At 58.4% G+C, this 112,782-nt stretch carries 103 protein-coding genes, 3 tRNA genes, 1 other RNA gene, 1 pseudogene, 1 CRISPR repeat array and 1 riboswitch (1 of these 110 only partly in view); of the genes and pseudogenes, 55 read left to right on the plus strand and 53 right to left on the minus strand.

Going from position 1 to position 112,782, the window contains the following annotated elements; all coding sequences use genetic code 11:
* The 7 genes from ACVWYZ_RS01115 to ACVWYZ_RS01145 form a co-directional block, all read left to right on the plus strand.
* Positions 1-182 (plus strand): hypothetical protein (locus tag ACVWYZ_RS01115; RefSeq protein WP_457465581.1); only part of this gene is annotated, 182 nt, incomplete at its 5' end.
* A gap of 148 nt (positions 183-330) precedes the next feature.
* Complete coding sequence (locus ACVWYZ_RS01120) at positions 331-2,283, plus strand: bifunctional metallophosphatase/5'-nucleotidase (protein ID WP_457465761.1); 1,953 nt, start codon at positions 331-333, stop codon at positions 2,281-2,283.
* A 357-nt stretch (positions 2,284-2,640) separates the two neighbouring features.
* Positions 2,641-3,168: a hypothetical protein gene (locus ACVWYZ_RS01125; RefSeq protein WP_457465583.1), complete on the plus strand. Its 528-nt coding sequence runs from the start codon at positions 2,641-2,643 to the stop codon at positions 3,166-3,168.
* Positions 3,169-3,219: 51 nt separating this feature from the next.
* The gene (locus ACVWYZ_RS01130; protein ID WP_414418813.1) at positions 3,220-3,684 is read left to right on the plus strand and encodes a GUN4 domain-containing protein; all 465 of its coding nucleotides are present in this window, start codon (positions 3,220-3,222) and stop codon (positions 3,682-3,684) included.
* A gap of 45 nt (positions 3,685-3,729) precedes the next feature.
* Positions 3,730-4,467 carry a DUF1995 family protein gene (locus ACVWYZ_RS01135; RefSeq protein ID WP_457465585.1) on the plus strand — a complete coding sequence of 246 codons (738 nt, stop codon included), beginning with the start codon at positions 3,730-3,732 and terminating at the stop codon, positions 4,465-4,467.
* Positions 4,468-4,579: 112 nt separating this feature from the next.
* A riboswitch (TPP riboswitch) is annotated at positions 4,580-4,680 on the plus strand.
* Positions 4,681-4,685: 5 nt separating this feature from the next.
* Positions 4,686-6,053, plus strand: coding sequence for a phosphomethylpyrimidine synthase ThiC (thiC, locus tag ACVWYZ_RS01140; protein WP_414343591.1), 1,368 nt, complete (start codon positions 4,686-4,688; stop codon positions 6,051-6,053).
* 206 nt (positions 6,054-6,259) lie between these two features.
* Positions 6,260-6,646 (plus strand): VOC family protein, encoded by a 387-nt coding sequence (locus ACVWYZ_RS01145; RefSeq protein ID WP_457385656.1) that lies wholly within the window; start codon positions 6,260-6,262, stop codon positions 6,644-6,646.
* Positions 6,647-6,784: 138 nt separating this feature from the next.
* Here the strand turns inward: ACVWYZ_RS01145 and psbM are convergent, their stop codons facing one another.
* A complete protein-coding gene (psbM, locus tag ACVWYZ_RS01150; RefSeq protein WP_071818137.1) occupies positions 6,785-6,892 on the minus strand; it encodes a photosystem II reaction center protein PsbM in 108 nt (35 codons plus the stop codon).
* A gap of 86 nt (positions 6,893-6,978) precedes the next feature.
* Positions 6,979-7,275: a 2Fe-2S iron-sulfur cluster-binding protein gene (locus ACVWYZ_RS01155; RefSeq protein WP_414350488.1), complete on the minus strand. Its 297-nt coding sequence runs from the start codon at positions 7,273-7,275 to the stop codon at positions 6,979-6,981.
* 360 nt (positions 7,276-7,635) lie between these two features.
* Here ACVWYZ_RS01155 and psbB point away from each other — a divergent pair, with 360 nt between their 5' ends.
* The 3 genes from psbB (at position 7,636) to ACVWYZ_RS01170 (ending at position 10,183) form a co-directional block, all read left to right on the plus strand.
* On the plus strand, positions 7,636-9,168 hold the full coding sequence (gene psbB, locus ACVWYZ_RS01160) for a photosystem II chlorophyll-binding protein CP47 (RefSeq protein ID WP_011431948.1): 1,533 nt from the start codon (positions 7,636-7,638) through the stop codon (positions 9,166-9,168).
* 106 nt (positions 9,169-9,274) lie between these two features.
* Positions 9,275-9,373: a photosystem II reaction center protein T gene (locus ACVWYZ_RS01165; RefSeq protein WP_011431949.1), complete on the plus strand. Its 99-nt coding sequence runs from the start codon at positions 9,275-9,277 to the stop codon at positions 9,371-9,373.
* A 399-nt stretch (positions 9,374-9,772) separates the two neighbouring features.
* On the plus strand, positions 9,773-10,183 hold the full coding sequence (locus ACVWYZ_RS01170) for a response regulator (protein ID WP_414355353.1): 411 nt from the start codon (positions 9,773-9,775) through the stop codon (positions 10,181-10,183).
* A gap of 32 nt (positions 10,184-10,215) precedes the next feature.
* Here the strand turns inward: ACVWYZ_RS01170 and purQ are convergent, their stop codons facing one another.
* Together purQ and purS are read right to left on the minus strand one after the other, a co-directional pair.
* On the minus strand, positions 10,216-10,893 hold the full coding sequence (gene purQ, locus ACVWYZ_RS01175; RefSeq protein WP_457465588.1) for a phosphoribosylformylglycinamidine synthase subunit PurQ: 678 nt from the start codon (positions 10,891-10,893) through the stop codon (positions 10,216-10,218).
* A 115-nt stretch (positions 10,894-11,008) separates the two neighbouring features.
* Positions 11,009-11,266, minus strand: a complete 258-nt coding sequence (gene purS, locus ACVWYZ_RS01180; protein ID WP_011431952.1) for a phosphoribosylformylglycinamidine synthase subunit PurS — start codon at positions 11,264-11,266, stop codon at positions 11,009-11,011.
* A 62-nt stretch (positions 11,267-11,328) separates the two neighbouring features.
* Between purS and ACVWYZ_RS01185 the strand changes: the two genes are divergently transcribed.
* Together ACVWYZ_RS01185 and ACVWYZ_RS01190 are read left to right on the plus strand one after the other, a co-directional pair.
* A complete protein-coding gene (locus ACVWYZ_RS01185; RefSeq protein WP_414330211.1) occupies positions 11,329-12,102 on the plus strand; it encodes an ABC transporter permease in 774 nt (257 codons plus the stop codon).
* A gap of 16 nt (positions 12,103-12,118) precedes the next feature.
* On the plus strand, positions 12,119-12,847 hold the full coding sequence (locus ACVWYZ_RS01190; protein WP_414384400.1) for a 2-phosphosulfolactate phosphatase family protein: 729 nt from the start codon (positions 12,119-12,121) through the stop codon (positions 12,845-12,847).
* Positions 12,848-12,983: 136 nt separating this feature from the next.
* On the opposite strand, the gene ACVWYZ_RS01195 is transcribed toward ACVWYZ_RS01190, so the two are convergent.
* On the minus strand, positions 12,984-13,268 hold the full coding sequence (locus tag ACVWYZ_RS01195; protein WP_011431955.1) for a hypothetical protein: 285 nt from the start codon (positions 13,266-13,268) through the stop codon (positions 12,984-12,986).
* Positions 13,269-13,497: 229 nt separating this feature from the next.
* Here ACVWYZ_RS01195 and argC point away from each other — a divergent pair, with 229 nt between their 5' ends.
* Positions 13,498-14,604, plus strand: a complete 1,107-nt coding sequence (argC, locus tag ACVWYZ_RS01200; RefSeq protein WP_011431956.1) for an N-acetyl-gamma-glutamyl-phosphate reductase — start codon at positions 13,498-13,500, stop codon at positions 14,602-14,604.
* A 38-nt stretch (positions 14,605-14,642) separates the two neighbouring features.
* A complete protein-coding gene (locus ACVWYZ_RS01205) occupies positions 14,643-16,085 on the plus strand; it encodes a hypothetical protein (RefSeq protein WP_457465590.1) in 1,443 nt (480 codons plus the stop codon).
* Positions 16,086-16,248: 163 nt separating this feature from the next.
* Here ACVWYZ_RS01205 and ACVWYZ_RS01210 read toward each other — a convergent pair whose 3' ends face one another.
* Together ACVWYZ_RS01210 and ACVWYZ_RS01215 are read right to left on the minus strand one after the other, a co-directional pair.
* On the minus strand, positions 16,249-17,292 hold the full coding sequence (locus ACVWYZ_RS01210) for an AI-2E family transporter (protein WP_457465591.1): 1,044 nt from the start codon (positions 17,290-17,292) through the stop codon (positions 16,249-16,251).
* Between the two features lie 165 nt (positions 17,293-17,457).
* Entirely contained in the window at positions 17,458-17,595 is a 138-nt protein-coding gene (locus tag ACVWYZ_RS01215) for a hypothetical protein (RefSeq protein ID WP_457465593.1), read from the minus strand.
* Position 17,596: 1 nt separating this feature from the next.
* On the opposite strand from ACVWYZ_RS01215, the gene murD reads away from it, so the two are divergent.
* Both murD and ACVWYZ_RS01225 read left to right on the plus strand, forming a co-directional pair.
* Entirely contained in the window at positions 17,597-19,039 is a 1,443-nt protein-coding gene (gene murD / locus ACVWYZ_RS01220) for a UDP-N-acetylmuramoyl-L-alanine--D-glutamate ligase (RefSeq protein WP_457465595.1), read from the plus strand.
* Positions 18,984-20,108: an FtsW/RodA/SpoVE family cell cycle protein gene (locus ACVWYZ_RS01225; RefSeq protein ID WP_457465597.1), complete on the plus strand. Its 1,125-nt coding sequence runs from the start codon at positions 18,984-18,986 to the stop codon at positions 20,106-20,108. The genes murD and ACVWYZ_RS01225 overlap by 56 nt, the downstream gene beginning before the upstream one ends.
* Positions 20,109-20,565: 457 nt before the next feature.
* Here the strand turns inward: ACVWYZ_RS01225 and ACVWYZ_RS01230 are convergent, their stop codons facing one another.
* Positions 20,566-21,189: a hypothetical protein gene (locus ACVWYZ_RS01230; protein ID WP_457444142.1), complete on the minus strand. Its 624-nt coding sequence runs from the start codon at positions 21,187-21,189 to the stop codon at positions 20,566-20,568.
* A 346-nt stretch (positions 21,190-21,535) separates the two neighbouring features.
* Between ACVWYZ_RS01230 and ACVWYZ_RS01235 the strand changes: the two genes are divergently transcribed.
* A complete protein-coding gene (locus ACVWYZ_RS01235; protein ID WP_011431964.1) occupies positions 21,536-21,715 on the plus strand; it encodes a hypothetical protein in 180 nt (59 codons plus the stop codon).
* Between the two features lie 204 nt (positions 21,716-21,919).
* On the opposite strand, the gene ACVWYZ_RS01240 is transcribed toward ACVWYZ_RS01235, so the two are convergent.
* Together ACVWYZ_RS01240 and pdhA are read right to left on the minus strand one after the other, a co-directional pair.
* Complete coding sequence (locus ACVWYZ_RS01240; RefSeq protein ID WP_457465598.1) at positions 21,920-23,506, minus strand: NAD(P)H-quinone oxidoreductase subunit 4; 1,587 nt, start codon at positions 23,504-23,506, stop codon at positions 21,920-21,922.
* Between the two features lie 256 nt (positions 23,507-23,762).
* Positions 23,763-24,764 (minus strand): pyruvate dehydrogenase (acetyl-transferring) E1 component subunit alpha, encoded by a 1,002-nt coding sequence (gene pdhA / locus ACVWYZ_RS01245; RefSeq protein ID WP_414350741.1) that lies wholly within the window; start codon positions 24,762-24,764, stop codon positions 23,763-23,765.
* A gap of 326 nt (positions 24,765-25,090) precedes the next feature.
* On the opposite strand from pdhA, the gene ACVWYZ_RS01250 reads away from it, so the two are divergent.
* The gene (locus ACVWYZ_RS01250; protein ID WP_457465599.1) at positions 25,091-25,903 is read left to right on the plus strand and encodes a phosphatidate cytidylyltransferase; all 813 of its coding nucleotides are present in this window, start codon (positions 25,091-25,093) and stop codon (positions 25,901-25,903) included.
* A gap of 60 nt (positions 25,904-25,963) precedes the next feature.
* Here the strand turns inward: ACVWYZ_RS01250 and ACVWYZ_RS01255 are convergent, their stop codons facing one another.
* Positions 25,964-26,527, minus strand: a complete 564-nt coding sequence (locus tag ACVWYZ_RS01255; RefSeq protein ID WP_457465600.1) for a hypothetical protein — start codon at positions 26,525-26,527, stop codon at positions 25,964-25,966.
* A 178-nt stretch (positions 26,528-26,705) separates the two neighbouring features.
* On the opposite strand from ACVWYZ_RS01255, the gene ACVWYZ_RS01260 reads away from it, so the two are divergent.
* Both ACVWYZ_RS01260 and ACVWYZ_RS01265 read left to right on the plus strand, forming a co-directional pair.
* A complete protein-coding gene (locus ACVWYZ_RS01260; protein WP_457465602.1) occupies positions 26,706-29,444 on the plus strand; it encodes a valine--tRNA ligase in 2,739 nt (912 codons plus the stop codon).
* A 224-nt stretch (positions 29,445-29,668) separates the two neighbouring features.
* A complete protein-coding gene (locus ACVWYZ_RS01265; protein ID WP_011431969.1) occupies positions 29,669-29,992 on the plus strand; it encodes an RNA recognition motif domain-containing protein in 324 nt (107 codons plus the stop codon).
* Positions 29,993-30,197: 205 nt separating this feature from the next.
* Here ACVWYZ_RS01265 and cobN read toward each other — a convergent pair whose 3' ends face one another.
* From cobN to ACVWYZ_RS01290, 5 genes are all read right to left on the minus strand, one after another.
* Entirely contained in the window at positions 30,198-32,438 is a 2,241-nt protein-coding gene (gene cobN / locus ACVWYZ_RS01270; protein WP_457465603.1) for a cobaltochelatase subunit CobN, read from the minus strand.
* Positions 32,426-32,692: a hypothetical protein gene (locus tag ACVWYZ_RS01275; RefSeq protein ID WP_414374432.1), complete on the minus strand. Its 267-nt coding sequence runs from the start codon at positions 32,690-32,692 to the stop codon at positions 32,426-32,428. The genes cobN and ACVWYZ_RS01275 overlap by 13 nt, the downstream gene beginning before the upstream one ends.
* A gap of 405 nt (positions 32,693-33,097) precedes the next feature.
* Entirely contained in the window at positions 33,098-33,622 is a 525-nt protein-coding gene (locus tag ACVWYZ_RS01280) for a gamma-glutamyl-gamma-aminobutyrate hydrolase family protein (protein WP_457465604.1), read from the minus strand.
* A gap of 172 nt (positions 33,623-33,794) precedes the next feature.
* Positions 33,795-34,124, minus strand: a complete 330-nt coding sequence (locus tag ACVWYZ_RS01285) for a zinc ribbon domain-containing protein (protein ID WP_457465763.1) — start codon at positions 34,122-34,124, stop codon at positions 33,795-33,797.
* Positions 34,009-35,085 (minus strand): RNA-guided endonuclease InsQ/TnpB family protein, encoded by a 1,077-nt coding sequence (locus ACVWYZ_RS01290; RefSeq protein ID WP_457465606.1) that lies wholly within the window; start codon positions 35,083-35,085, stop codon positions 34,009-34,011. Before ACVWYZ_RS01290 ends, ACVWYZ_RS01285 begins: the two co-directional genes overlap by 116 nt.
* A 176-nt stretch (positions 35,086-35,261) precedes the next feature.
* On the opposite strand from ACVWYZ_RS01290, the pseudogene tnpA reads away from it, so the two are divergent.
* Positions 35,262-35,613: pseudogene (gene tnpA / locus ACVWYZ_RS01295) on the plus strand (IS200/IS605 family transposase).
* Between the two features lie 62 nt (positions 35,614-35,675).
* On the opposite strand, the gene ACVWYZ_RS01300 reads toward tnpA, so the two are convergent.
* The 6 genes from ACVWYZ_RS01300 to ACVWYZ_RS01325 form a co-directional block, all read right to left on the minus strand.
* Positions 35,676-36,740, minus strand: a complete 1,065-nt coding sequence (locus tag ACVWYZ_RS01300) for an ABC transporter permease (RefSeq protein ID WP_457465607.1) — start codon at positions 36,738-36,740, stop codon at positions 35,676-35,678.
* Positions 36,741-36,783: 43 nt separating this feature from the next.
* Positions 36,784-38,430 carry an ArnT family glycosyltransferase gene (locus ACVWYZ_RS01305; protein ID WP_457465764.1) on the minus strand — a complete coding sequence of 549 codons (1,647 nt, stop codon included), beginning with the start codon at positions 38,428-38,430 and terminating at the stop codon, positions 36,784-36,786.
* A gap of 131 nt (positions 38,431-38,561) precedes the next feature.
* Positions 38,562-38,840: direct repeats of the CRISPR family, unit length 23 nt; unit sequence AAGGACTCCGTCCCGCTTACGCG.
* A 323-nt stretch (positions 38,841-39,163) separates the two neighbouring features.
* Entirely contained in the window at positions 39,164-40,240 is a 1,077-nt protein-coding gene (locus tag ACVWYZ_RS01310) for a DUF2254 family protein (protein ID WP_457465609.1), read from the minus strand.
* 27 nt (positions 40,241-40,267) lie between these two features.
* A complete protein-coding gene (gene ftsY, locus ACVWYZ_RS01315) occupies positions 40,268-41,764 on the minus strand; it encodes a signal recognition particle-docking protein FtsY (RefSeq protein ID WP_457465611.1) in 1,497 nt (498 codons plus the stop codon).
* A gap of 103 nt (positions 41,765-41,867) precedes the next feature.
* Positions 41,868-42,695 (minus strand): LmeA family phospholipid-binding protein, encoded by an 828-nt coding sequence (locus tag ACVWYZ_RS01320; protein WP_457465612.1) that lies wholly within the window; start codon positions 42,693-42,695, stop codon positions 41,868-41,870.
* 68 nt (positions 42,696-42,763) lie between these two features.
* Positions 42,764-43,087, minus strand: a complete 324-nt coding sequence (locus tag ACVWYZ_RS01325) for a hypothetical protein (RefSeq protein ID WP_457465614.1) — start codon at positions 43,085-43,087, stop codon at positions 42,764-42,766.
* A 480-nt stretch (positions 43,088-43,567) separates the two neighbouring features.
* Between ACVWYZ_RS01325 and ACVWYZ_RS01330 the strand changes: the two genes are divergently transcribed.
* Positions 43,568-43,933: a hypothetical protein gene (locus ACVWYZ_RS01330; protein ID WP_457465615.1), complete on the plus strand. Its 366-nt coding sequence runs from the start codon at positions 43,568-43,570 to the stop codon at positions 43,931-43,933.
* Positions 43,934-44,052: 119 nt separating this feature from the next.
* On the opposite strand, the gene ACVWYZ_RS01335 is transcribed toward ACVWYZ_RS01330, so the two are convergent.
* Entirely contained in the window at positions 44,053-45,006 is a 954-nt protein-coding gene (locus tag ACVWYZ_RS01335) for a M48 family metallopeptidase (protein WP_011431982.1), read from the minus strand.
* 172 nt (positions 45,007-45,178) lie between these two features.
* Here ACVWYZ_RS01335 and minC point away from each other — a divergent pair, with 172 nt between their 5' ends.
* The 4 genes from minC to ACVWYZ_RS01355 all read left to right on the plus strand — a co-directional run bounded on the left by minC (position 45,179) and on the right by ACVWYZ_RS01355 (position 49,843).
* Positions 45,179-45,913, plus strand: coding sequence for a septum site-determining protein MinC (minC, locus tag ACVWYZ_RS01340; RefSeq protein WP_457465617.1), 735 nt, complete (start codon positions 45,179-45,181; stop codon positions 45,911-45,913).
* Positions 45,910-46,716, plus strand: coding sequence for a septum site-determining protein MinD (gene minD, locus ACVWYZ_RS01345; protein ID WP_457465619.1), 807 nt, complete (start codon positions 45,910-45,912; stop codon positions 46,714-46,716). Before minC ends, minD begins: the two co-directional genes overlap by 4 nt.
* Positions 46,717-46,805: 89 nt before the next feature.
* The gene (gene minE, locus ACVWYZ_RS01350) at positions 46,806-47,108 is read left to right on the plus strand and encodes a cell division topological specificity factor MinE (protein WP_414412932.1); all 303 of its coding nucleotides are present in this window, start codon (positions 46,806-46,808) and stop codon (positions 47,106-47,108) included.
* 386 nt (positions 47,109-47,494) lie between these two features.
* Positions 47,495-49,843: a cation:proton antiporter domain-containing protein gene (locus ACVWYZ_RS01355; RefSeq protein WP_457465620.1), complete on the plus strand. Its 2,349-nt coding sequence runs from the start codon at positions 47,495-47,497 to the stop codon at positions 49,841-49,843.
* On the opposite strand, the gene ACVWYZ_RS01360 is transcribed toward ACVWYZ_RS01355, so the two are convergent.
* The 5 genes from ACVWYZ_RS01360 to ACVWYZ_RS01380 form a co-directional block, all read right to left on the minus strand.
* Positions 49,821-50,189 (minus strand): gamma-glutamylcyclotransferase family protein, encoded by a 369-nt coding sequence (locus ACVWYZ_RS01360; protein WP_414349642.1) that lies wholly within the window; start codon positions 50,187-50,189, stop codon positions 49,821-49,823. The two genes, ACVWYZ_RS01355 and ACVWYZ_RS01360, sit on opposite strands and share 23 nt — an antisense overlap.
* Before the next feature lie 42 nt (positions 50,190-50,231).
* Entirely contained in the window at positions 50,232-50,843 is a 612-nt protein-coding gene (plsY, locus tag ACVWYZ_RS01365; RefSeq protein ID WP_457465621.1) for a glycerol-3-phosphate 1-O-acyltransferase PlsY, read from the minus strand.
* Between the two features lie 219 nt (positions 50,844-51,062).
* Positions 51,063-52,991: a DNA topoisomerase (ATP-hydrolyzing) subunit B gene (gene gyrB, locus ACVWYZ_RS01370; RefSeq protein WP_414356185.1), complete on the minus strand. Its 1,929-nt coding sequence runs from the start codon at positions 52,989-52,991 to the stop codon at positions 51,063-51,065.
* Between the two features lie 201 nt (positions 52,992-53,192).
* Entirely contained in the window at positions 53,193-53,732 is a 540-nt protein-coding gene (rimM, locus tag ACVWYZ_RS01375; protein ID WP_457465623.1) for a ribosome maturation factor RimM, read from the minus strand.
* An 11-nt stretch (positions 53,733-53,743) separates the two neighbouring features.
* Positions 53,744-54,709, minus strand: coding sequence for an SPFH domain-containing protein (locus tag ACVWYZ_RS01380; protein ID WP_414356189.1), 966 nt, complete (start codon positions 54,707-54,709; stop codon positions 53,744-53,746).
* A gap of 217 nt (positions 54,710-54,926) precedes the next feature.
* On the opposite strand from ACVWYZ_RS01380, the gene ACVWYZ_RS01385 reads away from it, so the two are divergent.
* From ACVWYZ_RS01385 to leuC, 3 genes are all read left to right on the plus strand, one after another.
* Entirely contained in the window at positions 54,927-55,958 is a 1,032-nt protein-coding gene (locus tag ACVWYZ_RS01385; RefSeq protein ID WP_457465625.1) for an NAD(P)/FAD-dependent oxidoreductase, read from the plus strand.
* 63 nt (positions 55,959-56,021) lie between these two features.
* Positions 56,022-57,122: a polysaccharide deacetylase family protein gene (locus ACVWYZ_RS01390; RefSeq protein ID WP_414356193.1), complete on the plus strand. Its 1,101-nt coding sequence runs from the start codon at positions 56,022-56,024 to the stop codon at positions 57,120-57,122.
* Positions 57,123-57,287: 165 nt separating this feature from the next.
* Positions 57,288-58,691 carry a 3-isopropylmalate dehydratase large subunit gene (gene leuC / locus ACVWYZ_RS01395; protein WP_414375061.1) on the plus strand — a complete coding sequence of 468 codons (1,404 nt, stop codon included), beginning with the start codon at positions 57,288-57,290 and terminating at the stop codon, positions 58,689-58,691.
* Positions 58,692-58,709: 18 nt separating this feature from the next.
* On the opposite strand, the gene ACVWYZ_RS01400 is transcribed toward leuC, so the two are convergent.
* The 3 genes from ACVWYZ_RS01400 to ACVWYZ_RS01410 form a co-directional block, all read right to left on the minus strand.
* Positions 58,710-58,783: transfer RNA gene (locus tag ACVWYZ_RS01400), tRNA-Met, on the minus strand.
* Positions 58,784-58,796: 13 nt separating this feature from the next.
* Positions 58,797-59,876, minus strand: a complete 1,080-nt coding sequence (locus ACVWYZ_RS01405) for an XdhC family protein (RefSeq protein WP_457465628.1) — start codon at positions 59,874-59,876, stop codon at positions 58,797-58,799.
* 55 nt (positions 59,877-59,931) lie between these two features.
* Entirely contained in the window at positions 59,932-61,083 is a 1,152-nt protein-coding gene (locus ACVWYZ_RS01410) for a serine hydrolase domain-containing protein (RefSeq protein WP_457465629.1), read from the minus strand.
* Between the two features lie 134 nt (positions 61,084-61,217).
* Here ACVWYZ_RS01410 and ACVWYZ_RS01415 point away from each other — a divergent pair, with 134 nt between their 5' ends.
* Together ACVWYZ_RS01415 and ACVWYZ_RS01420 are read left to right on the plus strand one after the other, a co-directional pair.
* Entirely contained in the window at positions 61,218-62,183 is a 966-nt protein-coding gene (locus ACVWYZ_RS01415) for a LysR family transcriptional regulator (RefSeq protein WP_414424654.1), read from the plus strand.
* Between the two features lie 113 nt (positions 62,184-62,296).
* Positions 62,297-63,328 carry an anthranilate phosphoribosyltransferase family protein gene (locus ACVWYZ_RS01420; RefSeq protein WP_414356203.1) on the plus strand — a complete coding sequence of 344 codons (1,032 nt, stop codon included), beginning with the start codon at positions 62,297-62,299 and terminating at the stop codon, positions 63,326-63,328.
* 102 nt (positions 63,329-63,430) lie between these two features.
* On the opposite strand, the gene ACVWYZ_RS01425 is transcribed toward ACVWYZ_RS01420, so the two are convergent.
* Complete coding sequence (locus ACVWYZ_RS01425) at positions 63,431-64,714, minus strand: DUF4912 domain-containing protein (protein WP_457465631.1); 1,284 nt, start codon at positions 64,712-64,714, stop codon at positions 63,431-63,433.
* 405 nt (positions 64,715-65,119) lie between these two features.
* On the opposite strand from ACVWYZ_RS01425, the gene ACVWYZ_RS01430 reads away from it, so the two are divergent.
* The 3 genes from ACVWYZ_RS01430 to ACVWYZ_RS01440 all read left to right on the plus strand — a co-directional run bounded on the left by ACVWYZ_RS01430 (position 65,120) and on the right by ACVWYZ_RS01440 (position 68,365).
* Complete coding sequence (locus ACVWYZ_RS01430; RefSeq protein WP_457465633.1) at positions 65,120-65,926, plus strand: hypothetical protein; 807 nt, start codon at positions 65,120-65,122, stop codon at positions 65,924-65,926.
* A 127-nt stretch (positions 65,927-66,053) separates the two neighbouring features.
* Entirely contained in the window at positions 66,054-67,175 is a 1,122-nt protein-coding gene (locus tag ACVWYZ_RS01435) for a glycosyltransferase family 9 protein (RefSeq protein ID WP_457465635.1), read from the plus strand.
* Positions 67,176-67,423: 248 nt separating this feature from the next.
* Complete coding sequence (locus ACVWYZ_RS01440) at positions 67,424-68,365, plus strand: DMT family transporter (RefSeq protein WP_457465637.1); 942 nt, start codon at positions 67,424-67,426, stop codon at positions 68,363-68,365.
* A 24-nt stretch (positions 68,366-68,389) separates the two neighbouring features.
* Here the strand turns inward: ACVWYZ_RS01440 and ACVWYZ_RS01445 are convergent, their stop codons facing one another.
* Positions 68,390-69,517 (minus strand): iron-containing alcohol dehydrogenase family protein, encoded by a 1,128-nt coding sequence (locus ACVWYZ_RS01445; RefSeq protein WP_457465638.1) that lies wholly within the window; start codon positions 69,515-69,517, stop codon positions 68,390-68,392.
* Positions 69,518-69,766: 249 nt separating this feature from the next.
* Here ACVWYZ_RS01445 and ACVWYZ_RS01450 point away from each other — a divergent pair, with 249 nt between their 5' ends.
* Both ACVWYZ_RS01450 and ACVWYZ_RS01455 read left to right on the plus strand, forming a co-directional pair.
* Entirely contained in the window at positions 69,767-70,039 is a 273-nt protein-coding gene (locus tag ACVWYZ_RS01450; protein WP_041436116.1) for a tellurite resistance TerB family protein, read from the plus strand.
* A gap of 123 nt (positions 70,040-70,162) precedes the next feature.
* Positions 70,163-70,414, plus strand: a complete 252-nt coding sequence (locus ACVWYZ_RS01455) for a hypothetical protein (protein WP_457465640.1) — start codon at positions 70,163-70,165, stop codon at positions 70,412-70,414.
* Here ACVWYZ_RS01455 and ACVWYZ_RS01460 read toward each other — a convergent pair.
* From ACVWYZ_RS01460 to ACVWYZ_RS01490, 7 genes are all read right to left on the minus strand, one after another.
* Entirely contained in the window at positions 70,392-71,651 is a 1,260-nt protein-coding gene (locus ACVWYZ_RS01460; RefSeq protein ID WP_414417447.1) for an aminotransferase-like domain-containing protein, read from the minus strand. The two genes, ACVWYZ_RS01455 and ACVWYZ_RS01460, sit on opposite strands and share 23 nt — an antisense overlap.
* Positions 71,652-71,673: 22 nt before the next feature.
* Positions 71,674-72,795 carry a hypothetical protein gene (locus ACVWYZ_RS01465; protein WP_457465642.1) on the minus strand — a complete coding sequence of 374 codons (1,122 nt, stop codon included), beginning with the start codon at positions 72,793-72,795 and terminating at the stop codon, positions 71,674-71,676.
* A gap of 200 nt (positions 72,796-72,995) precedes the next feature.
* On the minus strand, positions 72,996-73,580 hold the full coding sequence (locus ACVWYZ_RS01470) for a hypothetical protein (RefSeq protein WP_457465766.1): 585 nt from the start codon (positions 73,578-73,580) through the stop codon (positions 72,996-72,998).
* Positions 73,581-73,711: 131 nt separating this feature from the next.
* Complete coding sequence (gene pyrF / locus ACVWYZ_RS01475; protein ID WP_457465643.1) at positions 73,712-74,419, minus strand: orotidine-5'-phosphate decarboxylase; 708 nt, start codon at positions 74,417-74,419, stop codon at positions 73,712-73,714.
* Positions 74,416-74,847, minus strand: coding sequence for a DUF6464 family protein (locus ACVWYZ_RS01480; RefSeq protein WP_457465645.1), 432 nt, complete (start codon positions 74,845-74,847; stop codon positions 74,416-74,418). Before ACVWYZ_RS01480 ends, pyrF begins: the two co-directional genes overlap by 4 nt.
* 764 nt (positions 74,848-75,611) lie before the next feature.
* Positions 75,612-76,412, minus strand: a complete 801-nt coding sequence (pgeF, locus tag ACVWYZ_RS01485) for a peptidoglycan editing factor PgeF (protein ID WP_457465647.1) — start codon at positions 76,410-76,412, stop codon at positions 75,612-75,614.
* Positions 76,409-76,840: a DUF3119 family protein gene (locus tag ACVWYZ_RS01490; RefSeq protein ID WP_457465649.1), complete on the minus strand. Its 432-nt coding sequence runs from the start codon at positions 76,838-76,840 to the stop codon at positions 76,409-76,411. The genes pgeF and ACVWYZ_RS01490 overlap by 4 nt, the downstream gene beginning before the upstream one ends.
* A gap of 431 nt (positions 76,841-77,271) precedes the next feature.
* Between ACVWYZ_RS01490 and ACVWYZ_RS01495 the strand changes: the two genes are divergently transcribed.
* A complete protein-coding gene (locus tag ACVWYZ_RS01495) occupies positions 77,272-78,183 on the plus strand; it encodes a diguanylate cyclase (RefSeq protein WP_457465651.1) in 912 nt (303 codons plus the stop codon).
* Positions 78,184-78,204: 21 nt separating this feature from the next.
* On the opposite strand, the gene gcvH is transcribed toward ACVWYZ_RS01495, so the two are convergent.
* Positions 78,205-78,594 (minus strand): glycine cleavage system protein GcvH, encoded by a 390-nt coding sequence (gene gcvH / locus ACVWYZ_RS01500; protein WP_011432013.1) that lies wholly within the window; start codon positions 78,592-78,594, stop codon positions 78,205-78,207.
* An 82-nt stretch (positions 78,595-78,676) separates the two neighbouring features.
* Positions 78,677-79,582 (minus strand): alpha/beta fold hydrolase, encoded by a 906-nt coding sequence (locus ACVWYZ_RS01505; RefSeq protein WP_414331097.1) that lies wholly within the window; start codon positions 79,580-79,582, stop codon positions 78,677-78,679.
* Positions 79,583-79,723: 141 nt separating this feature from the next.
* Between ACVWYZ_RS01505 and ACVWYZ_RS01510 the strand changes: the two genes are divergently transcribed.
* Complete coding sequence (locus tag ACVWYZ_RS01510; protein WP_457465652.1) at positions 79,724-80,671, plus strand: NAD(P)H-dependent glycerol-3-phosphate dehydrogenase; 948 nt, start codon at positions 79,724-79,726, stop codon at positions 80,669-80,671.
* Positions 80,672-80,947: 276 nt separating this feature from the next.
* Positions 80,948-81,313, plus strand: coding sequence for a response regulator (locus tag ACVWYZ_RS01515; RefSeq protein WP_457465653.1), 366 nt, complete (start codon positions 80,948-80,950; stop codon positions 81,311-81,313).
* Between the two features lie 118 nt (positions 81,314-81,431).
* Here ACVWYZ_RS01515 and ACVWYZ_RS01520 read toward each other — a convergent pair whose 3' ends face one another.
* Positions 81,432-82,508 carry a VOC family protein gene (locus ACVWYZ_RS01520; protein ID WP_457465655.1) on the minus strand — a complete coding sequence of 359 codons (1,077 nt, stop codon included), beginning with the start codon at positions 82,506-82,508 and terminating at the stop codon, positions 81,432-81,434.
* A gap of 412 nt (positions 82,509-82,920) precedes the next feature.
* Here ACVWYZ_RS01520 and pflB point away from each other — a divergent pair, with 412 nt between their 5' ends.
* The 8 genes from pflB (at position 82,921) to moaA (ending at position 95,769) form a co-directional block, all read left to right on the plus strand.
* A complete protein-coding gene (gene pflB, locus ACVWYZ_RS01525) occupies positions 82,921-85,227 on the plus strand; it encodes a formate C-acetyltransferase (RefSeq protein WP_457465657.1) in 2,307 nt (768 codons plus the stop codon).
* A gap of 80 nt (positions 85,228-85,307) precedes the next feature.
* Positions 85,308-85,718 (plus strand): pentapeptide repeat-containing protein, encoded by a 411-nt coding sequence (locus tag ACVWYZ_RS01530; protein WP_457465659.1) that lies wholly within the window; start codon positions 85,308-85,310, stop codon positions 85,716-85,718.
* A gap of 225 nt (positions 85,719-85,943) precedes the next feature.
* Positions 85,944-86,693 (plus strand): pyruvate formate-lyase-activating protein, encoded by a 750-nt coding sequence (gene pflA, locus ACVWYZ_RS01535; protein WP_457465661.1) that lies wholly within the window; start codon positions 85,944-85,946, stop codon positions 86,691-86,693.
* Between the two features lie 191 nt (positions 86,694-86,884).
* Positions 86,885-87,295, plus strand: a complete 411-nt coding sequence (locus ACVWYZ_RS01540; protein ID WP_457465663.1) for an OsmC family protein — start codon at positions 86,885-86,887, stop codon at positions 87,293-87,295.
* 119 nt (positions 87,296-87,414) lie between these two features.
* Entirely contained in the window at positions 87,415-90,045 is a 2,631-nt protein-coding gene (gene adhE / locus ACVWYZ_RS01545) for a bifunctional acetaldehyde-CoA/alcohol dehydrogenase (protein WP_457465665.1), read from the plus strand.
* A 10-nt stretch (positions 90,046-90,055) separates the two neighbouring features.
* Positions 90,056-92,842, plus strand: coding sequence for a bifunctional acetate--CoA ligase family protein/GNAT family N-acetyltransferase (locus ACVWYZ_RS01550; RefSeq protein ID WP_457465667.1), 2,787 nt, complete (start codon positions 90,056-90,058; stop codon positions 92,840-92,842).
* A 141-nt stretch (positions 92,843-92,983) separates the two neighbouring features.
* Positions 92,984-94,024 carry a sulfate ABC transporter substrate-binding protein gene (locus tag ACVWYZ_RS01555; RefSeq protein ID WP_457465669.1) on the plus strand — a complete coding sequence of 347 codons (1,041 nt, stop codon included), beginning with the start codon at positions 92,984-92,986 and terminating at the stop codon, positions 94,022-94,024.
* A gap of 767 nt (positions 94,025-94,791) precedes the next feature.
* On the plus strand, positions 94,792-95,769 hold the full coding sequence (gene moaA / locus ACVWYZ_RS01560) for a GTP 3',8-cyclase MoaA (protein ID WP_457465768.1): 978 nt from the start codon (positions 94,792-94,794) through the stop codon (positions 95,767-95,769).
* On the opposite strand, the gene ACVWYZ_RS01565 is transcribed toward moaA, so the two are convergent.
* Positions 95,766-97,130, minus strand: coding sequence for a CRTAC1 family protein (locus ACVWYZ_RS01565; protein WP_457465671.1), 1,365 nt, complete (start codon positions 97,128-97,130; stop codon positions 95,766-95,768). The genes moaA and ACVWYZ_RS01565 overlap by 4 nt on opposite strands.
* Positions 97,131-97,217: 87 nt before the next feature.
* Between ACVWYZ_RS01565 and rpsT the strand changes: the two genes are divergently transcribed.
* On the plus strand, positions 97,218-97,547 hold the full coding sequence (gene rpsT, locus ACVWYZ_RS01570) for a 30S ribosomal protein S20 (RefSeq protein WP_414331315.1): 330 nt from the start codon (positions 97,218-97,220) through the stop codon (positions 97,545-97,547).
* A gap of 102 nt (positions 97,548-97,649) precedes the next feature.
* On the opposite strand, the gene ACVWYZ_RS01575 is transcribed toward rpsT, so the two are convergent.
* The gene (locus ACVWYZ_RS01575; RefSeq protein ID WP_414341644.1) at positions 97,650-98,087 is read right to left on the minus strand and encodes a hypothetical protein; all 438 of its coding nucleotides are present in this window, start codon (positions 98,085-98,087) and stop codon (positions 97,650-97,652) included.
* A 485-nt stretch (positions 98,088-98,572) separates the two neighbouring features.
* On the opposite strand from ACVWYZ_RS01575, the gene ACVWYZ_RS01580 reads away from it, so the two are divergent.
* Positions 98,573-98,645, plus strand: a tRNA-Arg gene (locus ACVWYZ_RS01580).
* Between the two features lie 13 nt (positions 98,646-98,658).
* Here the strand turns inward: ACVWYZ_RS01580 and ACVWYZ_RS01585 are convergent.
* Positions 98,659-101,319: a sensor histidine kinase gene (locus ACVWYZ_RS01585; protein ID WP_457465673.1), complete on the minus strand. Its 2,661-nt coding sequence runs from the start codon at positions 101,317-101,319 to the stop codon at positions 98,659-98,661.
* A 993-nt stretch (positions 101,320-102,312) separates the two neighbouring features.
* Here ACVWYZ_RS01585 and ACVWYZ_RS01590 point away from each other — a divergent pair.
* Positions 102,313-104,238 carry a primary-amine oxidase gene (locus ACVWYZ_RS01590; RefSeq protein ID WP_457465675.1) on the plus strand — a complete coding sequence of 642 codons (1,926 nt, stop codon included), beginning with the start codon at positions 102,313-102,315 and terminating at the stop codon, positions 104,236-104,238.
* Between the two features lie 134 nt (positions 104,239-104,372).
* On the opposite strand, the gene ssrA is transcribed toward ACVWYZ_RS01590, so the two are convergent.
* Positions 104,373-104,774, minus strand: a transfer-messenger RNA (tmRNA) gene (gene ssrA / locus ACVWYZ_RS01595).
* A gap of 100 nt (positions 104,775-104,874) precedes the next feature.
* Between ssrA and ACVWYZ_RS01600 the strand changes: the two genes are divergently transcribed.
* Positions 104,875-104,946, plus strand: a tRNA-Lys gene (locus ACVWYZ_RS01600).
* A gap of 2 nt (positions 104,947-104,948) precedes the next feature.
* On the opposite strand, the gene gatC is transcribed toward ACVWYZ_RS01600, so the two are convergent.
* From gatC to ACVWYZ_RS01615, 3 genes are all read right to left on the minus strand, one after another.
* Positions 104,949-105,242 carry an Asp-tRNA(Asn)/Glu-tRNA(Gln) amidotransferase subunit GatC gene (gene gatC, locus ACVWYZ_RS01605; protein WP_414350806.1) on the minus strand — a complete coding sequence of 98 codons (294 nt, stop codon included), beginning with the start codon at positions 105,240-105,242 and terminating at the stop codon, positions 104,949-104,951.
* A 97-nt stretch (positions 105,243-105,339) separates the two neighbouring features.
* Entirely contained in the window at positions 105,340-105,861 is a 522-nt protein-coding gene (locus tag ACVWYZ_RS01610) for a photosystem I assembly protein Ycf3 (RefSeq protein ID WP_414342688.1), read from the minus strand.
* A gap of 193 nt (positions 105,862-106,054) precedes the next feature.
* Positions 106,055-106,339 (minus strand): chlororespiratory reduction protein 7, encoded by a 285-nt coding sequence (locus ACVWYZ_RS01615; RefSeq protein ID WP_414342689.1) that lies wholly within the window; start codon positions 106,337-106,339, stop codon positions 106,055-106,057.
* Positions 106,340-106,462: 123 nt separating this feature from the next.
* Between ACVWYZ_RS01615 and trpS the strand changes: the two genes are divergently transcribed.
* A complete protein-coding gene (gene trpS, locus ACVWYZ_RS01620; protein ID WP_414355741.1) occupies positions 106,463-107,458 on the plus strand; it encodes a tryptophan--tRNA ligase in 996 nt (331 codons plus the stop codon).
* Between the two features lie 27 nt (positions 107,459-107,485).
* On the opposite strand, the gene ACVWYZ_RS01625 is transcribed toward trpS, so the two are convergent.
* The gene (locus ACVWYZ_RS01625; protein ID WP_457465676.1) at positions 107,486-108,499 is read right to left on the minus strand and encodes a DMT family transporter; all 1,014 of its coding nucleotides are present in this window, start codon (positions 108,497-108,499) and stop codon (positions 107,486-107,488) included.
* Between the two features lie 77 nt (positions 108,500-108,576).
* On the opposite strand from ACVWYZ_RS01625, the gene truB reads away from it, so the two are divergent.
* Entirely contained in the window at positions 108,577-109,494 is a 918-nt protein-coding gene (truB, locus tag ACVWYZ_RS01630; RefSeq protein WP_457465677.1) for a tRNA pseudouridine(55) synthase TruB, read from the plus strand.
* A 239-nt stretch (positions 109,495-109,733) separates the two neighbouring features.
* Complete coding sequence (gene apcB, locus ACVWYZ_RS01635; protein ID WP_011433791.1) at positions 109,734-110,237, plus strand: allophycocyanin subunit beta; 504 nt, start codon at positions 109,734-109,736, stop codon at positions 110,235-110,237.
* 22 nt (positions 110,238-110,259) lie between these two features.
* Here the strand turns inward: apcB and ACVWYZ_RS01640 are convergent, their stop codons facing one another.
* Positions 110,260-111,024 carry a TIGR03943 family putative permease subunit gene (locus ACVWYZ_RS01640; protein WP_457465679.1) on the minus strand — a complete coding sequence of 255 codons (765 nt, stop codon included), beginning with the start codon at positions 111,022-111,024 and terminating at the stop codon, positions 110,260-110,262.
* 461 nt (positions 111,025-111,485) lie between these two features.
* Between ACVWYZ_RS01640 and ACVWYZ_RS01645 the strand changes: the two genes are divergently transcribed.
* Complete coding sequence (locus ACVWYZ_RS01645) at positions 111,486-112,277, plus strand: ABC transporter permease (RefSeq protein WP_457465680.1); 792 nt, start codon at positions 111,486-111,488, stop codon at positions 112,275-112,277.
* A gap of 324 nt (positions 112,278-112,601) precedes the next feature.
* Here ACVWYZ_RS01645 and metH read toward each other — a convergent pair whose 3' ends face one another.
* On the minus strand, positions 112,602-112,782 hold the 3' portion of the coding sequence (gene metH, locus ACVWYZ_RS01650; protein ID WP_457465682.1) for a methionine synthase. Its footprint extends 3,470 nt past the window's final position; the window shows 181 of its 3,651 coding nt (coding positions 3,471-3,651); its start codon lies off the right edge, out of view — the gene reads right to left on this strand; the stop codon is at positions 112,602-112,604.

Raw genomic sequence — 112,782 nt, forward strand, 5'->3', positions numbered from 1 at the left:
CGGTCAATTTCTTGACGCAACTCTTGTGGGACTATCAGCTTGCAACGTACAGAGATAGTCTGGCTCATGGGCTTATTGTAGTTTATCCAGACTTTGACCAGCAAACCTATATGGAGGAGGGCTTTCCTCCCGACACCAAGCCTGCGGCTATGGTGCGGGCCTCCAGCCCGAAAATTTGGTGAACGCGGATGCGTCCTCTCTTGTGGATGGAGTGAAGGAATTGTCATGAAACCAGCTTGCCGTGCTCGAGGGTCTGCCCCTGCCAAGAGATGGCTCCCGGATTGGCTGAACCCTCTGGCCAGGTCCCTGTGGGTCGGGTTGTGGTGTTTGGTGCTGAGCCTGGCCAGCGCCTGCGGTAGCAGCAGCTCGGTTCCCCCAACCGGCGGAGGGGCTGGGTTTATCGCCTCGGATCCCAATGTGGCTCTCTCGACTCAGCCGCCCGCTTTTACCCTACAAATCCTACACGCCAGCGACTTGGAAGCCTCGATCGCTGCCGTACAAGATGCGCCGCGCTTCTCGGCGGTGGTGAACGCTCTGCGCCCCCAATTTCCCAACACGGTGGTGCTCTCCAGTGGGGACAACTATATCCCCAGCCCCTTCTACAACGCCAGCACGGATCGGTCTCTGCAAGGCCGTTACAACCTCACCCCTGGCAAAGCCGATATCGAGATCATCAACGCCATCGGTTTTGAGGCGTCTGCTTTCGGCAACCACGAGTTCGACCAGGGCACGCGCCAAATTCGCGACCTCATCCGGCCCGACACTGGCCGCGGCTACGCTGGGGCTCGTTTTCCCTATCTGAGCGCCAACCTCAGCTTCAGCGGCACCGGGGAATTGGCCAGCGCTGACTTTGCCGCCGATGGCCAAGAGGCCAGCTCCATTCGAGGCAGAATTGCCAAGACAGCAGTGATTACCGTAGGAGGGCAGCGAATTGGCTTGGTGGGAGCCACCACCACCCGTTTGGCGGCCATCTCTAGCCCCGGCCCCGAGGTGAGGGTAGAAGGCAGGGTGGACGACACCGACCAGGTAGGTGCTGCCCTGATCCAGGGCTTCGTCGATCAACTCACCGCTCAGGGCATCAACAAAATTATCCTCCTAGCCCATCTGCAACAGTTGCAAAACGAGGTAGCCCTGGCCAGCCAATTGCGAAATGTGGACATCATCATTGCCGGCGGATCCCACCGGGTGATCGCCAAGCCCACCGATCGCCTGCGCACTGATTTGCCCGATACCCGCACGGGTGACTACCCCATCTTGCGCTCCTCCGCCAGTGGTCAACCGGTGGCGGTGGTCAACACCGGCTCCAACTATCGCTACGTGGGCCACCTGGTGGTCAGCTTTGACGCCAACGGGGTTATTGCCCGCATTGACCCGGTGAGCGGTGCCTATGCCACCGACGACCAAGGGGTAGCAGCTGTCAGGGGCACCCCCAATCCTGACGTGGTTCGGGTGGCCAATGAGATCGGCAACATCATCCGCACCAAGGATGGCCGCACCTTTGGCTCCACCACTCAATTTCTCAACGGCCTGCGGGCAGAGGTGCGCACCGAGGAAACCAACCTGGGTAACCTCACCGCCGATGCCAACTTGGCCTACGCCAGAACGGTCGATCCTTCCACCGTCATCTCCCTGAAAAATGGCGGCGGCATTCGCGCTCCCATTGGGGCTACCACTGGTGGTGGCGGCGGTGAGCCGGTGCAGCGGATCCCACCGGTGGCTAACCCTGAGGCCGGCAAGCAGTCCGGTCAAATCTCTCAGCTGGACATCGAAACGGCCCTTGCTTTTAACAACGGCCTCTCTCTGTTGACTGTTACCGCTGAGGAACTGAAGCAGATGGTGGAACACGGGGTGGCGCAAACCCAGCCAGGAGCCACGCCAGGCCGTTTCCCGCAAATTGGCGGCTTTGCCTTTAGCTTTGATCCCTCGCGGCCACCGGGATCCCGCGTCCTCTCCTTGCGGGTGGATACGCCCACGGGTCGGGATGTGGTGGTGCGCAACGGCCAAGTGCAAGGGGATCCCAGACGCACCTTCCGCCTGGTGACCCTGGACTTCTTGGCCAATGGTGGGGATGACTATCCCTTCCCTCGCCTGTCTAACCCCAACCGGGTCAACTTGGCCCCCAGCTCTGGCATTACCTTCGACACCCCCGGCAGCGAGCAAGATGCCTTGGCTCGGTATTTGCGGCAGATCGGCGTGTTCACCCAAGCAGACACCCCGCCTGCCCAGGATACCCGCATCCAGAATCTGTCGGCCCGCCCCGATACGGTGCTGCAAGGGCTGTAGATTGGGTTAATGGACTGAGGCGGATGGATCCGGAGGAGTAGGGATTCCGATGCCAGACTCACTTCTTGCAAAAGGGGAGAGTGGCTTGGGTTAATTCCCTCAGCAACGCCATAGAAAATGTCTTGAGCTTTTTAGGAAAGACTACAGGAAGGGATCCCTGGCCAGCGTCAAGGATCCCTTTTCTTTTTCCTACTCCTATCCCTGCTGGTGTTACTTGGCAACGTTTGCCGGGGTGCCCAGGCGGGCTGTAAACCTTGCGGGCATTGCCCACAATAGGTGGATTTGTATACGGATTGAATTGCTTCCTCAAGGAGGAATCATTACCATCAAGGGTGACGTTCGCTCCTTTTGCTGTTCATGACTCTGGAGACGTTTTTTACCCAGCTCAACGCCAATGGCTTAGCCATTGCGCTTTTGCTCTTTGCCACCCCTTGGGTGGTTTGGGTTCTCTGCGACTGGATCCCAGGCCAATGGGAGGAGCCTTTTTTGCTCAGCTTAAGTATCGGCTTGGGAGCGGTAACTCTTGTCCTCTGGGCGGGCTACTTGGCCTATGCCACCAACACCGCCGGCTGGCAGGCGGTGGTGAAGCAGGCGGATATGTTCTTGCTGCTGGTGCCTCCCTGGACTTTTCTTAGCTCCATCTGGGTGGCACGCCAGCGCATGCCTCTCTCGCGGGTGCCGGCTTTTCGCACCTTGCAAGGGATCGGCATTTTGGCGGCAGTCTATCTTATTTTTTCTTGGCTCAGCCGCCGGGTTTATGTTGTCTTCTTTTCCCGCCTACCCTTCTCGACTTTCCTGTGGATCCTGGCGGGGCTGTTGGGGGTGGCGTACATCGGCTATCGCATCATCTTCGGGGATCCGCCCAAGTACCCGCCTGAAACCTGAGGGGACGGACAGCAGGGACTAAAATCAAGGGAGACCTTTTGCAACTTGGCAATGGTGACCGTCCCTCTGACTTCAGCCCTGAATATCGACTATCGTCCTCTGCAGGAGCTGTTATCGGCGGGAGCCTGGCTGGAGGCGGATCGGCTGAGCCTACAACTGCTATGTCGGGCGGCAGGAGAGGGGGCGGCGCGGCGGGGCTGGCTGTATTTTTCCGAGGTGAGCCGGATCCCGGTCGAGGATCTGCGCACGATCGATCGCCTGTGGCGGGCGGCCTCCGGGGATCGCTTTGGCTACTCGGTGCAGCGGCAACTGTGGCTGGGGGTGAACCGCAACTGGGAGCGCCTCTGGCCGCTCATCGGCTGGAAGCAGGGCTACCACTGGACTCGCTACCCTGACGAGTTCATCTGGGATCTGTCTGCCCCCAAAGGCCACCTACCCCTCTCCAATCAACTGCGGGGCGTGCGGGTGCTGGAGGAATTGCTCACCCACAAGGCTTGGGAAGACTCGTCAGGCTAGGCAACCGTTTCTTGAACCTTGTTGGATCTGATTTGGATCTGAGCTGTGGCGGAGCAACTGCAACTGACTCAATTTCCCGACCTGCCCGTCGATCTGGCCCAAGCCTGCGAACAAGCCATTCGGGCAACTCGCTTGGCCATGCAAGCGGGGTATCGCCGCCTGCTGATCGAGATCCTCGCCCCCGACCTGAAGCCGGAGGTTTTGGCTCGCCCTTTTTTGGAACTTGTGCAGCCACCGGCTTTGGTGCTATTTAGCGATGCCGGCGGAGCAGCCCTGGCCCAGCGGGAATGGGGATCCCTGCCAGAAGGGATTGAATTACAGAGCTTGACTTCCCGGACTCAACCTACCCCAGAACAGAGCCTCCTGCTGGTGATGCCCGCGGTTTACAGCTTGGATCAGGTGGAGCGGGTTTGCCAAGCGGTCAGTGGCGGGGATCCCTCTGGGCTGACTTCCAAAGGACAGGATCCCAAACCCGTCCTTCTCCTCAACCCCCAATTGCAGGATGCCGCCACCGTGGGGGTGGGTCTGGCCGGTCGCCGACTGCGCCAGCGGTTTCTGAGCACCTTCGAGACCAGCTACTACCTGCGCTCATTGGTGGAGGGAGCCCTGTTTCGCGCCTATCCGGATCCCTGGAGCGTGTGGCAGCAGGAAGAGCCCGGCCTCTACAGCGTCTTGAAGACTTTTATTGCCCAGCCCACCGGCGAGGAAGTGGCCGAACTGTTCAGGGCCAGCAAGGGAAAGGATCCCTGGTGGAGCTGGCGGCGCTGGCTGGGATCCCTGTGAGGGTCAGGATCTCATGGGGAGAGAGGCCAGGGGTGAGGGTTAGTACTATCTCAAACTCTTTTAATAAAGACTATAAAGCTCCCCGCCTCATCTCTATTTCGGTGATATGATCACACCACGCTAGGAGTGTCTGGGGATCCCCCCCAGGCTGAGATTACATCCTCAGAACCTGATCTGGTTCATACCAGCGTAGGAAAGCGAGCACTGGAGTTGACAACATGCGCAGCGAATGGGTTGCCCGTCGTCGTGGGCAAGCAAATGTAACGCAGATGCACTTTGCCCGTCAGGGCGTGATTACCGAAGAGATGGAGTATGTGGCCCAGCGGGAAAACCTGCCGCCGGAACTGATCCGCTCGGAAGTGGCCCGGGGTCGCATGATCATCCCTGCCAACATCAATCACACCAACCTCGAGCCGATGTGCATTGGGATCGCTTCCCGGTGCAAAGTCAATGCCAACATTGGCGCTTCCCCTACTTCTTCGGGCTTGGCCGAAGAGCTGGAAAAGCTGAAATTGGCCATCAAATACGGCGCCGATACCGTTATGGATCTGTCCACCGGCGGGGGCGATTTGGATGAAATTCGCACAGCCATTATCCAAGCTTCTCCAGTGCCCATTGGCACGGTGCCCATCTACCAGGCCCTAGAAAGCGTGCATGGCAATGTCGAAAAACTCTCGGCAGAAGATATCTTGCATATTATCGAAAAGCAGGCCCAGCAAGGGGTGGACTACATGACCATCCATGCCGGGATCCTGATCGAATATCTTCCGTTGGTACGCCACCGCCTGACGGGAATTGTTTCTCGTGGGGGTGGGATCCTAGCCCGCTGGATGTTGGCCCACCACAAACAAAATCCTCTCTATACCCACTTCCGCGATATTATTGAGATTTTCAAGAAATACGATGTTTCTTTCAGTTTGGGAGATTCTTTGCGACCGGGATGTTTGCACGATGCCTCTGATGAGGCGCAACTGGCGGAGTTGAAAACCCTGGGCCAGTTGACCCGCATGGCTTGGGAGCACGATGTGCAGGTCATGGTGGAAGGGCCCGGCCACGTGCCGATGGATCAAATTGAATTCAACGTGCGCAAGCAAATGGAGGAGTGCGATGAGGCTCCCTTCTATGTTTTGGGACCTCTGGTAACCGATATTGCGGCAGGCTATGACCACATCAGCTCCGCCATTGGAGCAGCCTTAGCCGGTTGGTACGGGGCAGCCATGCTTTGCTATGTCACCCCCAAAGAGCACCTGGGTTTGCCCAATGCAGAGGACGTGCGCAACGGCTTAATTGCCTATAAAATTGCCGCCCATGCTGCCGATATTGCCCGTCACCGGCCTGGGGCCAGGGATCGCGATGATGAGATGTCCAGAGCTCGCTATAACTTCGACTGGAACCGACAATTTGAACTGTCTTTGGATCCGGAGCGAGCTCGAGAATATCACGACGAGACCTTGCCGGCAGATATCTACAAAACGGCAGAGTTCTGCTCCATGTGTGGGCCAAAGTTTTGCCCCATGCAAACCAAAATGGATGCAGAGGCTTTGAGCGAGCTGGAGCGGTTCTTGGCCGCGCAGCCAACAGGATAAGTCTTGGTTCATCCCCAATCCAATGGGTTGAAACCATCTTCTGTCCTGCCTATGGACTGGGTTGGGATCCCAGCCTCAAGCTGTCAAAAAGTTGGGTCTAAAGTTCTGTCCTACCGCAGGGATCCCTACCCTTCGGGGTGGGGAGTGTGTCAAGCTGATCTGGAGGAGAACCGTTGCAGTTGGCTCACTTGAGCACAGAGGATGACATGGCACTTAGACAACTCGGGCATGTCGCCATCCGGGTAGAAGACATCCCCAAGGCGGTGGAGTTCTACCAAAAGCTGGGCATGGTCAACGTCTGGCAGGATCCCGACTGGGCCTACATGAAGGCAGGAGAGGATGGGCTGGCGCTATTGGGGCCGGGCTATCGCGCAGCAGGGCCCCACTTTGGCTTTGTCTTCGACAACCTGGAGGAGCTTCGGCAAGAACACCAACGCCTGAAATCCCAAGGGATCCCGGTAGGGGCCATTCACACCCACAGGGATGGCACGGCCTCTTTCTACGGCAAGGATCCCGACGGCAACCTGTTTGAGTTTTTGTATGAACCTGCGGGAACCTTCGACCAAGCCAAGGCAGCCCAAGCCACAGCTTGACTTAGCACCTTGAGGGCGCTCCCCCAAGTACTCTCAGTTTGTCCAACGCAAAGGGATCCTCTTGTACACAGGGGATCCCCTTTTTGACCGGCTTTAGGAATACCCCTTGCCCAATTTGAATCGGCAGGAGCTGCCCACTCAGTCACCAGATCTGCTGGAGGTTTGCACGTACAAAATCACCAGGAAGATGGCGGGCACCAGAACAACTAAGAGGGTGGCCAAGATGCCCAGGTAGTTCGTCTCCATAACTCACAAATGCCACAAGCCCAACTGGCAGTCAGCATACCACTCTGAGGTGCGACTTGCCCAAAGGGAAAACAGGCGGGCCAAGGCTAGGGCTTTGTTTTGACGGAAACATCCCCCAGCACTTTGGTCTGGCAGGCAAGGCGGTAGCTATCGGGCTTGCGCTTGAGCTTGCGGTTTTCTGCCTCGGTGCGAGGGGAGAGATGCTCGGATCCCTCGACAATCTCCACCACACAGGTGCCACATTGGCCGTTGCCGCCGCAGTTGAGCAGCTTGGCCATCATTTTGTAGAGATCGATCTGGTTTTCCAGAGCCTTCAGGCGCAGGTTAGCGCCTTCAGCGACGAAGATCTCTCGGTTCTCGTTGACGAAGCGGATCGTTGCCATACCCCTGCCAGAAACCACGACACCTTTCAGACTGAGCCAGGAGAGCGCTCACAGTTGCTAAGTATTGTAACATTTTAAGTCATATTTTTAATCTCCGGCGAGAGATCTGGGAAGATGATGCCTAAAGTGAGACGGCATCCTGCCTGAAGCCACTCAGGTCGGTAGCGTTTCGTTATACTGTTTGATGCCCGCGATGGAAATTCTGAGAGCGATATCCTCTTGGGTGCGCTCAGGGGTTCAAGCGGGTGCGGCACCCCTCGACTCTGAAGAAACTGCTCAGGTCAGGATCCCAGGTAAGATGTCGGCTTAATTTTGACTGGATATCGCGCAAGTGTTGGAGAACGTGGAGGACCGAGCTTTATGGGACTACCGTGGTATCGGGTCCATACGGTTGTACTGAATGACCCAGGTCGCCTAATCGCGGTTCACCTGATGCATACTGCTCTGGTAGCAGGTTGGGCCGGATCAATGGCGCTTTATGAGACGGCCATTTTCGATCCGTCGGATCCTGTCCTGAATCCGATGTGGCGTCAGGGCATGTTTGTCATGCCATTTATGGTTCGCCTGGGGGTGGTCAACTCCTGGGGCGGTTGGAATATCTACGGCGAGAGCGTAGCCAATGCGGGCTTCTGGACGTTTGAAGGGGTAGCTACTGCCCATATCGTTTTGTCCGGCTTGCTCTTCTTGGCTGCCTGCTGGCACTGGGTGTACTGGGATCTGGAGCTGTTCCGGGATCCCCGCACCGGCGAGCCGGCTTTGGATCTGCCGAAAATATTTGGGATCCACCTGCTGTTGGCCGGGATCCTCTGCTTTGGGTTTGGCGCCTTTCACCTGACGGGGGTGTTTGGCCCGGGGATGTGGGTGAGCGATCCCTATGCGACGACGGGGCACGTCCAGCCGGTGGCGCCGGAATGGGGGCCAGCCGGTTTTAACCCCTACAACGCCGGAGGGGTGGTGGCCCACCACATTGCTGCCGGCATTGTGGGCATTATTGCAGGTCTATTTCACATCACGGTACGCCCGCCCCAGCGCCTCTATCGCGCTCTGCGGATGGGGAACATCGAGACGGTGCTTTCCAGCTCGATCGCGGCGGTGTTTTTTGCCGGTTTTGTGGTGGCCGGAACCATGTGGTACGGCAGCGCCACCACTCCTGTGGAGCTATTTGGCCCCACCCGCTACCAATGGGATTCTGGCTATTTCAACCAGGAGATTAACCGCCGGGTAAATGCGGCCATGGAAGCCGGGATGACCCGCAGCGAGGCCTACAACTCCCTGCCCAAGTCTCTGCTCTTCTACGACTACGTGGGCAACAGCCCGGCCAAGGGGGGTCTGTTCCGAGCTGGCCCCATGAACAAAGGGGATGGCATTGCCATCGAGTGGCTGGGCTACCCAGTGTTCCGTGACCGCGAAGGGCGGGAGCTGACGGTGCAGCGGATGCCCAACTTCTTCGAGACCTTCCCGGTTATCCTGCGGGATGCCGATGGGGTGGTGCGGGCAGACATTCCCTTCCGTCGGGCAGAGTCTCGCTATAGCTTTGAGCAGGTGGGGGTGACGGTGGAGTTTTACGGCGGCAAGCTGGACGGTCAGGTGTTTACCGACCCGGCAACGGTTAAGAAATATGCCCGCCAGGCCCAGTTGGGTCAGTTGTTTGAGTTCGACCGAGAAACTCCCAAAGCGGACGGCACCTTCCACACCAGCCCCCGCGGTTGGTTTACCTTTGCTCACGCGGTCTTTGCCCTGCTGTTCTTCTTTGGCCACATCTGGCACGGCGCTCGCACTCTCTTCCGCGATGTGTTCGCCGGTATTGACCCCAATATGAGCGAGGAAATGGTGGAGTTCGGCGTCTTCCAGAAAGTAGGGGATCCCACCACTCGCAAGGTTCAGGAAGCCTAGAGCCCTTTTCGGCGATGCCGTCGGCACTCTGCTTCACTTTGGAGATGGGGTGCTGGCGGCTCCGAGTTAATCTGGAATCAAGCCCCCTTAGAAATGGAGGTTTTGTATGGAAGCCATCACCTACACCTTTATCCTGTTTTTGACGTTGGGCCTTTTGTTTTTCGCGGTCGCCTTTCGGGAAACTCCGAGAATTACCAAGAAGTAACCCAGGGTAGTGGCTGCCGTTCCTGCTGTGCTGGGCTCAAGCAAGGCAGAGGGAAGGTCAGTCTCTTTTGAGATTTGTGGTTTAGGCTTAGTTCTGGATGGGGCCGGAGCTCTCTCCGGCTTTCCTATTTGCGGTTGGGTAGCGGCAACTCGGAATGGAGTGATTCCAAAATAAGATTCCAAAATAAATAGTCAAGTAGCGGCAACCTGAGGATCCTTCCTTTTGGGAGAGGAGGGGGGAGTTCTCAGAGCTACTGAGACCCTTTTCGGTACTCTTCAGTACTCTGTAGGAGAACGCTTGTCCTACTGCTCAAATTGAACTCGCTAAGGATGCCTTAGGATAGCTTTTGGGATCCCAGAGACAGCTTAGCTTGGGTTCAGATTCAAGATTGGGTTAACGATGGCAACAGTGCTGCTGGTGGAAGATGATCCGATCAACGCCCGTGTTTTTGAGAAGGTGTTGCGACGGCGGGGAGGTTTTGAGGTCTTTCACAGCCAGGATGTGGAGCAGATTTTGAAGCTGGCCCAGGGGCACGAGGTGGATGTCATTTTGTTGGATGTTTCCCTGTCCCAGAGCACCTTTCGCGGCGAGGCGGTGGACGGGATCCGCATTGCCCAACTGTTGAAGGCGGATCCGAAAAGCAGCTCCATCCCCATTATTTTGGTGACGGCCCATGCGATGCGCGGCGACCGCGAGGCATTTTTGGCCCAGAGCGGGGCAGATGGCTACATTGCCAAGCCGGTGGTGGATCATGAGGAGATGGTGAATCAAGTTCGCCAGGTGTTGTCTCGAGGGCCGGGGCAGGGGTGAGTTCTCCTGGGGTGAGTTCTCCTGGAGAAGAGTTAGGCGGCGAAGCTGTGCAAAATCGACTGCCAGAAGGGGATCCCATCCTGCCCTGGCAAATCAGGATCTGCTGCCCGCTCGGGGTGGGGCATTAAACCCAGAATCCGACCGCTGGGATCGCAAATGCCGGCGATGTTGTCCACAGAGCCGTTGGGCGCAACCGGAGCATAGCGAAGGACGATCTGCCCTCGATCCTGCAATTGCTTGAGGGTATCCGGGTCGCAGGTATAGCGGCCTTCCCCATGGGCGATGGGCAGGGTTAGGGTGGATCCCTGGGGATACGCGCTTGTCCAGGGGAGATCCTGCCGTTCTATACGGATCCCCACTCGGTCGCAGATAAAGTGCAGGTTGGCATTGCGCACCAGCGCCCCCGGCAGCAGGCCCGCCTCTGTTAAGATCTGAAAGCCATTGCAGATGCCCAGCACATAGCCCCCTCGCGCCGCGTGCTCCTTCAGGGATCCCATCACCGGAGCAAAACGAGCGATGGCCCCACAACGCAAATAATCCCCATAGCTGAAGCCCCCCGGCAGCACCACCACATCCAGCTCCGACAAATCCGTCTCTCGGTGCCAGATCAGCCGCGTTGGGCAGCCCAAGAGGCCGCGGGTTACCCAGGCTACATCTCGGTCGCAGTTGGAACCCGGAAAAACAACAACGCCAAACCTCACGCCAGCCATTGGGATCCCTTAAGTGAGAGGAAAGAAGATGGTCAGATTAGAGGGATGGAAGAGGGGTTGGGGGTATTTTTGGAATGGCCATCAGATCAACCCCAAATCGCGTGAACCCATCAAATTAACCACCGATGGCAGCCACTTGGATTTGATAAGTCTCAATCACCGGGTTGGCCAGCAGTTGATGGCACAGCTCATCCACCTGGCGGTGGGCGGTCTCGGCGTCGGGGGCCTCTAGCTGCAGTTGGATATGCTTGCCAATGCGCACCTGCTGTACCTGGGTATGCCCCAGCTGATGCAAGCTGGACTGAACCGCAGCCCCGGCGGGATCGAGAACAGAGGGGCGTAGGTGAATCTGAATCTGGGCCTGGAACTGCATAGAATAAAGGCTGGATCTGTTACCAGTGTATCAGTCGGATCATCACAGCTTTGGGTTCAGTCATGGATGCGTCGCGCGTGGTGGCCATTGCCCACAACGTTTTCCGGGAAACGATTCGGGATCGGATTCTCTACCTGGTGATGGTATTTGCGGTGGCCATGCTGGGAGCCACTGTTTTGATCCCGCAGGTGGCCAACCAGGCCCACAACAAAATCATTGCCGACCTGGGGTTGGCAGCCATTCACTTCTTCGGCCTGATCGTGGCCATTTTCGTGGGCACAGGGCTGGTGAATAAGGAGATTGAAAAACGCACGGTGTATGTGCTGATCGCCAAACCCATGAGCCGGGCAGAGTTCATTGTCGGCAAGCATCTGGGCCTATCGGCGCTGCTGTCGGTGCTGGTGCTGCTGATGACGGTTGTGTTTCTGCTGAGCTTGCTGCTGGTGCAGGCCCCGATCCCCCTTTTGGCCATTCTCTGGGCAACAGTCTTCACTTTCTTAGAGCTGGTGCTGATTGTTGCCGCAGCCCTGCTGTTCGGGGTTTTCACTTCCTCGATTCTGGCCACCCTCTACACCATTGCCCTGTTCCTGATGGGCCATGCCAGCCGCGCCCTGCTGCAACTGAGCAAGCTGGTGAAAGATGCCGGATTTGGCAAACTGTTTGAGGTGATTTATTTGATCCTGCCGGATTTGGAGCGCCTCAATTTGAGAGATGCTGCGGTTTACGGCCAAGTTCCGCCCCCAGCAGAACTTCTCGGAGATGCACTGTACGGCTTGGTTTACACCCTTTTGCTGCTGATTCTGGCAGTGTTGGTGTTCGCCCGGCGTGAGTTCTGACGTTACCTCTTCCCCCATGCGTTTTTTCCACTTCTATACGCCCGAACAGGTGCCTTCATCTGGGATCCCGGAGTGTGCGGTGGCCATTGATGTGCTGCGGGCCACCACCACCATTGCCACAGCGCTGGCAGCAGGAGCAGAAGCGGTACAGGTGTTTGCCCACCTGCAGCAGCTCCAAGAGGCAAGCCAAAACTGGCCGGCTTCCCAGCGGCTTTTGGCCGGGGAACGGGGGGGCAAAGCAGTGGCGGGATTCGACCTAGGCAATTCCCCCCTCGACTACACTCCCGACCGCGTGCGGGACAAGCGCATCTTCCTGAGCACCACCAACGGCACGCGCAGCCTACAGCGCCTGGAAGGGATCCCAGTGGTGATTACAGCAGCCCTGGTGAACTTGGGAGCCGTGGTGGATTTTCTCAGACGGGGCTCCTTTGCCGAGGTGTGGCTGGTGGGATCCGGGTGGGAAGGGGCCTTTTCGCTGGAAGATACTGCCTGTGCCGGAGCCATCTTGCATCGCCTGGGCTGCTCTTTGAACCAGTTGGGCAACGACGAGACCTTGGCGGCCTTGGCCCTGTACCAAACTTGGCAGGACGATCTGCTGGGTTTGTTGAGACGCTCTAGCCACGGGCAACGGTTGTTGGGTCTGGGGCCGGAAAACGATCAGGATCTGGCCTATTGTGCCCAGCTGGATCGTCTCTCAGTGGTGCCCCGACAGGTTCAGCCTGGGGTTTTGGCCAACGGCAGGTAGATTCTGGACAGGTGGAGCGACCTGTGGATCCCACCACCCTCTAAGCTGGAAGTAGGCGGCCATTGTCAGCATGGGCTGGATCTCAACAGGCCGGGCGTAGGCTTGGGGATCCTTCCACGCCAGATATGGTCTTCGGCTAACCTGCTTGTGCCGTGTCGGGAGCGATGCCCAGCGCTTTCTGGTGCAGCCACGCCTGCCATTCCCCTGGGATCAGCTTGTTGTTAAACGCATCGCCAGAAACAAACATATCCCGCTGATTCTGGGCCAACACAAAAATGGAGCGGCGATCGAAATGGGAAGTGAGCTTGTAGAGGGTGTAGGGGCCTTCTGAGTAGAGGGTCAGCGTTTCTTGATCCAGACCGTGGCGGCTGCTTTGGCCATAGGCCCGCAAGACCATGTTGATCAATCGCTCATAGTGCATAGACCGCAGATTAGAAAGCTACACAGAACATAGACAGATATTACGGAAGCCGCTGCCAAGGCCCGAGCGGCTCAGGTGAACCCAGCATAACAAATCCCCCTGGATGGCCACGCAACGCTAACGCGAATGAAAACGCGAATGGACAAGATGCAGCGTCAAATGGGGTAAGAAAATGCGATAGAACTTAAGGCAAGCCATCACGCAACCCTCTTGCACAGGCAGCCCCCCCATGGCCAACATGGCGCCCCGCCCACCCCACCCCACAGAGCCTGTCCGCATTGGCATCGTCGGCGCTTCCGGCTACGGAGGGGTACAGTTGGTGCGGCTGCTGAGCGAGCACCCTGGCGTGCAGATCACCTACCTGGCTGGGCAAGACAGCGCCGGCAAGCGCTACGGGGATCTCTATCCCCAGTTGGCCCAGGCGGTGGATCTGACCGTTCAGCCGGTAGAGGTGGATCGCATTGCCGCCAACAGCGATGTGGTGTTTTTGTCTCTCCCCAATGGGCTGGCTGCCGAGCTGGCCCCGCCCTTGCTGGCCAAAGGGTGCAAAGTCTTAGATCTGTCGGCAGATTACCGCTTTCGCAACCTGGCCACCTACCAATCTTGGTACCGCATGGGTCAGACGGATCCCAACTGGCCCAGCCCTGCCTATCGCCAGGCCAATGAGCAGGCGGTCTATGGGTTGCCGGAACTTTATCGCGAGGCGATTGCCCAAGCCCAACTGGTGGGCTGTCCCGGCTGTTATCCCACTGCCTCATTGTTGGCGGTTGCTCCTCTGCTGCGGCAGGGGTTGGTGGAGCTGGACAGCCTCATTTTCGATGCCAAATCCGGCGTTTCGGGGGCAGGCCGTACCCCCAAGGTGGGATCCCTGTTTGCCGAAGTGGACGGCTCTCTGGCAGCCTATGGAGTGGCCCAGCACCGGCATACGCCCGAGATCGAGCAAGCCTGCACCGACCTAACCCACACCCCCATCACCGTGCAATTTACGCCCCATCTGGTGCCCATGGTGCGGGGGATCCACGTCACGTTGTATGCCACCCTGCGGGATCCCGGCTTTGTGGGGGAAGATTTGCTCACCATTTACAATGCTTTCTATCGCCAATCTCCTTGGGTGAAGGTGCTGCCGCGGGGGGTCTACCCGCAAACCAAATGGGTCTCCGGCACCAACACCTGCATGATCGGGGTGGAGGTGGACAGCCGCACCAACCGCGTTATCGTCCTGTCGGTGATCGACAACCTGATGAAAGGGCAAGCCGGGCAGGCAGTGCAGTGTCTCAACTTGATGATGGGATGGCCGGAAACGTTGGGTTTGCCTCGGCTGGCGTTTTACCCCTAGCTATAATGCCCGTGATCCCCTTGAAGCGGATTCTGTCCATGTCTGAACCCCTGAATCCCCCTTTCCATTCCGAGCCCCAAAACGCCTCGCCCAGCTCAAAGGTTGCCTCAGATGCCGTCAATGGCGCTGCTGAGGGCCTGAACTGGGAGGAGCTGTGGCGGCAGCTGGAAGCGGGCTGGCAGGATCTACCCCGTCGCTCCGAAGAGACGGTGCAACAGACCCTGGCTCGCCTGCAACTGGAGTGGGGCGGGCTGTGCCGAGAGGCGCGGGATCGGCTGCAAAGCGCTCTGGAACAGTCGAGAACGGCGGGATCCCCAGAGCCCATCCACCGAGAGCTGCAAGCGCTCTTGCCCCTGCTTAACCCCTGCCAATGGGAAGTGGTCATTGGCTCTTTGCGGCGGGCTGCGGATCGCGCCTGGGTGGCCAGCTTGCTGTATCACGGCTTGCAGGAAGCGGCCTATCCAGAGGCGGAAAGCCACGGGATCCCTTCTTGGGCTCGGACGCTGACCTCTGACCAACGCTCTGCTCTGGAGGCGATGAGTGCCCGTGCCTATGGCAACAGCCGCCTGCCTTTGGTGATGGACAAAAGCGGCCAGATTCAAGTAAAGGCCTCAGCCGCCTTGTTGGCCGCCTTGATCGCCATCGAGATCGGCAGTGTGGGTTCGGCAGGTGCCTTGTCCTTGCTGGGCACACCGGAGCTGCGCAAGCTCTTGAATGCCGAGGGCAAGCTGCGGCGAACTGGCTTAAAACAGGGACGAACTGCCCTCACAGAAGAAGAATGGCAAACGCTGCGCCGTTGGCTGGATCCCAAGGGATCTCCTCCCGACTGGTATCTCAATCTCACTCAAGTGGGGATCCAGACCACCCAAGTAGGGGACTATGTGGCACGGCGGCTGCGGGAGTTTTTCCAGAGCGAGTGGATCAAGCTCGTGATCCCTCCCTTGTATCACCTGGTCATCGATGCAGTGCGGCTGCTGACGGGAGAAGTGTTTCTCAGCGTGGGCACCACCCTGGAATCGGCTTTGGAATCGGCAGAGGCAGGGCGGCGACTGGAGTTGGTGCTGCAAGCCTTGCCCCAAGCGCGGAATATTCCCAGCCCCGACCGGATCCAAGCTGCCATCCCCGCTGTGGTGGAAGCTGCCGAGAAAATCCTCAGACCCCTGCTGGCCCGCCAGTTGATGACCGTGGCGGACATCTTCGATCCGCCCATTCGCAACGAGAGCTTAAATGAATTGGGGCGGCAGCTCAACCTCTGGAACCCCTTCCAGTTTCTGCTCACCTGGAGCACGGCTGGCTGGCTGGAGGCCCTTCTGGATCAGATCAGCGAGTTGCAGCAGACCTACCCGGAAATGCCCCTGTGGGAGAGCTATCGCCAGGGCCTTGAAACGGCAGCGCAAGCTCCACGGGTAATGGAGCAGGCGGAGGCTCTGCGTCTAACGGCCAAGAGTCTGGATCCCAAGTTGGATCCCTTGGAAGATTGAACTGATGATGCATAGGAAAGAAAATTGCAGACAACTCCCATAGCATCCACAAGGTGAGGCCGGCAGGGTAGGCGGGATCTTCTCCACGCCAAAGACAAATCTGTACAGGTTGTAGATGGTGCCCGGCGAAACATCTACCCCCAGGGTCAGCTTTGGGTGAACCTCACCGCTTTGGATCCCCTTTCATCTCATCGATCTCCAGCAGGTTGATCAATACCCCCGTCACCGGAATAGCCAAGAACACCCCCAGCAAACCGGCCACAGTGCCACCCACAAAGAGGGAGAAAAACATAACCACCGGGCTGATGTTCAGGGATCCCTGCATCACACGGGGCAAGAGCAAGTTTTCTTCCACCTGCTGCAGAGAAATACAGATCACCAAAACCTGGATAGAAAGCCATACACTTTGCGGTAAGACAATTAGAGCAATTAAGCTAATGCCAATAGTGGCTCCAATTCCCGGAATCAAGTCAAACAGCCCTGCAATCAAAGCTAAAGTTAGTGCCGAAGGGATCTCAAGCAGTAAAAATACCAGAAAGGTTGAGATGGCAAAGAAAAATGACAGCACAACCCGACCCCAGAAAAATCCCAGGAAGTTCCGTCGTACACTCCCGGTAATTCGATCTTTCCAATCTTCTGGAAAGGGTTTTAGAAATAAGTTCCACAGTCGCTTGCCATCTAAAAGCATGAAAAAAGCAACGATGAAGATTAAAAACAGATTGACCAAACCCAAGAGCAAGATGCGCAAAGTCAACACACCAGAGCCCAACAGGTTTAGAGTTTGGTCTTTGATTTGCTGCTCAAATTCTTGGATATCGACTGTAATGTTAAAATTTCCCAGCAGGCGCTCCAACTGATCAATGGCATCGAAAATAGTATTCAGAAATGCCGCAATACTCTCTTGAAGCTGAGGTAACTGCGAAATTAATGTCAGGCCTAGCACTGCGGTCATACTGGACAGGAGAATAACCGTAATAAAAGTTACCAAATAAACTGAGAAATTGTGAGAGAAAAAGCGGCTCAACCAACCCACTGGATAGCTGAGCAAATAGGCCAGAATAGCCGCCAACACAAAAATAGTGATGACCAGCTCAAAATAAGCCAGCACTTGGGATATCGCCCAAGCACAAGCCAAGGTCAGTAAAATGCGCAACAACTGAGAGTTGTTGAGTTTAGCCCAACCAGGCCAACGGGAAGGGGCAGGCATCAGGCTCCCGTCTGAATGGTTTTCCTATCTTGGCTTAATCTCTTGCGGTATCACATCGGGATGTTGATTCGGGTAGATCTGGGTGTCTGCCTAGCTAACAGTGCTCATTGGGACAAGGCCAGCGGACTGGTTTCCAACCTATTCCCAAGTTAGCCATCCAGGCGGCTAGGAAAACTCCACCCACGCCACCAACTGGCCACCCCCGTAAGCAAGGGGAATGTCGAACAAAAACATGCGGGTCAAGGACGTGACCGGTAAGATCCAAGCAGGGATCCCCAAATAAAGAAACGAAGTAGAAACCAACGTGCAACATCAAGTTTTGGGGTTAGGCATTGCGGGGCTGGCGGCAGCGCGACTGTTGCGGGCCCAGGGCTATGAAGTGCTGGTTTGGGATGAGCAAGATTCCCCTCTTCTCAGACAGCGGCAGGCCGAGCTCAATCAAGAAGGGATCCCGGTTCGGCTGGGGCAGCCTTTTCAACTGGCCGAAGGGGTGAAGCAGGTGGTGGTCAGTCCGGGCATTGCCTGGGATCACCCGCTGCTGCAGGAGGTGCGTCAACAGGGAATCCCGGTGGTGGGGGAGGCGGAGCTGGCCTGGATCTATCTTGACCACCTACCCTGGGTGGGGATCACCGGCACCAACGGCAAAAGCACCACCACGGCTCTGGTGGCGGAAATGTTCAAGGCGGCGGGGTTGCAAGGGATCCCCTGCGGCAACATCGGCCTGCCCCTGTCGCAGGTGGCTTTGGAAACGCTCCAGGGAACGCTAGAGCCGGACTGGATCGTGGCGGAGCTGAGCAGCTATCAGTTGGAAGCCAGCAGCCGCCTCATGAGCAGTACTCCTGGAGGGCCGCCGCGCATTGGGGTGTGGACCACCTTCACTCCCGATCACCTAGAACGGCATGGGACGCTGGAGCGCTATGCCAGCTTTAAGGCTCGCCTTTTGGATCGGGCCCAGTGGCGGGTGCTCAACGGCGAGGATCCCTACCTGTGCCGCCGCCGGCAGGACTGGGAAAAGACCTATTGGATCTCCCTTGCTGCCCCGCAACTCTGTTGCGATCAGGATCCCACCGCAACCGTTGACCTGCGGGAAAACCGCCTCTACATCCAGGGGGAGATGGTGGCGGAGCTGGAGGACTTTGCAGAACGCTGCCCTGGCCAACACAATCTGCAAAACCTGCTCTTGGCGGCAGCAGCAGCGCGTCTAGCTGGGCTCCCCAACGCTGCCATTCAAAAAGCCATCCGATCTTTTGCCGGCATGCCCCATCGGCTGGAGCGGGTGGCGCAAATCCAGGTGGGATCCACCCCCATCCGCTTTGTCAACGACAGCAAGGCCACCAACTACGAGGCCGGCTGGGTGGCGCTCAACGCCCTTTCCCCACCCATTATTCTGATTGCCGGAGGAAGGGCTAAGCAGGGGGATCCCGGCGCCTGGTTGCGGTTGATTCGGGCCAAGGTGGCCCGCGTGTTGCTGATGGGGGAGTCTGCCCCAGCCCTGGCAGAGGCCCTCCAGGGGATCCACTATACTGACGTTGAGCTGGTGCCAACCCTAGATGTAGCGGTGGAAAGAGCCTTTGCAGCGGCTTGTTCCCTTTCGCGTCAAGCTCAGAGCTTGGGGAAGCCCGCTCAACCCATCACCATTTTGCTGTCCCCCGCCTGTGCCAGTTTTGACCAGTACTCCAGCTTTGAACACCGTGGCAACCATTTCCGAGCCTGCTGCCAAGCCCTCCAGGGATCCCTGGAATGCTGAAGCTCGCTGGCTGCGCTGGCTCACCTTGATCTGGCTGGTGCTGGGGCTGCTGATGCTGTTTTCCGCTTCCTACCCGGTGGCTCAGCGGATCACCGGCGATGGCCTCTACTTTCTCAAGCGCCAATTGCTCTGGGCCGGGCTGGGTCTGGGCTGTTTCTGGGCTCTGGTGCAGATCCCGCTGCGGCGCTGGTTCCCCTGGGCCGGGATCCTCTGCTTGCTGGGAGTTGGCCTGGTGTGGGCCACCCAGGTGCCGGGGTTGGGGGTTTCCCGCCTGGAAGCCAGCCGCTGGCTGGATTTGAAGGTGATCCCTGTTATCCAGCCCTCGGAATTGCTCAAGCCCCTGTTGGTCTTGCAGGGATCCTGGATCTTTGGCCGCTGGTTTCACCATCCCCTCTGGTTCCGCATCCTCTGGGTGGTTATCTTCGCCTTTGCGCTCTTGGGGATCCTCGCCCAGCCCAACCTGGGCACCACGGCCATCTGCGGCTTTACCCTCTGGGTCATGGCTTGGACTGCCGGGATCCCAGCTTTCACCCTTTTGGCCACAGCGGGGCTGGGGATTCTGGCGGCTGTGGTGAGCATTCTCAGCAAAGATTACCAACGACGGCGCATCTTGGCTTTTTTGGATCCCTGGGGTAACGCCCAAGGGGATGGCTATCAGTTGGTGCAAAGCCTGTTGGCCATTGGCTCCGGCGGCCTGTGGGGCAAAGGGTATGGCCTCTCCCAGCAAAAGCTGTTCTACCTGCCCATCCAATACACCGACTTTATCTTCTCGGTGTATGCAGAAGAGTTTGGCTTGGCCGGATCCCTGTTCTTTCTGGGGTTGCTGACCTTCTACACTCTGCTGGGCTGGCGGGTGATGGGGCGCTGTCGGGAGTTGACCATTCGCTTAGTAGCCTGCGGCTGCCTGATGTTTCTGGTGGGGCAGTCGCTGATGAACATCGGCGTGGTCACCGGGGTTCTGCCTACCACAGGCGTGCCCCTGCCTTTGTTCAGCCATGGCGGCAGCTCTATTCTGGCAGGGCTGATCACAGCAGGATTGTTGGTGCGGGCAGCCCGCGAAGCAGGGTAAAGTAAGGCTGCATGTTGCCAACCCAGCAAAGGGATCCTTTCACGCAAGCAGCAAACCCAGAGGGCCAGGGATCCCTATTGGATTGGTTAGTCTCTGCTTTAGAGCGGCTTCTTATGCAGCAAAACCAAAGCTGACGTTGAAACCGAGCCTAGATCCAGCCCATTTCATCCAAAACGAGGGTAAACACCGTCGCGCAACAGGCCACCAACAGCGACACATAAGCCGGCTGACCGTGGGCAATGCAAACACCGGCTGCCACCGAAGCGCCCGCAGCTGCAGAAAAGGTACGACCTGCCCAATTGCCTTTGGAGGGTTTGTCAGAAGGATTGAATTTGTTAAACATTTTTACAGCAGAAAGAGGATTCAAAGGGAATCAATTCCATAGGAAACGGCCTCAGGTTATCACCCCCCGACTCGATTCCAGAGGGATCCAAGGCCATTCTCAATATTTCTTCGCTTAGGCTTCAATCTTTCGTAAAATTGCGCTGAGATGCTCATAATCACCCCGCAACAGACAGCTCAACTGCCGACCTGCCTGTAGAAGCCAGTTGCGATCCCGGTTCAGGATTCGGTAAGTTTGGCGAATCACGGCAGCCACCAGCTCATCGGTTGGGATCCCGTTGACCCGTAGCAGGGTGCGCAAAAACTCGAAAGAGCGGCAGAACTCCCTCACTTCCGTATCGGAGCAGAGATAAACCGGCTGGTGAATCTGGGGAGGCCGTGGCGGCAAGTACTGATAGACCCGTCCCCCGCTGACAAAGCCGACAATGGCCGCGCGGAAATCGGTGCGCAACATGGCAAAAATTTGGGGCTGTTGCTCCCGCAGCTCCTGAGGGGAGAGGCCCAAAGCCCTGGCGCGGTGGACGGTGTCGATGGGGGCGATGGCGGCATAGCAAACCACCCCGTAGATTAGGTTGCCGGTCTCTTCGTCTTGGGAGCGCGTCCAACTGCCGAGAGCAGGCATGGGTGGGAAGGTCAGACGTTCCGGCTCGAAGCACTGGGCCACAAAGGTTGTGGTGTTGGCTTCCACCACTTCTCCAAAAGCAGAGGCTGGCTGGGGAGAGATGGCCTTGGCTCTCATCGCGATCTCAGGCTCCTCAAGGGTTGCTGCTGCAGAGGCCGGCGAAGGGAGGTGGAATTCAGACCCACAGACAAGTCAAGAGAAAATAGAATCTTTCTAGGTTTTAAGACTTGTGAAGATAGGGGCAATCCCCTCGCCCAACCTTTTACCCCTTCTGCAACATTTTTCCCATCCCCGGACGGCAACTCAGCAACTCAACGGCTTATGAGATCCTCATTGCTAAGAAAGTTAGCCGATTTTGGGGATCCCTGCGTAATATATTTTTTCACACGCTCCCGCGCAAATTCGCCATCCTAAATATTAGCCATTCTAAGTATTGAGCAGTTGGCGAGCGGAGGGAGAAACAATGAATGCTCAGCAACGCGGCCAAATCATCGCTTCTGAGTGGATGATCGACAGCCAAAACCCGGTACACTCCATTTCTCGGCTCAAGCGCCGGGCAACCTATTCCGATGTAACCCTCTGGTGGTTGGTGGTGCAGCTAAACCTGATGGAACAAAACTCTATTCATACCGATCACCGATAGAATGGACGGCGCAAGAACAATCGGCCACAAGAAAATCCCAGCCCAGGGATATCCCGGATCCCAAACCCAACCTTAAAACTTAAAAAAAACAAAAGAAGAGCTGAATGTTGAGTGGGGCTGCTCCTCAAACACCAGCTCTTCTGGACAGAGAAGAAGTAGATAGAGAAAGACCGAACAAAGGGAAGCCGAGCCCTCGACCTCCTTTCAATCCTCCAGGGGCAGAGCTGCCACCTGGGCCGGTTGCACTGGCGAGGGGAAGAAAGGCCGCTGCACGATTTCAGTTGCCAACACACTGCGCAACTGGGCAGCTACCGCCACCGTTGTGACATCGTAGGTTTGGGTAGCCAGGCGTGGGTAGAAGCCAATGCCGAGAATCGGCAACAGCAGACAGAGGGCCACCGCCATTTCCCGCGGGCGCATATCCCCCAGGTAATCTTCCAAAACTAGGCCGGGATCCTGAGCCCCGTAGAACACCTGACGCAGCATGGAGAGCAAGTAAATGGGCGTCAAAATGATACCCACTGCCGCCAGCAGGGCAATTCCAGCTTTGAAGGTCGGCGCATAGGCATCGCTGGTGGTCAAGCCCAAGAACACCGTCAGCTCACCCACAAATCCGCTCATCCCCGGCAGCGCCAGAGAGGCCAGGGATCCCGCTGTAAACAGGGCAAAAGCCTTCGGCATCTGCTTGGCCAACCCTCCCAACTTGTCGAGGGCAAGGGTGTGGGTGCGCTCGTAGGTGATCCCCGTCAGGAAGAACAGAACCGCGGCAATCAGACCGTGGGAGATCATCTGCAGCACTGCCCCATTGATGCCCAGCTCCGTGAAGGCGGAGATCCCGATCAACACAAAGCCCATGTGGGCAATGGACGAATAGGCCAAGCGCCGCTTGAGATGGTTCTGACCAAAGGCCGCCAACGCCCCGTAAATGATGTTCACCACACCCAACACCGCCAGCACCGGGGCGAAGTACACGTGGGCTTCCGACAACATGCCCACATTCATGCGGATCAGGCCATAGCCCCCCATCTTGAGCAGAACTCCCGCCAAGATCATGGAAATGGGAGCAGAGGCTTCGCTGTGGGCATCCGGCAGCCAGGTGTGCAGCGGAAAAATCGGCAGCTTCACCCCAAAGGCAATCAGCAAAGCCGCATAGGCCAACAGCTCCAAGGCCAGTGGGTAAGACTTAGCGCTCAGCTCTGCCATCTCCAGGCTGAAGCCCTCGCCGTAGAAGGCCATCGCCAGGGATCCCACCAAGATAAAAATGGAGGCGGCGGCGGTGTAGAGGATGAACTTGGTGGCGGCGTACTGGCGCTTCGGCCCACCCCAAATGGAGATGAGCAGATAGACCGGCACCAGCTCAATCTCCCACATCAGGAAGAATAGAAGCATGTCCTGCGCCAGAAACACGCCCACCTGGGCACCGTACATCAGCAGCAGCAAGAAGAAAAACAAACGCGGCTTATGGGTGAGATTCCAAGCCGCCACAATCGACAGGGTCGTGATCAAACCCGACAGCAACACCAGCGGCAAGGACAGGCCGTCCACCGCCAGCGACCAGTGGAACCCAATTTGGGGCACCCAGGCGTAGCGCTCCGCCAGTTGCAGAGAAAAGTCCTGCAGGTCATAGTGCCGCGCAAAGACATAGACCATCAGGCCCAAATCAAAAGCCCCCACAGCGAGGGCATACCAACGCACCCAACGGCTCTGGGGGATCAAGGGGATCCCAAAGGCTGCCAGCAGAGGCAAGAGCACCAGCACCGACAGCCAGGGAAACTCAAGAGGATTGCTCATGACCAGGAATAAATACTCATGCTCGATACCTCAATGATATGAAGCTGTGTAAACAAATGGGAAGCGATATTTACAAAAAAATCTGCGCAATAGCGCAGATCTCGAGAAGGTTTCTCCAATGCCAATCATCGAGGATCCTCAAGGGATCCGGCGCGATAGCGCTCCGTCGGGTGGATAGGCCGCCCGAGCTGGCCAGAGAACCTTGTGGGGATCCCCCGGCAAGCGACTCCCCCGCTACCGGGGAAGTGGCCAGGATCTACTCGTCTTCGGCAAAGACAAAACGGTGCAGCTCGTCCAGGGTTGGCTCTGGGCTTTCCAGAGCAAAAAGAACCGCGTCCTCAATCACGGCGCTGACCTCCGCGTGGATGGCTTGGAAGTCTGCCTCGGACATTAGGTTGTGCTCCAGGGCATAGCGTTCCAGTTGTTTAATGGGATCCCGCTGCCGCCAGAACTCTTTTTCCTCAGGACTGCGCAGCTCGTCAGGGTCGGCAAGGGAATGGCCCCGAAAACGATAGGTGATGCACTCTAGCAAGGTGGGGCCTTCTCCGGCGCGGGCGCGGGCAATGGCCTGTTGGGCCGCCTCTCGCACCGCCAGCACATCCATCCCATCCACCTGGTAGCCGGGCATGCCAAAAGCCGGGCCTTTGCGGTAAATATCGGTGTCGGAAGTGGCGCGTTCATGGGCCATGCCAATAGCCCAGAAGTTATTTTCCACCACATAGACGATGGGCAACTTCCAGAGGGCGGCCATGTTGAGGCACTCGTAAAACTGGCCGTTGTTGCAGGCTCCATCCCCAAAGAAGCAGGCGGTTACCTGGTCAGTGCCCCGGTATTTGGCAGAAAAAGCAGCCCCCGTCGCCACTGGGATCCCTTCGGCCACAAAGGCATAGCCCCCCAAGAAATTGTGCTCCGCCGAGAAGAGGTGCATGGAACCACCCCGACCCTTGCTGCAGCCGGTGGCCTTGCCGAACAACTCTGCCATGACCGCCCGCGGCGGGATCCCGGTGCTGAGGGCATGCACATGATCGCGGTAGGTGCTGCACACGTAGTCGGTGGGCTTGAGCGCCTTGATCACCCCCGTAGAGACGGCCTCCTGGCCGTTGTACAGATGCACAAAGCCGAACATCTTGCCCTTGTAGTACATTTCGGCGCACTTGTCTTCAAACAGGCGGCCCAGCACCATGTCTTCATAAAGAAGACGAGCCTCTTCGGCAGAAATGCGAGCAGTTGTGGAGCGCGAAGTAAGTTCTTGAACCATGCTGCGGTGCAACGAATCAGAGGTATCTTAGGCGGTCAGCAGTGAGCTTTGCGGTTTGCCCATTATCTCATGCTCCAGTCTGTCTGCCACCTTACCTGGAAATCCCATCCTACAGGGCCGAAAGCGGTTGTTTCGAGGCCAAGGGAGTTAAACTGAAAGGCTAGGGCAAGAGGCGTTTCCATTGCAGCAGCCGCATCAGGACTCCGTCCCGCAAACGCGAATCTTGAACACCAGAGGGGGGGTTTCTTCTGCTCTCGGCTTGGACGTCGATCTGCTGGAGCCGGGGGCAAGAGGTATTTGGCCAGCCAACGTGACGGGGTGCGCCCATGGGAGCCCGTTGGGTTAGCGGTTTTGCGGCGGTGTTGTTTGCGTTGGCGGTCACCCTGCTAGGGGGCTGGTATTTCACCGCAGCCATTGGGCTGATCATTTTTTTGGCCCAACTGGAGTTTTTTCGCTTGGTGCAAGCCAAAGGCAATGCGCCGGCCATGCGCACCACCATGTTTTCCAGCCAGGTGCTGGTGATTTTGCAGCAGGTCAAGCCGGAATGGACGAGCCCTGCTTTTATTGTGGCGGGATCCATCATTTGTTTTTATTTGCTCTTTAAGCCCAAGGTGGCCACCATTGCCGATATTGCCACCTCGATTTTGGGGTTGTTCTACTGTGCGTTGCTGCCCAGCTTCTGGATTCGGGTCAGGGCTTTGTCTTTATCCAAGGGCATTGGCGAAGGGCTATGGATTACGCTGTTGGCCATTGGCTGCGTGATCGCCGCAGATGTAGGGGCCTACCTGTGTGGTCGGGCCTTTGGGCGCACCAAGCTCTCCATCCTCAGCCCGAAGAAAACGGTGGAAGGGGCAGTAGCCGGCATTGCCGCCAGCATGGCCCTGGCCGTGGCCGGAGCCCACGCCCTGAGCTGGCCCTGGAGCTGGCTGAGCGGCAGCGTGTTGGGGTTTTTGATCGGGTTGACCAGCCTGCTGGGCGACCTGACCGAATCGCTGATGAAGCGAGATGCCGGCGTCAAAGATTCCGGGGATCTGATCCCAGGCCACGGCGGCATTTTGGATCGGGGGGATAGCTACGTATTCACCGGGCCGCTGGTGTTTTATTTTATGGAATGGCTCAACGCTTACTCTGGGCTGTAGAGCCAGCTTGCAAGTTTGCCAAACCCAGGAGCGCCCACTAGCCGAAGGTGCGGAAGGCCCTCAATTCAAAATTGCCTGGCATTCGGGCCGCTCCAAAAACACTTCTGGCAAAATGGAATCCCCGAAGTGCCCTGGAGGTGCACTCACTATGGCAAACCCCTTCAGATCCAACTCGGTTTCGTCGTAAACCACCAGTTGCCTGAAACTGGCAACAGGATCCCCCTCCACCTCGAGAATGCGGGCTTTTCGCTGGATAATCCAAGGGGTCTCCCCTTCTAGTTCAGAAGGGGCCAGAGGGCGATCTAGGCCAAACACGAACTCTCCACTTCGACCCACAAGAGTCCACTCTGAGCTATTGGGCTTCTCTGTACCTACGAAGCAAAAGACGTAATCGCTGTACGGAACAAAATACAGGCCTACCAGCCGGGATTGTTCATCAGGGTGGCGGCGGGCACTCAAGCAAACCTCAAAACCCGGCAGAGAGGCTGGATCGACGGGCTGCCCATAACAAAGCAGGATGTCGTCTTTTGAGCGTTTCCACCACTCTTGTTGCGCGAGGGCAGGGATCCCAGGGGATAGAGCCATCAGAGCCATCAGGACCGTTGCCGTCAATGATCTGGACATAACGCCGTACCCAAAGCTGAGGATGGTAGTACCCTAGCTCGAAATCCCTCTCTAGCCGTGTGATTAGGGTCAAGACCGATGGGCCACTCTACCCCGAAGGGCAAAGGGTTGAACTGCTACTCTATAAAGTGATTCATCAAAGTGATTCATCCTTCTCAGCCGTTGGCCTATTCTCCCCATGACTGCTGCAATTTCCTCTGTCAACCTGCCCAGCCAGTACAACCCCTTCGAGACCGAGCCGAAGTGGCAGCGCTTTTGGGAGGAGAAGGGCTTTTACGTGGCGGATCCCAAGGCGCCGGGAGAGGCCTTTAGCATGGTGCTGCCCCCGCCCAATGTGACGGGCAACCTGCACATGGGCCATGCTTTTGCCTTTACCCTGCCGGATGTGGTGACGCGCTACAAGCGGATGCGCGGCTACAACGTGCTCTGGCTGCCCGGCACAGACCATGCCAGCATCGCCGTGCACACCATCCTGGAAAACCAACTGCGCCAAGAGGGCAAGACCCGCTTCGATCTGGGCCGCGAGGCTTTTCTGGAGCGAGCTTGGGCTTGGAAGGAGCAGTCGCAGGGAGCTATCAAGAGCCAATTGCGGCGGCTGGGTCTCTCGCTGGACTGGACGCGGGATCGCTTTACCCTCGACGAGGGGCTGAGCCGGGCGGTAACCGAGGCGTTTGTGCGGCTATACGAGGCGGGGTTGATTTACCGGGGCGAGTATTTGGTGAACTGGTGCCCGGCCACCCAGTCGGCGGTGTCAGACATTGAGCTAGACGACAAAGAGGTCAAGGGCCACCTGTGGCATTTTCGCTATCCCTTGGCCGAGGATCCCAGCCAGTATCTGGTGGTGGCCACCACTCGGCCCGAGACCATGCTGGGGGATACGGCGGTGGCGGTGAACCCCCAAGACGAGCGCTATTGCCATCTCATCGGCCAGTTCATTCGCCTGCCCATTAAAAATCGCCTCATCCCCATCATTGCGGATGAGTATGTGGATCCCTCCTTTGGCTCCGGGTGTGTGAAAATTACCCCGGCCCACGACCCCAACGACTTTGAAATCGGCAAACGGCACCAATTGCCCTTCATCAACATCCTCAATAAAGACGGCACCCTCAACGAAAACGGGGATCCTTTCACCGGCCTAGATCGCTTTGTGGCCCGAGAAAAGGTGGTGCAGTGGTTTGCCGAACATGGCCTGCTGGAGAAGGTGGAGGACTACACCCACACCGTTCCCCACAGCGACCGCGGCGGCGTGCCCATCGAGCCTTTGCTTTCCATTCAGTGGTTTTGCGATGTCTCGGGGATGGGGGCTCGCTGTTTGGAAGAGGAATACCAACGAAATAGCCCCCGCTTTATCCCTGAGCGCTGGACCAAAGTCTACACGGGCTGGCTGGAAAAGCTGCGCCCCTGGTGCATTTCTCGGCAGTTGTGGTGGGGCCATCAGATCCCAGCTTGGTATCCAGTCCTCAATGGCCAGCTTCTCGAGGATCCCCAAGCTTTTGTGGTGGCCCGCAACGGCGAGGAAGCGCTGCTCAAGGCACGGGAAAAGTTTGGCCCAGAAGTTGAGCGGGTGGAACAGGATCCCGATGTGCTGGATACCTGGTTTAGCTCTGCTCTGTGGCCCTTTTCAACCCTGGGCTGGCCGGAAGAGACCGAGGATTTCAAACGCTACTATCCCAACTCCCTGATGTCCACGGGCTTTGACATCATTTTCTTCTGGGTGGCCCGCATGGCCATGATGGGATCCCAATTTACCGGCCAGATCCCCTTCAAAGATGTGTACATCAATGGCCTGGTGCGGGATGAGCACGGGGCGAAAATGTCCAAAACCAAGGGAAATGGCATCGATCCCCTGGAGCTGCTGGACAAATACGGCACCGACGCCCTGCGCTATGCCCTGGTCAAAGAGGTGGTGGGGGCAGGGCAAGACATCCGCCTGGCCTACGACCGCAAGACCGGCGAGAGCGCCAGCGTAGAGGCCGCCCGCAACTTTGCCAATAAGATCTGGAACGCCTCCCGCTTTGTGTTGATGAACTTGGAGGGGCAAACCCCTGCCCAACTGGGATCCCCTGTTCCTGAAGCGCTGGAATTGGCCGATCGCTGGATCCTGTCGCGGCTGCACTCCACAGCCACCCAAGTCATCGCCGAGCTGGAAGCCTATGGCCTGGGAGAGGGGGCACGCCTACTTTACTCCCTTATTTGGGATGACTTTTGTGACTGGTACATCGAGCTGGTCAAGCCCCGGCTGCGGGGAGAAAACTTGGCTTCCAAGCGCACAGCGCAGCAGGTGCTGGCCATCGTTTTGGAAACCATTCTCAAACTGCTGCACCCCTGGATGCCCCACATCACCGAGGAGATCTGGCAGCTTCTCACCCAGGTCAATCAAACCACTTCCATCTCTGTGCAGCCCTATCCCACCCCGGATCCCACCTGGATCGACCCCCAACTGGAGCGGGAGTTTGGCTTGGTGATCCAAACCATTACCAGCCTGCGCAACCTGCGGGCAGAAACCGGCCTCAAGCCCCATCAGACCATCAGGGCCCTTTTGCTCACTACCGATCCCGCCGAGCAGCGGATCCTGACGGCTGCCCAAGCTTATATCCGGGATCTGGTTAAGGCCGAGGCTTTGGAGATTACGGGATCCCTGGCCACGGAGCCCAAACAGGTGGCGGCTGCAGTGGTGGGCACGGTGCAGGTGCTGATGCCCTTGGCGGGATTGGTGGATGTGGAAGCGCTGCGGGCCAAACTGCAAAAAGACCTGGCCAAGCTGGAAAAAGAGGCCCAAGGGATCCGCGCCCGCTTGGAGAACCCCAATTTTCTCAACCGGGCCAACCCTGAAGTGGTGCAAGCCAGTCAGGAACAACTGGCGGAGCTGGAAGCCCAGATGAGATTGCTGGGATCCAGGCTGGAGAAGCTGGGCTGAGATGGCATCAGCGCAGGCAGAGCGGCGGGGTGATGAAGGCAATCTTCCCAGGATTTGGAAAAATCGGAGTGGCGAGCCCCTACTTCTGTGTTAGGATAGGGGACGAGATCGTTGTCGGTTGTAGTGCTCGTTTCTTCTAGTCTTGACGGATTTTCACGTTTTGTATTGGCAGACGGCTCTCCGAACATCTCACCCTTTGTTACTCTCTCTTTCGGAGATCGTCTATGTCGATTTATGTTGGCAACCTTTCCTTTAAGGTGACAGAAGCGGATTTGACCGCTGTTTTTGCTGAGTACGGTTCTGTGAAGCGGGTGCAGATCCCCACTGACCGTGAGACAGGCCGCATTCGAGGCTTCGGGTTTGTGGAAATGAGCTCTGAAGCAGAGGAGCAGGCTGCCATTGCTGCTCTGGATGGGGCAGAATGGATGGGGCGCGACCTCAAGGTGAACAAAGCTCGCCCGCGAGAAGAACGCCCCACCTCAGGTTTCCGCTCTGGTAACGCGAACAGTGGCGGCGAGCGGCGGCGGAGTTTTCAATCTCGCTATTGAAACGCCCGCTAGGGCTTCCCGGTAGCTGGCCAGGGGGCACCTAGGCGCGAGCCGGTCTTGGGCTACGATTCCGGGATCCAGCTGTTTCTCTAGCCTGCTTCCATTGTTCCAACAGAGGAGTTGATGAGGGATCCCGATCAACTCCTCTTACTCTTAAGATTCTTCCTTGCTCCCTGAGAGAGGAAAATAAAACGCTTGGCTTGGGTTACGGCGAGTTCGGGGATCCCTCTGGCCAAGGATCTGTCAGGTCGGCGGTCAAGGGATCCCAGTCCCATCCCCAATCGCGGGCAATGGCCTGAGTAATCCCCAGTTGTCCGTGGCCGGGGTAGCGGGCCAGCGCTACCACCAGATCGATAAGCTGCTCACCGGCAGGGATCCGGCCAAAGATGTGCAGCCCATCGCGAATCTGGGATTCTTTTAGCTCGCAAAGATAGCCATCCAGGCGATTCCAATCTTCTTCTTTTTCCAGGTTGAACTGTTGGTCTAGATGCTCTGCTCGAACCAGCTCCTGAATCTGGGCGCGAATCAGCGGGCAGCGGCCTGGATCCATCTGTTGGGCCTGCACGTACTCATCCATCAACCGTTCCAAATTCGCCAGGGGGCCGTACAGCTCAGCACGAGTAAGGGGCGGGGTGAGGTGGTCGATAATCACTGCCTGGGCTCGCCGCTTGGCCTGGGATCCCTCTCCTGGGTCGTTGACGATGAAGGGGTAGAAGTGGGGCATTGGCCCCAGAGCAACCTCCGGGTAGCAGGTGGCGGAAAGAGCGGATCCCTTGCCGGGCAGCCATTCCAAGTTGCCGTGCTTGCCCACATGCACCACCGCTTGAACGGCGAAGACCTGCCGCAGCCACAGGTAAAAAGCCAGGTACTCATGGGGGGGCACCAGATCCGGGGCATGGTAGTTCAAGGACGGATCCCGGTCATAGCCTCGCGGGGGCTGAATGCCTACAAACACCTGCCCTAACTGCAGTCCCACCACGGGAATATCTCGAGAGGGCGGATCCCCCCACTGCCGGACGAGGTCGGTCTGGATGGGCTCAGGCAAGCGGGCAAACCACTCTCGATAAAGGGCAGCAGAAAGGCATTGCCGAGCCGGGCGCAGGGATCCCAAGGGGTCGTAGGTCTGGCCTTCGGTTAGCCAATGGATGAGTTCATCTCCAGTCTGGGGCAGGGGATCTACTGAGTAGCCAGCTCCCGCCAAAGCTCTGAGAATTTCCACACAACTGGCAGGGGTATCCAGACCCACCCCATTGGCCAGTCGCCCGTCCCGACTGGGGTAGTTGGCCAGGATCAAAGCCAGTCGCCGCTGGGAAGGGGGGGTGCGCCGCAATTTCACCCAGTTGGCCGCCAAATCGGCTACAAACTCCACCCGATCCGGCACAGCCGCATAGGCCACCACCTCCGTTTGCAAGTGGGGATCTCGCTGTTGAACCGCCTTGAAGGAAACGGCGCGGCTGATGATGCGCCCATCCACCTCCGGCAAAGCCACATTCATGGCCAGATCCCGCGCTCCCAGTCCTCGCGTGGAGTCCTCCCAGCTCTGGCGGGATCCGCTGCTAAGGATTACCTGCAAAACGGGCACATCCAATTCCTGCCACAGGCTTACATCGGGCTGGTGGCTGTCCAACCGCGCCAGCGAAAAACTGGTGGTGTTGAGCAACAGGTCAATCTGGCCGCCAAAGTGATCCCGAATGGCCTGGGGCAAGTCTGGGTCTTGAAGGCTATAGGTATACAGGCAAAGGGGTTGTAGCCCCCGCTCCACCAAGGCTTTTGCCAATTGATCCACCGGCTCTATGTTCCCCGCCAGAACATGGGCTCGGTAGAGCAAAATCCCCACCTTGGGAGCTTGGGGATCCGCCAGCGGAGCTATGGGGGGTTGATAGATCCCTAGACGAGGCAGCACTTGAGGATCCGGCACCGAATATTGGCCCCCCAGAAACTCCCTAGCCAGAAACAGCAGACAGGCGGCCACATTCTCCGCTCCCCCCTCCAGCCAGTACCGCCACACCCGATCCGCCACCGCCAGAGGCACAGTGGAATGGCTCACCAAATCCCAGTCGGGGCGATCGTCCCCAGGAATGACGATCAGGGTGGATCCCTCCAAGGACTCCGTCCCGCTACCGCGAACGGCGGCCACCTGCTTGGCCACCTCCAGGCCATAGCTCCAGTAGGATCTCCCCCCCAACAGGCGGATCAAGATTAGCCGGGCCTGCCGCAGCACCTTCTCGGCGTAGTCATCCAGGCTGAGGGGCTGTTGCAACTGCAGCAGATTAGCTGCCCGTATGGCCGGAAAGTCTTGGGGCAAAAGACGGATGGCCGCGCTCAAAGCCGTCAGGTCCGTATCGGCTGCCGAGAGAACAACAATGGGAGCAGGATCCTGCTCCAAGAAAATGACGCCGGATTGGGAAGGATCCCATCCCCCTGGCAAAGCAGCTATTCGGTGCATGGCCGCTCTCCCAAGGGAAGGAAGCTCAGGCTTAGCGACTGTACTTGAAGCACAGAAGCACCCCAGCTCCCAGCGCTCAACTGGTCAGGAAGGGCTCCCGTAGTGGTTCCCGCTACCCAAGCATTGCCCTGTCCAAAGTGCTCCGCACCGCTGGCGCGAAAGTGCTCCGCACCGCTGGCGCGAAAGTGCTCCGCACCGCTGGCGCGAAAGTGCTCCGCACCGCTGGCGCGATCGACAGCAATAGAGTCAGCCACCTCATTCGCAGGAGTTCCGAACTGGCGAGCCCACTCGATTGAATGCGAACCGTAGGCTCTCAGAAGAATTGAACTGGCAAAAAAAGTTAAAGCACTTGCGAAAACTAACCTGCCCACCCTTTTTTTCATATCCTTCAAGTCCCCCCTTGCCGACTAGGGCAGCACCGCCTAGAGCCTAGCATGGGGCAGCTTTCTGCTGGCTACTGGGGTGTTGAGCTGCCGCAGAGGGATCCCGCCCTGGCAAAGCCTCAGCCTAACGAGCGTATTTGAGTACCAAGACATCTTTCATGCCCGCAAGGACTCCGTCCCGCTGACGCGTTCGCGTTAGCGTCGCGTAGCGACAAAGGACTCCGTCCCGCTGACGCGATTGGATGAATCCCGCTATCCAGACATTCCCCATCTCACCTACAGCGATGGAAAAAGCCCCGTCACCCCTCCCGCCTGAAAACTGGCGAAGCCAAAGCGAGTTGCCCAAGGACTCCGTCCCGCTACCGCGAAAGGACTCCGTCCCGCTACCGCGAACAGCTTGCCGCCACTGACCACATTTAACAATTGCATCCCCCGGCAAATGCCTAAAACAGGGATCCCCTGGGCCAGCACGGCCTGAGCCAAGGCCACCTCAAATCGATCCCGCTCCGCGTTCACATAGCGCACCTGGGGATGTTGCGGATCCTCTCCAAAGGACTCCGTCCCGCTACCGCGAAAGGTGCTGGGGCAGAGGTTGCCGCCACCGGTCAACACCAGGCCATCCACCCAAGACAGCAAAACCTGGGGCTCGCTTTCGCCTGGGGGAAAAAGAACAGGGATCCCTCCGGCAGCACGAATGGCATCCACATAGCGGCCTGGCGCTACAAAGTCTCCCTCGTCATTGCGGTTGCGGGTGGTAACGCCGATGAGCGGTCGATTTGAAAAAGGGGATGTCCGATTCATCCTTCTACGATAACCTTATTTCCCGATGTTGATGGTGCTATGCCTACGGCAGAAGAACCGCACCACTGTCCTGAGCAGAAAAATCCAAAGTTTTCCCCCGCGATAGGAGTTAAATCTCGTTGTTGCGCAACGCTAACGCAAAGGGATCCCAGAAATCGCCGAAGCCAATGAACTACCCCACCGCATAGGCGGATGGGGTTTCTGATGCCCCATCCACTTGACGGCAGGATTTTAGTCTCTTCCTCTGCCCCAGTTGCTTCATAGACCCGCAGGTCTTTGAAGTAGAGCTGAGACATCCAAGACTCACGAGGCTGGTTCCCAACCCCGGTTGCCGATTAGTGGCAACGTTGTACATCACCATCACCGAGCCCCGATCCCTGGGGATTTCAAACCCACAAGCCGAGCAGACATGATAACGGTTGCTCAAGTCCGCCCAGTTCGGGTGTACCGCACCACACTTGGGACAGCGTTGGCTCGGTTTGATGGCCTTGGTGGGAAGCAGGAGAACCAAACCTCCCTTCTGTTCGATTTTGTAGGTCAGCATCCGATTGAGTGTGCCGAAACCCACCGACAAAATCGACTTGTTTAGCCCTGCCTTGCGCTTCCCACCCTTGCGGGTCATCCCTTTGATATTTAGCTTCTCCGTTACGCCGTTCGCCTACGGCGGCGCGGAGCGCTTCGCCATAACGACAAGCTATCTCTGACGTAACTTTGTGTTGCCAGTCTCTTCTCTGACGAGCAGCCTTTGCTTGCAGTTGCGCTTCCCGCCGGTGAATTTTCTTCCATCTCCTGGAAGCCTTTACGCCCTTTTTAGGGGCACGCTTTCTCCGCTTCAACTTGGCAAGCTTGCGTATTTTCGCCTCACTTCTCTGAGTAAAGCGAGGGTTAGTAATCTCCTGAAACTCCGCCCCATCAAACAAAGTCAGGGCGGTCTCTGTACCCAAGTCATAGGCAACTATAGATTCGTACTGCAAATCCGACTGTGAACCAAACTTAGGTTCAGGTATCGCCACCTCGACCGTGAACGAGGCAAACCACTGCCGCCGGGACGGCTTGTAGACAAGGGTCAGCGTTGTTGGCACGCCCCAATGCTTGGCTTGACCACGCATTTTCAGGGTCATGCCCAAGTCATTGAGTGTGACCGTGCCATGCTTTCCCGTGCTGTTGACCTTCCACCCCGACCGGGCAGGATACGTCCAGCCCGAATACCGGCGAATGGACTTGAACCTTGGCTTCCTGTTCAGTCCTTGGAAAAACCGTTGGTAAGCCACATCGACTCGCTTGACGGTGGCTTGCAGGGCTTGGGAGTTCAGTTGAGCAAACTCCGGCCACACCTGCTTGAACTCAGGCAGCAGATTCTGTTGCTCCAAGTAGCTAACCGTCCTGCGGTTGCGTTTGTATTCATACTCCCGATGAGCGATGCAGGCGTTGTACAAGTAGCAGTGGAGACGACGAGCAGACAACAAAACCTTTTGTTGTGCTTTGTTTGGATACAGTCGAAATGTCTGCCTTCTTGTTACCACTGCCCTTTTACCTAGCTCTCGCCCTTCAGTCGATTATTAGTATATCAAATTTTTGCGGTTAGGAGAAATTGCCATGACCCAACTAACTTAGGAGCGGTGCTCATGTCGTTTTCAGGATTTACCTGCACATTGTGTTTGTGACCAAGTACAGGCGCAAAGTTTTGACTGAAGCGATGTTAGAGGCGATGAAACCTGTTTTGGAATGGGTACTATCTGCAAACCGATGTTTTCTAACCTGAATTTCAAGAGGAACCGGATCATGTACATTTGCTGATTGACTTGCATCCCGATAACAATATTTCCCATCTAGTTTCGTCTCTAAAGTCAGCATCAAGCCGAATACTGAGGCAGCAATTCAAAGCAGAAATAGACAAGGTGTACTGGGGTAAAGCCAAGCTTTGGCATGATTCCAAGTGCATTATTTCCTGTGGCGGCGCACCGTTGGAAACAATAAAATCCTGTATCTAAAATCAGTCGGGCGGTGCTATCTATCCCCACCCTGTAGAGGGTGGGGAATTCCGCACGTTTTGTTAACCTTTCCCCAGGAAATAGCGGCGGCTGATCCCTTGGGCCAACAAGACGAACAACACCAGGGATCCCTGAATCACACCGGCCAAAGAAGACTCCAATTGCAAAGAGAGAGGCAGTTGCAAGCTGCCGATGTTAAGACTGCTGAAGAAAAAGGCAATCGGCAAAATCAGCAGGGGGTTAAAGCCTGCCAGCATCACCACCAACAAGGCCAGAAAGCCCAAATTGCTGGAGATATTGGGGATGAGGCGATGGAACAGAGCCAACACCTGCAAGGCGCCCGCCAGCCCTGCTAAGCCCCCACAGCAGGCAAATGCCATGAGCAACCTGCGGGTAGCCGGGATCCCCAGCCGGAAAGCAGCTACAGGGTTTTTCCCCACCGCCCGCAACTGCAGGCCAAAGCGGGTGTTGCGCACCACCAGCACTGTCAGGGCCAAAGCCAACAGGGCCAGCAGCAACGCCACCGGACTGGCCTCTGACCGCCCCCAGGTGGGCAGCCACAAACGGGGATCCAACACTTCCGTCCCGCTCATGGAAGCCACCCCCGGCCTTTTCCAAGGGCCGAAGATCAGGTAGAGCACCCAACCTTGGGCAACAAAATTCAGCCCCAGACCGGCGAAGATCTCGTTGACCCGCCCCCACACATTCAGGATCCCAGCCAACAGGCCCCAGCCCGCCCCGCCCAGGATCCCGGCCAAAAGCGCCAAGGTAATGACCAGTGGCGGCGGCAACCATCCCGCTTCCAGACGCACCAGAAACGTGGCCGCAATTGCCCCGACCACCATTTGCCCTTCGATGCCCAAGTTGTAGAGACCGGCAACAAACGTAAACACCAGCCCACAGCAGCAGAGGACAAGGGGAGCCAGCGTTGCCAAAACCCGGCCAAACTGAGCTTCAGTGCCGAAGGCCCCCTGCCACATGCTGGCCGCCACCTGGAGAGGGGAAGCCCCCGCCAGCAGGATCACCCCCGCCACAAATAGCAGCGCTGCCAGCCAAGCCAATCCCTGGATTACCCAGGTACGCTCTAGAGACACCCACGACCGGCCCGATTCCGCTATTCCCGCCATGCTTTAACACTTCCTAGGATTCTTAAACTTAAGATTTTTAAACTCAAAGAGGCTCCCCGCTGCCCTGCTCCGAAAGGGGATCCAAACGGCGCACCAGTTGCCAGCCCTCCACCGCCGCCAGAGGTTGTAACCCCAAATCCCGGATCTCCACCTTTTCTGCCTGCACCGGAGATACCCAAAGGTAGTCTCCATGCTCCCCTCGTCGCAGAGCCTGATCATCCACCCATCTCCCCGGATTAGGGGTATAAAAAGCGATGGCCTGAGCCTGACAGACATCCGGCAAGCCGCTGCGGCCAATATCCACCACCGTCTCCCCAGCCTCTGTCGAGGACTCCGTCCGAATAGCGCGAACGGACGGGGGCAGCATTTGGTTCCAATCCATTTGGGCAAAAGCAGGGCTGAAATTGCCAAAATCAGGCCGCAAGACGATGGTGATCATGGCGAGGATCCCGGCCAACAAGAGGGTTCCCACCCACAGCTCGCCGGCGCAGCGCAACACCCGCCACCAACTGCAGATCCCTGGCAGCAAGAGGTACAAAACACCCATCACCACCAGCGGCCAAGCATGAGGCTGTAGGAGCTCCAGACCGTCTACACCTAGCCGGACGGCCACCCCCAAACCCAACAGCAGCAGCCCCACCGCTGCCAGGCCCCAAGAGATCACCTGAGCCAGACGGGGCTTTAAGTGCAAGGACTCCGTCCCGCTAACGCGATCCGCACCGCTGACGCGACCCCGCATAGCCAACGCTTGATCCAAGGCTACCCCGGCCAAGAGAGCCAGCCAAGGGTAAAGCTGCACGGTGTAGTAGGGGGTTTTGGTGGGATAAAGCTGCAACAACAACAGCAGCAGCAGGGGGAAAGACCAGATCAGCAGCGTGGATCCCGGCTGCTGGCGCACCAGGAGAAAGCCACCCACCAAAGCCAAAACCGTCCACGGGAAGCCATGAACGGGAATGTGCCAAAGGTAGTACCAGCCGGTGGCATCCGCATGGAAGGGCTCTTGCCCCAGATCCCACACCTTCCCCACCAGGGTGGTCAGCACCTGTGGGCCATACACCTGCATGGCTGGACCTAGCCAGAGGCCAAAAATCCCCAAGCCCAGCCCAAGCGCCAGCCAAAATGGGGCGGATCCCATCCAGCGGCGCCGTTGCTGCACGAGATAGGGGATCAAAGCCGCCCCCGGCAGCAGGATCATGGCACTTTTCATCAGCAGGCCCAGCCCGAAGGCCACTCCGGTTAGCCAAAACCAAACCCTGTGGCCGCGGATACCGTTGACCAGCCCCAGGATCCCCAGCAGCTCCAGAAAGGTCAAGGGCACATCCTGCCCCACCAGCCGCCCCTGCTGCACCCAGAGGTAGCACAGGGGCAAAACCGCCATCCCCAAAAAGGCCGCCCGCATCGGCAAAAAAAACCACCCAATCCAACCCACCAGGGGAATGGAGAGCAAAGCAGCGAGGATCCCTGGCAGCCGCGCTGCCCACTCGTTTACCCCGTACAGGGCAAAACTGAGGGCCACGCTCCAGGTGAGCAGAGGGGGTTTCTCGAAAAAGGGCTCTCCCAAAAAAGTGGGCCCCAGCCAATCCCCTCTCCGCAGCAGCTCGCGGGCCATCTGGGCGTAAAAGCTCTCGTCGCAGCCGGCCAAACTGGGATCCGCCCCCGAGAGCACAAACAGGGGCACCGCCAAGCCCATCATTAGCAGGCTGAGGCCCCAAAAGGGCAGCAGATGAGGATTGCGGCGAAACCGGACAAAGGAGCTGGATCCCGGCAGGGATCTGCGGCTAGGAGAACTGCCCAGACGGTTGGGGTTGCCGAAAGGACGCATGGGACTCCGTCCCGCTAACGCGATGGGACAAGTCAGCAAGGGGCGGCTCTAACCAGACTAGACAAGGACTCCGTCCCGCTTACGCGATCGGCAGAATTTTTTAGGGAAGCTCCAGAGATCCAGAGGAGCTCTAAGGACTCCGTCCCGCTTACGCGATCAGCTTATCTGCCGGCAAGGTTAAGCCCTGAAACCAGCTAAAAAACTGCAAGGACTCCGTCCCGCTTACGCGTTCGCGTTAGCGTCGCGTAGCGACAAAGGACTCCGTCCCGCTTACGCGATCGGCATAGGGCCAAAGAGCGGGCTCCAAGTAGTAGAAGTTCTCCCCCCGGTCGGTAAACTCCCAAAACTCTGCAGCCGTAGAGAGCAGCTCTTGGTGGATGCTCTGCAGGCGCGCCAGGGGCTCGTGCTGCATATCCTGATAGAAAGGACTCCGTCCCGCTTACGCGATCAGCCTGGCCCAGTCCTCCCGGCCACGACTGAGGAAAAAGGACTCCGTCCCGCTGACGCGAAAGGCTGCCAAGCGGACTTGGGTTTTGCGGATCCCACGCAGGGTGGTTTCCTGTTGCTCGCTTAAGGACTCCGTCCCGCTGACGCGTTCGCGTTAGCGTCGCGTAGCGACAAAGGACTCCGTCCCGCTGACGCGAACGGCAAACAAGGCTTGATACTGCCGCAGTATCTTCAGCTCCAGCCAGGATCCCTCTGCCTCAATCTGGCTCAAGAGTCCCTTATCCACCGAAGCAAAGTCTGGATCCCGCCGCAGAGCCGGGGTAAAGAGAAACCAGGCAGGGGGCAGTTGTGCTTTGTGAGCAGCATAGAAGACCCACAGAGACTTCAAGCTGTCCAAGGCTTCCAGGAGAATGCTCCCCTCCTGCTGACGGAGAGCACTGGTGGCGATGCTTTTGATTTCATCCAGAGCCGAGAGGCAGCGCTGATGAGCTGGCGAGCATTCGCCCATTGGAGAGTGCTGCTCTGTTGCTATGCCTACGGCACCCTGTATTCCTGCGCATCGCTGTTGCTGCACAACGTTGTCGTGACGAGGCCGCAGTTGCAGTGAACAACGGGAGAAATAGCCCCTCTTGGATCCGGAGTCCGATCCTGATCTCCTGGAAGCAAGGGATCCCAGGATGGCCTGCCGCACTTGCTGCTCAATGCGATGGATAATCGAAGCCGGCTGCAAAAAGTGAAACACGAAGCGAAAGTAGGGGATCAGCATCAAAAACGAAGCTGTGCCCAGCAGCAGATTCAGACCGATGAGCAGCCCCAGACGTTGTTGCTCCACACCGCCGACGCGAACGTAAAGGCTCAGGGCTGCCGAACTCCACAAACTGACCACATTGGCCAGAATCAGGAAAAAGAAGAGGTAGAAATTGACTTTCTCGCGCAAAAACAGCTCCGTGACCTTGGGGGTGAAGCGATCCGCGCTCAACTGCACCACAATGGCCACCACCGAGAGGGTAAAGCCCAGCACCCCCGACAACACCTGAGCCAAGGTGGTTACAAATTCCTGCAAAGCTTCTGTATCCTGCGTGGATCCCGCCCGAACCAGGTTCAACCCGCTCTGGATCCAGCGGTGCCCACCCCAAGCCCAAAGCAAACCTGCCCCCACCACTGCAGCACTCCAGGGTAGAAAGCGGGGGCGACGCCCAACAAAGCCTGGATCTGTGTGTCTCTCTTTCACAATGGCCCTTCTCAGAGAGGGGGTGCCTCAATACTCGCTTAGAAGAGCTTCCACAAACTCGTAGCTGGAAAAAGGCCGCAGATCTTCTAGCCCCTCGCCGGCGCCGATAAAGCGGATGGGCAGGTTCATCTGCTGCGTAATGGCCAGGGCAATCCCCCCCTTGGCGGTGCTATCCAGCTTAGTCAGGATCACACCGCTCAACTTGGCAGCCTCGGCAAACACCTCGGCTTGGCGCAACCCGTTTTGCCCTTGGGTGGCATCCAGCACCAGAAGGCTTTCTACCTTGGCTTCGGGAGCTTTTTTGTCAACGATGCGGCGGATCTTGGCCAGCTCGTCCATCAGGTTTTTCTTGTTTTGCAGACGGCCTGCCGTGTCCACCAACAGCAGCTCTGTGCCCCTGGCCTTGGCGGCTGTGATGGCGTCAAAAACCACCGCTGCCGGATCGGCATTGGGAGAGGGATTGGCGATTACCTCTACCCCTGCTCGCTCTGCCCAAACCTTGAGCTGCTCCACAGCAGCAGCCCGAAACGTATCAGCAGCAGCAATCAGACAGCGGTACCCAGACTCGCGGGCAACATGGGCAATTTTGCCAATGGTGGTGGTCTTGCCCGCCCCATTCACCCCGACAATCAACCAAATGTTGAGCGTGTCCCGTTGCGGCGCAAAGGTGGGATCCCCCACCGTCAACATCTGCCGCATCTGCTGCTTGAGGTATTTGACGGCCTCCTCTGGGGGCACCACCTCCTCTCGCATACGCTTTTGTAGGGCTTGGATGATCTGCTCGGTGGCGTCGATCCCCACATCGGCCTGCAGCAACAGGGCCTCAATTTCTTCCACAGCCTTCTGATCCAGAGGGCCGCGGCCTACCAGGGCTTTCAACTGGTTGATCAGGTTAAGGCGGGTTTTGCCCAAGCCTCGCCGCAGCTTTTGCAGCCAGGAGATTTCCTCAACGGAAATCTCTTCCGGTTTGCGCCCTTGGGCCGCCAGGATCTCGGCTGACCAGCGGAAGCCCTCATCGAAGACCAGCTCTTCCGGCCCCGTCTCTGGAGAGGGAGCAACGGCTGGAGTCACCGGCTCGGGTTTGGGCTCATCCACGGCGCTGGCTTGCAGGGCTTGGAGACGCTCAGCAGCACGGGGAGCCAGATCGAAAAACGAGGGAGCTGCCGCCGGCTGCACAGGGGGCGATTCTGGAGATGCTGGTTCTTGTGTTGGAGTGGAGGACTGGACGGGTTCACGGGGTTCTGCTTGGGCAAGTGGGCCGGAGTCCTCAGTCGAGGCCGGTGGCTGCAGCTGGACGGATTCTGCAGGGATCCCTTCCGCTGGCGCAGGTGGGACAGAGTCCTGGGTTGCCGGTGGGGCTTGGGCAGCAGCACGGGCCTTCAGGTTGGCATAGGCGGCTTTGGCGAAGGCCAAATAGTCTTCCGGGGAGATCTCCGCCGGTTCCGGGGCCGGTGGCGAAGGCTCTGCTTCACCAGAAGAGTCGGTAGAGTCGGTATAGCGGCGGCGAAACCAATCGAAGGCCATAATCCCATCTCCAGCCTGGCTGATCTTTATCCAGTTTGACAGAGCAGCTCTCCTGCTAGAGCGCAGCCCTGGGGAGCTCATCCCTGCTCAATGGGGATCCCCGTTAGCGGGACAAAGTCCTTTCCAGCGTCTCCACCCGCACAAACCCAATCACCTGCAATTGGTCAGGCTCTATCTCCAGGCTGAGCACCCGCACCAGAATCCCGCTCTCTTCCAGCTCTTGCAGGTCAAACACCTCATTGAGCCCGCCCAAAAACGCTGCTGAGATCTCATCAGGAACCCGTACAGAACCGATCACAAACTCCGGATTCTCCAGCTTTAGGCTGCGCCCTTCCTCCATGCGGATTCCAGCGTTGAACACCACCTCCACTGCTCGCGTTGGCTGGACGGAGTCCTTCTGCTCGGTACCGCCGTCTTCCTCCACCAAAAGGGCAGAGAGCTGAATGCGGTTGGGATCCAAAAACTCGACGCGGGGCTGACGCAGATCGAAACGGCGAGCTTCCCTTCCCGCTCCCCCAAAAGGCAGATCGGCCCGGAGATCCTGAAACTGGCGGAGCACCTCTGGCATGTTGAGGGCAGCATTCAAGTCCTCTTCTCGCACCACCACCCGCACCGCAGCTTGCAGAGGTCGCGTCAGGCGCAAGGGAGCCCCCTGGAAAAAAGAGGGGTCAATTGCCACCGGATCGGTTTCCAGCTCCAGAAGCTCGATGCGGGGAAAGGGCGCTCGATAGAGCCCGCGACCGGCGATCAGCAGGCGATCCGCTTGGCCATTCAGCAGCCGGTAATTGGGCTGGCTTTGGATGCGCACCTCCAAAACCTCTGCCCGATCCAACTGATCCAACAGAAGCTGCCGCGCCGTCTGATCCGCCAGATAGCTCGCTCCTCCTCCCAAGCCCGCCAACAGCCCCAAGAGAACTGCCAGGATCTCCATGATCACTGCCCTGCTGTGCCCTAACCTAGGTTAGCAAGGGGATCCCTGGCCCACCTTGGGGATCCGGGCTAGCGCATCACCTTGAGGGGGCTGGCCTCAATGGGGCGATTGCCCATAAAGGTTTTGGCAATTTTCAGGCCATCAGCCATTATCGGGCGATTGAGCGTGGGATCATGAATGAATTTGGCCCCAGAGGCAACCGTTGGGCGTCCCTCGCCCCAGGTGTCCACGACTTTGAGAGTTGCAGCAGTAACTGGACGTCCGTCGGCATAGTAATCCACCACTTTCAGGGTCGAAGCCCCAACCGGACGGTGGTCAATCTCAATTTCGCTGAACTTGACAGGGCTGGGAAACACCGGTGGGCCGGATTTCTCCTCCAGCAGTACCGGCATCTGAGCAGCCCCGGAGGCTCCATCAGCAGGCAGGGGAGCCAGGTTTAGAGCATTACCCGTTTGCGTTGGCGGAAGAGCGTCCTTTCCCATAGAAGAAGCCTCTTGCTCTGGAAGCGTGCCGGAATGACCATTTGGAACGGCCATAAGAAACTCCTGAGTTGGTAGAGATAATAGAGATAATGAACAAAACAGGACGGGAAAGGGCAGGAAGCTAGATCCCAGTGGAGCGCTGCAGAAGAGGGATATCCTTGGCAAGGCTAAAGGTTGGCCTCCCCAAGTTCAAATGAGTGAGACTGAATCTCGAATCTAAAAATATTCTAAACCAAAGTTTGGCATGGGATCCGCCGGCTGTGACCCAACGGTTCCTGAGACGATGCCGGCCAGTCGCGTTAGCGTTGCGCAGCTATGACGTCCTCTTCGCTTCAGCCACTCCCTGGCAAAATCCAAAGCGGACGGTACACTAGTGAGTTAGCAAAGTCTATGGCAGGGATCCCCTATTCCTATTGGCGCTGGGCAAGGTGGGCTACACCGGCTCTGTGGGCGTTGCTGCTTTGGTCTGCTCCTGCGGCTTGGGCTTCTGCCCCGGATGCGCCCCCATTTGACTTGGGTGTCGTCCGCTCCCGTTCTTTGCCGTGGAGACATCCTCTCCTTGTTCCCGAGCAGAAGGATCCCATCCCAGCCACTCGCGTTAGCGGGACGGAGTCCTGGGTTGAGGTCGAGGTGACAGAGCATCCCTTTCTGGAGTTCACCCTTGAAGAAAGCAACGCAGCTATTGCCCTATTCGGCTGTGATTGCCCGGCCCACCTCAACCAGTTGCGGAGACTGCGTGGCCTGCCTTTGCTGTGAAGCATAGCTCCACCAGTAGCCATCCCCGACCAAGAAACACAGGAAGTCATCAAGGCCAAAGATTGGGAGCGAGAGCCATTTCAGCCGGCCTTGGGCAGAAGGGATCCCTCTGGGCCGAGTTAGGGCAGGACAGGGAGTAGCGGCAGGATCTCAATCTCGGTGCGTTGGGTTTGTTCGGGGGATCCGGAGGGCCAAATGGAGCCGCCGGAGCCGTGGAGTGGAACGGTCTGACCGGCTGGGCTGACCATGCCGTGCTGAATGATGAGCTGGTTGAGGCGGGCAATGCGCTCCGAGACGGGGGGATGGGTGCGCAGGAACTCTGGCACAGATCCGCGGGATTGCAACTTGGCCAAAAATTGCGGCATGCCCTGCGGGTCAAACCCGGCGCGATAGGCTGCCCCCAGACCTTTTTCATCGGCGATAAACTCGTTTTCACGGCTCTGCGGGCGCCGTACTCCCAATTCCAGGGCCAGAGCGGCCAGGGTACTATCGTTGAGCCCCAACAATTGAGCCCCAAACTGGGCAGTGGCAGCCTGCTGCAGTTGTTGCAGGCCGTGGCGTTCGCCGATGTGGGCCACCTCGTGGGCCAGCACGGCGGCAATCTGGTCGTCGTTGTCGGCGGCTGCGAGGGCACCAGTGGTGATGTAGACAAAGCCTCCCAGTGTGGCAAAGGCGTTGATGTCGGGATCTTCCACCACTTGAAAGGTGTAGGGCAGATGGGGCCGTTCGCTGTGGGCGGCCACCCGTTGGCCAATGCGGTTCACCCGCTCGACCCAGTAGGGATCCGAACTGAGGCGAAGTTGTCCCCGCGCTTTCAGTTGTCGATCGATCTGGCGGCCTAAGCTCACCTCTTGGGCATCGTTCAACTGGCTCACCTGCAGCCACTGAAGGCCATGAATCAGCAAACGGCCCAGATCTTGGGCATGGGCAGGGGATCCCATCCCAGATGCCGCAAGAATGCTGAGTAGGGCAATGGCGACCGGTCTCACCGCGCGAGAACTCCACCCCTTGGAGAGGAGAGGATCCTGTCCTGCTGGCGCGAGCAGCCTGAGGGTGTGGCGAGGTTTCAACATCAGGAATTGGCTCCATCAAGTACCCTCAAGTTAGCGATCCCGAAGCAAGATTGTCCTGCCACCCAAGCGAAACCGCTTTGCTATCAAGGGCAACCGCCGAGAGAGTTTCCCCTGGCTTGGGGGAATGGAATAGGATAGGGCTCTATATTCAGGCAGACGTTTAAGGGCGGTCATGACGGGATCCCCTACATGGAACCCTGAAATCTCCCCATCTCCAGACTCCTGGGCCACGGGCAGCGTTTACTTTCGGTCGGATGCACAAGGGATTCATCTGCACTTGCCCAGCACCTTGCCTTGGGAGGAGCTTTGGGAAAACCTGGTTTGGCAGTTGCGCAGCCGCAAACCCTACTGGGCCGGGGTCGCTCCCCTCACCCTCTGGAGCCAGCAGCGAGAGCTGGACATGCCCACCCTACAACTTCTTGCTGCCCTATTGTCTCAGCATGGAATGCAACTGTGGCGCGTTCAAACTCGATCCCGCTCGACAGCGATTGCAGCAGCGACGTTGGGGTATTCTGTGGAGCAATCTTCCCTTTTGGAGGCAGTTCCCCCTGCTCCCCCAGACACCACACCTCTGTACCTACGTTCGACAGTGCGCTCTGGCATGTCCGTGCGTCACAGAGGATCCGTATTCCTGTTGGGGGATCTCAACCCCGGCGGCGAGATCGTTGCCGGAGGAGATATTTGGGTTTGGGGACGCTTGCGCGGCTTGGTTCACGCGGGGGCCGACGGCGACAAGGGAGCTGTAATTTTGGCTTTGCAGTTGGAGCCCACTCAGTTGCGCATTGCCGATCAAGTGGCCCGTCCGCCAGAAGGTGGATCCCTGCCCAACACCCCTGAAGTGGTTTACCTACAGGAAGATGTCATCTGCATCGCCAGCCTTCAAGATTTTCTGCGGAGAGGAGTATGAGCCGAGTCATCGTCATGACCTCTGGTAAAGGTGGAGTCGGCAAAACCACCGTGACGGCCAACCTGGGCACTGCCTTGGCGCGCTTGGGTCGCTCGGTGGTGGTGGTGGATGCAGACTTTGGCCTGCGCAACCTGGATTTGCTGCTGGGGCTGGAGAATCGGGTGGTGTACACAGCCCTAGAGGTGATCGCCGGGGAATGTCGCCTCGAGCAAGCTTTGGTGAAAGACAAGCGCACCCCCAATCTCTCGCTGTTGCCGGCAGCCCAAACCCGCAACAAAACGGCGGTGAATCCGGATCAGATGCGCCAGTTAATCGAGAAGCTGGCCAGCAGCCATGACTATGTGCTGATCGATTGTCCGGCAGGGATCGAACAAGGGTTTCGCAATGCCATTGCCGGGGCCAACGAGGCCATCATCATCACCACCCCAGAAGTGGCAGCGGTGCGGGATGCAGATCGCGTGGTGGGCTTGTTGGAAGCCGCCCAGATTTCATCGACTCAGCTCATTGTCAACCGCCTGCGCCCGGACATGGTGGCAGCCGGCCAGATGATGTCGGTGGAAGATGTGGTCGAGGTGCTGGCCATCCCCTTGGTGGGTATTATTCCAGAAGACCGCGAGGTGATCGTCTCCACCAACAAAGGGGAGCCCCTGGTTCTCTCCGCCAATCCAACTCTGGCTGCTCAGGCCATCCAGCGCATTGCCCGACGGCTGGAAGGGGAAACAGTGGACTTCCCCAAGATGGCCAGTTTGGGCGAGTCCTTTTGGGAGCGGGCCAAACGGTTTTTAAACCAAAAGGTGCTCTGACAACTGTTTTGTCGTTTTTCCCCAATTTATCCAGATTGGAATGGCAATTTTGACCTGTTCACACCTGAGTAACAAAGCTAACAAAACCTATGCTCCTCGATTTTTTGGATCAGCTTTTTTCTCGGCACTCCGGCAACAGCCGCCAGCAAGCCAAGCAACGGTTGAAGCTGATCTTGGCCCATGACCGCGCTGACCTCACCCCGGCGGCGCTGGAATCAATGCGCCTGGAGATTTTGGGGGTGGTGTCCCGCTATGTGGAGCTGGATTCAGAAGGGATGCAGTTTCACTTGGCCACGGAAGGGGGAACGACTGCTCTTATTGCCAATCTGCCCATCCGTCGCGTTAAGCCCTTAGAGACGGGTCTCAGCCACCCGGAAGGCGAGAAAGCCTAGAAGGGGAGATTTTTGGCAGCATGTCGATTTGCTTTCAATTCCCAACAGAGCTGCCCAACGCCAGAGTGGTCGTCAAGCCCGCTCTGTGATACGTTGAGGTAAGTCGTGTGTACTGTAGAAAGAGTGGAGCTGGGTGTAGCTTTTGCAACTTTATGGAGCCAGCACACAGAGGTTAACTAGATGTTAACTCTGCATGTTCGAGCTCATGAACTGCTGACGTGATGGGCAGAGCCCCCTTGACGATTGGAGACTTTCCAGCAGTTTGTATTGGCGTTAGCGTTGCGGAGCAACAACGACGTTAACGATGGCAGCGACGAGATTGTTAGCGTTCAGTAGCTGGAAAGGTAAGGGCTCCGTCCCGCTATTGCGTTCGGTTAAGCCTCAATATGCAAGATTCATTTGAGCTGACGATCCTGTTTACGCTAGCCCTGGTGGCTGGGATCGCTGCTCAGGTGCTGGCCAATTTTGTCAAAGTGCCCAGCATTGTATTCCTGCTGCTGTTTGGCCTGTTGCTGGGGCCAGATGGTTTGGGCTGGGTTCATCCCCAAGTCATGGGATCCGGGCTGGAAGCGCTGGTGTCGTTGGCGGTGGCTCTGATCTTGTTTGAGGGGGGACTGAACCTGCGGCTGCAACGTCTCAATCCGGTATCGGATAGCCTGCGCAATTTGGTTTTGTTGGGATCCCTGCTGACCCTGGTGGGGGGAGCGGCAGCAGCTCACTATCTGGGGGAGTTTCCCTGGCGGCTGGCTTTTTTGTTTGGATCCCTGGTGGTGGTAACAGGGCCGACGGTGATCAACCCCATCTTGAAGCGGGTACGGGTCGATCCGGCAGTCAGCACGCTCCTGGAAGGAGAAGGGGTGCTCATCGATCCCATCGGGGCCATTCTGGCAGTGGTGGTGCTGCAGGTGGTGCTCTCCGGCCATCCCAGTTTTCTCATGGCCTTGGAACAGTTGTCCAGCCGTCTGGCCATCGGGTCGGCGGTGGGAGCGCTGGGGGGCTGGCTGATGGGATCCTTCCTGCTTTGGTCGCGGCAGTTTTTAACCGAGGAGCTGCGCAACTCGGTGGTGCTGGCGGGGGCCCTGGGGGTGTTTGCCTTGGCCCAGTCGCTGCGATCGGAGGCGGGGCTGATGGCGGTGGTGATGGCGGGCCTGGTGGTGCGGCAGAAGGCGGCCATTGCCGAGCGGGGTGTGCGGCAGTTTCACGGCCAGTTGGTAGTGTTGGCCATCTCTGTGATCTTTATCCTGCTGACTGCCACGCTCTCCCTCAAGGCGGTGTTTGCCCTAGGCTGGGGATCCCTGGCCACAGTGCTGTGCTTGATGCTGGTCATCCGTCCCTTGAGTGTGTGGCTGTGTACCTGGCGCAGCGACCTGAATTGGCGGCAGAAGCTGTTTGTGGCTTGGCTGGCTCCTCGGGGCATTGTGGCGGCTTCGGTGGCCTCCTTGTTTGCCATTCTGCTGACAGAACGGGGCATTACCGGGGGAGATGCCCTCAAGGCGCTGGTGTTTTTGACCATCTCGGTGACGGTGACGGTACAGGGGTTGACGGCAGCCTGGGTGGCCCGCTGGCTGGGTCTGGATCAGGGCAGTTCCACCATAATCATCGGCGATCATCCCCTCACCAACCAATTGGCCCAGTTGATGCGCTCGCTCAACCAGACGGTCGAGGTGATCCCGTTGGTTTCTGGGGCTTCCAAAAATGGGTATAGCAGCTACAAAGCTCCCCACCCAACAGACGGTAAGGACTCCATCCCGCCATCCCGTAGGTCCTCCACATCCTTGTCAGGAACGCCGAAGCGTCGTCCAGCAGATGGCTTGCCCCCACAACTTCATTCCTCTGACGGCAACGGCACCCACAAGTCTGCCCCAAGCCAGGAAGTCGGCAAGCCAGAAGCCATCCCCGGATCCCTGCAGGAAGCTGTACTGAACGAGTCTGCTTTGTTGAAGGCCGATATCGACCATGCGGAAACTCTGTTGATCCTGACTCTGGATCCGCAGGTGAACTGGGCCATTGCCGAGTTGATGGTGAAACTCTCGGTTTCGGCCACCATCTGGACGGTGTTGCTGCCGGATATGCCCATCTCAGAAGGGATCCGCACCTTGCAGCCTTCCTTCCCCCAACTGCAGCGCTGGGCCGGCTATCTGGAGGCCAACCGGGCTGAGCTGCGCTCGATCACCCTACCCACGTTGGCAGACCTGGGCCTGCCTCTCCCTTTATCGCTACGTGACGCTTCTGCGAATGCGGCCTCAACCCTGCCGGAGGCAGTGCGGAGCAATAAAGCTGATGTCTTGACGGCTCAAGAGTCGTTCCCGACAGCGGTGCGGAGCGCTTTTTCAGCACCAGCGCTGCCCAATCCCTTCCTGGCCCAGATGGGACTGGAGGATCCCACCCTTGAACGGCTGCGGGATCAGTTTGCCTATCGAATCAAAGCCGATCTATGCCTGCCCTTGTTGTTGGTGCGCCCGCAGCGGCTGAGGAGCGGCTCATCTCGACCGGGTCGGCTCTTCTACCTGCCTGAGCCAGACATTTGGCGACGCGGGGATCGCATCTACTACCTGGAGCGCGTTTCCAGCCCTGTGGATGCCGGTGCTCTCTCCGCCAAAGAGTCTGATTCCCAAGAATGGGATCCGTCGGCAGCCGTTCGCGTTCGCGACAGCGGTGCGGAGCACAACAGTGGGATAGAGTCTTTGGTGCTGCCCCAGTATGTTGAGGGCGTCAAGCTCCACTTTGATCTCTAGCCAGCCAGCGGCCACTGGGGATGAGGGAACACCCCTGCACCTGCTCAGGCCGACCCAGATAAACCCAAGCAAAGGTGCCGCTATCCAACTGCACCCACTGCCGTTCGTACACCCGCGGGTGGTCTTCCAGTTCGTCCAAGCGGGCCAATAGACTCAAGGGGATGCGGTAGCACTCGCCGTAGAGCCGGTTTCGGCCACGAACTGCCATCGGGTAGGGGCCGAGACTGTAAAGATCAATGTGGTTGAGGCTGTCTGTCCCCAAAAATTCTGCCCCCTGCAGCAAGCTGTGGTATTGGCCGCCCCGCAGCAGGGATCCGTAGACAAAAACCACTGTGGTCGGTTGCATAGCGTTGCGGAGTAATACAGCTGCTTCACAGTGCCTTGAAAATTAGGGAGATTGCGTCCATTTTTGGCCAATGCGCGGCTCCGACCCGGCCAGTAGGCGCTCGATGTTGCGCCGATGAGCACCGATCACATACACCCCGCCCGCCAGCGCAAACAACAAATAGGGCAAAGGCTGAGCCGTTGCCCACATCATCACCGGAGCCGCAACTGCCGCCAGCAGGGAGCTGAAGGAAACGATGCGGGTGAGGGCGAGCCCCAGCAGCCAGACGCCGAAAGTTGTCAGGGCTACTGGCCAAGCCATAGCCAACAAGATCCCCAGGCTGGTGGCCACCGATTTGCCCCCCCTGAAGCCCAGCCAGCAGGAACGGCTATGGCCGATCACTGCGAACAATGCCGCCAAAACCACCCACCACGCGGATCCCAAGGCCGATCCCAGGGCAACTGCTGCTGCCCCCTTGGCAGCATCCACCAGCAACACCAGCAGGGCGGGCCCCTTGCCCAACGTCCGCAACACATTGGTTGCTCCGGTAGAGCCGGATCCCTGTTGGCGAATATCGATGCCTCCCCACCAACGACCTACCCAGTAGCCGGTCGGGATGGATCCCAGGAGATAGCCCCCCAGCGCAGCGAGAAGAGCGGTAAGGAATGCAGGCATGGCAGGATCTTGAGCGCTCCTCCCTCACTTTGCCACAGGGTCTGGGCTGCAACTGGGATCTTGCCCCGTCCGGGAGCTTTTGGCTGCTCGCGGCCTCGTCTGCAACACCGTTACGTTCGCGCCAGCGGTGCGGAGCACTTTCCCCCTGCCGTGGGCCCCGAAGAGGCGGGACAGAGTTCTCTCCACCCAATATCGAGAGTCGCTAAATATCGAGAGTCGCTAAATATCGAGAGCCGCCAGATCCAAATGGGCACTGTGGGCCTCAATAAACTCCCGTCGGGGGCCAACGGCATCTCCCATCAAGATGGTGAAAATGCGATCCGCCTCCACCGCATCTTCGATGGTGATTTGTTTGAGGGTGCGCGTTGCCGGGTTCATGGTGGTCTCCCAAAGTTGTTCAGGCATCATTTCCCCCAGACCCTTGAACCGTTGGATGGTGTACTTGGCGTTGGCAGGCAGCCCCCGCAGGATTTGGTCTTTCTCGGCGTCGCTGTAGCAGTAGCGAACATTGTTGCGACCCCACTCGATTTTGTAGAGCGGCGGACAGGCGATGTAGACATAGCCCTGTTCCAGAAGCGCCTTTTGATAGCGGTAGAAAAAGGTCAGCAACAGGGTGCGAATGTGGCTGCCGTCCACGTCAGCATCGGTCATGAGGATGATGCGGTGGTAGCGCAGTTGGCTAGGATCAAATTCATCCCCTTTCACCCCCAAACCCAGCGCTGTGATCATGGCCTGAATTTCGGCGTTTTTGTAGATCTTGGCGGGATCTGCCTTTTCAATGTTGAGAATCTTGCCGCGCAGGGGCAACACCGCCTGAAACTGCCGATCCCGACCCTGTTTGGCGCTGCCGCCTGCAGAGTCGCCTTCCACCAAATACACCTCAGATTCCGCCGGGTCGCGGCAACTGCAATCGGCCAACTTCCCCGGCAGCGTGGAAGATTCCAGGGCAGATTTGCGCCGCACCAATTCCCTGGCCCGCCGGGCTGCCTCGGCAGCATTGAAGGACTGGATGGCCTTATCGACGATCCCCCTGGCCACGTTGGGGTTGAATTCCAAGTACTCCGTGAGCGCCTCGGAGACGAGGGTTTGCACAATGCCCCGCACCTCGGTGTTGCCCAACTTGGTTTTGGTTTGCCCCTCAAACTCGGGGTTGGGCACCTTGACCGAGACGATGGCCGTCAACCCCTCGCGCACATTTTCTCCGGCCAGGTTGCTGTCGGAGTCTTTCAGCTTGTTGAGCTTGCGGGCTTGACTGTTGATGGTGAGGGTAAGAGAGGTTTTCAAGCCCTCCAGGTGGGTACCCCCTTCGTTGGTGCGGATGTTGTTGGCAAAGCCGATCAAATTGTCGGTGTACACATCCGAGCACCACTGCAGCGCCACTTCCACCTCCACACCATCCCGCTCCCCTTGGATGTAGATGATGTCGGAGTGGATGGGCGTTTTTTCGTGGTTGATAAAGGCTACATATTCCCTGATGCCGCCTGCATATTGATAGGTTTCGCAGTGGGGCGGATCCCGCCGCAGATCGCTAAAGGTAATTTTCAAGCCGGCATTGAGGTAGGCCAATTCGCGAAAGCGGGCCGCCAGCAGGGCATAGTCGAACTCTCGCTCGGGAAAGATCAGCCCATCCGGCTTGAAGCGCACCTCTGTACCCCGTCGATTGGATCCCTTGGGCTGGGGTTCGGATTTCAGGGATCCCACCACCGCCCCGCGCTCGAACCGTTGAAAGTAAACCTTGCCCTCTCGCCAAACCGTCACCTCCACCCATTCGGAGAGGGCATTCACCACCGATACGCCCACGCCGTGCAGCCCGCCGGAGACCTTGTAGCCGCCACCGCCAAACTTGCCCCCCGCATGCAACACCGTCAGCACCGTAACCAGGGCCGACTGACCGGTTTTGGGGTGGATGTCCACCGGAATGCCACGGCCATTGTCCAAGACGGCTACCGAGCCGTCGGGATGCAGGCTGATCTGAATATCGTCGCAATAGCCGGCCAGGGCCTCATCAACGGAGTTGTCCACCACCTCGTACACCAAATGGTGCAACCCCTTCGGCCCGGTGGAGCCAATATACATGCCAGGCCGCTTGCGCACAGCCTCCAAGCCTTCCAAAACTTGGATCTGCTCTGCACCGTAGTTTTCCGTCATTCCCAACTCCAATTCCGAAGAAGGCTCCCGGCCAAGATCAACAGAAACCCAGAAAAATTGACCTTAAAGGCCTAGGATGAGCTTAGCATCAAAAAACTGCCCCTATAATAGCACAAAAGGCTAGAACGGCCACACAGGCGCTTCTGAGGGCCAAGTTCAGGATGGGATGCAGGTACGGAAGTCAGGCCGTCTTGTCGAACTCTAACCCAGAAAGCTCTCCACCAGCCCAGGCGGCGGCTGCACGTGCAGTGCGCCTTTTTCCAAATCCACGACGGGCACCAGGGCTTTCACAAAGGGGATCAACACCTGCCGGTGATCAGGGGTTGTTATCTCCAGCACATCCTGGCCGGCTGCCAAAATCCCCGAAACATGTCCCAGCAGCTCCCCCTGGCGATAGACGGTCAAGCCGATGAGATCGCGGTAGTGGTACTCTTCCGGCTGCAGGGGCAAGCGGTGGGAAGCCGGCACCAGCAGCCTAGCTCCTACCCAAGTCTCAGCCGCCGTTCGATCGGGGATCCCTTCCAGTCGCACCAAATAAAGACCCTTAGCCGGGAAAAACTGCCCCTCAATCAGGGAATGCAGCAGGGGCTCGGGATCCGTATCCCGCTGCAGCCAGCGCGGTCCGGGCTCTGTGAGGCGTTCTGGGAAATCCGACCAGCACCTAACCCGCAGCCAGCCCCGCAAGCCGTGGGCCGCCACCACCTGTCCCACCAGCAGCCAAGCCAGATCCTGGGCCATCATGGTCAGTCAACTCAGTCGAGCCGGGGAAAGTCCACTTCGGTTGGGAAAGCGGTCGGGGTGCGCAGCTTCTGAGAGGTCACTGTGCGAGAACCTTCCCCACCCTTAGCCACGTCCACCATGGAGAGCAGCCCTTGCAGGGTGCCAGGGATCGAATTGGGATCCATGAAGATCACCTTCGCGCTGGGACTGCTGCCCACCTTGAGGCCCATGTCAATATAATTTTGCGCCATCAGGTATTGCAGCGCATTGGCTGCCTCTGGGTTCTCCTGCAGCGTGGCGGCAATGGTTTTGATGGCTTCAGCCGTGCCTTCAGCCAGCAGCAGCCGCTCTCGCTTCTCCGCTTCTGCTCGCAATAGCTGTGCCTTGGCGGCCCCCGCAGCCTGGTTGATGCTGGCCTGCTGCTCCCCTTCTGATTTCAGAATAGCGGCCCGCTTTTCCCGCTCGGCAGCCATTTGTTTTTCCATCGAGTCTTGCACGGTTTTGGAGGGTTGAATGTCCCTGACTTCCACGCGGGTGATCTTGATCCCCCAGGGATCTGTGGCCTCGTCCAGCTCTGTCAAAAGGCGAGCGTTGATCTCGGCGCGGGAGGAAAAGGTTTGATCCAAATCCATACGGCCAATTTCTGCCCGCAGAGCCGTCAGCACCAGGTTAATCAAAGCCCGCTGCACGTCCTCGACCGCATAGCGGGCCTTGATCATGTCGGTGATGCGCCAGTAGACCACCGCATCGGCCATCAAAGAGACGTTGTCGCTGGTGATGCACTGCTGAGGAGGCACATCCAACACCTTCTCGCGGATGGTTTCCCGGAACACAATCCTATCGATGGGGGGAAGAATAAAGTGCAATCCTGGGGTCAACTTGCGGTGAAACCTGCCTAAACGCTCTACCAGTGCCTCATATCCCTGGCTGATGATTTTGACCGAGTTGAACAGGTAGCCAATAAAGATCAGGGCAATGGCCGCTAAGATACCTGGCATAGGGCTTTCCTCCTGATGGGGAGTTCAGTCCCCATTCTAGACGGTTGCTAGACGGTTGTTGGGACTGCTCCCTTCACTTGGATCACGCCTCAACAGAAATGTGGTGGACTCAGCAGGATAAGCAGTCCTCGGAACATATAGAGTTTCTTAAGATTTTTCAGGCCGCAGCCAACGACCTGAGATCACCCGGCAAAAAGCTCGTGAGGGGATCCCGTCCATGAAACTGAGCAGCAGGAATCTAGAAGTTGCTTTGAACAAAATCTATGACGTGATCGTGGCCGGAGGAGGAGCAGGGGGACTATCGGCGGCAATCTATCTGGCCCGTTACGGACTGAGTTGCCTGGTGGTGGAGAAGGGCAGAGGCCGATCTTTTTGGATGCAGGATTTGCGCAATTATCTGGGCTTGCCCCCGACCACTCCAGGGCGAGAGCTGTTGCGCCAGGGAACAGAGCATGCCCTCAGCTTGGGGGTAGATTACCTGCGCGGTTTTGTGGAAGATGCCACCGATGAGGGAGACCTTTTTGCAGTCAAGGTCAAGGTGGGAAAAATGAACAGCCTCTACCCCGTTTTTCGGAGCAAATATTTGATCGCGGCAACCGGCATTATGGATTACTTGCCCCAGTTGTCGGATATGCAGAATGTTTACGACTACGCGGGCTATTCACTGCATGTCTGTATGATCTGCGATGGCTACGAAATGCGGGATCAGAAGGCGGTGTTGATCGTCAATTCAGAAGATCGGATCAATACAGCTTTTGTCCTCAACTGGTTTACACCCTATATCTCGGTGTTGACCCACGGCCTCTGCTCGGTCGGCCCCGACATGCGCAAAAAACTGGCGGATCATGGCTACCCACTCTACGAAACTCCCATTCGTCGTTTTTGGGGAGAAAACCATCAATTGCAGGGTGTGGAGCTGGAAGATGGCACCTACATCGAAGCGACCACCGGCTTGGTGGCGATGGGAGCCAAATACCACAATGCTTATTTGAAAGGGATCCCCGGCTTGAAATGGCAAGGGGAAAACCTGCTAACCGACGAGTGGTGTCGCACTGCTCATCCGCGGCTGTTTGCACTGGGCAATTTGAAGCAGGGCCTGAACCAAGTGTCGATTGCGGTTGCCGATGGCACCCTAGCTGCCACAGCCATTTGGCGGGACATCCGACGGGCCTCACCTGCACGTAAATGGGAAGAGCGCCTGCTCTCGCCACCTGGGATCCCAGGGCCTTCCGGATCCTCACTAAATTGATGGGCTCTATCGAGCTTGGGTGGCTTCTGTCCTATGATTGGTTGCGAAGGATTAAGCCATTCCATGCACTCTCTGAAAGCGTTGAAAGCGTTGATATTTTGCCTAGCCTTCCTACTGGTTGGACTGATCTACTACTGCACGGTAGAGGCCCAGCCTCTTTTTGAGCTGAACCTGACGGCCACCTCGGAATACAACCTCATTCTCCCCATTGAAAGCATTCGGGTGGTGCGCGGCGCCAATCCCCAAGATTTGCTCATTTATCTATCAGCTCCTTCGGCAGCCTGGATCCATCAAGAAGAGGTGAACGGGCATTATGTGATCGACATCCCCTACGGAGTCATTACCCATACAACAACCGTCGAGGTCGCTTCGGATCTGCCCTATCGGCTGAGCTGGGGCAACCAAAATGAGCAGACGGGGCGACTGTTGATTACCCCTGCTCCCGCTCATGTGCAGGTGTTTCTGCAGCATGGCTGGATCCCGGATCCCGACTTTCTCGATCCGGCAGAAAATACTCAACCTTTGCAACTGCCTTTAGAAGAAGTGCTGGGGCCTTTACTGGAAGTGCCACCTCGTTCTGCCTTTCTGACCATTGATGATGGCCCCTGGCCTCAGTCTACCCCCCGACTTTTACAGGTTTTGGATGATCTTCAGATCCCGGCCACTTTCTTTGTTATTGGCACCCACGTTTCCCGATTTCCAGAATTGGCTCAATCGATTCAGGCCCATCACCACACCCTAGCCAATCATACTTTTACCCACGATTATCAACGTCTCTACGGAAGCAATGAGCTGTTTTATGCTGAGGTGGATCAGACAACCCAACTGCTCAAAGCGTTGAACTTAGATCCCCAACTGGTTGTTCGCCCACCGGGAGGTTTTCGCCTAGATTCTGCTTTGCGTCGCTCTCTGGAGCAGGCAGGATATCGAGTTCTTTACTGGAACATGAGCCCGGAAGATGCTTACGCGGGCCAAAGCGCAGCCCAACTTTTGGAGCGTGTTCGAGCTCAGTTGCCGGCGATCCAGGCTTCCGATCAGCCCCTGGTTTTGCTGCTCCACGATCGCTGGCCCCACACCGCAGAGGCCCTGCCGGATATCGTCGCTGCCATTCAAGAGGCGGGCTATCGCTTTTTGCCTTGGCCGGCCTTCAGGGATCCCGTTTGAAGGGCGAGTTTCTCGTTGGCTGAGGCAGGGGTTTCCCGGTTTGAGGACTCAGATCCGCCTTCGCCCACCGGGATCGCATAGCGATAACGGCAGCCCGTACCTTGACAACCCTTTCCCCAAGTAGCACATTGAAAGTTCACAGGACTTGGCTGCGGGCCGAGAAAGATGAGCGAGAGGACATTATTCGATAAGGTGTGGGATGCCCATACGGTGCGGATTTTGCCCTCTGGGCAGACGCAGTTGTTCATCGGCCTGCACCTGATCCACGAGGTGACCAGCCCGCAGGCTTTTGCCATGCTGCGGGAGCGCCATCTGCCGGTTCTGTTTCCCGAGCGGACGGTGGCCACAGTGGATCACATCATTCCCACCGACAACCGGGCACGGCCTTTTGCGGATCCCTTAGCGGAGGAGATGATCCAGGAACTGGAGCGCAATTGTCGGCAATACGGCATCCGTTTCTACAACAGTGGCTCCGGTCGGCAGGGGATCGTGCATGTGATTGCCCCGGAGCAGGGGTTAACTCTGCCGGGGATGACCATTGCCTGTGGGGACAGCCACACCTCTACCCACGGGGCCTTTGGGGCCATTGCCTTTGGGATCGGCACCAGCCAGGTGCGGGATGTATTGGCCACCCAAACCTTGGCCTTGTCCAAGCTCAAGGTGCGCCGCATTGAGATCCAGGGCAAGCTGGGGCCGGGAGTCTACGCCAAGGACGTGATCCTGCACATCATCTGCAAGCTGGGGGTCAAAGGCGGGGTGGGCTACGCCTACGAGTACGGGGGCAGTGCCATCGAAGCCATGAGCATGGAAGAGCGCATGACCCTCTGCAACATGTCCATCGAGGGAGGAGCCCGCTGTGGCTACGTCAACCCCGATGCGGTGACCTTTGAGTATTTGCGGGGGCGAGAGTTTGCCCCACAGGGATCGGATTGGGAAGAGGCGGTAGCCTGGTGGAGAAGCCTGGCCAGCGATGGCGATGCCCGCTACGACGATGTGGTGGTCTTCCAGGCCGCAGATATTGCGCCGACGGTTACTTGGGGGATCACCCCCGGCCAAGGGATTGGGGTGGATGAGCGGATCCCTGCCCCCGAGGATCTGCCGGAAAGCGAGCGGGAACTGGCCAAAGAGGCCTACGCCTACATGGACTTGCAGCCAGGGGATCCCATCGTGGGGACACCGGTGGATGTCTGTTTTATCGGCAGTTGCACCAATGGCCGCTTGAGCGACCTGCGGGAGGCAGCCAAGATTGCTAAGGGGCGACGGGTGGCCCCAGGGGTGAAGGCGTTTGTGGTGCCCGGCTCAGAACGGGTAAAGCAGGAGGCAGAACAGGAGGGCCTGCGGGAGATCTTCGAGGCGGCGGGGTTTGAGTGGCGGGATCCCGGTTGCTCCATGTGTTTGGCGATGAACCCGGATCGGTTGGTGGGGCGCCAGATCAGCGCCTCTTCTTCCAACCGCAACTTCAAGGGCCGCCAGGGATCCCCCAGCGGGCGTACTCTGCTCATGAGCCCGGCTATGGTGGCCGCAGCGGCAGTCAGCGGCAAGGTGGTGGATGTGCGGACGCTGCTCTAAGCAACTGTCCCCTAGGTATAGCGGGGACTGGATTTGAACCAGTGACCTTCGGGTTATGAGCCCGACGAGCTACCAGGCTGCTCTACCCCGCGGCGCTTTTCTAGCCTAGCTTGTCCTCCGGCTAACCGGCAAGCCTACACCTTGGGTTTCGCCGGGCATTCTCTTCGGGGATCCCCGTCGCACCTGGATGAGCTGGGCGGTGATGCTGATGGCAATCTCGGCGGGGGTTTCGGCGTGGATCTCCAGGCCAATGGGGGCAAAGAGCCGACTGAAGGCGGTCTCCGGGATCCCTTCCTGGGCCAGGGTTCGCAGTACGGTTTGTACCCGCTTGCGGCTGCCGATCATCCCCAGGTAGTGGGGGGTCAGGCCGGAGTGGTAGATGGCCCGCAGGATTTGGCAATCGAGGCTGTAGCTGCGGGTCACAAGAGCGATGTAGAGCTGCGGGATCCTGTGCAGATGGGGGATAAGTTGGGCAAAGGGTTCTGAGCACAGCCGCTCGGCAACGGGAAAGCGCTGAGGGGTTACCCAGTCCGGGCGATCGTCCTGAACCCAAATGCGAAAGCCGGCCAAATGGGCGATCTGGGCCAGGGACAGGCCGCAGTGGCCCGCTCCGACGATCAGCAGGGTGGGGGAAGGGAGGAGGGGCTCGACCCAGGATCCCGCGAGGAGCTGTGGGCGGGATGGCAGGGGGGCAAAGTGCTCCGCACCGCTGTCGCTAAGGCTGAGGTAGGGGAACCCCTGAGGATGGAGGGGAGTGATCAGCCAAGCCCTTTGCCCTTGGGTCAGAGCCTGGAGGATCTGGGCCACCAACGTTTGGGCAAGGGATCCCTGCCATCGCTGTAGCCAAATGTGCATCCGTCCCCCGCAAACGCCCAAGGGAGGGCTGTTGAGATCGAGGGAAACCGGCATCCCAGCCGGCCAGGACTCCGTCTTGCCGAAGTGCTCCGCGCTGCTCTCGCCATCGCCAACGGGAACGGCAGCCTGCAAAAGGGTTTGCGCTCGGGCAATGACTTCCGCTTCGGCAGCTCCACCGCCAATGGTGCCCAACAGGGTGCCATCAGATCCCACGGCCAGTTTTGCCCCCGCCTGGCGAGGCACAGATCCCTGGGTGCGGACCACCGTGGCCACCACCAGCGGCCCGCGGGAGAGCATGTCTGCCAACTGTCGGTAAAAGGTCTCGTCCACCTCAGCCTCGGTTATGCCTACGGCACCCTAGCGGGAACGGTCAGGGACTCAATGATCAAGAAAGCCCCTCTAGGATGGCCTGATGGAAGGCAACCCGGAAAGCCTGGAATCCGTTCTCCTGCCGACCGTGGTAGACGGCGTTGGTGAGCAGCGTCACCACCAGCTCCCGCTCTGGATCGATCCACAGGGAGGTTCCGGTGAAGCCGGTGTGGCCGAAGGCGCTGGGGCTGAACGGGTAGCTGCTGGCCAAGGGATCCGGAGAGCGCAAGGCAAACCCCAAACCCCGGCGCTCGTGACAGCGGTGGGCATCCCCTTGCTGAGGCAACTGCTCGCGGGTCATTTCCCTCACCGTCTGCGGCTGCAACAGGGATCCCGTCAAAAAACTCTCTCCGAAAGCGGCTACTTCCTCTGCCGTGGCGAATAGTCCGGCATGGCCGGCGATCCCGCCCAGGCGGGCGGCATTTTCGTCGTGAACCTGCCCCTGTAGGCGGCGCTTTCGCCAAGGACACAGCTCGGTGGGGGCACAAGAGACAGAGACAGGGGGTGGGTCGAAAGGATCCCCCGGATAAAACTGAGTTTGGCTCAGGCCCAGAGGCCGCAAGATCCGGGCATGCAAGATCTGATCCAGAGGGGTTCCGCTCAGACGTTCCAAAGCCAGCCCCAGCAGGATCAATCCAAGATCGCTGTAGACTCTGCGGGATCCCGGCCTGTAGGCCAAAAAGGTGTGCAGGGCCATGTGCCGGGCCGATTCGGCATCGGGCTGTCGAAACAGGGGCCGCCAGGCGGGCAAACCGGCGGTGTGGGCCAGCAACTGTCGCACCGTCACCTGTTCTGTTGCAACAAGCTGGCCTAAGGATTCCGGTTCCACAGCAATCCATTTCCCCGGCTGCAGAGGATCTTCATAGGGGGCAATGGGGCGGGATCCCTGAAACTCCGGCAACAGGAGACTGACCGGTTGATCCAACAGCAACGCTCCGGCTTCCACCAGGGCCATGCAGGCGGTGGCGGTGTAGAGCTTGGTCAGCGAGGCCAGGTCAAAACGGGTGGCCGAGGTTGTTGGTTGGCGCCGGGTCTCAGGGTCGAGATAACCTGCCGCCCTTGAGTAAATACACCTTCCCTTGTGGCGGATGGCCACTTGGGCAGCGGGGAAAAGGTGCGGAATGGCAGAGTTGAGCAGCCCCTCCAGCAAGGCTGGATCCCAACCCATCTGCTTCTCCTCCTGGCTTGGGGATCCCCAGTCCAACAAACAACTTGTAACGGTGTTTACAAAAGCCTACCGCTTCCCCGGCTAGGATGCCAGCACGGCTGGTTACATCATCACATCAAATCAAGGGATCCCAGGTGCGGCTGGAGTTGTTGCAAGCTTTTTTGAACGTGGTGGAAACAGGTAGCTTTTTGGCCGCTGCTCGCCTCAGCGGTCTGACCCAATCGGCCATTAGCCGCCAGATCCAGGCCCTGGAAGAAGCAGTGGGCGCTCCGCTGTTGCATCGCAAAAGCCCGGTGGCCCTAACTGTGGCCGGGGAACGGCTTTTGCCCCATGCCCGTCGCATCTGTCAAGAATGGCAGCGGGCTCAGGAAAGCATTCGAGAATGGCTGCAGGGCCAGCAAACTGAGCTCTGCATTGCTGGGATCCATTCTCTGATCGCCCATCAACTGCCGCCGGTGCTGCAACAGTTTTGCCGGGAGTACCCAGAGGTGCAGTTGCGGGTTACCGCTCTGGGCAGCGACCGCGCCTTGAAGGTGCTCAGGGATGGGCTGGTGGATGTGGCCCTGGTGATGGAGAACCCCCTGATGACGCGGGGGGCAGAGCTAGTGGTGGAGCCACTGTACTCGGAGCCGATTCAAGTGTTGATGCCCGCCAACCATCCCCTCAGCCGCTACGAGCAGATCCCCTGGAAGGTGCTGGCGGAGTATCCCCAGGCCGTGTTCAAGGATGGCTATGCTATGCGCTCCTTGGTGGGATCCCATCTGGCCCGGCAGGGGCTTCCCCTCAAAGCAGCCCTGGAACTGAACACCTTGGATGCCTTTCGGGGGGTGGTGCGACAGGGGCAGTTGATTGCCCTCCTGCCGGAGTCGGCCCTGGTGGACTGCTGCGCCGATCCGGATTTGCAGGTGCGACCCACCGAGCCCCCCCTATTGAGGCGACAGGTGGTTATGGTCACCACCAGCGATCGCTATCGGATCCCTCCCATTCGCCGGTTTTTGCAGTTGGCCGCCCAGCTTATCAGGCAGTCTGAGGTTGAGCCTGCTTCCGGTACAGATCCCCATTTCCCTCAGCCCTCTGCCGGGCTGTTGTCAGTTCTGTAGGGATTTTTTGTAGAAATTTCTGTAAGTTGTCAAATACCTGTATCGGTAGTTGCAAGTGTTCCGCCGTTATCTCCCCCTACTTGGGTAGCCCAGCGCTCCCGACCGCCGATGCCATGAGCCAAGAGTTTCGCGAGCTGTTGAAAAAAATCGGCAGCGGCACCCACACCCACCAGGATCTCAGCCGGGCAGAGGCCGCCAGCGCTGCTCGGATGCTCCTGCGGGGGGAAGCCACTCCCGCCCAGATCGGGGCTTTTTTAATTGCCCACCGCATCAAGCGCCCCACTGCCGAAGAGCTGGCCGGTATGTTGGATGCCTACGCAGAAGACGGCCCTCTTCTGCCCCAACGGGATTTGCCCCATCCCTTGATCATCTTTGGCCATCCCTACGATGGCCGCTCGCGGACTGCGCCGCTGGGGGTGCTGGTGGCTTTGCTGCTGGCGGCGGCAGGGTCAGCCGTTTTGCTGCATGGCTCTGGCTTCTGTCCCACCAAGTATGGGCTGCCTTTGGAAACGGTGTGGCGGAGCTTGGGGGTAGATTGGCGGGGGCTATCCCTGGAGCGGGTGGGGCAACTGCTGGAACAAACCGGGCTGGGATTTTTGTATTTGCCCACCTGTTTTCCCCAGGCTCAGGCCCTGATGGACTACCGGGATCAAATCGGCAAGCGCCCCCCCTTGGCCACCTTGGAGCTGGTCTGGACACCCTACCAAGGCCCCTTTCACCTGGTGGCCGGGTACGTGCATCCGCCCACCGAGGCCACGATGCTGGAGCTGTTTGCCCTGCGGGAGATCCGGCAATTTACCACCGTCAAAGGTTTGGAAGGCAGTTGCGACCTGCCGCGGGAACGGGCGGCCATTCTCAACCAGGGCGGGAAACGGCTGCTCTTGAAGGCTCGCGATTGTCACTTGGCAGGCCCGGAGATTCCCCTCTCCGGCGAGAAAGAGCTGCTCCAACAGATGCAGCAGGTGCTCAGCGGGGATCCCTGTGAACTCACCCCAGCCGCTCTCTGGAATGGGGGTAGCTATCTGTGGCTCCTCGGCCACGCCCCATCCTTGCCAGAAGGGATCCAACAGGCGGAAGACCTGCTTCGCTCTGGACGGGTGATGGAGAAGCTGAAACAACTGATCCGGGTGATCGACCTCTCCTAGGGCTGGGATCCCCTGTTTCGATGACTAGAGTCAAGCTCTCCAGCCCAGGGAAAAAAGCCCCCCGGCCAGCTCCAGGGGGCGAGAAGCCGAAGGTTGGATCCTTTAGGGCAACAGCTCCTCGATGGCCTCCTCCTTGGTGTTGGTGCGGCGGGAGAGGGTGCGGCGGTCGAAAGTCATGTGGATCTCCCGGTTTTGCTCGCCATCGGCAGCCACGGCGAAGATGGGGAAGTCGATGTTGCCGTCTGGGAAGGCCATGTGGAAGCGGAAGGTGCCATCGGGGTTGAGCTGGATCTTGCGCCCGCCAATGGTAACGGTGGCATCCGGCTCTGTGGCCCCATAGACAATCAGCTCGGCATCGGCCACCAGCCAGAACTTGCGAGAGCGCTGCGGCAGCACTTCGGAAGCCCCCGAGAACAGGCCCAAGCCGGATCCTGAAGCCATCCAGGGAGCAGCGGGCACCTCCGCCATGGCCATCCCCATCATGCCCACACCCGAGGGGATGATAAACGAGCTGATGGCCTGCTCGGGCACCAATTGGCGGCTGCCCATCTGGTGGCTGCCAAACAGGGATCCCGCCACCCGCATTGACTCAAAGCCACCCACCATTTCCAGGAAGGGATCGACCGTGGCACCCTGCTGCGGCTCATCGCCTTTGTAGTCCACCACGCCCATGCCGGTGGCGCTGCGCTTGTAGGGCTCGCTGAGCTGGTAGAGGGTGCGGCCCTGCAGAGCCATATCGAAGGGCACCGTCAGGAAATGCTCTTCAAACCAGTCGGAAGGATAGACCGGCGGCACCATCACTGCAGCCGAGCGGGCCAACATCAGCCAGCGGCCATCTGCCGTCCGGTAGCCAATTTCCACAATGTAGGAACGATCGCTCACCGGGATCGGCAAATACCACTCCCGCGCCAACTCGTCACAGGGGTACTCCTGCATGCTGTGGGCCGGCTGGTAGCTGAAATCGATATCCGTCACATCGTAGAGGCGCAGCGCCAATTGCTGACCCCCCTCGCGGCGCTTGCTCTCCTTGGCCTCGTTGGGCACATCCCAATAGGCGTAGGCCCACTGGGGATCCCGCGGCAGCAAAACAATGCGGCTTTCCCCGTAACCGCCCGGCAAATCGCCCAGCCCTTTGTCCACATCGGCCAGATCCGGCTTACCGCCAACCTCTTGGCCCACAAACTTCGTTTGGGTAACCGACTCTTGGCCGCTCGGCTCTGGCATCGTGTCAGCGGGACGACCGCTGCGAGCAGCTTGGGCTTCCCGAATGGCCTGGACAAGTTGCTCCTTGGTCATGCGGCTGTACTTGGGGATCTGATAGCGGGCAGCTTCTTCCCGCAACTGCCGGATGGTCATTTCTTCCAACGGGATCCGCTCTTGTGGCATGGTCGGGGTCTCCTGTCTTCTCTTCGACAAATCGGGCTTTGTGCAATGCTCCAGCTTCTAACCCAAAGGCCGATCCCAGCTTGCGGCTCAGTACAGCCTCGAACCCGCTGGCGTGCCGGCCTGCCTTGCGCTCTCCAGCCGCTGACAACCATCAGGTGGGGATCAACGGGGATCATAAAGAATGATGAACCCATGTTTGCGTATTTTTGCCTGTTGGTCAAGAGCTTGGGGATCGCTGGGGATCAAAAACAAAGGGTGGGATTGCGCGGGATCCCCTGCCGAACCGGCCTCGCCTGGGTAGCATGGGGGAAAGGTGAGCTGTTGCGAGATGGGCCGCAGATTTCGTGGCCAAGAGGTGTTGGGATGAGGTGGTGGAAGCCTGCCGGGAAAGGTTCCGGGATCCAGATGAGTTGGGCAGCGCTGGGGATCCTGCTGTCGGGATCGGTCTTGCCCATGGAAGCGATCAATGCACAGACGCTGTTTCCTCCCCTTTACCGCTTGCAAGGGGGATCCCCTACCCTGCCCGCTTCTGAAGCAACGCCCTGGCGTCCAGTAACCCAGGATTCTGTTCCGCTCCCACAAACAGATCAAGCCGATCCAAAAGTCCAGCCGGCCCAACCCGGCCATGGAGAAGTGGCAGAGGGCCCGGTTTTCGATCTGGATCTGTTGCGGCAGTTCGGCACCAGCCCTGGCGGCAGTGGCTCTGGATCCCGGCAGGGGGAAGTGGTCGGGCCGGGCAGCGGCCAGAGTGGGGTGCGCGGAGCCAGTCCTGGCTCAGGGGTGGGCACAGGCCAAGGGCCAGGGGGCGGAACGGGTCTGGAGGCGGGATCCCAGCGGCGGGAACCGCAAGTGACAGGGTTGATTGTGGATGCACGAGGCTTGGATTTCTTGCCCAGCCAGTCGATGCGCCTGTTTGATCCCGATGGCAATCAAGTCTATACCCCCGTTACTCTTGGCCAAGACCTCAACGCGGCCTTTGTGGGCAGCGAGGGCACAGCTGCCTATGCCACCTCGGAAGAGCAGGCCCGCTCACTGGTGAACCGCATCGGGGAACGGCCTCACCGCATTCGTGCCATCCGCACCCTGGGCTACGACCTGGTGATTTCCGCCGAAGATGCTTTTAGTCTGCGCCAGATGAATGCGACAGATGGCTTTCTGGATCGCTTTGCTGTGGTGGTCATCTGGGATGGCAGCCAAGCCAGTCTCCCCTGAGGCCCAGGGATCCCAGCATGGCCATCAAAGCACAGGACAGAGGAATGCTAGCCTAGCAAAAGTGCTCTGTCTGCACCACCCGCACCACCTCCAGCGGGGTTGATATCTTCCTGGGGATCCCAGCCTTATGCAACGGTTTGCCAACCAACCTCTGCGGGAACATCCCCACCTGGCGGTGTTTTCCTCCAGCAAGGTGGGCAATTTTGTGGTTACCATCCCGCTGTTGCGGGGCCTCAAGGAAAAATACCCCGGCTGTGTGCTGGATTTTTTTGGCAGCGAGATTACCCGCGACTTTGAGCTCCACTGCCCCTACATCGACTTCAGCTTTCCTCTCTACAGCCGTCGTCCCGATTACCTCGAGGCCCTGACCGCTGCTGTGCGAGAACGGGTGGCTCAGGCCGGCCCCTACGACTTGGCCATCAATTGCGACGAGTTTAGCGAGCTCAACCTGGTGGCGGTAACGGCCCTGCGCCCCCAGTACATTGCCGGGGCCGGCTTGACTCTGGATTTTCGCCGCAAGTTGGACCCCGGCTCCGACCCGGTACAGCGCATGCTCCAAGACGACGACTGGAACGGCCTGGAGTTTCTGCAGCGCTACAAAGGGATCCTCACCAGCAACTACATCGCCGAAATCTTCTGCCGCCTGGCGTACGTGGAGACGGATTTTTTCCGCCTGGAGCTGCCCAGCCGGGATCCCGGTTTTCCGGTGCCAGAGGTCTTGGTGCACATCACCACTACCCGCCGCGCCAAGATGTGGCCTCTGGAGTACTGGCGGCAGGTGATCCAGTGGTGCCAAGGCCAGGGCCTGCAGGTGGGGCTAATCGGCAGCGCGCCGGAGCTGCAGCGATCCCTCTACCACGGCGGCAGCAGCGAAGACGAACTGCTGGCGCAAACGGGAATGGTTGACCTGCGGGGCAAAACCAGCCTCATCGAGCTGGCGGGGGCCCTGAAGCGGGCGCGGGTGTGTATCTCCGTGGATGCGGGGCCGATGCACATCGCGGCGGCAGTGGGCTGTCCCACCATTGCCCTGTTTGGCAACGATGCCGATGGGGATGGGGCCAGCCCGGTGCGACTGTGGGCTCCTCGTCTGCCCCACGTCTATCTCACCCAAACCGCCTACAAGTGCCGGGTCTGCGCAGAGAACAAGTTCAAAAACGAAACCTGCCTGGTGGAAGGCCATCCCTGTATGGCCCATCTCAAGCCGGAAACGGTCATCGGCTACTTGAAAGAGATTCTCAAGCAAACCTAGAGGTTCCACGCCCTCACCCCCAGCCCCTCTCCCAAAGAGAGAGGGGAGCTATGGAGCGACGGGGTGAGTTGTTTCATGGCTACTTGAAATGGCCATGTCTTGGGATCCCCATCTTTTTCCCCCTGGGAATCAGGGGGGCCGGTGGGCAGCAAGGAGTGCCCAGGGGCGCAGTTCGGATCCCTGGAAGTCCGTTTAAGCTGAGAGTTCAAGGCTGAAAACTTAGTGCCTAAACCGTTTAGGTGTGAGCTGTGACTTTGGAGACGTGGTGTCGCCACCAGCTGAGCCGCTTTGCAGGGTGGGGAAAAACGAGGATCTGGCAAGGAGTTGCCCTGAAGCTGCTGGCCACCGCTTGCTTTGCCTGTTTAGGGGCGATCATCCGGCTCAACACTCCCGCCCTTCACCCCTTTCAGATTGTGTTTTTGCGCAACCTATTCGGGTTTCTCGCCCTGTCGCCGCTGGTGTTGCGGGCTGGGATCCAGTCTCTGCACACCGCCAAGATGGAGTTTTACCTCCTGCGCTCGGCGATCAGCACGGTGGGGATGTTGCTCTCCTTTTGGGCAGCCAGCCTGTTGCCTCTGGCAGAAGCTACGGCGCTGAGCTTTGTTCAACTTTTGTTTGCCGGCACGATGGCGGTATGGGTGTTGGGCGAGCAGATGCGCTCGTCCCGCTGGCTGGGATTGGGCCTGGGGTTTGCCGGGGCTTTGGTGATGTTGAGGCCAGGCTTCCGAGAGTTTTCTCTGGGAACAGGGCTGGCCTTGGGGGCGGCAGCACTCTTTGCCTGGGTGACCATCGTGCTCAAGATCCTCTCCCGCACCGAGTCCAGCCTCACGATTACGGCCTACATGGGCCTGCTGCAGACCCCCCTTTCCTTTCTGGCTGCCGTCTGGGTTTGGACCTGGCCTTCTCCTGAGCAGTGGCTGTGGATGGTGGCCATGGGGCTACTGGGCAGCATTGGCCAGGTGGCCCTCGCCCAGGCCTACAAGCTGGCTGAGGTGACGATGCTGCTGCCTCTGGATTTCTCCCGTCTGCTCTGGGCCAGCCTAATCGGGTTTTGGGTGTTTGCCGAGATCCCGGATGGGTGGACTTGGATGGGCGGAGCCTTGATCTTGGTGGGCGCCACCTCTGGAGCCTACGGCGAAGCCCGCCTGCCCACAATGCCGACCCAGGCCCGTACCGGCGGAGTTGGATAGCAGACAGATATCCTCTGCCAGGACTTACAGCCGAGGGAGAACAGGGCTGGAGCTGGTCAGGTCTGTGGTGGTAAGGGCCACCAACAGGGCTTCTGGACTGACGGGGAAGGGCAGGTGGTGGATGTCGGATCCTGGCTGGCAGGCCACTTGGGCGGCTTGCAGCAGGTCGGCGGATCCCAGGTGACCCAGCTTGAGATCCCGCAAGTTGAGGGGCAACCCCACCTGCCGGTAAAAGGTCAGCAACTGGGTACGTGCCGCCAGCGCCAACTGGTTTCCTTGCAAGATCTCCTCCAGGCGCAATTGCACCAGGATACCGAAGGCTACTTTTTCTCCGTGCAGAGTGGCCCGATGCCCCAGCAAATGGGTTAGCCCGTTGTGGACAGCGTGGGCAGCCACCGTCCGACATTTGGCCCCACCCATGCCGCCAACGATCCCTGCCAGGCAAATGCAAGCATCCACCACCTGTTTCCAAGCAGTTCCGCCCGGCTCCCGCAGGGCCGCCGCCGATTGCTGGAGAAGCAAATCCCGCAAGACACGGGCCTGCTGCACAGCGCCAATCACCAGGGCATCTTCTGAACTGCCGCTGCTGACGGAAGACTCGTACCACTTAGCCAAGGCATCTCCGATCCCGGCTACCAAGGTGCGAGGGGGAGCCTGACGAATGAGGTCGTAGTCCAAGATCAAGGCGGCTGGGGCCTGATCCAAGGCCACATCCCGCTGAAAAGCGCCGCTGTTGGAGTAGATATTGGATAGGGCACTCCAGGCGGCACAGGTGGCAGCAGAGGTGGGCACGGTAACCACGGGGATCCGCAGCCGGTGGGCCACCAGCTTGGCCGTATCCAGAGCCTTGCCCCCGCCTACCCCCAAGATGCCGGTTGTGGACTCCGCCATGGCTAGCGCCTGCAAACGCGCCAGCTCGGACTCGCTGCAGTCTACCCCGTAGGTAGTCCAGTGGACTTGGACGGCAGGCTCCCGCGCGAAATTGCGCTGCAGAGGGGACTCAACCACAGCCAAGGAGCGTTCCCCCCCGATCACCAGCACACGGGATCCCAGCACGGTGAGGGGCACAGCTTCCAGAACGCCGCTGCCGCGGTACAGCCGACCTGGGGCCGGAATGGCAAGATCCAATTGGCAAGGAGAGGCGCTCAGCATTGCAAGAATGGGCGAGAAAAAGGACTCCGTCCCGCTATCGCGAATAGCTCAGTGTTCGTAATACAGATAACGATCCTAGCCGAAAAAAGGGCTCCGCGCTGCTGACGCGAACGCAGATGGCTCACCCAAGGTCTGGCTATAGTTAAGCTGGTCATCCCCTCAACTCTGCAGCCTCTAAGGTCTCTGGCCCCCTGACACGTTCGCAGAAGTGTCGCGTAGCGACAACAGTTCTCAGCAACGGATCCCACCATGAACCCCACAACTCAACATCAGCTCATGCTCAAAATTGTGGCCGGCTCTGCTTGGGCCGATGGGCATTTGGAACCCCAGGAATTGGCCTACTTGGGATCCCTGCTGCGCCGCTATGGTTTGGAGCACGATACCGAGCTGCGAGAAGTAAACTACCCGACCCTGACCTTCGCAGTACAGGGCGGGCTTTCGGTAGCCCTGCAGTTGGCAAGCCAACCACGAGCCTCTGGGGTGGTTTACAGCACCCCCAATCGACCGTTACCAGTGCCTTAAACAACCGTTTCTGGTGTCTGTAGTACAATTATAACCATGGAGGCGGACTTTCCTCTCGACACCGACCCTACGGGTACAGTGCGGGGCTCCTGCGATTTCTAGCTGATCCAAGAGCCCATCCCGATGGAGCAAACCGAGCGCTGGATGGCCGATTATCTAGCCCAGGCCAGCGAAACCGAGCGCATGCAACTTTTGGGAGCAATCGGCAACCTGATGATGGCCGACAACACGGTCTCTCCAGAAGAGCACACCCTCTTGGATGACTACTACACCCTCATGGCCGGGATCCCGGCTCGTCCAGAATCTGCACCCAACCTGGTGAAGGGCGTTGGGCAATTTTTCCGGCGCATGGCTAAGGCTGTGGGGAGCAGGTGACGCGAGAGTGCATCAGTCTGTGCAGTTGCTCCCCAATAATCTGGATGCCGCTGACAATGCGCTCTTCCGGTTGGTAGCTAAAGGCGAGGCGCAGGGCGTGCTCCCCTTGGCCATCGGCAAAGCAGTGGGTGCCCGGTAGGAAGGTGACCCCCAGGGCACGGGTAGCCTGCAACAAGGTGCTGGCGCTTAGGGAAGGGGGCAGCTCACACCAGACGAAAAATCCACCCCCAGGGGCCTCCACCTTGACTTCGGGCGGAAAATATTGAGCGATGGCCTCCAGCATCACCTGGCACTTTTCTCGGTAGCGACGGGTGAGGAGTTGAATGTGGCTTTGCAGACGGCCCTCCCCGCAATAGCGGGCCACCACCCGGCCCAAAAAGGGCCCCAGGGATCCCTCGCTGCGAAACATCTCCAAGCGGCGGATGATCTCAGGGTGACCACAGGCCCAACCCACCCGCACCCCCGGCACCACAATCTTGGAGAAGGTGCCCACATGAAGAACCCAGCCTTCCCGATCCAGCGCAGCCAAACTGGGCAAGGGATCCCCGGCAAAGCGCAGGTCGTAGTAGGCCTCGTCCTCTACCACCACCACACCGTACTCAGCTGCCAACTGCACCAATTTCTGCCGCCGTGGCCCAGAGAGGGTGCAGCCTTTGGGGTTTTGGAAGGTGGGAATGGTATAGACAAATCGGGGGCGGATCCCTTGGCGAGCCAGATCGCGCAGCACCTCTTCCAGGCGATCCACCACCATGCCTTCCCCATCCACCGGAATCGAGATCAGACGCGCTCCTGCCGCCGCAAAACGGCTGACAGCCCCCATGAAGGTGGGCCCTTCCACAATGACTACATCCCCCGGCTCCACGAAGACCTGAGGCAGTAGGCCGAGGATCTGCCCAGAGCCATAGCCGATCAGTAGGTTTTCCGGCTGGGCCTCTACCCCTCTATCCCGCATCAACTGCAGCACCACGTCGATCAGCCCGGCAAACGTGCCGCCGTAATTGAGGGCATTGTCCCCATCCTCTGCCAACACCTCCGCCGTGGCCCGCGCCAAGTCGGCCTTGGGAAACAGGCGCGGATCCGCCAGCCCAAAGGTAAAACTGGTAACCACTGGCACCGCCCCTGGGATCTCCGCCCCGAAAGGAGAAGGGATCACAGCCTGAGCCCGTTGGGCAAAAAGGGTTTGCAACAAGGGCCGCGAAGTGCTACGCGGTGCCGATGCGGACGAGGTCTGGGTCATGGCAAGCAAGAGAAAGAATACCTTAGGCCAATGCCTGCCACGATAACAAGAAAGAACTGCCCAGGAGTAGGGATCCCAAAACCCGCCGCCAGCTCCGGTAGGGGATCTCTGCTAAGACACCACCGGCGCTCAGGCACAGGAAGGGGAGCACCACCAAACCCCAGCGAGCACTTTGCTGTAGGGTGTTCACTTGGGGATCCCAAAACACTGCTGCCAGCACTCCCACCCAGAGGACATGGCCCAAACCGGCCAAGCTGAGCAGGGCTTGCTGCCGTTCTGCCCAGGGCCAGCCCAACCGCACCAAGCTCAACCCCAAGGGCAGCATCAAAGTAGCCAAAACGGCCAAGCCACCTTGGGAGCTGAGAGGATGGGGAATCACCTCAGCAGAGGTAGCCGGCAAATTAAACCGTCCCAACCAGGAAAAACCCATCACCAGCAGCAGCAAAAGCAGTCCTGATGCCCCGCACTGCTGACGCGAACGCAACGGTTGCCGTGGCCACTGCTGGCTCGTCCACAGCCCCGCCCAGAGCAGAGCCAAGGGCCAAACCTTATAAGACAGGGCACAAGCTAAGGCCAGACCCCACCAGCGCAAGGTGGATCCCGGCCCAACACCACAACTGCAAAGCAAAACCAGGCTGCCCAAAATCTCGCTGCCCGGCTCCAACCCTTGGGTCAACACCCAGGGGCTGAGTCCCCATAGACCGGCACTCCAGAAGTTGCCCCAGCTCCAGCACAACAGCAGAATGGCCAAGCAGGCCATAGCTGAGAAGATGTGCAGGATCCCTTCAGCCGAGATCCCGGTTCCCTGAGCCAGCCAGGGCAGTAGCCTGTCGGCAAAAGCGCTCCGCACCACTGACGCGAACGAGTGGTAGAGAGGCAGTTCCGGTTGGACAAAAGTCAGGGATCCCTCAGAACTGCTCACCGGCAAAACGCGCCACCACTGCAGAGGAGCCGGTTGCCCCCAAGAGCGGAGTCGCTGCCCCAAAAGAAGGCCCATCCCTCCCCATAGCAGCCAGTGGCCCATGAAACCAAAACCAACCAAACGCCGACGGCGATGGTTGTCCCTGTTGGAGGAGCTCAGGCGGGGAAATGAGCCGCGGGGCAGCCGCTTGCCCGGGCGGGGTGTGGCGGGGGGAAACTTCATGGGTAAACCCTAGCCTGTTCGCATGAGCAGTGCAGAACACTATCCCTACACGGGGTGGGCACTCGACCGGCAGCAGAACATCCAACGCCCTCTACTCTTGGCCGGTTGGGGAGAAAAAGTGCCCCTTCGTTACTTCCAAAAGAGAATCTCCCCGCGTGACATACTCCCGCACTCATGCTGACGCAAAGCGCTCCGCGCCGCTAGAGAGAAGGTCTAGTCAACTCTAGATCGCCCGTCAAGGGGCAACCCGACTGTTGCCAGCGGCGGATGGCCTGGGCAGTGAGTCCATTCGTTACATCGCGAATGGGGATCCCCGATCCGGTTACCTGCAGACGCACCAACCGCCAGGGATCCCCAGGAGCAGCCCGCAGAACATAAGCCTCGTAGGCCAGTTGCAGGGTTTCGCTGCGCCGACCGGCCAAGGAGTTGCCCTCCTTTTGGGGGTGTTGGGGCAAGACCAAGCGGCGCTCCAGCGTGGTGAAATACAGCCGAAAAGCTTCTGGCGAAACAGCAGTTGCGGTGTCCGGCAAAACCGGAGCCAGCTCCTGTTGGCGTAAGCGGGCCGGAGACCCTGGAGAGAGCATTTCAACCTCTGGCTCCCCCACCAGCACAACCTGAAACTCAGAGCGGGAGCGGCTCAAGGCCAGATTGAGAAACAAAGGCAACTGCTCCGTTAGAGCCTCAGCCCAAACCTGAGGAGCAGCCAGGCAAGTTTCCCCTCTTGCCGGAACGAAATGCTCCGCACCCCTAACGCGCCCAGGAGTGCTGACCAGGCCCAAAACCACCGACAAACCGACTCCTAGCCAACATCTCCTGCCGGATCCAGCCGGCCTTTTTTCAGGGATCCACTGCACAAGCCTACGGCGTCGTTGCATTACAGAACTACCCCAATAACATCGGGCATCTCCCCACACCCTCACCCGGCAGCATCCCATGAGGCTTGGAAGCGCCGCAAGGCGGCCACGGGATCGGGAGAAGCGGTGATGGGGCGGCCCACCACCAGATAATCGGCTCCTGCCCGCAGAGCTTCGTCGGGCGTGCAGATGCGCTGTTGATCCTCCTCTCCATCCCCCGCCTTGGCTTGGCCCAGACGGATCCCAGGAGTAACCAGCAAAACCTCCGGCCCCAAAGCTTGGCGCAACCGCGAGACCTCCTGAGGAGAGCAAACCAGTCCAGTAAAGCCTTGAGCTTGAGCCAGCCGGGCCAAATGCAACACATAGTCGGCGGGATCCATCTCGATGCCCAGTTCCTGTCGCACCTGCGGGGGGCTGATGCTGGTTAAGAGGGTAACCGCCAACAGCCGACAAGAACTGCCCTGGGCGGCTGCCGCGGCTGAGCGCAACATAGCACTGCCACCGGCAGCATGGACGGTGAGCAGATCCACTCCATAGCTGACGGCCACCGCCGTGGCCCTCCCCACAGTGTGGGGAATGTCGTGCAGCTTCAAATCCAGAAAAATGCGCTTGCCCCTTTCCTTGAGAGCCTGCAGGATGGAAGAACCCGCAGCAGTGAACAGCTCCAGACCCACCTTCCACCACAGCACCTGCGGCAAGGAGTCCACCCACTCCAAAGCCTGCTCTTGAGAAGGAGTATCCAGCGCAACAATCAGGCGGTCACCCTTCATCGGGGCTCATTCCGGGGCTCATAGTGGGGACAGCCCTCACAGGGGCCGTAGGGATTGACGGCACAGCGCAACTCTGGAGAATGGGCATTGTAGCGGCAGGTGGGATCCCCGATGTATTCTGGCGGCGAAGCCACGTAAGTGTAAACAACCACGCCCCCAAATCCTATCGGGCTGACGAAGAAACGACTGGCGGTGAACGATTCGCCCACAGAAGGGTTGAAGGTTTCCTCAAAGGGTTCTGGCTCAGGCTCCAGCTCCACTTCCTCCTCCAGATTCCAGAGGGCTTCCCACTGCCTAAGGGTTTCCTGTAAAGGCACAGCCAAGTGCTCTGCCAGCTCCATCAGGGCAGTCTCCAAAGAGGCCAAACTTTCTTCGGCCACTTGGGCAAAGGCTGCAACCCATTCCTCCAAAAGTTTCTCAAAATCCATGCAGCAGCGACCTAGAGGCTCCTTCTTCACCTTACCGCCAGCCTGGGCAACCTTTAACTTCCTCCCCGGCAAACGGCATCCACTAGAGCTTGATTCACCAATGGAAACAGCTCCGCCAGTTCTTCTGTGGATAGGTTTCCGGTACAGACATTGGCGCGAATATGCCACTCTGCCCACATTTGCGCCGAAGGAGCAGCAGGATCCCGGCCCTCCTCAGAACCTGAACCGCCCACAGGTACCCGAGGGAGGCTGCGTCCCGACCCAAGGTTCAGTTGCAGTACGCTGTCACGGTTGATGCCAGTCAGCGAGGTTTGAGCGTTAGCCTCCTCAAGGAAAGCGAGAGAGAAAGCCAAAGCCATCCCAGCTAATCCCCAGAAAACAGCGCGGTAAACCATGGGATCTCCAGTAGTTAGATAGAGCATGACTCTAGTCAATAATAAGCTCAACTATACTGAAAATAATGTATAATATGTTCAGTACGGATTACTACCAGTTGATCTTTCTGTTTACTTTCGAGTCTGCCAACATGGTAGCCAAAGCAAAGCAGAAAATTGGTAGTAAGACGACACGGAAACTGCGCTTTGGGTATTCTACTCAAAGCTTTGCGGGATACCGCCATTCTGTTTGGAAACAAACAGAATGCTATCGCTGCATAGTTGAACAGTGATGTTCAGCAGTGTTCAGCGTAAATGTATCAGCCCTGTCTTGAGCGCAATTATAGCCACTACTTCCCGTTCCTCCGGGCAGAACTGGGTCAAGTCTGCCTACGACCGCAGGCCGATTCCCGACCACTGCACGCAATGACGGCCCTGCTCATCCTTCAGGGATCCATCGCGGCGATAGGAAAAGAAATCTTGGGGCTGGCTGAGGGTGCAATGGGGGCTGACGGCAATGTGTTCAGGGGGGATCCCTTTGGCTTGGGCTTGGGCACCGTTGACCCAGCGCAGATCCAGGCGAACCTTGCCGGGCAGAGGATCGGGCAACAGGGCGGCGCGGGCATCCAGCCCTGGGGGTAGGCTTTGCAGCACCTGCTCCGCCACCTCCTCTGACACCTGATAGACCGACCCCGAAATGGAAGGCCCGATGGCAACGCGGATCCCAGCAGCAGGGATCCCCGCCTGTAAAAACTCCTGCAGCACCTTGGACAAGATCCCCGCAGCAGTGCCTCTCCACCCGGCGTGAATGGCTGCCACCCATTCTCGACTGGCCACCAAAATCGGCACACAGTCAGCGGTGCAGACCCAGGCAGAATCTCCTTGGCGGCGGGCAATGACCGCATCTGCCTGAGAGCGGGTAGGGATCCCTTGACCAACAGAGCAGTCCTGCTCTCCCTTCTGTCCAAGGGTTTCGGTGATCCCATCTGCCCAAACCCAGTTGCAGCCATGCACCTGATGGCCCCACGCGGCCCGTTCAGGGGGCAGTTGCAGCCGGGCGGCCAACTGAGATGGGGGATGGGGATGACCTTGGCGAGAGCCAAAAGCATGAGGCCACTCCGCCAAAAGCTGACACTCCAGCCAGCGCCATCTCTCTGCCTGCTGCCAAACCCACAAGGCGGAGCCACTCATCGGCGGGAGCTACCCGGACCAGCAATCGGCGGGGATCCTTGAGACCGATGTTGGGCGCGGAGATGGCCCACCCGCTCTTCCAAACACATCTTTAGCTCGGCAGGGTTAAACAGCATCGGCAAAAAATGAATGCTCCGGGTTTCTCGAAAAAAGAACAACACCGGCAGCGGCGGCCAGAAAATTTGCCAATCCTGCCACTCGCTGTAGGGAAACTCGCGGATGCGCTTGGAGCCGCTGTAGACCTGCAGCGCCGTCCTGGTAAAGGCCAGCCCGATCAGAGAGGTCTGCACCACCAAAAACAGGCCAAACAGGCCCACCCCTAGCCCCGCCCAAAACGAAAGCCAGAACAGCGGCACCGCCAAAGCCAACACCGACAGGCTGAGGCGAAAATCCGGGGTCAATAGATGGGCAGAATTGGGCCTGATCATGCCCCACTCCTCCTCTCAGGGATCCCAGCCCCATTCTAGGCCGCCTCGGCAACTCTTCAGAAGTCAGAGGATCTGTAGGACATAGAGGAGAGAGCCTCTTCTCGAAATCAGGGAACGAGGGGCAAACCGAACCCGTTTTTTGAGTTATCCCGAAAAATACTTGGGATCCTGGGGAAATTGGGGTTTGCCATTGAGCTTCTTCCCACAGCTGGCCGATACAACCGCGCAGGCGGGATGGAATCCTCGCGTAGCTCTCAACTGAGGGCCTCACCGCGTGCGATGGTATACGATAAACTCCAGAGTTCCGCAAGTTTACAGATCAGAACCGGCGAGACATCCCTCGCTCACCCAAACACGGCCTGGGGAAAACCGACATAATACGGATATAACGAGTGCTTACTGCTAACCCGCACAATTCGTTGGGCCTCTCCATGCCTCTCGACCCTCTCTCTCAGTTGCCAGAGGAGCCAACCACTCAGATCCCCTTGGAGTTTTACGAGCGCAGACCCCAGCCTGAGGCAACTGCGGCCTTTCTAACGGTGCTCAGCGGCGCCAATGTGGGCATGACGTTTCCCTTGGCGAGGGGTGGAGTTTTGGGGCGCAGCCACCGCGCGGACATTCAGCTCTTGGATCACGCCGTCTCCCGGCAGCACTGTCGGCTGGAAAGAGAAAGTGAGGGTTATGTTCTCACCGACCTGGAGAGCCTCAACGGCACTTATGTTAACGGCGAGCGCGTCAGCCGCGTTCTCCTGAAGGATGGGGATTACATTCAAGTGGGGGCCAGCACCCTCAAGTTTGCCTACTACAACGCGGCAGAAGAAGCCTTCTTTTTGCAAATGGCCACTGCTGCCCTCTATGACCCGCTAACCGGTCTGTATAACCGACGTTTTTTCCTGGAGCAACTGGAGCTGGAGATCCCCTTTGCCCTTCGCCATCGCATTCCCCTCCACGTGCTCTATCTGGATTTGGATGGGTTTAAGCAAATCAACGACCGCTGGGGGCACTGGGCTGGGGATCAAGCCTTGATCCAGGTGGCGCGGCGACTGCAAGCTCACGTTCGCCAAGACGATCTGGTGGCCCGCTTGGGGGGCGATGAGTTTGCCCTGCTGGCGCGCGGGATCCCGAACTCGCAGATCCTAGGGCTGGCAGAACGCTTGCGGCAGGCCGTCCAGACCCTGTCGGTGCAGGCGGGGACGGAGACCATCTCCCTAAGCTGCAGTGTGGGCATCGCCTCTCTGCTGGAGCTGGGAGAGGGAACTGACCCACAAAGTCTGCTGGCTGCTGCCGACAAAGCCCTCTACCGGGCCAAAGCTGAGGGGGGTAACCGAGAGACTTTGCTGTAGTTCAGGGCCAACTGCTGGAGTTTAGGATCCCTCCACCAAACTGGCGTAGGCTTCGGCGCTCATGGTGTCCTCGAGATCTTCGGGGTTGGCAATGCGCACCTTGATCAGCCAGCCATCGCCATAGGGATCGTCGGCAAGGCTTTCGGGGCTCTCCACCACCGCTGTATTCACGGCCACCACCTCTCCAGAAAGAGGGGCATAGAGATCTTCGACGGCTTTGACCGATTCCACCGAGCCAAAGCTTTCCCCTTTTTCAATCTCTGTCCCTTCTTCGGGCAAGCCCACGAAAACGATATCCCCCAGTTGATCGACGGCATAAGCTGTGATCCCAATCACCGCAATATCATCCTCAACATGGATGTACTCGTGGGTGTCCACGTAGCGCAGATGGGATGGATACTCCAGGGCCATGCCGGTTCTCCCGTAGAACTCAGTGGATTATTCTAGGGTGAACTCTCGGAGATGGTAAAGGGCGGATCCCAAGCCCGGCCCACTAGAGAAACTCCATCAGCAGCCGATTTACGGTTTGCGGAGCTTCCTGCTGCGCCCAATGGCCGCATTCGGGGATGTACTCCTTGCGCAGGCCGTTGGGGAAAAAGGGATCCATCCCCTCGGTTAGCTCGCGGCTGAGGGCAAAGTCTTCTTCTCCCCAAATCAGCAGGGTAGGGGCGAGGATTTGCCGCATGGGCTGCAAAAACAGGTTCTGCAAGGTGGGCAGGTTAAACAGCTGGCGGTAGTAGTTGAGGGCAGAGGTGAGAACCTTGGGTTTGGAGAGGGCCTCTTGGTAGAGCTTGAGGTCGTGGCGGGTGAAGGCGCTTTTGCGCACCGAGGTTTCCTGGAAAATGCGGCGCACCCAATCTCCCAAATCCCACTGCAGCACCCACTCTGGCAGCCAAGGCAATTGAAAAAAGAACAGGTACCAACTGCGGCGCAGTTGATCCAAGTTGCTCAAGAATTCCCGGCGAAAGCAGGCCGGATGGGGAGAATTGAGGACGGCCAGCTTGCGAATCTCCTCAGGAAAAAATTGCGCCCAGTGCCAGGCAATGGCTCCCCCCCAATCGTGGGCTACGACCACCGCCCTCTGAGCCCCAAAGTGGCTCAGCAAGCCGCGAATATCCTCAGTAAGGGTATCCAAGTCGTAGCCGTGATCCGGTTTGTCGGAATCGTTGTAGCCGCGCATGTCGGGTGCCACCACGCGAAACCGCTGCGCCAACACCGGAATCTGATGCCGCCAGGAGTACCAAAACTCCGGGAAACCGTGCAACAAGATCGCCAGCTCCCCTTCCCCTTGGGTGACGTAGTGCAGTTGAATGCCATTGGTAAGGGCATAGCCGTGCTGCCAGGTTCCCATCTTGGCGGCTACCTCAGGAGGAAGGCGGGGGATCCCTGCTTCTGCCATGTCGTCTGCTCTCGAGCTAACCCATGATTTGGTATCCACCCATACTAACCTTTGCCGTTGGTCTTCCCTTCGCCGGTGCAGGTTTTTTGAGAGGCATCTCACGAGGAAAGCTTAAAAGAAGTCTGCGGGTGGAAAGGTCGGATGAACACTAACGCAGAAGACCACAGCCCAACATCTCCTCAAAGTGTTGCTATTTTGGGAGCCGGGGCTTGGGGAAGTACCCTGGCAATGCTGGCTCAGGGGCAAGGGCACCGGGTGCGGGTTTGGGATCGCCGCAAGGGCCTGGATTTGGCAGAGGTGCTCCAGGGATCCCAAATCCTCATCTCAGCCGTCTCTATGGCGGGGGTACGCCCTGTGGTGGAAGCGGTGCGCCAAGTGGGGATCCCGCCGCAGGCAATTTTGGTCTCGGCCACCAAAGGGTTGGATCCACTGCAGCTTCTGACCCCTACCCAAATCTGGGGGGCCACCTTCCCGGAGCAGCCCCTGGTGGTGCTTTCGGGGCCTAATCTTTCGGCGGAGATCCGCCAAGGCTTGCCGGCAGCGGCAGTGGTGGCCAGCCGGGATCCCTGGGCCGCTGTGCAGGTGCAGTATGCCCTTTCTTCAGAGCGGTTCCGCCTCTACACCAGCAGTGACCCGTTGGGGGTGGAGCTGGGTGGCACTCTGAAAAATGTCATTGCCATCGCTGTTGGCGTGTGTGATGGCTTGCAACTGGGGGCCAATGCCCGTGCGGCTCTGGTTACCCGCGGCCTGGCAGAGATGATCCGGGTGGGATCCAAGCTGGGGGCACGGGCAGAAACCTTCAACGGCCTGTCGGGGTTGGGGGATCTGCTGGCCACCTGCCACAGCCGCTTGAGCCGCAACTACCGAGTGGGCTACGGGCTAGGCCAGGGCCAACCCTTGTCGCAGATTTTGGCGGAGATCGAGGGCACCGCCGAAGGGGTTTACACCGCTCCCGTCGTGGTCGAGATCGCTGCCCAGCACGGCATTCAGGTGCCCATCACCCAGGAAGTGCATCTGTTGTTGCAAGGGCAGACCACCCCCACCGCCGCCCTCACCCGCCTGATGGAACGTCAACTGACTTCGGAATAGGCTGCTTTCACTTCTCCCAAAGGAGGAGGGGGGTTTCTGGCATAACCGCAAATCTGCGGATGAGGAAAGTTGTTCCGCACTCTATCAGGATTTTTGCAGAGCAGGGAGATCCCAGAATGAGCGATTTGGCGGAGTTTTTTTTTCCAGAGTTTCCCTATGCTGCAGCTGTAGTTCTTCGACTTGTTCTTGCATCAACTCGGATCTCTCTGGCTCCGGGAAGGCGGACAGTAGGCCCGACAGGTTGGGCCAGGTCTTTGTTTAATTTTTTACAAAGTTATGTCCAAACGCATCCTGGTGATTGAAGACGAACCCTCTATTCGCACCTATCTGCAGAAGGTGTTGCAACGAGCGGGGTACGACACGGTGGCGGCCACCGATGGAGAAGAGGGCTTGCAGATGGTGCGCACCCTGATGCCCGACTTGGTGTTGTGCGATGTGGTGATGCCCAAGCTGAACGGCTATGGGGTGCTGGATGCCCTGAGATGGGATCAGTCTACAGCTCACATCCCCTTTGTCTTTCTCTCCTCGAAAATCTCTCCCGAAGAGATTGAACAGGGGCTATGTTTTGGCTCCGATGCCTATTTGACAAAGCCCGTTGACCAAAAACACCTGCTGAAAGCCGTTGCTGCCCAATTGTCTTGAGTTGACCGCCTTCCGCATACCCGAACGGTCGGCTGGAAACTCTGGGTGCAGTTGTGTTGATTAACTGGAGACATTCCCCTAGTGCTCCCACCGGATCCCCAGAGCGTTGACGAGGGTGTTAACAGGCCCGAGCCTTCTGCCGTTGTCGCTGTTGGCGTTCTAGAGCTTCAAACAGGGCTTGAAAATTGGCTTCGCCAAAGCCTGTGGCTCCACCCAATCGTTGGATGACCTCGAAAAAAAACGTGGGCCGACCAAACAGAGGCTGAGTGAAGGTTTGCAACAACAGGGGGGGGTGTGGGGAATCAGAAGCAGGCAAGGTGGTATCCAAAAGGAGCTGCTGCTCCACCAAGTCGTGCCAGGAGATGGTGGGCAACCCACCAGAACGGAGTACTGCTCCAGAAGCTAGCTCCCTTGCCAGGTTTGTGTAATACTCCGACGGCACCTGCAGAAAGTTTACGCCCCCCTGTCGCAGCCGGCGCACACCGGCAACGATATCCGAGCTATGCAACGCCGCATGTTGCAGGCCAGGGCCATGATGGGCATCCAAAAACTCCTGGATCTGGGAAGCGGCACAGGTGGGCTCGTTGATGGCCAACTGGATCCCGGCTTCAGGATCTCCCACCACCACACTTTCTAGGCCAGAGGTGTTGGTGCGGATGCTATAGCGATACAGAGACCGCCAACCCAGCACCTGCCCATACCAATCTGCCGCTGCCTGCAGGGATCCCCGCTCCACATTCAACACCACATGATCCCAGTGGGAAAACAAGTTCTCCTCGGCGGGAGCTGAATCGAGGATCCCTGAGCTGGGGATCAAAGAATGCCTGAGTCCATAAGGAGTGCGCAGGCACAGAGCAGGGCAGCCTTCGTCTTCTGCCGGGATCCACTCCACTTGGGCTCCTCGCCTCTGCAAAAGCTCTGCCAAGCCCAACAGCTCTTGCTCCTCCACCGCCAAGGCCACATCCACCACGCCAGGGGAATGTTGCTGCAAATAGCGATCCACCTCATCCCCAGGGCAAGCAGGCTGAGACAGGCGCAAGCGCAGGGATCCCTGACGCAGACAGAGGGTACTGCTGAGCTGTCCTTCCATTCGGAAGCCCCAAACCTGACAAAAGTGTTCCTGCCAACGGGGCAGATCCCAAAGATAGAAGTGCAGGTGATGGATCCCTTGGACGATTCGATTGGACTGGTTCATAGAGCAAGGCACTGCTAACGCGAACGTCGAGTGTCCTGACGTTCTCACGGCAACAGGCGACCTGGGCCGCCCTACCTCAGCATAGGCCCGCCATTTGCCGATGGAAAAGCGTAAAACAACATTAAGAAGGCATTAAGACAGTGTTAAAAAATAGGATAAAAATAAGATTAAAAAACCACGCGACCGAAAATATCCTCAGAGCGCAAGGGACTAAAATTAAATCAGGCGAGGTGTATTTAGAACGCCCAAAAAAGAAACAGAGGAGTTGCTAAAAGCCCTTCGTAGGATCCCTGGAAGCCTTGCAGAGATTGGGTAGTTCTTTGGCTCTTTTTTAAGCCTGCGTGGGGCAACTGCCGAGGTGTCACCTCGCCCTGTCGATAGATTATCAGGCGTAATAGCCGGGAGGATTGTTATGGTTGCCAGTGTGCAGCGTTCTGTAGCATCACCTACAGAATTGAAGGCGGAACCAAGGACAGGATCCAACGCAGCCGGTCAAAAAGTTTTGAGCGATTTTGCGCCGGGATCCTGGCAGCGCTGCATCGATGTCAGAGACTTTATTCAACGGAATTACACCCCCTACACCGGCGATGAAACCTTTTTAGCTGCAGCCACCGAGCGCACCCAGCGGCTGTGGGCCAAGGTCAAGGATTTGATGGCTCTGGAGCGAGAGCGAGGGATCCTAGATGCCGATACTGCCGTTCCCTCTACCATCACCAGCCACGCCCCTGGCTATATCGACCCAGAGCTGGAACAAATTGTGGGGCTGCAGACGGACAAACCCCTGAAGCGGGCCATCATGCCCTTTGGCGGCATCCGCGTGGTGGAGTCTTCCCTCAAAGCCTATGGCTACGAGCTGGATCCCCGCACCAAGGAAATTTTTACCCAGTACCGCAAAACCCACAACGACGGCGTTTTTGATGCTTACACCGAAGAGATGCGCCGCTGCCGCCGCTCCGGGATCATCACCGGCCTGCCCGATGCCTACGGTCGGGGTCGCATCATTGGGGACTACCGGCGGGTGGCCCTCTACGGGGTGGATCGGCTCATCGAAGACAAGCAGGCCCAAAAAGCCAGTCTAGACCTGGACACGATGGACGAAGAGACCATCCGCCTGCGGGAGGAGCTCTCCGAGCAGATTAAGGCCCTACAAGAGCTGAAAGAGATGGGATCCCGCTACGGGTTTGACCTGGGCCGTCCGGCAGCCAACGCCCGCGAAGCCATCCAATGGCTGTACCTGGCCTACCTGGCAGCCGTCAAGGAGCAAAACGGGGCGGCCATGTCCTTGGGGCGGGTGTCCACCTTCCTGGACATCTACATCGAGCGGGATCTGCAGGCCGGGATCCTCACCGAGGAAGAGGCCCAGGAGCTCATTGACCACTTTGTTATGAAGCTGCGCATGGTCAGGTTTTTGCGCACGCCCGAGTACAACGAGCTATTCAGCGGGGATCCCACCTGGGTTACCGAGTGCATCGGCGGCATGGGCCTGGATGGGCGGCCTTTGGTTACCAAAACCAGCTTCCGCATGCTGCATACCCTCTACAACCTTGGCCCAGCGCCCGAGCCCAACTTGACCGTGCTCTGGTCGGAGCGGCTGCCGGAAGCCTTCAAGCGCTACTGCGCCAAGGTCTCCATCGAAACCAGCTCCATCCAGTACGAAAACGACGATCTGATGCGCCCCTACTGGGGAGATGACTACGGCATTGCCTGCTGCGTGTCGGCCATGCGCATCGGCAAGCAAATGCAGTTCTTTGGGGCGCGGGTGAACTTGGCCAAGTGCCTGCTCTACGCCATCAACGGCGGTCGGGATGAGATCTCCGGCGAGCAGGTGGCTCCTGCTTTCGCCCCCATCACCGCCGACGTGCTGGAGTACGACGAGGTGTGGCCGCGCATGGCGCAGATGATGGCCTGGCTGGCCAAGACCTACGTCAACACCATGAACATCATCCACTACATGCACGACAAGTACTGCTACGAGCGCCTGGAGATGGCCCTCCACGACCGGGACGTGCTGCGCACCATGGCCTTTGGGTTGGCCGGCCTGTCGGTAACAGCCGACTCCCTATCCGCCATCAAATACGCGCGGGTACGGGCCATCCGGGATGAGCGGGGCCTAGTGGTGGATTACGCGGTGGAGGGCGACTTCCCCAAATACGGCAACAACGACGACCGAGTTGACTCCATTGCGGTGCAACTGGTGCAGACCTTCATGGCCGAGCTGCGCAAGCACAAGACCTACCGCAATGCCATCCCCACCCAGTCCATCCTCACCATCACCTCCAACGTGGTCTACGGCAAGAAAACCGGCAACACCCCCGACGGGCGGCGAGCGGGCGAACCCTTTGCCCCAGGGGCCAACCCCATGCATGGCCGGGACACGAAGGGGGCGGTGGCGTCGCTGGCTTCGGTGGCCAAGCTGCCCTATGCCGACGCTCTGGATGGGATCTCCAATACCTTTTCTATTGTGCCCGCCGCTCTAGGCCGCACCGAAGAGGAGCGGGTCACCAACTTGGTGGGGCTGCTGGATGGCTACATGCGGGATGGCGGTTTCCACCTCAACGTCAATGTTCTCAACCGCGAGACCCTGCTGCATGCCATGGAGCACCCGGAGCTCTACCCACAGCTCACCATCCGGGTTTCCGGCTATGCGGTGAACTTCATCAAGCTCACCCGCGAGCAGCAACTGGATGTCGTTAACCGCACGTTCCATCAACACTGCTAAAAACAAGGCCGGGGATCCCTGAAGTCCGCCCATACCGGGGTCGATGGAAGGGATCCCCCATCGATAACCGAGGAGGCCCGATGACGATGACTGTTTGTAGCGCTGCAGATCTGGTCAGCCAGTATGTCTCAGGACGGCGCGATTTTCGGGAGATCGATTTGCAAGGGGCTAACCTGCAGGGGATCCATTTGGCCGGTGCCGATCTCAGCTATGCCGACTTCGGCGGAGCCAACTTGGCGGGGGCCAATTTGCGGGGGTGCGATCTCAGCTATGCCGACTTCAGCGGAGCTAACCTATCGGGAGCCGATTTGCGGGGATGTCTCCTCTTTGGCAGCGATTTTCGAGGGGCGCTCTTAGAAGGAGCCTTGTTGGATCACGCAGATGTCGATGCCTATACCCATTTCCCGAAGGATTTCGATCCCAAGGCCCACCGCCTGCACGGCATCGCGGTGGATACCTCCGTGCCTAGCCCACACGACCCATCGGTCTGAGCTGGGTGGGATCCCTGAGCTGACCTTTTGGCTTTTTATCCCGCCTTCTCCCTGCCAGCCAGGATAGCAGCGGTCTAGCTAAAAGACCCTAGGGATCTAAAAAAATCTAGCCCCAACCTAATCCAAAGAGAAACGGAAACTGTGTTCTATTTAACCCGAGTTAGCAATCTGGAAGAAAACCTCAAGATTGATTGATATTTTGCAAAAGTCATCCAGGATAAAAGTATGGATACCGTTATGAACCCCCTGACACCAATTGCTGGGCGCATTCACTCGGTGGAAACCTGTGGCACCGTCGATGGGCCAGGAATCCGCTTCGTAATTTTTACACAGGGTTGTCCACTTCGCTGTTTGTATTGCCACAACCCCGACTGTCGGGATCCGGAGGCGGGACAGCTTGTTACGGTTGAGTCTTTAATTGCCGAGATCCAACGCTACAGGAATTACTTGCGAGGGGGGGGAGTTACGGCTACCGGGGGAGAGCCTTTGCTGCAACCCACCTTTGTAGCTGAGATCTTCCGTCGCTGTCATGAGTTGGGCTTGCACACGGCTTTGGATACCTCTGGCTATGGGCAACTGGAAGCAGCCAAGCCTGTGTTGGAGCATACAGATTTGGTGTTGCTCGATATCAAGTCTTATCTGCCGGAGCTGTATCGAAAGGTTACCGGCGTTTCGCTAGAACCCACTCTTAATCTGGCCCGCTATTTAGACCAGATCCACAAGCCCACCTGGATTCGTTTTGTACTTGTTCCGGGGCTGACGGATCCCGAGGAAAACATTAAGGGCCTGGCCGAGTTTGTGGCCACCTTATCCAACGTGAAGCGAGTGGAAGTTTTGCCCTTTCACAAGATGGGGGAATACAAATGGCAGCAATTGGGATTGCCTTACACCCTTGCCGATGTCGATCCACCCACACCCGAACAGGTGAATCACGCCTTACAAATCTTTCGGGATCAAGGACTGGTGGCTATTTGACAATTCTGCAGTTGCGGCTTGGGTCAGCATAGCCAGGTCACGCTTAGATCCGAAGTGATTCACAGTTAATCTCTAAAACCTCTGCACCGTCTCCAGATTGGCCCTGAGCTGACTGGAATCCAAGTTGATCCCCAGGCTAACTTTACGGACTCTATGTGAACTGAAGAATACCCCAAGAGGAGGGATCCCCAATGGAAGTTTGCGTCACCTACCGCGATGGTGTTCAGTTCCAAGCGGAAAGCCGAGGGCACCGCATTCTCAGCGACCAGCCTTTGGACAATCACGGTCGAGATCAGGGAATGACGCCGCCGGAATGGTTTTTGGCTTCTCTGGGTGCCTGTGTTGGTTTTTATGCCGTCAAATATCTGGAAGCGCGACAGTTGGATCCCAGTGGGTTGGCTGTGGTGGTCACGGCGGAGAAAGTTGAGCATCCGGCTCGCCTAGACAACATTCGCATCCAAGTCAAAATCGGGATCCCGCTGGACGGAAGGCATCAAAAGGGGCTGGAAAAAGCAGTTGATGCCTGCATCATTCACAATACGCTCACCCATCCCCCCACCTTGACCACCGAAATCCAAGTTCCTGCTCCTGTTGGCGTCTAGCTTGCTATAAGGACTCCGTCCTGCTGACGCAATCGGTTACGCAGCGATTTCAGCCAAATATCTGATTGTCGATTATTCCCATTGTCTAAGTCTTGATGAGGTTTTGGAGGGATCCACCGATGCCAGTAACCAATCTAGCCGAGCTGGAAACCTTGATCCAGCAGGTGAAGGCTGCCCAAGCTGAATATGCAACTTTCACCCAAGAACAGGTAGACCGGATTTTTCACAAAGCCGCTCTGGCTGCCAACAACGAACGGATCCCGTTGGCCAAGCTGGCGGTACAGGAAACCGGCATGGGCATTGTGGAAGACAAGGTGATCAAAAATCACTTTGCCTCGGAATACATTTACAACAAATACAAACACGAAAAGACCTGTGGAGTCATCGAGCGGGATGAGAGTTTTGGCTACGAGAGAATTGCTGAACCGGTGGGTCTTTTGGCAGGTATTGTGCCGGTAACCAACCCCACGTCAACGACCATTTTCAAGGCTCTGATCACCCTAAAAACCCGCAACGGCATTATCTTTTCTCCCCACCCGCGGGCTAAACAATGCACCATTGCCGCGGCCAAAGTGGTCAGAGAAGCTGCCGAGGCAGCGGGCGCTCCTGTGGGGTTGATCGGCTGGATCGACGAGCCCACCATCGAGCTTTCTCAGGCCTTAATGCAGCATCCTGAGGTGAAGCTGATCTTGGCTACCGGCGGGCCTGGCATGGTTAAAGCGGCCTATTCTTCGGGCCACCCGTCTTTGGGGGTGGGAGCGGGCAATACCCCGGCAGTGATCGATGCCAGTGCCGACATCCCCACAGCCGTCAGCTCGATTCTGTTGAGCAAGACCTTCGACAACGGCATGATCTGTGCCTCAGAACAGGCAGTGGTGGTGGTGGATGCCATCTACGAGCAGGTCAAGGCCGAGTTTCGCCATCGGGGGGCCTACATTTTGGATCTGGAACAAACCGAAGCCGTGCGCCGCATCCTTCTCAAAGACGGTCGCCTCAATCCGGCCATTGTGGGCCAACCGGTGCAAACCATCGCCACCCTGGCCGGGATCCAGGTTCCCGAAGGTGCCAAGCTGTTGATCGGGGAAGTGGAGAAGGTGGGGCCGGAGGAGCCCTTCTCCTACGAAAAATTGGCCCCTGTTCTGGCCCTCTACCGCGCCAACGATTTCCACAGCGCCGTAGATGTTGCTGTCCAACTGGTCAATTTCGGCGGGCGGGGACACACCTCTGTTTTGTATACAGATCCCGCCAATCGGGACGATATTGCCTACTTTGAAAATGCCCTACAAACGGCGCGAGTGTTGATCAATACTCCCTCTTCCCAGGGGGCAATCGGGGATCTCTACAACTTCAAGCTGGATCCCTCTCTGACTTTGGGCTGTGGCACTTGGGGAGGCAATTCGATCTCCGAGAATGTGGGGCCGCGCCACCTGCTCAACATTAAAACGGTAACCCAACGTCGGGAAAACATGCTCTGGTTTCGGATCCCGCCCAAGGTTTACTTCAAGCCCGGATGTCTGCCTATTGCTCTGCGGGAATTGGCCGGCAAAAAACGCGCCTTTTTGGTGACCGATAAGCCGCTCTTTGAGTTGGGCATATTGCATCCCATCACCCAGGTTTTGGATGAGATTCGCGTGAGCTGGGATGTGTACCACGATGTAGAGCCGGATCCCACCCTCAGCAACGTCAATCGCGGTCTGGAGCAGTTGCGCCAGTTTCAACCGGATGTGATCATCGCGGTCGGCGGGGGATCCCCGATGGATGCGGCCAAGGTGATGTGGCTGATGTACGAGCAGCCCCAGGTGGAGTTTGAAGGCTTGGCGATGCGCTTTATGGACATCCGCAAGCGGGTTTACGAGCTGCCGCCACTGGGGCAAAAAGCTCAGCTCATCTGCATCCCCACCACTTCCGGCACGGGATCCGAGGTGACGCCCTTTGCCGTAGTGACCGATGACCGGGTGGGGATCAAATACCCCCTGGCGGACTACGCCCTCACCCCCACCATGGCCATTGTGGATCCGGATCTCACCTTAAAGATGCCCAAGAAGCTAACGGCTTACGGGGGTATCGATGCCCTCACCCACGCTCTGGAAGCCTATGTGTCGGTGATGGCCAGCGATTTTACCGATGGGCTGGCATTACAAGCCATCAAGCTGCTCATGACCTACTTGCCGCGGGCCTATGAAAAAGGTGCTGCAGATCCCGAAGCGCGGGAAAAAGTCCACTACGCCGCCACCATTGCCGGCATGGCCTTTGCCAACGCCTTTTTGGGGGTGTGCCACTCCCTGGCCCACAAGCTGGGATCCACCTTCCATCTGCCCCACGGACTGGCCAACGCCCTGATGATTACCCACGTCATCCGTTACAACGCCACCGACGCCCCCTTTAAGCAGGCCATTTTTCCCCAATACCGCTATCCCAACGCCAAACACCGCTACGCGGAAATTGCCGATTACCTGCAGTTGGGCGGGGCGGATGACGATGAAAAGGTCATGCGCCTGATTGAGGCCATCGAAGAACTCAAGCGGAAACTGGGGATCCCGGCCACCATTCGCGAGGCCCTGGGGGAGAAAGAGCGGGAGTTTTACGACCGTCTGGAGGCGATGGCGGAGCAAGCCTTTGACGACCAATGCACCGGCGCCAACCCCCGCTATCCCCTCATTCAAGACATGAAGGAGCTGTACGTTTTGGCCTATCGGGGCTGCCGGGTGGATTCTGCCCTCTACCATCAGCCGGAACCAGTGTTGGCCTAAGGAGTAGGGTATGTGGCAACGACTGGATCCCAGTGTGGATATCTGGAGGGCCCGATCCCATCCCCTGAATCCCATTTTTCTGCCCCGTTCGGTGGCGGTGGTGGGGGCCACGGAGCGGGAGGGCAGCGTGGGGCGGACGGTGTTGTGGAACCTCATTAGCCACCCCTTTGGCGGCACGGTTTACCCGGTCAATCCCAAGCGGCACCAGGTGTTGGGGATCCGGGCCTACGAGCGGCTGTCCGCTCTGCCGGAGCCGGTGGATTTGGCCATTATCGCCATTCCGGCAGCGGGAGTGCCCGAGGTGGTGCAGGAGTGCGTAGAAGCCGGGGTCAAGGGCGCCATTGTTCTTTCAGCAGGCTTCAAGGAAACGGGCCCTGCTGGCTGGGAGCTGGAGAAGCAAATTCAGCAGACTATCCAATCGCGTCAGCGGGACGGAGTCCTTGGGAAGCTGCGCTTGATTGGCCCCAACTGCCTAGGGATCCAAAACCCCCACACGGGCTTAAACGCCACCTTTGCTGCCCAGATGGCCCGGCCCGGCAATGTGGGCTTCATCAGCCAAAGTGGGGCCCTGTGCACCTCGATCCTGGACTGGAGCCTGCAGGAAAATGTGGGCTTCAGTGCCTTTATCTCTCTGGGATCGATGCTGGATGTGGGCTGGGGAGACTTAATCGACTACTTGGGCGAGGATCCCCATACCCACAGCATTGTCTTGTACATGGAATCCATCGGGGATGCCCGCTCTTTTCTGTCCGCGGCCCGAGAGGTGGCCCTGAGCAAGCCCATCATTGTCATCAAGGCGGGGCGCACCCAGGCGGCAGCCCAAGCAGCCGCTTCCCACACGGGCTCCCTCACCGGCAGCGATGCAGTGTTGGATGCGGCCTTCCGCCGTTGCGGCGTGCTGCGGGTGGATCACATTGAAGATCTCTTCGACCTGGCGGAGGTGCTGGCCAAACAGCCCCGTCCTCAGGGCCCTCACCTGACCATCCTCACCAATGCCGGCGGGCCAGGGGTGCTGGCCACCGATGCCCTCATCCGCGCCGGGGGATCCCTGGCCCAGCTCTCCCCCCAAACCCTGGAGCAGCTTAACCAGCTCTTGCCCCCCCACTGGAGCCACGGCAATCCCATTGATATTTTGGGGGACGCAGATCCGGAGCGCTTTGCCCAAGTTTTGGAAGTGGTGTTGCGGGATCCCGGCAGCCAGGGTTGCCTGGTCATCCTCACCCCCCAAGCCATGACGGATCCCACGGCCACTGCCGAGAAAGTGGTGGAGACCTGGCGGCGCAGTGGATCCCGGCAGCCTATCCTGGCCAGTTGGATGGGGGGAGCTGGCGTGGATGCGGGCGAGCACATCCTCAACCAAGCGGGGATCCCTACCTATCGCTACCCGGATCAAGCGGCGCGGGTGTTCGGCTATTTGTGGCGATTTAGCTACAACCTCAAGGCCCTCTACGAGACCCCCACTCTGCCCCCTTCAACAGCGGTAGAGCGCGACAAGGTGCAGCAAACCTTTAGCCAAGCTCGGCGGGAAGGTCGAACGCTTCTAACCGAGGCGGAGTCCAAAGAGATCCTGGCCGCCTACGGGATCCCCGTGGTGCCGACGCGGGTGGCCGAGAGCCCCGAAGCAGCAGTGGAAGCTGCCGAGGCCATGGGTTACCCAGTGGTGGTGAAGCTCTACTCCCACACCCTCACCCACAAAACCGATGTGGGCGGCGTGCAGCTCAACCTGCCCGATGCTGAGGCGGTGCGCCGGGCCTTCGGGCAAATCCTCCGCAACGTCAGCGAGAAAGCGGGGCCGGAGCACTTCCAGGGGGTCACGGTGCAGCCGATGGTGGACACGGATGGCTATGAGCTGATCCTGGGGAGCAGCCAGGATCCCCAGTTTGGGCCGGTGTTGCTGTTTGGCAGTGGCGGACAGCTGGTGGAGGTGTTTCAGGATCGCTCCATTGGCCTTCCCCCCCTCAACACCACCTTGGCCCGGCGTCTGATGGAAAACACCCTCATCTACAAAGCCCTCAAGGGGGTGCGGGGACGCCCAGCCGTCGATCTGGAGGCCCTAGAACAGCTCTTGGTGCGTTTTAGCCAACTGGTGGCCGAGCAGCGGGAGATTAAAGAGATCGACATCAATCCGCTGCTGGCTTCCAGCGAGGGCCTGCTGGCTTTGGATGCCCGCGTCATTTTGCGAACCGAGCAGGATCCCCAGGTGCCCTTGGCCATCCGCCCCTATCCCACCCAGTACATCTGGAGCTTCCGGGACGGCATCACCATTCGCCCCATTCGCCCTGAAGACGAGCCTTTGGTGATCGATTTTCACCGCCACGTCTCCGATTACAGCGTCTATCTGCGCTACTTCCACCCGATCAAATACAGCGCCCGCATCGCCCACGAGCGCCTTACCCGCATTTGCTTTAACGATTACGACCGCGAGATTGCCTTAGTAGCAGAAAAACAGGAGCCAGAGGCCAATCGCGTCAGCGGGACGAAGTCCTTAATCCTCGGCATCAGCCGCCTCTCCAGAAAACATGGCTTTCCCCAAGAAGCAGAGTTTGCCATGCTGGTGGCGGATCCCTACCAACGGCAAGGGATTGGCACAGAGCTGTTGACCCGCCTCATTCAGGTGGCCCGCTGCGAAGGGATCCAGCACCTCACCGGCGAGGTTCTTGGCGAAAACGAGGCCATGCGCCGCCTGTGTCAGCGGCTGGGGTTTCAGTTGCGCCCTTCTCCAGAGGATCCTGGCATTCTCAAGGCCACGCTGGATCTCGCTGTCGATGCGGCGATCCCCACCCCCTGTCCTGCCTAGGGATCCTTAAATAAAAACGGTTTGCCGACCGGCTTACCGTAGAATAGGAACAAGGGCCTGCTCCTTCCGCCTACAGCAAGCGGAGCCCCTCTGTCGGAGAGAGGCTGGGGGCGAGGGCGGCCCGAGGTTTTGAGGACGGCTATGGAGGTTACAAAGACAGGCGGGATCCAGAGGCTGCTGGCGAGCGGGGGACGGTGGCTGGGGATGGGATCCCTGCTGCTCTGCCTTCTGCTTGGCCTTGGCGGCTGTGGCCGAGGGGGGGGATTGCAGGGGGAAGTCAGGATCCTCCTCGCTTCTTTTGCGGTGACGCGGGATGCCTACCGGCAGATCATCCCTGCTTTTGAGGCCGATTGGCTGGCGAAAACGGGGCAACGGGTGCGGGTGGAAAGCAGCTACGGCGGCTCGGCAACGCAATCGCGGGCAGTTATTGACGGGCTGGATGCCGATGTGGTGGCCTTGGCCCTGGCTTTGGATGTGGAGCGCCTCGTGGCTGCGGGTCTCATCCAGCCGGGATGGGAAGCCCGCACCCCCAACCAAGGGATCGTTACCCGTTCGGTGGCAGTAATTGTAACGCGGGAGGGCAACCCCCAGGGGATCCGCTCTTGGCAAGATCTGGCTCGGCCCGGCTTGCAGGTGGTTACCGCCAACCCCAAAACCTCAGGGGGGGCTCGCTGGAACTTTTTAGCCCTCTGGAGCGCTGTCCCTGAACCTCAGGCCCTGGCCTTCACCACCCAGGTCTACAAAAATGTCCGTATTTTGCCGCGGGACTCGCGGGAGGCCACCGATGTTTTTTTCCAGAAAGGGCAAGGGGATGCCCTGCTCACCTACGAACATGAGGTGATCCTGGCGGGCTTGCGCGGCCAATCCCTGTCCTATGTGGTGCCCGACCCCAACATTTCCATCGACAACCCCGTAGCCGTGGTGGATGCCAATGTGGATCGCAAAGGTACCCGTGCCGTGGCCGAAGCCTTTGTGGACTACCTATTCACCCCAGAAGCGCAGCGGGCCTTTGCCGAGGTGGGCTTTCGCCCGGTGGAGCCGACGGTGGCCCAAGAGTTTGCCTGGCGGTACCCTCCTGTTGAGAAGCTGGTTACCGTCGCCGACCTGGGAGGCTGGGAGGTTGTCCAAAACCGCTTTTTTGCCGATGGGGCCTTGTTTGACCGCATCCAAGCCCAGTTTTGACGCTCATCCCGCTAACGCAAAGCAAGTAGCAGGAGATTCCCCCTTCACCGAGTCTTGACCCGATGCCCTAGAGGACATCCCCGCCAGAACCTCTCCAGGGGCCTTTGAGGACTTCGTCCCCCTGGCGAGCACCTCACCGCGCTCCCCAACCCGATCCCGCAGCACCATCCCACCGGCAACATCCCTGGGCAGCCAACAGCCACAAGAGCACTCATACCAGCGGGTTCTCAGCGCCTCACCCCACGCCGGACACTCCTGAGAGGTGCCTGCCGCCCTCTCTCTGGCTCCAGCCTTGCCCCGCTTGAACCCAACCCAGGGCAGCGCCGAGTTCAGGAACTGCCCATGACCGGCCTCCACCATAGGCTTGCCCAGCACCCTGCGCCTTGAGGGTGGACTCATGGTCAGGGTTGTGATGGGCGCGTTGTGTATCACCACCTGCTGCCTGCCTTCCTGTGGCGGTGCGCCTTTGTCGGTCATCACACAAAAGCCATAGGCTGAGCAGCCAGCGGAGATGGAGGGATTGTTCTTTCTGCTGGCTCGCTGCTTCACCACCCCTGCTGCACGCGAAGCACTGCAATGAATCTGGGTAGAGATTTGCACCTCAATCCTCGCAGTATCCTGCAAACTGGAGGTGTTGCCCCCGCCAGCTAAAATCTCAAGACGGTTCTCGCTGCCTTCACGGATGAAGACTCTGGGAGGTTTTCCAAAAGCGACGGAAAGTGCCCTTGAGGGGAAAGGTTGCCATTTTTTTCCTGGCCCAGCTTGCCATGCCGACCGTCAACTATCTGCGCATCAGCTTGATCGATCGCTGCAATTTCCGCTGCCAGTACTGCATGCCCGACGAGGCAGAGTTGGCCTGGCTGCAAGCCCCAGAGCGCTTGACTGATGAGGAAATCCTTACGCTGGTTCAAGAGGTGTTTTTGCCCTTGGGGATCGATTGCTTTCGCCTCACCGGCGGCGAACCCCTGCTCAGGCCGGGGCTGGAGTATCTCATCCGGGCCCTGTGCAGCCTGCCTGGGGTGAGAGATGTGTCCCTTACCACCAACGGCTTCAACCTCAGCCAAAAGGCCCAACTCCTCTATGAAGCGGGGCTGCGCCGCATCAACATCAGCTTTGATTCCCTCAACCCCGAGACCTTTCGACTGATCACAGGGCGGGATCGCTGGCAGCAGGTCTGGGCCGGGATCCAAGTTGCCCACCAAGTGGGGTTTGATCCCCTCAAGTTGAATGTGGTGGTGATCCCTGGGCTCAACGAATCGGAAGTGGAAGATCTGGCTGCCCTTACCCTGGAGCGGCAATGGCATGTGCGCTTCATCGAGTTTATGCCCATCGGCAATGCTGCCCTCTTCCAGCAGACGGGCTGGGTAGAGTCTGAGGTGCTGCGACAGCGAATTCGCGCTCGCTTTGGCCTGGAACCCGGGTTTGTGGCCGGCAATGGGCCGGCAGATGTGTTTCGCATCCCAGGGGCAAAAGGCACCTTGGGCTTTATCAGCCAGATGTCGGAGTGCTTTTGCGATCGATGCAACCGCATGCGGCTGTCCAGCGACGGTTGGCTGCGCCCTTGCCTGCTCAACGAATCCGGCCAAATCAACCTGCGGGATCCGCTGCGAGCTGGGATCCCTGCCGAAAGGCTAAGGCAGCAGGTGCGGGAATTGCTGGACATCAAGCCGGATATCAACTTCAAAGGGCGGGACACCGGCAGCCAGGGATCCTACCGGCGCACCATGTCTCAGATTGGCGGCTAGCGGGGATAAGGGATCCGCAAAAGCTGGTTGACCGGTGGGTGGGCCACCTGCAACTGTTTCCCATCCGGCCACTGGATCTGGATTTCCTTGACCCCTGTTTCGGATCCCAGGCCAAAGTGGGCCACCGGCTCCATCTGACAGAGGTAGCCGCTGCCGGCGTCGATGGCCTGGATCTGGGTACGGGTGGAGGTGAGCAGCCTTACCAACGCGCCGCGGGCCGGGGCTCCCTGGCGGGTGAGGGGCAGAACTCTCAGCCAGTTGTTGGCATTGGCCTGAGGGCGATAGAAGCTGAGAGGCTGGGCGCCAGACTCCCCATGGGCAATCAACAATTCCAGACGACCATCCCCATCCACATCGGCCACTGCTGCTCCTGTCCCCAATCCCTGCGGCTCGGCAGCATCTCCAATGTCAATGGCTTGCCAACGGCCTGAGCGCCAAGCAAACAGACGGTTGGGCTCGCCGATGTTGTTGAAAAACAGCTCTGAGTAGCCGTCGTTGTCGAAGTCGGCAGCGATGACTGTGCGAATGCGGGAGGGCCTAGCCAACTCCGGGGGGGCTACATCCTTAAAAAAACCGTCGGGGGTCTGGATCCAGAGGCGATGGGGGCCTTCCCAGTTGCCATAGAGCAAATCCAGCCGTCCATCCCCATCCAGATCCACCGCCGCCACGCCGCGCCCATGCTCGTCGGGATCTGCTAGGCCCACCTCAGCGGCAATCTCTTCAAAGGTGCCATCTCCCCGGTTGCGAAACAGAAAGTTAGGTCCCTGCTCATTGACGGCAAAAATGTCCATCCGCTGCGAGACCAAGGGCACGGCCACCAACCCCCGCCCGCCCGTCACCCGATTCAATCCCGCTTCCGGCGCTACATCGGCGATCATCTGGTTGGAGGCCAGCTCATACAGGCGCATGGGGCCGCCGTAGTTGGCTACGAAAAATCCATAGCTCCCCTGGCCAAGACGATCCACACAGGCTACAGAGCGACCTGCGGTCAAGTTGAGGGCATCTTGGTTTTGCGGCAGGGAGAACAGATCCACCCAGGCGGATCCCTGCCAGTCGAAGAGGCGATCCCCAAAGCGCTTGCGCCCGCCGAAGGTATCGGTGTTCAAGACATAAAGTTCTTCCTGCCCGTCCCCGTCAAAGTCGGCAGCAGCCACCCCAATTGCCATGCGCCCTGCATCGGCCAGGGTGTCGTCTGCTTGATCCACCAGGGTTTGCCCATCCCACTTCAAGACTCGATTCGAGCCGCGGAACCCGCACACAAACAGCTCAAAGGCCCCATCCCGATCCAAATCGCAAGCGGCAACCCCGTAGAAAAGGGCAGGTGGGTTAAAGCGGATCTGCGAGCTGCAATCTTGAAACATGGGGATCCCATCGGAGAACAATAGGAACTGGTGGAGCTTCCAGCTCTGATGGTATGCTGGATCTTCGCTGGAACTTCCCCTTCAACCATGCCACGCATCAAATCTGCCATCAAGCGCGTTCAGATCGCAGAGCGGAATCGGCTGCGCAATAAAGCCACCAAAGCCATGGTGCGCGCTCTGATGAAGAAAGTGATCTCCCTCTCAACTGCCTATGCCGCCAACCCACAGCAAGAAACTCTGCAGGAAATCCAGGCGGCGATGAGTGCTGCTTTCAGCCGCATTGATAAAGCTGCCAAAACCGGCGTCCTGCACAAAAACACAGCCGCTCGTCGTAAGGCTCGGCTGGCCCGGATTGTGAAGCTATCTGTGGCTTCCTCGGAAAAATCCCAGGCTGAGGCTTTGGGTGGGCGTGATTGACTTCTCCTGCTGCTTCGGAAGTGGTGCTTGTGCGGGATTTCAGCCGCACGCAAACGAGATTTTGCCTCGGTGCCGGCAGGGATCCCAAGTAGCAGCCAAAACCTAATCTTGAGTATCCAACCTGCGCACCAACCAGCGCCGCAGCGGATGCCACACCGGCAAGGATAGGATCCAGCGGGATTGCTGCTCCAGCATGAGACGCTCCACCGGATACAGGCCGAACAGCTCATAGCGGCTTTGGGCAATCAGGATCCCCATCGTGAAGCTGACACAGAGCAACAACCCCAAAGTCGGCCATCCTGGGCGGTGAAACAAGGCATATCGCAGGCCCGTCCAAGTAAAGTAATCCCACAGGCGGGCTATATCCGCTCGCAAAGCCCAAAGGCTAGGGATCCCGACCACCAGCCACAACAGGCCCAGAAAGATGAAGCTACCGCCGTGGTAGAGGCGCAACAGGCGCTTGGCTGCCGGAGACAGAGCTTGAGTGCCAGAGGCAGCTTTCTTTTCCGCAGCTGAGCCAGGATCAGGGAGCAAGGGCATGGGGATCCCAATTTTCGACACCTCAACACCCATTTTGGACTTATCTCCGACGCAATAGCTCGGTTGCATGGGATCCTCGAACTCAAACGAGTACTTTTCTGCTTTCGGCTCGTCCATTTTAAGGGATCGATGCACAGGGAGCCCAGTTGTGGCTCTCCCGCTGCACAGCGCCATCCAAAAAGGCACTGATCAAAGCATCTGCTCAAAGCATCTGCCGTCTGCAAGTCTTCCTTATCCGTACAGTCAAGTTTCCTGAGAGACGCCCAGACGTCCCGTTCCAAGAGCTTGGCAGACGATCTCTTTGACGTTCATATCCTGAGCGAAAACCAACATTCCCATGGTGAAGGGATCCCGCCCTGGCTCCCCAAGGCAAACCGCGCAATTTGCCCAAGCAACACTGCGGAAATCCAAGCCAGAGGCAGGTGGGCAGGGTTGGGGATTGGGAACTTGGTCGGGGATATAATGGCTCTGCATCCTTTTCTTCGGCCTTGCTAGCTCAATGGATAGAGCACCGACCTTCTAAGTCGATGGTTGCAGGTTCGAGTCCTGCGCAAGGCGCTGGCCTTGCCCTCTAAGCCTTGCTTGGGGTTTCCGACAAGCTGACCTGATGGGGGCACCACATCTGAACCATCACCTGCCGAGAGTGGCTTTCTACCCGCAGGGATCCCTGCAGCAGCTCCACTGCCTTTTGAACCAGCGATAGACCCAAGCCCGTTCCCCCAGCGTTGCGGCAATCCAACTGGGGGAGGCGATAGAACTTTTCAAAAAGGCGGGGCAACGCTTCTGCAGGAATTTCCACCCCTGTATTGCGCACCGTGATCAGCCAGCCGGGACGGCCATTGGAGTTAGCCTGGCTCACACTCAAATAGATGCTTTCCCCAGTGGGGGTGTACTTACACGCATTGTTTAAAAGCTCGCTGACCACCCGCGACAAGAGGCTCTCATCCGTGCAGAGGGGCCAAAGGTCGGGATCCCATTCCACCTGGAACTGTTGGCCTTGCTGCGCAGCCCGCAGCCGGAAGGGCTCGGCAAGATTGGGGATCCATTCCTGGGGAGATAAACAGGTAAGTCTGAGGGCTTTGTTTCCGGATTCGAGGGCTTGCAATTCCAACAGGTCGTTGATTAACTCCAGCTCGCGGTTGGTCTCCATCTCCAAAATCTGCAAGTAGCGCCTTTCCCGCTCGGTTAGGTTGGCTTTAGATAGAAACCCAATAGCCAGCTTCATGTTGGTGAGAGGTGTGCGCATTTCGTGGGAGACCATGTGCAGAAACTCATCTTTGAGTTGGTTGAGCTCCTGCAACTGTTGCACCTGACGCTGGATCGTTTGATAAAGACGTGCTTGGCGAATGGCGATGGCACATTGGCCGGCTACCCGTTGGATGAGCTGTTGTTCCCGCTCGGTAAATATCTGCCCCGGTGGACGGGAGCCACAAATATTCCCCAAAACAAGCAGTTCCTCGTGTTGAGCTGTCAGATCCCTTTTGTCGCAAATGGGAGCGATGATCAGGGTGTAGCGGTCGTGGTTGGGCCAGCAGGGGTGATGGAAGTTGCTCAATTGGCAGAGCTGTCCGCGCTGGAGCTGACGAAGCACATGGGCGAAATCCGCAAACGAAACCTCCAGGGGGAAGCGCCGGATCCCTTCTCCGGCCAAATAGTCCACCGCCAAAACGCTGACCTGCCGCTCTGGGTCATACAGGGCAATGGCGCAATTGGATAGGTTCAAGCTGAGGGCCAATTCTCGGGCCACCGTTTCCAAGATTTTTTGTTCGTCCAAAGTGGAGCGAATTTCTTCGGTGATGAGCTGGAGTAGCGCTTCGTCGTTGTAAGCTTGTTCGAGCTCTGCATTGCGCACCCGCACTTGGTAATCCAATTCAGCATTGGCCTGCTGCAGCTTTTGATAAAGCTCTGCCTGCTGAATGGCCACTGCCAGGTGCTCCCCGATAGCCTTGGCCAGCTCGATCTCATCGGTTTGCCAATCCGGATCTGAAGTCAGGCGCCGCAGCGATAGCCCGCCCCACATTTGTTCCTGACAAGCCACCGGGATCACCAGCCAAGGGCCCAGTTGGTATTCTCGCTTCTCATAAATGGCAAAGGGATCGGCAATCTGCTCCGGATCCTGGACATGAAAAATTTGCAGCCGTTTCAAATGATCGAAAACCATAAAATCCCTGCTATCCGGCAGTCGCAGGTTCAGATTGTTGGGCAAATTAGGAAATCGGCTATGGCTGGCAATGCCCAACCACACGGCCTCAGCGGGCAGGTACTGATAAAGGGTAACTCGTGCTGCCTGCAACACTGCCCCCACTTCCCGCACCGCCACATCAAATAGGGTGGGTAAGTCCAGAGAGGTGTTGATGGCCTGAATGAGCTGGCTGAACAGTCTTTCTCGCTGCAATTGCCGCTGCAGCTTCAGCTCGGCTTGCTTACGAGGGGTGATGTTTCTGATGATCATCAGGACTTGATCTTCCCCATAGGGGACGATGCGAGCCTGCCGATATTGGGGCTGAGGGGATCCCTCTGGGCAGGGGTATTCGATCTCTTGAGCTTGCCGGGTTGCTAGGGCCAGCTCCAGATGCTCGCGAATGGCTTGGGCTATGGGTTCCGCCCCACCGGTGCAACCGGTATCAGGAAACAGCTCTTCAGGAGTTTTGCCCAGATAGTAGGCAGGGGGATGGGGGACAGAAAAATGGCTGGGCGGCTTGAACTCCAGACATCGGCCCTGGCGATCCAGACGAAGCAGCATGTCGGGCAGGGCTTCCAGGAGCTGGCGATAGTGGCGCTCTCGCTCGGCCAAGGTGATCTCTAATTGCTTGCGCTCGCTGATATCCAGGGTCACCCCGACAACCTGGCCGGGATCCCCTTTCGGCCCCAAGAGCACAATCCCCTGGGAAAGCTGCCAGCGCATCTGGCCGTCGGCCTGGTAAACCCGATATTCCACCGAAAAGTTGGGATCCCCCTCTACCGCCCTGGGCCCAGCCGTCTGCAAAGCTTCTTTCACCCTTTGGCGATCTTCCGGGTGAACGTGCTGCAAAAACACTTCCAGGGTGAAATCTTGGCCGGGATCCAGCCCGTATTTGGCCTTGCATTGGGGAGAGGCAATCAACTCCCAGGTGCGCAAATCCAGTTGCCAATAGCCCAGTTGGGTGGCTTCTAAGGCCAAATAGAGATGCTCCGGATAAAAGCTGCCGTCTCCTGGCCGCACCGGCACCAGGCGGTATCGAGTTGAAGCCATCTCCCTCACCAGACGGTTAATTTGCCGCAAGCCCTGCCTCATTGTGGACGATTTTCAGGAGACGTGAGGGATCCTACTATTCGAATTGCTAGAAATTCCTAACCTTGAGCATGGCTTCAGGGTAACTCTTAGATATGTGTTCTCCGACACCAAACCTTCAACTTGAGCTGGACTTCAACTTCACGGGGAGAAGGCCTAGGGTCACACCCTGCTGATGCGACCGGGAGGCTTTGGGCCGGGCTTGTGGGAAAGGGGGGTGCCTCTGCTATAGTATCGTCAGTTGCATTTCGGATCCCAAGTGGTGGGATCCCCCTGGCAGGTAGGGTTGGGGCAGGCTTCGAGATGTCTTTGCGCTCTTGCGAGAGTTGACGTTGCGTTGAGCTTTCTCGGTGTGATCCTGCCCTTAGCCTGCGTGAAGCGTTTTCTCTTTTTTATGCTTTCCTGTGCAACGTTAAGCCTGACGTTTAATCACAGAAAACTTCTCCTGCTCTCGAGTTTGGGTTTATCTGTAGTAAGACCTGTATTCAGATTTTCCCGATGGGTTGACGGTTTCCTGTTCGCCCTGGCGCGGCTTCTCAAGGTGCCGTTGCCCTCTTCATTTGGTTAGCGGACGGGGAAACAGAAGATTGCTAGATCTGGACAATTAGCAGGGCCGAGGTTGTCTTCACTTCCTTGGGCTTTGGCTTAAGTTTTCCTTTCCCCGGGTATCTCTTGCAAAGTTGCCCGATGTTGGCGATGGCAACAGGATAGTCTGTTTAGCCTGCTGTTAGGTTTTCTGGATTCTCTGAGTTGGGTTGATGGGCTGGCCCGCGGCATGGCGAGCGAAGGGATCCCTTTGACCTTTCTCAGCAGACTTCTCCCTATTTTTTCCTAGCTCAACTCAATCATTTTCCAACCGAAGAATTCAAGGTTATTGCTGTGGTTTGTAAAGTTTCTCCCAGTTTGGATCGACATAGCCAGTCGAGTGAATCTGCTTTGCTTGGCCAGGCTTCATTGCCCCAAGGCCACCCCTTGGATCCCCTCAGTGCTGAGGAGATGCGGCAAGTGGTGCAGATCCTGCGCCGGCAACGGCCCCTCAGTTCTCAGGGGCGCTTTGTAACCATCCAGCTACACGAGCCGGATCGGCCTTGGATGGAAACTTGGCAGCCGGGGCAGCCGTGGGATCGGCAGGCTTTTGTGGTGCTGTTGGATCCGGCCAGTGGCAACACCTACGAAGCCGTGGTCTCTCTGTCAACACAGCAGGTGCGCTCTTGGCAGCTCGTTCCGGGCGTGCAGCCCCCCCTGTTGGATGATGAGGTGTACGCCTGCGACCGCCTGCTCAAGGAGGATCCCCAATTTTTGGCGGCTCTGCAGCGGCGGGGGATTGCCGATGTGGATTTGGTGATGGTGGACTACTGGACGGTGGGCTACTTCGGGATCCCGGAAGAAGAAGGGCGGCGGCTGGTGCGAGGCTTTTGTTTCCTACGTACTTCCCCTTGCGACAACGGCTATGCCCGCCCCATCGAGGGGCTCTACCCCTGGATTGACCTCAACCGCATGCAAGTTGTCAAGGTGGAGGATCGGGGTCTGTGGCCCTTGCCGCCGGAGTCCGGTAACTTCGACGAGCTGTTTTTCAAAGATTTTCGCCAAGACTTGAAGCCGCTAGAAATCACTCAGCCCCAAGGGGTGAGCTTCCAGGTGGACGGCCACCACATCCGCTGGCAGAAGTGGGATCTGCGCATCAGCTTTAACCCGCGAGAAGGGCTGGTGTTGCACCAAGTGAGCTATGAGGATCAAGGCCGCCTTCGCCCCATTCTCTATCGGGCTTCGGTAGCAGAGATGGTGGTACCCTACGGGGATCCGCGGGATCCCCACTTCCGCAAAAATGCTTTTGATGTGGGGGAATACGGCATTGGCATGCAGGCCAATTCCCTGCAGCTGGGCTGCGACTGCTTGGGAGAGATCTACTACTTCGATGCCTGGTTGCCCACCAACAGCGGCGAGCCCATGCTTTTGAAAAATGCCGTCTGTATGCACGAGGAGGACTTTGGGGTGCTCTGGAAGCACACCGACTGGCGCACGGAACGGGCGCAGGTGCGGCGCTCGCGGCGGTTGGTGCTTTCCTTTTTCACCACCATTGGCAACTACGACTACGGCTTTTTCTGGTACTTCTACCAGGATGGCACGCTGGAGTTTGAAGCCAAGCTCACCGGCATTATCAACACTTGCGCTACGTTGCCGGGGGAAGAGCCGGAGTTCGGCGTCTTGGTGGCACCCCAATTGTCTGGCCTCAACCACCAGCACTTTTTCACTGTCCGCCTCGATATGGCGGTGGATGGGCCGTGCAACTCCCTCTATGAAGTGCATGCAGAACCTCTGCCTCTGGGGCCGGATAACCCTCACGGCAACGCCTTTCGCGCCCGCTCCACCCTGCTCAAAACCGAGCAGGAGGCTAAGCAAACGGTGGATCCCTTGCGAGGTCGCTACTGGAAGATTGTCAACCCCAATCGCCACAACCGCCTGGGACAGCCGGTGGCCTACAAACTGATGCCGGGGGAAAACGTCCAGCTTTTGGCCCACCCCGACTCTTGGCTGTACCGACGGGCGGGCTATCTGGCCCACCACCTCTGGGCCACGCCCTACCATCCCGGCGAGAAGTTCCCAGCAGGGGACTACCCCAACCAACACCCCGGTGGCGAAGGGCTGGTGAAATGGACGCAAGCGAACCGATCCCTGGAAAACACCCGTCTGGTGCTCTGGTATAGCTTTGGCTGCAATCACTTCCCCCGCACCGAAGACTGGCCGGTGATGCCGGTTAGCTACATCGGCTTTATGCTCAAGCCCCTAGGCTTCTTTGAGTGCAACCCGGCTTTGGATGTGCCCCCGCCTCCGCCAAAGATCAAAGGCTGCTGCAGCTTGAGTCATTCCAACCAGCAGTGAGCGCCATATCCACCCCCTGTCCCTCATCGCGCTGACCGAATCGGGATCCAACGGATTTGGGTGGGCTGTCAAGAATATCAAAAAGCCCAGAAGCCTTGCTGTGTAGGAACTTCTGGGCATTGTCCAACTTTGGGAAATGGAGCTGACGGGAGTCGAACCCGTGTCCGAGATGGGTACTGAGGGATCACTCATTCACAGGTTTAGCCTCTTTGACCCTCGAGGCGGGGATCGCCGTTTGGATCCCGGCGATGGGAGTTCTCCGCCTGATCTTGGTCTCTCCCTCGACGGAGCCGGAGTAGAGAGCTGCACCCGTTGGGGTTGTGATCCGCCCACTTAACGGGGTCGTGAGCAGATCCTCGAGCTCAGAGTAAGTTTTCGGTTACTGAGCCTTAGGCAGCCAAAGCAGCCGCTTTACGAGCAAAGGGTACGACGTTGTTCGCACGTACTTTTTTGAGCCTGGTGGTAACGGGATAAGCTCAATCCCGACCTGCATCATGAACCCATGTTCGCCACCCCGTCGAAACCGTTACAGCCCCAGGGTTGACTTGAGTCCAGCATAGCAAGATTTTTGGGGATACGGCCAGAACCTTTGCGGATGTGACAGAAGCTTTGCTAATATGACGAAGCTGCAAACTTGGGTCGGTAGCTCAGCGGTAGAGCACTCGGCTTTTAACCGATTGGCCCAGGGTTCGAATCCCTGCCGACCCATGTCAGTCTTCCCCTTCCAAAATGCGGGGCACCTTGAAGAACATGTCTGCCCGGTCAGGGGCGTTGGCCAGGATCCCTTCGATATCCGGGTAGGGCTCGACTTCATCGGGGCGGGTGGGCAGTTCCATGTCCAGGACGTGAAAGGTGGGCTCTACCCCCTCCGTGTCCAGCTCCTTCAGTTGCTCCACGTAGGCCAAGATGTCTGCTAGCTGCTCTGTGAACTGGATCTCTTCCTCCTCGGTCAGCTCCAGACGAGCCAAGTGAGCAACATGTTGGACTTCTTCCCGTTTCAGCATCCTCTCCTCCGGCTCCCAGATTATCGACTTGACTTAGCCCAGGGTAGCCGAGATCAACCGTTCGCGTTAACGGAACGGAGTCCTTCTGCAGGAAAGCTCAGTACACCTCCAGGTTGGCGCGCCCGGTGGTTTTCAGCCAGTTTTGGGCCTCGATGTAGTTGTTGGGGGCAATGCGAATGGCCCGAATCCAGTACTGGGCAGCCTCGTTGAACAGGGCCTCTGCTGTTTCCTCATCCCCGGCTTGCAGGCTCAGCTCGCCCTTGTGGTGCAGCAATACGGCAATGTTGTTCAGGGCAGAGCAAAGTCTTGGGTTTAACTCCAGAGCTTGGTGATAGTACTCCAGAGCCTTGTCCAGTTCGCCGTTGCTCTGGTAGATCAGGCCCATGTTGTAGAGGATGTAGCTGCGGTCTTCTTCCCCTTGCTCGAGGGCGAGGGCTTCTCTGTAGTTTTCTAGGGCCTCGGCATATTCTCCTTCGCTCTGAGCGGCCATGCCATCCCGGTAGTAGGCAAAGGCTTTCTTTTCCTCGGAACTCACCCCTGGCAGCAGCTTCAGGATCAGATCGGCCATGACGGTGAAGGTCTTGTCAATGAAGTTGTCGTTCTTCATGCTGCGCGGCATGGCTGACCCCTTTTAAGTTTAGGACTAAGGATCTCTACTCTTGCGTTGTATCACGCCCAAGGCGGGATCCGAAACACAACCCCGTACTGCCCGCCCCACCTCTGGTGAGGTTTTTGCTATGCCTGCGGGAGGGGAACTGCAACGCTGCTGCAACGAGGCTGCGAACGGCTTGGCCAAGGAACTTCCGAGCCTGTTAAGACCGTGTCGAGGAGCGCTTGCTCAGGCGCACAGGATGCCACTGCACGGTTTCGCCGGGGCAAACCTCGAGCTCACAGGCGGTGTCGATCAGCCGCTGTGCCTGCGCTTGAGGGGTGGGATAGCGGGCCAGATCTGCATCCACCAGGTGGGGATGTTCCTGCAACAGCCGCATGAGAAACTCCTGCAATTCCTCGGGGCTGAGAAATTGCTCCGGCAAGCCCGGGATCAGCAGCACATAGTGGTTGGCAGCACGCAACAGTTCGGGTTCTGAGTCTGACATGGTGTGCGGTTGGGCGTCTTCCTTCCATCATGAACCAACAGGTTGCGCCTCTCTTGATATCCTGAAAAAGACTTTCCTTGCTCTTGTCCTCCGTCTTGTTGGCGTTTGAGATTTGCTTTCCCTATGGCCAAGCCGCGCACCCTTTCTGGCATTCAGCCCTCTGGCGAACTGCATTTGGGCAACTACTTGGGGGCAATTAAAAACTGGGTGGCCGAGCAGGAGCACTACGAGAACTTTTTTTGCATCGTCGATCAACACGCCATCACCGTCCCTCAGGATCCCAAGCTGCTGAGGGAGCGTACCCGTTCGCTGTTTGCCCTTTATTTGGCCTGCGGTCTCAGCCTGGAGCATTGTGTGCTGTTCGTGCAGTCCCATGTGCCTGCCCATACGGAGCTGGCCTGGCTGTTCAACACCATCACCCCCATGAACTGGGCGGAGCGCATGATCCAATACAAGGAGAAGAAGGAAAAACAGGGGGAGGAGACCAGCGTTGGCTTGTTCAGCTACCCGATTTTGCAGGCGGCAGATATTTTGCTCTACCAACCCAAGTATGTGCCGGTGGGGGAGGATCAGCGGCAGCATATTGAGCTGTGTCGGGACATCGCTCGCCGCTTCAATGACCGTTTTGGAGAGGTGTTTCTGATCCCAGAGGCCCTGATTCGTCCGGAGGGGGCGCGGGTGATGAGCTTGACCGACGGTACGCGGAAGATGTCCAAGTCGGATCCCTCGGATTTCAGCCGTATTCATCTGCTGGATGACCCAGATACCATCCGCAAGAAGATCCAAAAATGCAAGACCGACCCCATTCGGGGCATTACTTTTGACGATCCGGCTCGTCCCGAAGCCCACAATTTGTTGACGATTTACATGCTCACCTCCGGCAAAAGCAAGGAGGCGGTGGCGGCTGAGTGTGCCGAGATGGGGTGGGGGCAGTTCAAGCCCCTCCTTGCCGACAGCATCATCGCTGCCCTGGAGCCCATTCAGCAGCGCTACCGGGAACTGTGGAGCAACCCGGACCACCTGCTCGTTCTGATACGGGAGAATGCCGCTAAGGCCCGGGCCATCGCCGAGCAAACGCTACAAAGGGTGAGAGAGGCCATGGGGTTCTTGCCCCCCTGAGGGATCCCTGCCCAAGCTTTGATGGGATCAGTCGGGGTTGCCATCGCGGATCTCGACGGTGCTCAAGGCGCTCACCAGCCAGTCTAAACCCAGCTCTGAGAGGATCCCTTTCCAGCCCAGGTGGAGGCGCTCCTGCCATTCTTGCCGGTGGTTAATCAAATACACGCAGACCAGAGTGATGCCCACTCCCAGCCATTGCAGCCGCGTCAGCGATTCCCCCAGAAAGGTGCTGCCAAACAGCAGGGCAAAGATGGGGGTGAGGAAGGTCAGGGAACTGAACTCGGTGAGGTTTTCCTGGGAGGCGAAATAGAAGAAGAGGGCATAGGCCAAGGCGCTCCCCATCACCGAAGCGTAGAGGAGGCCCAGCCAGTGGATCCCGCTCAGGTGTTGCCATTGCTGGGTTTCTGTTAGTGCTGACAGCAGGATCAACGGCAGGCTGCCCAACACCATGTGCCAGCCCGTCGCCAGCACCGGATCCGCCACCTCCGCCACCTTGGGCATCATCACGGTGCCAACTGCCATCGACAGGGAGGCCATCAACATCCAAACGACGCCGGCCCCCAACTGCAGGGATCCCCCACCGGATAGGCCGATGAGGCCAATGCCGAAAACCCCCAGCCCCAGGCTCAGCCAGCCCAGGGATCCCATCCGCTCTCGATAAAACCAGGTGGCCATCAAAGCCACCGCCAGCGGCTGCGAGTCAATGAGCACGGATCCCAGGCCCGCCCCTGTCTCTTTCAGCCCTTGGGCCAAAAATCCCTGAAAACATGTGCCATCCACCAGCGCAAACGCCAACACCCATAGCCAGCCGCGCAGCCCTCTGGGATGCCAGGCGTGAGACGCAGAACCCCGCCCCTGCCAGAGCCGAAAGGCCAGAACCAGGATCCCTGCCGGCAACAACCGCAGAATGGCAATAAAGAGGGGGGTGGTCTCGGAGAGGGCATCTCGCATCACCACCATCGCCGAGCCCCACAGGAAAAAGGGGGCAATCATCAGGAGGCGTTGCCAGATAGGCTGAAAGAACAGGTCAGACTGAGCCATAGGTGCTTCAAACTTGGAGACGGAAGTTAACCCCATGTTAAGCGCTGGGGCAGCTCAGTTACAAATCTTAACTGTTGATGCATATTATGCCTGGCATGGGATCCCTGGAGGGCTTTCTCAACCTGGACAAGCCGGCGGGGCTCACCTCCCACGACTGTGTGGCAGTGGTGCGGCGGGTCTTGCGCACCCGCAAGGTGGGGCATGGGGGCACCTTGGATCCGGCGGCAACGGGGGTTTTGCCGATTGCGGTGGGACGGGCAACACGCTTTTTGTCGTTTTTGTCGGGGGATAAGGTGTATCAAGCAACCTTCCGATTGGGACAGCGCAGCGACACCGACGATGCCGAAGGGCAGATCCGGGTGGGATCCCCTTGTCCTGGGTTGAGTCGCGAGCAGGTAGAGCAGTGCTTGCGGGAGTTTACCGGCGAGATCTGGCAGGTGCCGCCCCTCTACAGCGCCCTTAAGCGCCAGGGGAAAAAGCTCTACCAGTTGGCCCGTGCCGGCGTGGAGGCTGCGGAACTCCAGTTGGAACCCCGACGGGTGGTCATTCGGCAACTGCGCATCCTGGGCTGGCGAGCCGGAGACTTTCCGGAAGTGGATCTAGAAATTGCCTGTGGCCCCGGCACTTATATCCGTGCCCTTGCCCGCGATGTGGGGGAAAAATTGGGCTGTGGAGGGCTGATGAGCCGGCTGCGACGGCTGCAAAGTGGCCCCTTTCGCATCGCAGAAAGCCTGCCCCTGGAGAAATGGCAGGGATCCGCGGATCCCGCTGCCGCCCTGTTGCCCATCGAGTGGGGATTTGCCGATTGGGGTGCGGTACAGCTCTCTTCCGCCGAAGCGAAGCAGTGGCTGCAGGGTCAGGCCATTCCCCTCGACCGGCCCATTATCGGTGCCCCTACTTTGCGGGTGCTGGATGAGGAGGGCAAGTTTTTGGGCTTGGGGTACGGTCAGGCAGGTCAGCTCAAGCCGCTGCGGGTGTTGTCGCCGGATCCCTAGAGTGTTGCAGAAAGGTTACATTTTTGTAACAACATTGGCCATTGTCTCAGAGGGAAGTGGGAAAGAAACCCCCGCATGCTAAACTTCTGAGGGCGAATGGGAGCCTGAAGCGTTGCCGTTGCCGGGCTCTGGTTCAATTCTCCAGGGCTGACCTTTGGATGTTGTCCGGCAAAATCTCTTCTCATTTTTTCATCTCAAGCTACTTTACAAAATAAAGTCACAAGAATGGAGCTGGGGATATGCGGGATGCCGTAACCACGCTGATCAAAACCTACGACCTGACGGGCCGCTACTTGGATCGGGAGGCAATGGATGCGCTCAAGGCTTTTTACGACTCGGGGCTGCGGCGCATCAAGGCCGTAAACGTGATCAATCTCAACTCAGTGGATATCGTCAAAACGGCTGCTGCGGCCATGTTCGCCCAGGTGCCGGATCTCATTCGTCCGGGAGGCAACGCCTACACCACCCGCCGCTACGCCACCTGTTTGCGGGATATGGACTACTTCTTGCGCTACGCTTCCTACGCGCTGGTGGCTGCCGACAACAGCATTTTGGATGAGCGAGTCTTGGCCGGCTTACGGGAGACCTACAACTCCCTCGGTGTGCCCATCGCCCCGACGGTGATTGGCATTCAAAACATGAAAACCCGCACCCTGGAGCTGCTTGGCTCTGGCGAAGACTACAGCTTTGTGGCCGAGCCCTTCGATTACCTGAGCGCTAAGCTGAGCGAAACCGATATCTAAACCGATATCTAAGCGCCTGCTCTTATTCGTCGGCATAGGGGTTTGGCGGCACCGGTATCGGCTCCACCTGCTCGGCAGCGATTACCAACTGAGATTGGCCATCCCGCTGCTCCACAGCCATGCGCCCCTCCAGACGCAGCCAACTGTCGGCAGTTAACTGTTCTGCCTCTGGCCAGCGCACCGGCAAGCCCACGGGGTAAGCATCGGCAGCACAGCAGCTAACCAAAAACCGAGCAATAACAAAGTGGTCGGGTCGCTCGTCAGGAATGACGAACCCCTGCACCCGCACCGGCTGGTCTTCATAGGTGTAGGGATCCGGGTAAACATCCAAGGTGCGCACCCAGTCCAGCAGAGTTCGCTGACGGGGGTCGAGCTTGGGGCGAAAAGCCTGCGGCTGGCTACGAGATACCCCCAGATAGGGAGATACCCCTCGGTTGAGGGCAGTTTGGCTGGAGAGTGGTCGTGGCTCGACCCAAAACCCCAGCAGTGCTGTCAGGATCAACAGTCCTGCGCCCAGCCGCGGCCCCAGTAGCGAGGAATGGACTTCAGAAGAAGGGACTTTGGCTCCTCGCCAACGGCCAATCCCCAAGCCCAACAGACACAGCCCGGCCAACAGCGCCACATTCACGTAGCCGGGATTGATCAACATCAGCAGGGTGCCCCGCCAGCGATAGACGATCAGCAGGATCCCTAGCAACATCAACCCAACCGCCTCCCAGTAGGCTGTATTGCCCCACCGCAACGGTTTGGACTCCGTCCCGCTGACGCGACCGACAGGCCGAGACATACCCTTGGTTTTCGCGTGCGGTTCCTCTGGATTTTGTTTTTCTCGAAGACGACCAGAACTGCTTTTGGGCATGGGTTGCAGCTTTTTCACACCACTCCGAGCCTAAGTTTAGCAATCCTCGCGGAAGTGCCCACTGCCGGCGTTGGGGAATGCCTGTGCTGCCAATTTCCCAGTCACAGGTATCGGGTTGCCCGAATAAGGCAAGGACTCCGTCCCCCTAACGCGAACAGCAAAACATTTCGTTTGGCTCACGTTCTTTGATTGCCGTCTTTACAGCTTCAGGGATCCCATCATCAATTCAACAAATCCAGCCACAGATAACCTCACATTGATATCCCATTGATAACGGACTTTAGCGTGATGGACAGGGTTGTAGGCGGGTGTATAAAGCCTAGGGAGTTGCTGCAATTTTGGCAGCCTGCTCTACAGTGGGATAGACGCAACTGAGATAGCACACGCGAATGTTGGCAAGGATACCTAGCTGGCTGCGGGGAGTCAGCTATGCCATCTATGGTTTTCTCTACCTGCCAATTCTGCTTATTGCGGTCTATTCCTTTAACCGCGCCCGCTTTGGCCTGGCGTGGACAGGTTTTACCTTCGATTGGTACTTGGCTCTCTTTCGGAATGCCCTGGTCTGGCAGGCCACGCAAAATACCCTCGTCCTGGCGTTGGTCAGCACGCTGGTCAGCACGCTGCTGGGATCCCTGCTGGGCTATGGGCTGTATCGCTATCGCTTCCCCGGCAAAAAGGCGGTGCAGGGGCTGCTGCTCTTGCCGGTAGCCATTCCGGATATTGTGATGGCCATTGGGCTGCTGCTGTTTTACCAAGTGGTGCGTGCCTACACCGGCTGGTTTGAGCTGGGCCTGGGGACGATGATCTTGGCCCACATTACGTTTCAGATTGCTTTTGTGGCTATTGTGGTGCGCAGCCGTCTCCAACTTTTGGATCCCGCCCTGGAAGAAGCAGCCCATGACCTCTATGCAAACACCTGGCAAAAGCTACGCTATGTCACCTTGCCCTTGGCCATGCCAGGGATCCAAGCTGCCGCTTTGCTGGCTTTTACCCTTTCGATAGATGACTTTGTCATCTCCTTTTTTACCAGTGGGCCGGAGAGCCTGACCTTGCCAATTTTGATCTACAGCACGGCGCGACGAGGAGTTACCCCGGAAATCAATGCCCTCTCCACCTTGATCATTCTGGTTACCTTGATCTTGGTCGTGGGCTTCCCCCTGCGGAGTGCTCCGCACCGCTGACGCGAACAGCCGCTCCCGCCTGGGATCCCGCTAGCCGTTCTCGACAGTTCCCCCTCTCCCCCTGAGAGAGGTTGGAGATGAGGGCGTGACATACTCCCATCGCTGACCCTACGGGTACAGCGTGGGCTTCTCGCTTCATCGGGGAGCCTACGCAAGAACCCTCCACGAGCAGACACGGAATGCCCTACCGCGTAGTTGCACCAGATTCCGGCAAAAGCCGTTTTGTGCAAGTACTCCCATCATACACCATGTGGGGGTATCTGTATCCCGACACTGACTCTACGAGTACAGTGCGGGGCTTAGCTACCCCCACACCCCGACAAGCTAAGTGTTGAAGTAGCGGGCTGCCGGATGGTAAGCAACGATGGCAGTGGTGGACTGTTCCGGATCCAATTGATCGCTTTCGTCCATGGTGAGGCCAATGCGCTCGGCCTGGAGCAGCTCCAGCAGAACCCGTTGGTCGGCAATGTTGGGGCAGGCGGGATAGCCGAAGCTATAGCGGGAT

It is taken from the genome of Thermostichus sp. MS-CIW-37, from assembly GCF_054060065.1.

Excerpts from the sequence above, each read along its gene's own strand:
- ACVWYZ_RS01255 (WP_457465600.1), bottom strand. The coding sequence starts at position 26,527 with ATGTCCAGATCATTGACGGCAACGGTCCTGATGGCTCTGATGGCTCTA.
- purQ (WP_457465588.1), bottom strand. The coding sequence starts at position 10,893 with ATGGCTGGCGTGAGGTTTGGCGTTGTTGTTTTTCCGGGTTCCAACTGC.
- pflA (WP_457465661.1), top strand. The coding sequence starts at position 85,944 with ATGGATACCGTTATGAACCCCCTGACACCAATTGCTGGGCGCATTCAC.
- ACVWYZ_RS01425 (WP_457465631.1), bottom strand. The coding sequence starts at position 64,714 with ATGCCACAAGAGCGGATCCCGTTGGAAGAAATGACCATCCGGCAGTTG.
- ACVWYZ_RS01380 (WP_414356189.1), bottom strand. The coding sequence starts at position 54,709 with ATGCCAGGTATCTTAGCGGCCATTGCCCTGATCTTTATTGGCTACCTG.
- gatC (WP_414350806.1), bottom strand. The coding sequence starts at position 105,242 with ATGCTGAAACGGGAAGAAGTCCAACATGTTGCTCACTTGGCTCGTCTG.
- ACVWYZ_RS01265 (WP_011431969.1), top strand. The coding sequence starts at position 29,669 with ATGTCGATTTATGTTGGCAACCTTTCCTTTAAGGTGACAGAAGCGGAT.
- ACVWYZ_RS01460 (WP_414417447.1), bottom strand. The coding sequence starts at position 71,651 with ATGACCCAGACCTCGTCCGCATCGGCACCGCGTAGCACTTCGCGGCCC.
- ACVWYZ_RS01305 (WP_457465764.1), bottom strand. The coding sequence starts at position 38,430 with ATGGGCTTGGCGGTGCCCCTGTTTGTGCTCTCGGGGGCGGATCCCAGT.
- pyrF (WP_457465643.1), bottom strand. The coding sequence starts at position 74,419 with ATGAAGGGTGACCGCCTGATTGTTGCGCTGGATACTCCTTCTCAAGAG.
- ACVWYZ_RS01480 (WP_457465645.1), bottom strand. The coding sequence starts at position 74,847 with ATGGATTTTGAGAAACTTTTGGAGGAATGGGTTGCAGCCTTTGCCCAA.
- ACVWYZ_RS01645 (WP_457465680.1), top strand. The coding sequence starts at position 111,486 with ATGTTGGCAAGGATACCTAGCTGGCTGCGGGGAGTCAGCTATGCCATC.
- ACVWYZ_RS01540 (WP_457465663.1), top strand. The coding sequence starts at position 86,885 with ATGGAAGTTTGCGTCACCTACCGCGATGGTGTTCAGTTCCAAGCGGAA.
- rimM (WP_457465623.1), bottom strand. The coding sequence starts at position 53,732 with ATGATGGCCCAGGATCTGGCTTGGCTGCTGGTGGGACAGGTGGTGGCG.
- pdhA (WP_414350741.1), bottom strand. The coding sequence starts at position 24,764 with ATGGTTCAAGAACTTACTTCGCGCTCCACAACTGCTCGCATTTCTGCC.
- ACVWYZ_RS01230 (WP_457444142.1), bottom strand. The coding sequence starts at position 21,189 with ATGAGAGCCAAGGCCATCTCTCCCCAGCCAGCCTCTGCTTTTGGAGAA.
- ACVWYZ_RS01360 (WP_414349642.1), bottom strand. The coding sequence starts at position 50,189 with ATGCAACCGACCACAGTGGTTTTTGTCTACGGATCCCTGCTGCGGGGC.
- ACVWYZ_RS01505 (WP_414331097.1), bottom strand. The coding sequence starts at position 79,582 with ATGGCAGAAGCAGGGATCCCCCGCCTTCCTCCTGAGGTAGCCGCCAAG.
- ACVWYZ_RS01565 (WP_457465671.1), bottom strand. The coding sequence starts at position 97,130 with ATGTTTCAAGATTGCAGCTCGCAGATCCGCTTTAACCCACCTGCCCTT.
- pgeF (WP_457465647.1), bottom strand. The coding sequence starts at position 76,412 with ATGAGTGGCTCCGCCTTGTGGGTTTGGCAGCAGGCAGAGAGATGGCGC.
- thiC (WP_414343591.1), top strand. The coding sequence starts at position 4,686 with ATGCGCAGCGAATGGGTTGCCCGTCGTCGTGGGCAAGCAAATGTAACG.
- ACVWYZ_RS01410 (WP_457465629.1), bottom strand. The coding sequence starts at position 61,083 with ATGGGTTGGGATCCAGCCTTGCTGGAGGGGCTGCTCAACTCTGCCATT.
- ACVWYZ_RS01495 (WP_457465651.1), top strand. The coding sequence starts at position 77,272 with ATGCCTCTCGACCCTCTCTCTCAGTTGCCAGAGGAGCCAACCACTCAG.
- ACVWYZ_RS01320 (WP_457465612.1), bottom strand. The coding sequence starts at position 42,695 with ATGGAGATCCTGGCAGTTCTCTTGGGGCTGTTGGCGGGCTTGGGAGGA.
- ACVWYZ_RS01145 (WP_457385656.1), top strand. The coding sequence starts at position 6,260 with ATGGCACTTAGACAACTCGGGCATGTCGCCATCCGGGTAGAAGACATC.
- ACVWYZ_RS01125 (WP_457465583.1), top strand. The coding sequence starts at position 2,641 with ATGACTCTGGAGACGTTTTTTACCCAGCTCAACGCCAATGGCTTAGCC.
- ACVWYZ_RS01465 (WP_457465642.1), bottom strand. The coding sequence starts at position 72,795 with ATGAAGTTTCCCCCCGCCACACCCCGCCCGGGCAAGCGGCTGCCCCGC.
- ACVWYZ_RS01445 (WP_457465638.1), bottom strand. The coding sequence starts at position 69,517 with ATGCTGAGCGCCTCTCCTTGCCAATTGGATCTTGCCATTCCGGCCCCA.
- ACVWYZ_RS01530 (WP_457465659.1), top strand. The coding sequence starts at position 85,308 with ATGACGATGACTGTTTGTAGCGCTGCAGATCTGGTCAGCCAGTATGTC.
- ACVWYZ_RS01390 (WP_414356193.1), top strand. The coding sequence starts at position 56,022 with ATGCACTCTCTGAAAGCGTTGAAAGCGTTGATATTTTGCCTAGCCTTC.
- ACVWYZ_RS01170 (WP_414355353.1), top strand. The coding sequence starts at position 9,773 with ATGGCAACAGTGCTGCTGGTGGAAGATGATCCGATCAACGCCCGTGTT.
- ACVWYZ_RS01300 (WP_457465607.1), bottom strand. The coding sequence starts at position 36,740 with ATGGCGGGAATAGCGGAATCGGGCCGGTCGTGGGTGTCTCTAGAGCGT.
- ACVWYZ_RS01260 (WP_457465602.1), top strand. The coding sequence starts at position 26,706 with ATGACTGCTGCAATTTCCTCTGTCAACCTGCCCAGCCAGTACAACCCC.
- minC (WP_457465617.1), top strand. The coding sequence starts at position 45,179 with ATGACGGGATCCCCTACATGGAACCCTGAAATCTCCCCATCTCCAGAC.
- ACVWYZ_RS01240 (WP_457465598.1), bottom strand. The coding sequence starts at position 23,506 with ATGAGCAATCCTCTTGAGTTTCCCTGGCTGTCGGTGCTGGTGCTCTTG.
- truB (WP_457465677.1), top strand. The coding sequence starts at position 108,577 with ATGCATATTATGCCTGGCATGGGATCCCTGGAGGGCTTTCTCAACCTG.
- plsY (WP_457465621.1), bottom strand. The coding sequence starts at position 50,843 with ATGCCTGCATTCCTTACCGCTCTTCTCGCTGCGCTGGGGGGCTATCTC.
- ACVWYZ_RS01130 (WP_414418813.1), top strand. The coding sequence starts at position 3,220 with ATGGTGACCGTCCCTCTGACTTCAGCCCTGAATATCGACTATCGTCCT.
- ACVWYZ_RS01585 (WP_457465673.1), bottom strand. The coding sequence starts at position 101,319 with ATGGCTTCAACTCGATACCGCCTGGTGCCGGTGCGGCCAGGAGACGGC.
- ACVWYZ_RS01280 (WP_457465604.1), bottom strand. The coding sequence starts at position 33,622 with ATGAATCGGACATCCCCTTTTTCAAATCGACCGCTCATCGGCGTTACC.
- ftsY (WP_457465611.1), bottom strand. The coding sequence starts at position 41,764 with ATGGCCTTCGATTGGTTTCGCCGCCGCTATACCGACTCTACCGACTCT.
- ACVWYZ_RS01430 (WP_457465633.1), top strand. The coding sequence starts at position 65,120 with ATGAGTTGGGCAGCGCTGGGGATCCTGCTGTCGGGATCGGTCTTGCCC.
- gyrB (WP_414356185.1), bottom strand. The coding sequence starts at position 52,991 with ATGACGGAAAACTACGGTGCAGAGCAGATCCAAGTTTTGGAAGGCTTG.
- purS (WP_011431952.1), bottom strand. The coding sequence starts at position 11,266 with ATGCAGTTCCAGGCCCAGATTCAGATTCACCTACGCCCCTCTGTTCTC.
- ACVWYZ_RS01205 (WP_457465590.1), top strand. The coding sequence starts at position 14,643 with ATGTCTGAACCCCTGAATCCCCCTTTCCATTCCGAGCCCCAAAACGCC.
- ACVWYZ_RS01610 (WP_414342688.1), bottom strand. The coding sequence starts at position 105,861 with ATGCCGCGCAGCATGAAGAACGACAACTTCATTGACAAGACCTTCACC.
- ACVWYZ_RS01190 (WP_414384400.1), top strand. The coding sequence starts at position 12,119 with ATGCGTTTTTTCCACTTCTATACGCCCGAACAGGTGCCTTCATCTGGG.
- ACVWYZ_RS01575 (WP_414341644.1), bottom strand. The coding sequence starts at position 98,087 with ATGCCCTTGCTCCCTGATCCTGGCTCAGCTGCGGAAAAGAAAGCTGCC.
- pflB (WP_457465657.1), top strand. The coding sequence starts at position 82,921 with ATGGTTGCCAGTGTGCAGCGTTCTGTAGCATCACCTACAGAATTGAAG.
- ACVWYZ_RS01625 (WP_457465676.1), bottom strand. The coding sequence starts at position 108,499 with ATGGCTCAGTCTGACCTGTTCTTTCAGCCTATCTGGCAACGCCTCCTG.
- ACVWYZ_RS01195 (WP_011431955.1), bottom strand. The coding sequence starts at position 13,268 with ATGCACTATGAGCGATTGATCAACATGGTCTTGCGGGCCTATGGCCAA.
- ACVWYZ_RS01555 (WP_457465669.1), top strand. The coding sequence starts at position 92,984 with ATGGAGGTTACAAAGACAGGCGGGATCCAGAGGCTGCTGGCGAGCGGG.
- ACVWYZ_RS01325 (WP_457465614.1), bottom strand. The coding sequence starts at position 43,087 with ATGCCGGTACTGCTGGAGGAGAAATCCGGCCCACCGGTGTTTCCCAGC.
- argC (WP_011431956.1), top strand. The coding sequence starts at position 13,498 with ATGGCCAACATGGCGCCCCGCCCACCCCACCCCACAGAGCCTGTCCGC.
- ACVWYZ_RS01335 (WP_011431982.1), bottom strand. The coding sequence starts at position 45,006 with ATGTTGAAACCTCGCCACACCCTCAGGCTGCTCGCGCCAGCAGGACAG.
- ACVWYZ_RS01640 (WP_457465679.1), bottom strand. The coding sequence starts at position 111,024 with ATGTCTCGGCCTGTCGGTCGCGTCAGCGGGACGGAGTCCAAACCGTTG.
- apcB (WP_011433791.1), top strand. The coding sequence starts at position 109,734 with ATGCGGGATGCCGTAACCACGCTGATCAAAACCTACGACCTGACGGGC.
- ACVWYZ_RS01155 (WP_414350488.1), bottom strand. The coding sequence starts at position 7,275 with ATGGCAACGATCCGCTTCGTCAACGAGAACCGAGAGATCTTCGTCGCT.
- ACVWYZ_RS01455 (WP_457465640.1), top strand. The coding sequence starts at position 70,163 with ATGGAGCAAACCGAGCGCTGGATGGCCGATTATCTAGCCCAGGCCAGC.
- minE (WP_414412932.1), top strand. The coding sequence starts at position 46,806 with ATGCTCCTCGATTTTTTGGATCAGCTTTTTTCTCGGCACTCCGGCAAC.
- ACVWYZ_RS01510 (WP_457465652.1), top strand. The coding sequence starts at position 79,724 with ATGAACACTAACGCAGAAGACCACAGCCCAACATCTCCTCAAAGTGTT.
- ACVWYZ_RS01450 (WP_041436116.1), top strand. The coding sequence starts at position 69,767 with ATGAACCCCACAACTCAACATCAGCTCATGCTCAAAATTGTGGCCGGC.
- cobN (WP_457465603.1), bottom strand. The coding sequence starts at position 32,438 with ATGCACCGAATAGCTGCTTTGCCAGGGGGATGGGATCCTTCCCAATCC.
- gcvH (WP_011432013.1), bottom strand. The coding sequence starts at position 78,594 with ATGGCCCTGGAGTATCCATCCCATCTGCGCTACGTGGACACCCACGAG.
- ACVWYZ_RS01615 (WP_414342689.1), bottom strand. The coding sequence starts at position 106,339 with ATGTCAGACTCAGAACCCGAACTGTTGCGTGCTGCCAACCACTATGTG.
- moaA (WP_457465768.1), top strand. The coding sequence starts at position 94,792 with ATGCCGACCGTCAACTATCTGCGCATCAGCTTGATCGATCGCTGCAAT.
- minD (WP_457465619.1), top strand. The coding sequence starts at position 45,910 with ATGAGCCGAGTCATCGTCATGACCTCTGGTAAAGGTGGAGTCGGCAAA.
- ACVWYZ_RS01550 (WP_457465667.1), top strand. The coding sequence starts at position 90,056 with ATGTGGCAACGACTGGATCCCAGTGTGGATATCTGGAGGGCCCGATCC.
- psbB (WP_011431948.1), top strand. The coding sequence starts at position 7,636 with ATGGGACTACCGTGGTATCGGGTCCATACGGTTGTACTGAATGACCCA.
- psbM (WP_071818137.1), bottom strand. The coding sequence starts at position 6,892 with ATGGAGACGAACTACCTGGGCATCTTGGCCACCCTCTTAGTTGTTCTG.
- ACVWYZ_RS01435 (WP_457465635.1), top strand. The coding sequence starts at position 66,054 with ATGCAACGGTTTGCCAACCAACCTCTGCGGGAACATCCCCACCTGGCG.
- trpS (WP_414355741.1), top strand. The coding sequence starts at position 106,463 with ATGGCCAAGCCGCGCACCCTTTCTGGCATTCAGCCCTCTGGCGAACTG.
- leuC (WP_414375061.1), top strand. The coding sequence starts at position 57,288 with ATGAGCGAGAGGACATTATTCGATAAGGTGTGGGATGCCCATACGGTG.
- ACVWYZ_RS01515 (WP_457465653.1), top strand. The coding sequence starts at position 80,948 with ATGTCCAAACGCATCCTGGTGATTGAAGACGAACCCTCTATTCGCACC.
- ACVWYZ_RS01250 (WP_457465599.1), top strand. The coding sequence starts at position 25,091 with ATGGGAGCCCGTTGGGTTAGCGGTTTTGCGGCGGTGTTGTTTGCGTTG.
- ACVWYZ_RS01385 (WP_457465625.1), top strand. The coding sequence starts at position 54,927 with ATGAAACTGAGCAGCAGGAATCTAGAAGTTGCTTTGAACAAAATCTAT.
- adhE (WP_457465665.1), top strand. The coding sequence starts at position 87,415 with ATGCCAGTAACCAATCTAGCCGAGCTGGAAACCTTGATCCAGCAGGTG.
- ACVWYZ_RS01355 (WP_457465620.1), top strand. The coding sequence starts at position 47,495 with ATGCAAGATTCATTTGAGCTGACGATCCTGTTTACGCTAGCCCTGGTG.
- ACVWYZ_RS01235 (WP_011431964.1), top strand. The coding sequence starts at position 21,536 with ATGAATGCTCAGCAACGCGGCCAAATCATCGCTTCTGAGTGGATGATC.
- ACVWYZ_RS01165 (WP_011431949.1), top strand. The coding sequence starts at position 9,275 with ATGGAAGCCATCACCTACACCTTTATCCTGTTTTTGACGTTGGGCCTT.
- ACVWYZ_RS01210 (WP_457465591.1), bottom strand. The coding sequence starts at position 17,292 with ATGCCTGCCCCTTCCCGTTGGCCTGGTTGGGCTAAACTCAACAACTCT.
- ACVWYZ_RS01490 (WP_457465649.1), bottom strand. The coding sequence starts at position 76,840 with ATGATCAGGCCCAATTCTGCCCATCTATTGACCCCGGATTTTCGCCTC.
- rpsT (WP_414331315.1), top strand. The coding sequence starts at position 97,218 with ATGCCACGCATCAAATCTGCCATCAAGCGCGTTCAGATCGCAGAGCGG.
- ACVWYZ_RS01330 (WP_457465615.1), top strand. The coding sequence starts at position 43,568 with ATGGCAGGGATCCCCTATTCCTATTGGCGCTGGGCAAGGTGGGCTACA.
- ACVWYZ_RS01420 (WP_414356203.1), top strand. The coding sequence starts at position 62,297 with ATGAGCCAAGAGTTTCGCGAGCTGTTGAAAAAAATCGGCAGCGGCACC.
- ACVWYZ_RS01520 (WP_457465655.1), bottom strand. The coding sequence starts at position 82,508 with ATGAACCAGTCCAATCGAATCGTCCAAGGGATCCATCACCTGCACTTC.
- ACVWYZ_RS01185 (WP_414330211.1), top strand. The coding sequence starts at position 11,329 with ATGGATGCGTCGCGCGTGGTGGCCATTGCCCACAACGTTTTCCGGGAA.